The organism is Dokdonella soli (assembly GCF_039523175.1).
Taxonomy (GTDB): Bacteria; Pseudomonadota; Gammaproteobacteria; order Xanthomonadales; family Rhodanobacteraceae; genus Dokdonella_A; species Dokdonella_A soli.
This window is the reverse complement of record NZ_BAAAEU010000027.1, coordinates 1-85,384: the sequence shown is the minus strand read 5'-3', so window position 1 is coordinate 85,384 and position 85,384 is coordinate 1. Positions and strand designations below refer to the sequence as shown.

At 65.8% G+C, this 85,384-nt stretch carries 70 protein-coding genes and 1 pseudogene; 33 read left to right on the top strand and 38 right to left on the bottom strand.

Features of this window, described 5'->3' with window-relative positions; all coding sequences use genetic code 11:
- Positions 1–130 precede the first annotated feature (130 nt).
- The 15 genes from ABD002_RS18540 to ABD002_RS18470 form a co-directional block, all read right to left on the bottom strand.
- On the bottom strand, positions 131–982 hold the full coding sequence (locus tag ABD002_RS18540; protein ID WP_343793895.1) for an AbiJ-NTD4 domain-containing protein: 852 nt from the start codon (positions 980–982) through the stop codon (positions 131–133).
- Between the two features lie 243 nt (positions 983–1,225).
- The gene (locus ABD002_RS18535) at positions 1,226–2,929 is read right to left on the bottom strand and encodes an alpha/beta hydrolase family protein (protein WP_343793893.1); all 1,704 of its coding nucleotides are present in this window, start codon (positions 2,927–2,929) and stop codon (positions 1,226–1,228) included.
- 381 nt (positions 2,930–3,310) lie between these two features.
- Positions 3,311–4,834, bottom strand: a complete 1,524-nt coding sequence (locus ABD002_RS18530; RefSeq protein ID WP_343793891.1) for a mannose-1-phosphate guanylyltransferase/mannose-6-phosphate isomerase — start codon at positions 4,832–4,834, stop codon at positions 3,311–3,313.
- A 178-nt stretch (positions 4,835–5,012) separates the two neighbouring features.
- Complete coding sequence (gene rfbD / locus ABD002_RS18525) at positions 5,013–5,948, bottom strand: dTDP-4-dehydrorhamnose reductase (RefSeq protein ID WP_343793889.1); 936 nt, start codon at positions 5,946–5,948, stop codon at positions 5,013–5,015.
- A gap of 280 nt (positions 5,949–6,228) precedes the next feature.
- Positions 6,229–6,786, bottom strand: coding sequence for a dTDP-4-dehydrorhamnose 3,5-epimerase (rfbC, locus tag ABD002_RS18520; protein ID WP_343793887.1), 558 nt, complete (start codon positions 6,784–6,786; stop codon positions 6,229–6,231).
- A complete protein-coding gene (gene rfbA, locus ABD002_RS18515; RefSeq protein WP_343793885.1) occupies positions 6,783–7,670 on the bottom strand; it encodes a glucose-1-phosphate thymidylyltransferase RfbA in 888 nt (295 codons plus the stop codon). Before rfbA ends, rfbC begins: the two co-directional genes overlap by 4 nt.
- A 123-nt stretch (positions 7,671–7,793) precedes the next feature.
- A complete protein-coding gene (gene rfbB, locus ABD002_RS18510; RefSeq protein ID WP_343793883.1) occupies positions 7,794–8,846 on the bottom strand; it encodes a dTDP-glucose 4,6-dehydratase in 1,053 nt (350 codons plus the stop codon).
- Between the two features lie 273 nt (positions 8,847–9,119).
- Entirely contained in the window at positions 9,120–12,164 is a 3,045-nt protein-coding gene (locus tag ABD002_RS18505) for an efflux RND transporter permease subunit (protein WP_343793881.1), read from the bottom strand.
- Positions 12,161–13,216 (bottom strand): efflux RND transporter periplasmic adaptor subunit, encoded by a 1,056-nt coding sequence (locus ABD002_RS18500; RefSeq protein WP_343793878.1) that lies wholly within the window; start codon positions 13,214–13,216, stop codon positions 12,161–12,163. The genes ABD002_RS18505 and ABD002_RS18500 overlap by 4 nt, the downstream gene beginning before the upstream one ends.
- On the bottom strand, positions 13,213–14,592 hold the full coding sequence (locus tag ABD002_RS18495; protein ID WP_343793876.1) for a TolC family protein: 1,380 nt from the start codon (positions 14,590–14,592) through the stop codon (positions 13,213–13,215). The genes ABD002_RS18500 and ABD002_RS18495 overlap by 4 nt, the downstream gene beginning before the upstream one ends.
- A 14-nt stretch (positions 14,593–14,606) precedes the next feature.
- Positions 14,607–15,656, bottom strand: coding sequence for a YncE family protein (locus tag ABD002_RS18490; RefSeq protein WP_343793874.1), 1,050 nt, complete (start codon positions 15,654–15,656; stop codon positions 14,607–14,609).
- Positions 15,657–15,702: 46 nt separating this feature from the next.
- Positions 15,703–17,115 (bottom strand): ATP-binding protein, encoded by a 1,413-nt coding sequence (locus ABD002_RS18485; RefSeq protein ID WP_343793872.1) that lies wholly within the window; start codon positions 17,113–17,115, stop codon positions 15,703–15,705.
- Entirely contained in the window at positions 17,112–17,777 is a 666-nt protein-coding gene (locus tag ABD002_RS18480) for a response regulator (protein WP_343793870.1), read from the bottom strand. Before ABD002_RS18480 ends, ABD002_RS18485 begins: the two co-directional genes overlap by 4 nt.
- Before the next feature lie 270 nt (positions 17,778–18,047).
- Complete coding sequence (locus tag ABD002_RS18475; RefSeq protein WP_343793868.1) at positions 18,048–19,565, bottom strand: outer membrane protein assembly factor BamB family protein; 1,518 nt, start codon at positions 19,563–19,565, stop codon at positions 18,048–18,050.
- An 81-nt stretch (positions 19,566–19,646) separates the two neighbouring features.
- A complete protein-coding gene (locus ABD002_RS18470; RefSeq protein ID WP_343793866.1) occupies positions 19,647–21,047 on the bottom strand; it encodes a hypothetical protein in 1,401 nt (466 codons plus the stop codon).
- A gap of 661 nt (positions 21,048–21,708) precedes the next feature.
- Here ABD002_RS18470 and ABD002_RS18465 point away from each other — a divergent pair.
- Positions 21,709–22,290, top strand: a complete 582-nt coding sequence (locus tag ABD002_RS18465; RefSeq protein WP_343793864.1) for a TetR/AcrR family transcriptional regulator — start codon at positions 21,709–21,711, stop codon at positions 22,288–22,290.
- Positions 22,274–23,713 (top strand): nitrilase-related carbon-nitrogen hydrolase, encoded by a 1,440-nt coding sequence (locus ABD002_RS18460; protein WP_343793862.1) that lies wholly within the window; start codon positions 22,274–22,276, stop codon positions 23,711–23,713. Before ABD002_RS18465 ends, ABD002_RS18460 begins: the two co-directional genes overlap by 17 nt.
- Positions 23,714–24,278: 565 nt before the next feature.
- On the opposite strand, the gene ssb is transcribed toward ABD002_RS18460, so the two are convergent.
- Positions 24,279–24,803 (bottom strand): single-stranded DNA-binding protein, encoded by a 525-nt coding sequence (ssb, locus tag ABD002_RS18455; RefSeq protein ID WP_343793860.1) that lies wholly within the window; start codon positions 24,801–24,803, stop codon positions 24,279–24,281.
- A gap of 281 nt (positions 24,804–25,084) precedes the next feature.
- Between ssb and ABD002_RS18450 the strand changes: the two genes are divergently transcribed.
- Entirely contained in the window at positions 25,085–26,014 is a 930-nt protein-coding gene (locus ABD002_RS18450; protein WP_343793899.1) for a polyprenyl synthetase family protein, read from the top strand.
- Between the two features lie 4 nt (positions 26,015–26,018).
- On the opposite strand, the gene ABD002_RS18445 is transcribed toward ABD002_RS18450, so the two are convergent.
- Positions 26,019–26,810: a dienelactone hydrolase family protein gene (locus ABD002_RS18445; protein ID WP_343793858.1), complete on the bottom strand. Its 792-nt coding sequence runs from the start codon at positions 26,808–26,810 to the stop codon at positions 26,019–26,021.
- A gap of 114 nt (positions 26,811–26,924) precedes the next feature.
- Here ABD002_RS18445 and ABD002_RS18440 point away from each other — a divergent pair, with 114 nt between their 5' ends.
- Positions 26,925–27,380: a c-type cytochrome gene (locus ABD002_RS18440; protein WP_343793856.1), complete on the top strand. Its 456-nt coding sequence runs from the start codon at positions 26,925–26,927 to the stop codon at positions 27,378–27,380.
- Between the two features lie 131 nt (positions 27,381–27,511).
- Here ABD002_RS18440 and ABD002_RS18435 read toward each other — a convergent pair whose 3' ends face one another.
- The 8 genes from ABD002_RS18435 to ABD002_RS18400 form a co-directional block, all read right to left on the bottom strand.
- A complete protein-coding gene (locus tag ABD002_RS18435; protein ID WP_343793854.1) occupies positions 27,512–28,189 on the bottom strand; it encodes a cytochrome b/b6 domain-containing protein in 678 nt (225 codons plus the stop codon).
- A 67-nt stretch (positions 28,190–28,256) separates the two neighbouring features.
- Positions 28,257–28,511 (bottom strand): YciI family protein, encoded by a 255-nt coding sequence (locus tag ABD002_RS18430; protein ID WP_343793852.1) that lies wholly within the window; start codon positions 28,509–28,511, stop codon positions 28,257–28,259.
- Between the two features lie 76 nt (positions 28,512–28,587).
- Positions 28,588–29,454: an N-acyl homoserine lactonase family protein gene (locus ABD002_RS18425; protein WP_343793850.1), complete on the bottom strand. Its 867-nt coding sequence runs from the start codon at positions 29,452–29,454 to the stop codon at positions 28,588–28,590.
- 117 nt (positions 29,455–29,571) lie between these two features.
- Positions 29,572–30,996 carry a UDP-N-acetylmuramoyl-L-alanine--D-glutamate ligase gene (gene murD, locus ABD002_RS18420; protein ID WP_343793848.1) on the bottom strand — a complete coding sequence of 475 codons (1,425 nt, stop codon included), beginning with the start codon at positions 30,994–30,996 and terminating at the stop codon, positions 29,572–29,574.
- Positions 30,983–32,419 carry a UDP-N-acetyl-alpha-D-muramoyl-L-alanyl-L-glutamate epimerase gene (murL, locus tag ABD002_RS18415; protein ID WP_343793846.1) on the bottom strand — a complete coding sequence of 479 codons (1,437 nt, stop codon included), beginning with the start codon at positions 32,417–32,419 and terminating at the stop codon, positions 30,983–30,985. The genes murD and murL overlap by 14 nt, the downstream gene beginning before the upstream one ends.
- The gene (locus ABD002_RS18410) at positions 32,416–32,829 is read right to left on the bottom strand and encodes an endonuclease domain-containing protein (RefSeq protein WP_343793844.1); all 414 of its coding nucleotides are present in this window, start codon (positions 32,827–32,829) and stop codon (positions 32,416–32,418) included. Before ABD002_RS18410 ends, murL begins: the two co-directional genes overlap by 4 nt.
- Before the next feature lie 71 nt (positions 32,830–32,900).
- Positions 32,901–35,504 carry a bifunctional aspartate kinase/diaminopimelate decarboxylase gene (locus ABD002_RS18405; protein ID WP_343793897.1) on the bottom strand — a complete coding sequence of 868 codons (2,604 nt, stop codon included), beginning with the start codon at positions 35,502–35,504 and terminating at the stop codon, positions 32,901–32,903.
- 197 nt (positions 35,505–35,701) lie between these two features.
- Positions 35,702–36,457 carry a nuclear transport factor 2 family protein gene (locus ABD002_RS18400; RefSeq protein ID WP_343793842.1) on the bottom strand — a complete coding sequence of 252 codons (756 nt, stop codon included), beginning with the start codon at positions 36,455–36,457 and terminating at the stop codon, positions 35,702–35,704.
- 284 nt (positions 36,458–36,741) lie between these two features.
- Here ABD002_RS18400 and ABD002_RS18395 point away from each other — a divergent pair, with 284 nt between their 5' ends.
- The 3 genes from ABD002_RS18395 to ABD002_RS18385 all read left to right on the top strand — a co-directional run bounded on the left by ABD002_RS18395 (position 36,742) and on the right by ABD002_RS18385 (position 40,935).
- Complete coding sequence (locus ABD002_RS18395; protein WP_343793841.1) at positions 36,742–38,067, top strand: amino acid permease; 1,326 nt, start codon at positions 36,742–36,744, stop codon at positions 38,065–38,067.
- Positions 38,068–38,140: 73 nt separating this feature from the next.
- Positions 38,141–38,662 (top strand): (2Fe-2S)-binding protein, encoded by a 522-nt coding sequence (locus tag ABD002_RS18390; RefSeq protein WP_343793839.1) that lies wholly within the window; start codon positions 38,141–38,143, stop codon positions 38,660–38,662.
- The gene (locus tag ABD002_RS18385) at positions 38,659–40,935 is read left to right on the top strand and encodes a xanthine dehydrogenase family protein molybdopterin-binding subunit (protein WP_343793837.1); all 2,277 of its coding nucleotides are present in this window, start codon (positions 38,659–38,661) and stop codon (positions 40,933–40,935) included. Before ABD002_RS18390 ends, ABD002_RS18385 begins: the two co-directional genes overlap by 4 nt.
- Positions 40,936–41,079: 144 nt before the next feature.
- On the opposite strand, the gene ABD002_RS18380 is transcribed toward ABD002_RS18385, so the two are convergent.
- The 4 genes from ABD002_RS18380 to ABD002_RS18365 form a co-directional block, all read right to left on the bottom strand.
- Positions 41,080–42,501: a UbiA family prenyltransferase gene (locus ABD002_RS18380; protein WP_343793836.1), complete on the bottom strand. Its 1,422-nt coding sequence runs from the start codon at positions 42,499–42,501 to the stop codon at positions 41,080–41,082.
- Positions 42,502–42,633: 132 nt separating this feature from the next.
- Positions 42,634–43,254 (bottom strand): hypothetical protein, encoded by a 621-nt coding sequence (locus tag ABD002_RS18375; protein WP_343793834.1) that lies wholly within the window; start codon positions 43,252–43,254, stop codon positions 42,634–42,636.
- 139 nt (positions 43,255–43,393) lie between these two features.
- Positions 43,394–44,140, bottom strand: a complete 747-nt coding sequence (locus ABD002_RS18370; protein ID WP_343793832.1) for a hypothetical protein — start codon at positions 44,138–44,140, stop codon at positions 43,394–43,396.
- Positions 44,141–44,197: 57 nt separating this feature from the next.
- A complete protein-coding gene (locus tag ABD002_RS18365; protein ID WP_343793830.1) occupies positions 44,198–44,920 on the bottom strand; it encodes an alpha/beta fold hydrolase in 723 nt (240 codons plus the stop codon).
- Positions 44,921–45,239: 319 nt separating this feature from the next.
- Between ABD002_RS18365 and fusA the strand changes: the two genes are divergently transcribed.
- The 4 genes from fusA to ABD002_RS18345 all read left to right on the top strand — a co-directional run bounded on the left by fusA (position 45,240) and on the right by ABD002_RS18345 (position 49,297).
- Positions 45,240–47,288: an elongation factor G gene (fusA, locus tag ABD002_RS18360; RefSeq protein WP_343793828.1), complete on the top strand. Its 2,049-nt coding sequence runs from the start codon at positions 45,240–45,242 to the stop codon at positions 47,286–47,288.
- Between the two features lie 360 nt (positions 47,289–47,648).
- On the top strand, positions 47,649–48,209 hold the full coding sequence (locus tag ABD002_RS18355; protein ID WP_343793826.1) for a hypothetical protein: 561 nt from the start codon (positions 47,649–47,651) through the stop codon (positions 48,207–48,209).
- Positions 48,210–48,258: 49 nt separating this feature from the next.
- On the top strand, positions 48,259–48,732 hold the full coding sequence (locus ABD002_RS18350; RefSeq protein ID WP_343793824.1) for a VOC family protein: 474 nt from the start codon (positions 48,259–48,261) through the stop codon (positions 48,730–48,732).
- Positions 48,733–48,871: 139 nt separating this feature from the next.
- Positions 48,872–49,297 (top strand): outer membrane lipoprotein, encoded by a 426-nt coding sequence (locus ABD002_RS18345; protein ID WP_343793822.1) that lies wholly within the window; start codon positions 48,872–48,874, stop codon positions 49,295–49,297.
- Between the two features lie 54 nt (positions 49,298–49,351).
- Here the strand turns inward: ABD002_RS18345 and ABD002_RS18340 are convergent, their stop codons facing one another.
- From ABD002_RS18340 to ABD002_RS18330, 3 genes are read right to left on the bottom strand one after another with little or no spacing between them, the layout of a single operon-like run.
- A complete protein-coding gene (locus ABD002_RS18340; protein WP_343793820.1) occupies positions 49,352–50,287 on the bottom strand; it encodes a DMT family transporter in 936 nt (311 codons plus the stop codon).
- Positions 50,287–50,949, bottom strand: a complete 663-nt coding sequence (locus ABD002_RS18335) for a glutathione S-transferase family protein (RefSeq protein ID WP_343793818.1) — start codon at positions 50,947–50,949, stop codon at positions 50,287–50,289. The genes ABD002_RS18340 and ABD002_RS18335 overlap by 1 nt, the downstream gene beginning before the upstream one ends.
- Before the next feature lie 24 nt (positions 50,950–50,973).
- Entirely contained in the window at positions 50,974–51,237 is a 264-nt protein-coding gene (locus tag ABD002_RS18330) for a putative signal transducing protein (protein WP_343793816.1), read from the bottom strand.
- A 202-nt stretch (positions 51,238–51,439) separates the two neighbouring features.
- On the opposite strand from ABD002_RS18330, the gene ABD002_RS18325 reads away from it, so the two are divergent.
- From ABD002_RS18325 to ABD002_RS18305, 5 genes are all read left to right on the top strand, one after another.
- The gene (locus ABD002_RS18325) at positions 51,440–51,748 is read left to right on the top strand and encodes a DUF3253 domain-containing protein (protein ID WP_343793814.1); all 309 of its coding nucleotides are present in this window, start codon (positions 51,440–51,442) and stop codon (positions 51,746–51,748) included.
- A 94-nt stretch (positions 51,749–51,842) separates the two neighbouring features.
- A complete protein-coding gene (locus ABD002_RS18320; protein WP_343793812.1) occupies positions 51,843–53,597 on the top strand; it encodes a glutamine--tRNA ligase/YqeY domain fusion protein in 1,755 nt (584 codons plus the stop codon).
- A gap of 11 nt (positions 53,598–53,608) precedes the next feature.
- A complete protein-coding gene (locus ABD002_RS18315) occupies positions 53,609–54,313 on the top strand; it encodes an HAD family hydrolase (protein ID WP_343793810.1) in 705 nt (234 codons plus the stop codon).
- A gap of 114 nt (positions 54,314–54,427) precedes the next feature.
- A complete protein-coding gene (locus tag ABD002_RS18310) occupies positions 54,428–55,063 on the top strand; it encodes a LysE family translocator (RefSeq protein ID WP_343793808.1) in 636 nt (211 codons plus the stop codon).
- Positions 55,064–55,143: 80 nt separating this feature from the next.
- Entirely contained in the window at positions 55,144–55,476 is a 333-nt protein-coding gene (locus ABD002_RS18305; protein WP_343793806.1) for a hypothetical protein, read from the top strand.
- Here the strand turns inward: ABD002_RS18305 and ABD002_RS18300 are convergent.
- Entirely contained in the window at positions 55,473–55,889 is a 417-nt protein-coding gene (locus ABD002_RS18300) for a DUF3224 domain-containing protein (RefSeq protein WP_343793804.1), read from the bottom strand. The two genes, ABD002_RS18305 and ABD002_RS18300, sit on opposite strands and share 4 nt — an antisense overlap.
- 229 nt (positions 55,890–56,118) lie before the next feature.
- On the opposite strand from ABD002_RS18300, the gene ABD002_RS18295 reads away from it, so the two are divergent.
- Complete coding sequence (locus ABD002_RS18295) at positions 56,119–56,922, top strand: DUF6597 domain-containing transcriptional factor (protein ID WP_343793802.1); 804 nt, start codon at positions 56,119–56,121, stop codon at positions 56,920–56,922.
- 51 nt (positions 56,923–56,973) lie between these two features.
- Here ABD002_RS18295 and ABD002_RS18290 read toward each other — a convergent pair whose 3' ends face one another.
- Complete coding sequence (locus ABD002_RS18290) at positions 56,974–58,155, bottom strand: acyltransferase family protein (protein WP_343793800.1); 1,182 nt, start codon at positions 58,153–58,155, stop codon at positions 56,974–56,976.
- Between the two features lie 154 nt (positions 58,156–58,309).
- On the opposite strand from ABD002_RS18290, the gene ABD002_RS18285 reads away from it, so the two are divergent.
- Positions 58,310–58,870 (top strand): nucleoside deaminase, encoded by a 561-nt coding sequence (locus ABD002_RS18285; RefSeq protein WP_343793797.1) that lies wholly within the window; start codon positions 58,310–58,312, stop codon positions 58,868–58,870.
- A 52-nt stretch (positions 58,871–58,922) separates the two neighbouring features.
- Here the strand turns inward: ABD002_RS18285 and ABD002_RS18280 are convergent, their stop codons facing one another.
- Positions 58,923–60,617 (bottom strand): glycoside hydrolase family 44 protein, encoded by a 1,695-nt coding sequence (locus ABD002_RS18280; protein ID WP_343793795.1) that lies wholly within the window; start codon positions 60,615–60,617, stop codon positions 58,923–58,925.
- Positions 60,618–60,744: 127 nt separating this feature from the next.
- Between ABD002_RS18280 and rlmM the strand changes: the two genes are divergently transcribed.
- The 8 genes and pseudogenes from rlmM (at position 60,745) to ABD002_RS18240 (ending at position 68,631) form a co-directional block, all read left to right on the top strand.
- Positions 60,745–61,815 carry a 23S rRNA (cytidine(2498)-2'-O)-methyltransferase RlmM gene (gene rlmM, locus ABD002_RS18275; protein WP_343793793.1) on the top strand — a complete coding sequence of 357 codons (1,071 nt, stop codon included), beginning with the start codon at positions 60,745–60,747 and terminating at the stop codon, positions 61,813–61,815.
- 199 nt (positions 61,816–62,014) lie between these two features.
- The gene (locus tag ABD002_RS18270; protein WP_343793791.1) at positions 62,015–62,725 is read left to right on the top strand and encodes a TVP38/TMEM64 family protein; all 711 of its coding nucleotides are present in this window, start codon (positions 62,015–62,017) and stop codon (positions 62,723–62,725) included.
- A 256-nt stretch (positions 62,726–62,981) separates the two neighbouring features.
- Positions 62,982–65,573 carry a glycosyltransferase gene (locus ABD002_RS18265; protein ID WP_343793789.1) on the top strand — a complete coding sequence of 864 codons (2,592 nt, stop codon included), beginning with the start codon at positions 62,982–62,984 and terminating at the stop codon, positions 65,571–65,573.
- Between the two features lie 252 nt (positions 65,574–65,825).
- Positions 65,826–66,230, top strand: coding sequence for a hypothetical protein (locus tag ABD002_RS18260; protein ID WP_343793787.1), 405 nt, complete (start codon positions 65,826–65,828; stop codon positions 66,228–66,230).
- 260 nt (positions 66,231–66,490) lie between these two features.
- Complete coding sequence (locus tag ABD002_RS18255) at positions 66,491–66,958, top strand: GNAT family N-acetyltransferase (protein ID WP_343793786.1); 468 nt, start codon at positions 66,491–66,493, stop codon at positions 66,956–66,958.
- 347 nt (positions 66,959–67,305) lie between these two features.
- Positions 67,306–67,512 (top strand): annotated as a pseudogene (locus tag ABD002_RS18250) (alkylphosphonate utilization protein); the annotation flags it as partial.
- Positions 67,513–67,795: 283 nt separating this feature from the next.
- Positions 67,796–68,182, top strand: coding sequence for a VOC family protein (locus tag ABD002_RS18245; protein ID WP_343793784.1), 387 nt, complete (start codon positions 67,796–67,798; stop codon positions 68,180–68,182).
- 62 nt (positions 68,183–68,244) lie between these two features.
- Positions 68,245–68,631 (top strand): hypothetical protein, encoded by a 387-nt coding sequence (locus tag ABD002_RS18240; protein WP_343793782.1) that lies wholly within the window; start codon positions 68,245–68,247, stop codon positions 68,629–68,631.
- 54 nt (positions 68,632–68,685) lie between these two features.
- Here ABD002_RS18240 and ABD002_RS18235 read toward each other — a convergent pair whose 3' ends face one another.
- Positions 68,686–69,804 (bottom strand): hypothetical protein, encoded by a 1,119-nt coding sequence (locus tag ABD002_RS18235; protein WP_343793779.1) that lies wholly within the window; start codon positions 69,802–69,804, stop codon positions 68,686–68,688.
- 101 nt (positions 69,805–69,905) lie between these two features.
- Positions 69,906–70,424 (bottom strand): SET domain-containing protein, encoded by a 519-nt coding sequence (locus ABD002_RS18230; protein ID WP_343793777.1) that lies wholly within the window; start codon positions 70,422–70,424, stop codon positions 69,906–69,908.
- 172 nt (positions 70,425–70,596) lie between these two features.
- Here ABD002_RS18230 and ABD002_RS18225 point away from each other — a divergent pair, with 172 nt between their 5' ends.
- Complete coding sequence (locus ABD002_RS18225; RefSeq protein ID WP_343793775.1) at positions 70,597–71,286, top strand: ribonuclease T2 family protein; 690 nt, start codon at positions 70,597–70,599, stop codon at positions 71,284–71,286.
- Between the two features lie 193 nt (positions 71,287–71,479).
- Here ABD002_RS18225 and ABD002_RS18220 read toward each other — a convergent pair whose 3' ends face one another.
- Entirely contained in the window at positions 71,480–73,609 is a 2,130-nt protein-coding gene (locus ABD002_RS18220) for a TonB-dependent receptor (RefSeq protein WP_343793773.1), read from the bottom strand.
- A 182-nt stretch (positions 73,610–73,791) separates the two neighbouring features.
- On the opposite strand from ABD002_RS18220, the gene ABD002_RS18215 reads away from it, so the two are divergent.
- The 6 genes from ABD002_RS18215 to ABD002_RS18190 all read left to right on the top strand — a co-directional run.
- A complete protein-coding gene (locus ABD002_RS18215) occupies positions 73,792–75,249 on the top strand; it encodes a sensor histidine kinase (protein ID WP_343793770.1) in 1,458 nt (485 codons plus the stop codon).
- On the top strand, positions 75,246–75,893 hold the full coding sequence (locus ABD002_RS18210) for a response regulator (RefSeq protein WP_343793767.1): 648 nt from the start codon (positions 75,246–75,248) through the stop codon (positions 75,891–75,893). Before ABD002_RS18215 ends, ABD002_RS18210 begins: the two co-directional genes overlap by 4 nt.
- A gap of 197 nt (positions 75,894–76,090) precedes the next feature.
- Positions 76,091–78,592, top strand: a complete 2,502-nt coding sequence (locus tag ABD002_RS18205; RefSeq protein ID WP_343793765.1) for a S8 family serine peptidase — start codon at positions 76,091–76,093, stop codon at positions 78,590–78,592.
- A gap of 121 nt (positions 78,593–78,713) precedes the next feature.
- Entirely contained in the window at positions 78,714–81,191 is a 2,478-nt protein-coding gene (locus ABD002_RS18200; RefSeq protein ID WP_343793763.1) for a S8 family serine peptidase, read from the top strand.
- Positions 81,192–81,470: 279 nt separating this feature from the next.
- Positions 81,471–83,984: a S8 family peptidase gene (locus ABD002_RS18195; protein WP_343793760.1), complete on the top strand. Its 2,514-nt coding sequence runs from the start codon at positions 81,471–81,473 to the stop codon at positions 83,982–83,984.
- 245 nt (positions 83,985–84,229) lie between these two features.
- The coding region (locus ABD002_RS18190; RefSeq protein ID WP_343793758.1) for a sialidase family protein at positions 84,230–85,384 on the top strand (1,155 nt) is incomplete at its 3' end.

Sequence of the window (85,384 nt, the reverse complement as noted above, 5' to 3'; positions counted from 1 at the left end):
CCTCTTCGTCGCGGAGCGGGAATCTTGTGACCGGTTGACGAGGGCGGCGAAATGGTGACCCCAGTATCGGCTGTGAAGAAGCGACAAAGTGCGCCGCCGTTGGATGTCTACTCGATGGAAGGGCTAGAAATCACTCGCTATTGAACGCTTCTATGGAGTAATTGATAAACGCGGAGCAGCAGATAAGCATGAATCGAGCATCTGCTTTAGTTAGATTTGGTTCATCGAGAAGCGCATGACGAATGCCATCTGCATCGCTTGTGTAACCATAGAGCGAAGAGAACGCGTTCTTGAGAGCAGGATGCAATTTTTTGGATTTCTCCAACGCCTTCAGGACACTTCCGAGAGTTCCAGAGTCGTCCTTTGCGAGCTTCTTGGCGAGAGATTCGACCGCACTGATGCTCTCCTTGATTGAGTTCCTGTAATCTGGATTGGTCCTGCTTGACAGCAGAGCCAGGGCAGCCGTGAGGTGGGCCTTGGTGCCTGCATATGCGCTTGCATTTGCGAGAGCCGAATCGACTTCTGCAATCTCCTCTTCGGATGTGATCTCAGTTATTTGCCCGCTTACAAAGCGGTATGCGGAGTTTTCAGTTTCCAGATAAGAATTGCAGGATTCAATGAACGTGTCTTTTTGGCGTTCTGGTCCATACTCGGCGACAAATTCAACGAAGTCATACACCTCGTTCCACTCTGCCCTAAAGAAAAGGTCGCGAAGTCGCTTGTGGCATTGCTCCCAATACACATCAATTGTGTCGATTGGTTGCTTGAAGAAGTGAAGCCAAAGGGAAAACATCAGCGATTGAAGGTTTGAACGCCGGACGTACGCCGGCCGAGTAAACGTATCGCTGTATGGCGGTTCGTACGTATCCCAGTAGAACAGCGTGAGGAGACTCCAAAGGGAGCTTCGAAGGTCATCATCCATGCACTCGCGCTGAGCAACTTTGCTTGCCGGTGCCAGACCTAAGCGTTGCGAGAAGCGCATATTGCCTTCCGTGACTTCTAGTACGGTTATGATTAGGCCCCTCGTCTGGGGTGTGTTTCATCGTTCAACAAGATACCCGTCGGTCAATTCGAATTCGCACAGCCAATCAAGCATTTTCCGACTGCGTTGGTGTCCTCGCGCACTACGAGTTTGCGATCGATTTGTTCGGAAATCACCCGCACCGCGGATGGTTGGAGCGTAGAACATTCAGCGCATGAGATGAAGCCATGCGGTCGCTCCCTCCTATTTCATCGCAGCCTGCACCCCGATATTGCGATCGAGAAACGCACCAACCTTCTCGAACAGATCCGCAAGGTTCTTCTCATCGTAGAACCCGTGACCTTCGGTGCGCTGGTACAACCAGTCGTGCTCGATGTGCGCCTTGTTCAAGGCCGAGCGCATCGATTCGCCCTGCACGGGCGGCACGCGCGTGTCCTGGCCGCCGACGACCAGCATGACCTTCGCCTTCAGGCGGTCGAGGTGCGCGATCGGTGAGCGATCCCAGAGCACGGAGTCGTCTTCGCCGAGCACCTTCTTCAGGTAGTTCTCGCCGAACACCGATTGCGGAACGTCACCGCGCGTGTGCATCAGGCGCAGGTCGTAGACGCCGACGTAGCCGATCGCGCAGCGATAGAGATCAGGTTCCTTCACCGCGCCCTCGAGCGCGGCATAGCCGCCGTAGCTGCCGCCGAAGATGCAGATGCGCTTCGGATCGGCGACGCCCTGCGCGATCGCCCATTGCGTCGCGTCGGTGACGTCGTCCTGCATTTTGCCGCCCCATTCGCGGAAGCCCTTGCTCACGAAGTCTTCGCCGTAGTTGCCGGAGCCGCGGTAGTTCACCTGCAGCACCGCGTAGCCGCGGCTCGCCAGCATCTGCACGTAGGGGTCGAACTCCCAGCGGTCGCGCACGTAGTACGGGCCGCCGTGCACGAACACGACCAGCGGCAGGTTCTTCGCTTCCTCGTGCCCCGCGGGCCGCGTGAGGTAGCCGTGCAGCGCGAGGCCGTCGCGCGCTTTCAGCGCGATCGGCTCCGTCGCCGCCATCTGTTCGGGCTTGATCCACGGACGGCGCGCGAACAGGAACGTGGCCTTGTGCGCGGCGCCGTCGTACAGGAAGAACTGCCCCGGATCGCGATCGCTTTGCACGAAGAACACGACCTTCTTGCCATCCGGCGTGCTGCTGGTGATGCGCACGTCCTCGCCCGGGAACTGCTGCATCAGCCCGACCAGCAAGGTCGCCTCGGGCGTGTTCTTGCCGAGCAGCGTGGTCGCGACGCGATCCGGCATCGAGCGGATGGCGAAGCTGTCGTTGTCGTCGAACGACGAGACCAGTTCCTCGACGCCGGACACGGTGCCGCTCCAGAGCGGGCTGAGCGCCTGCGTCGCGACGTCCCACAGGCAGACTCCGCCGACACCATGCGCGCCGCCGCACGAGAAATAGACCTTGTCCTCGGCGCGGTTGAACGCGAGCGGCGACGCGCGCCGATGCTCCTTGGCCTCGTCGAAGACCAGCTGCCATTCCTTGCCGTCGCCGGCGCGGTACCAGACCTTTCCGGACTGGTCCGCGTCCACGCCATACGCAAAGCGCACCACGCCATGATGATCGGTCATGAACGAGGCATTGCGCATCGGCGAAGTCGTGACCTGCATCGTCACGCCGCTGAACAGGTCGATGCGCGCGACGGTCGGGAACACGCCGTTCGCGCTCATCGTGCGCATGTTGCCGAGGCTCGCGCCGTTGGCGGGATAGATCGCGATCAGCGCGCGGCGTGGATCGTCGCGCAGCGGATCGACGAGCGTCGCGAACGCGAGCTGGCTCGTCCCCTTCGCGATGTGCGTGGCGCCCTGCGAGCCCATGCGATAGCCGAAGATGATGCCGTCGCCGGTGCCGTCCGCGTTGACCGCATACAGTTCGCCGGTCGACGACGGCGCCTCGAGCGCATCCATTCTCTCGCCAATCGCGGTTCTCGCGCGGACGCAGGTTCACGCCCTTCATGTCCGCGAGACGGATCAGCGACAGCACGGTCTTGCCGTCGACGACGGCGCTCGCCGCAAGGTAATCGCCGTGCGGCGAGATCTTGATATCGTTGAACTGTTCGTGCCGCGCGAAGTCGGCCAGCGGAACCGCTGCCGCGGCAACGGGGGACCCAATCCCTGCTGCAAGCAGGACAAACAACAAACGAGACAGCATCATTCGCAACCCTCCCCGGTGCGTGTTCCCTGCTGATGACGCGCAGCTCAGCTTTTCGCCGCTACGCGGCTACGCCATCCTGCTTCGCATCCGTCCGCTCATCCTTGTGCGAACCCTCGCCGTGAAGACGATGCCCTTCAAGGCATCGTCTTGACGACTCGACCATACCGATCCTCGAGACGGACGATATCATCCTCGCCGAAATAATCACCACACTGCACCTCGATCAGGTGGATGTCGGTGGCGGTCGGGTTCTCCAGGCGATGCACGGTGTTCATCGGGATGTAGGCCGACTCGTTGCGGTTGAGCAGGAATTCCTTCTCGCCGATGCGCACCTTCGCGGTGCCCTCGACGACGGTCCAGTGCTCGCTGCGCCGATGATGCAGCTGCAGCGACAGCACGTGACCCGGCTTCACCGTGAGCCGCTTGACCTTGCAGTCGTCGGCATCCTCGAGCACGGTGTAGCTGCCCCACGGACGACGCACAGTCTGGTGCACGCTCGCCGACGAATGGTTGTCCGCGCGCAGGCGATCGACGACGAGCTTGACCTGCTGCGCGCGCTCGCGATGCGAGACCAGCACGGCATCGCCGGTATCGACGATGACCAGATCCTTGACGCCGACAGCGGCGACCATGCGCGTGTCGGACTGGATGTAGCAATTCTCGCTCTCGATGACGATGGCCTGGCCGCGCACGCGGTTGCCGTCGCCGTCGGCCTCGGCCTCCAGGTCGCTCATCGCCTTCCACGAGCCGATGTCGCTCCAGTCGAACGTGGCGGGCACGACCGCAACCTTCGGCGCGCGCTCCATGATCGCGTAGTCGATCGAGATGTCCGGCTGCGCGAGGAATGCCTCACGTGCGAACTCGACCGGGCTCTCGTGGTTGATCGCATGCGCATGACAGGCCTCGGCGGCCTTCAGCACGTCGGGGCAGACCTTCGCGGCGACTTCGAGCAACGTGTCGGCGCGGAAGCAGAACATGCCGGAATTCCACACGTAGTCGCCGGATGCGACATAGCTCTCCGCGACCTCGTGGCTCGGCTTCTCGACAAACGCGCCGACCTGGCGGCCCATGGAATGATCTCCTTCCGCTTCCCTGCCCCCGCGCAGCGGGGGAAGGTGCCCGGAGGGCGGAAGGGGGAGCGCCGCAGGCGCGCGATTCGCGATCGCATCGCCCATGCGGATGTAGCCGAAGCCGGTTTCCGGATGCGTGGGGCGTATGCCGAACGTGACCAGCCAGCCATCGTTCGCGAGCGCCTTCGCGCGCTGCGCATCGGCCGCGAACGCATCCAGGTCGCGGATCAGGTGATCGGCCGGCAGGATCAGCAGCACCGCATCGGCGCCGACGTGTTCGCGCGCGTGCAGCGCCGCGAGCACGACCGCCGGCGCGGTGTTGCGACCGGCGGGTTCGAGCAGGAACGGCAGCTTGTCAAGATCGGCACCGGCATGCTGCGCGTATTCGTCGCGGGTGAGGAAGTAGTAGTCGCGGCCGGTCACGGTCAGTACCTGGCCGCCATCGGCCAGACGCAACGCGCGATCGAGCGTTTTCTTCAGCAGCGACTCGCCATCGCCCATGCGCATGAACGGCTTCGGGTACGCACTGCGCGAGACCGGCCAGAGCCGAGTACCGGCGCCGCCGGAAAGGATTACGGGTACGAGCATGATTCAGAACTCCAGCATCGGCCAGAAGGCCGTCACACGGTTCGTCGTCCCGGCGACAGCCGGGACCCAGCGTCTTCTAGTAGGTGAATCGAAGACACTGGATTCCGGCTTTCGCCGGAATGACGAAGGATTTTGCCTTGCCAAGGCTTTGCCGCCACTGGCGCATTCAGGCAGAAGGTTAGCGGGAGATGCTGTCGTCTGCCGCTTCGTTCAGCACCGCATGCAGGCCCTCGAGCCAGTTTGCCAATTGTAGCCCGAACGTGTTTTCGAGCCTTGCGCAGTCGAGCACGGAATAGGCCGGACGCCGCGCGCGGGTCGGATAGTCCGCGGTCGTGATCGGGACCACACGCGGCACGCGCGACAGCAGGCCCCGCGAAAGCGCCTCGTGGAATATCGCACCGGCGAAGTCGTACCAGCTGCAGTGGCCGCCGGCGACGAGATGCCAGGTACCATCGAGTACGCGCCTCGAATCCGCGTTCGCGTCGCGCCAGCGTGCCAGCGCGGCGGCGGTCGTGTCCGCGATCCAGCGCGCCGGTGTCGGCGCGCCGATCTGGTCGGCGACGATGCGCAGTTCGTCGCGCTCGCCAGCCAGGCGCAGCATCGTGCGCAGGAAATTGTGGCCGCGCGCGGCATACACCCAGGCCGTGCGGAAGATCAGATGTGCGGCACCGCTCGCGCGCAAGGCCTCTTCGCCGGCGAGCTTGCTGCGGCCATAGACGCCGAGCGGCGACGTCGCATCATCCTCGCGGTAGGGCCGCTTTGCCGAACCGTCGAACACGTAATCGGTCGAGTAGTGCACGACCAGTGCGTCGTGGCGCGCCGCCCAGGCACCGATTTCGCCGACCGCGATGTGATTGATGCGATCGGCAAGCTCCGGCTCGTCCTCGGCGCGGTCGACCGCGGTGTAGGCCGCAGCGTTGACGACCACATTGGTATTTGCCTTGTCCAGCGCCACCGCCAGTGATACCGCGTCACCGAGATCAGCGCGCAGGCACGCTGAGCCATCATCCAGCGCGCCGTCACGCGTTGCCGCGACGACCTCGCCGAGTGGCGCAAGCGCGCGCAGCAGCTCGAAACCGACCTGGCCGTTCGCGCCGAGCAGCAGGATCTTCATCGACGCGCTCCGGCATACGCGTGCGTCGAAAGCCAGACTGCACTGGGCGCATCAAAGCCCTCTCCCCCGACGGCTTCATCGTCCGGGGAGAGGGTTGGGTGAGGGGGCGAGGGCGCGGCGAAGTCGCGGCGATGGATGATGGCAACGCGCGGCGAGACTTCGCTGCGCCTCCGGGCAAGCGACCCACGCTGCGCTCGCCTGAGGCCCCGCCCCCTCACCCCTGCCCTCTCCCCCGACAGAGTCGGGGGAGAGGGAGCGTGACATCCGATATTTCGTACGCTCACTGCGAAAACGTCGGCAGTTTTTCGCGCGGCACGTCGGCGAGAAACGGCGCGCTCTGGTCCTTGTCGGACAGCGAAGGCGCGGCGATCGGCCAGTCCACTGCAAGCGCCGCATCGTTCCAGCGGATGCCGGCATCGGCTGCGCGGTCGTACAGCGCGGTGCACTGATAGACGAACGTCGCGCTCTCGGACAGCACCGCGAAGCCGTGCGCGAAGCCTTCCGGCACCCAGAAATGCCGCTTGTTCGCGGCGGACAGGATCGCAGCGGCCCAGCGCCCATACGTCGGCGAACCGACGCGGATATCGACGGCGACGTCATAGACCTCGCCCTCGAGCACGCTGACCAGCTTGCCCTGCGGGTTCGGCCACTGGTAGTGCAGACCGCGCAGCACGCCTTGCGCGGAGCGCGAGACGTTGGTCTGCACGAAATTCAGGTGGAGCCCCGCCTCGGCGAATCTCTGTGCGTTGAAGCTCTCGTAGAAGAAGCCGCGCGAATCGCCGTGCACGGCCGGCTCGATCACGATGCAGCCGGGCAGTTCGGTCTTGACGATCTTCACGACGTGCGACCCTGCTTCACGAGCCGCTGCAGGTACTGACCGTAACCGTTCTTCGCCAGCGGTGCGGCGAGGCGCAGCACCTGCTCGGCGTCGATCCAGCCCTGCTGGAACGCGATTTCCTCGGGACAACAGACCTTCAAACCCTGCCGGCTCTCGATCGTCTCGACGTAGTTCGACGCGTCGACCAGCGATTCGTGCGTGCCGGTGTCGAGCCAGGCATAGCCGCGGCCGAGCCGTTCCAGCATCAACGTGCCTTCATCGAGATAGCGCCGGTTGAGATCGGTGATCTCGAGTTCGCCGCGTGGCGACGGCTTCAATGCAGCCGCGTAGTCGCAGACGTTTGCGTCGTAGAAATACAGCCCGGTGACCGCCCAGTTCGAACGCGGTTCGGCAGGTTTCTCTTCGAGGCCGATCACGCGGCCGGCCTTGTCGAATTCGGCGACGCCATAGCGCTCCGGATCGCGCACCCAGTAGCCGAACACCGTCGCGCCGTTGTCGCGCGAGGCCGCGCGGGCGAGCTGTTCGGTGAAGCCGTGACCGTAGAAGATGTTGTCGCCGAGCACCAGGCAGCTCGGCTGGCCCGCGACGAACTCGCGACCGATCAGGAACGCCTGCGCCAGTCCATCCGGCGACGGCTGCACCGCGTAGCGGATCGAGATGCCCCACTGCGAACCGTCGCCGAGCAGGCGCTGGAACAAGGCCTGCTCATGCGGTGTATTGATCACCAGCACGTCGCGGATGCCGGCGAGCATCAAGGTCGCCAGCGGGTAGTAGATCATCGGCTTGTCGTAGACCGGCAGCAGCTGCTTGCTGACCGCCTGGGTCACCGGATACAGCCGCGTGCCGGAGCCGCCGGCGAGGATTATTCCCTTGTTCGTTGCCATGGGCTTTGTCCGACTTACAAGTGATTGTTGCTGTTGTAGGAGCGGCTTCAGCCGCGATGCTTTTGTTGAGATTTGAGAGCTACGGGCAGAAGCATCGCGGCTGAAGCCGCTCCTACGCAAAAGCTAAGCCCCCAGGCGTTCCATGCGGTAGCTGCCGTCGAGCACGCGCCCGACCCACGCCTGATTGTCCAGATACCAGTCCACCGTGCGCGCGATGCCGGATTCGAACGATTCGGTCTGGCGCCAGCCGAGATCGTGCTTGATCTTCGACGCGTCGATCGCGTAACGGCGGTCGTGGCCGGGACGGTCGCGGACATGCGTGATCAGCGATTCGCGGCGGCGTCCATCGGCGAGCGGGCGGCGCTCGTCGAGTAGCGTGCAGATCGCCTTCACGACCTGGATGTTCTCGCGCTCGGCGTCGCCGCCGACGTTGTAGACCTCGCCGACGCGGCCGATCTCGAGCACGCGCCGGATCGCCGCGACGTGGTCGCCGACGTAGAGCCAGTCGCGCACGTTGCGGCCGTCGCCGTAGACCGGCAGCGCCTCGCCCGCGAGCGCCTTCTGGATCATCAGCGGGATGAGTTTTTCCGGGAACTGGTACGGCCCGTAGTTGTTCGAGCAGTTCGTGGTCAGTGTGGGCAGGCCGTACGTATGGTGGAACGCGCGCACCAGATGGTCGGATGCAGCCTTCGATGCCGAATACGGCGAGTTCGGCGCGTACGGCGATTCCTCGCTGAAACGCCCGATCGGACCCAGCGAGCCGTAGACCTCGTCGGTCGACACGTGCAGGAAGCGAAACGCATCCTGGCGCTCCAGCGGCAGCGCGCGCCAGTACGTGAGCGCACATTCGAGCAGGCTCAGCGTGCCGACGACATTGGTCTGCACGAACGCGGCCGGCCCGTCGATCGAGCGGTCAACGTGCGATTCCGCCGCAAAATTGATGATCGCGTCCGGCTGATGTTCCGCGAGCACGCGACGCACACCCTCGGCATCGCCGATGTCACCTTCCACGAACGCGTGTTCGGCGCGGCCGCTGACCGAAGTCAGCGTGTCGAGATTGCCGGCATAGGTCAGTGCATCGAGATTCACGATGCGGCAACCGCCCGACGCCAGCGCATCGAGCACGAAATTGCCGCCGATGAAACCGGCGCCGCCGGTGACGAGCAGGGTTTTCATTCGATTCGGGATTCCCAATAGTCAATTTGCAAAACCGGGCATCCTGCCGCGGTTTGCAAACAAACGGCCGCGGCAAAGCCGCGCCACGTTTGTCGCGACGAGCGCCCGGGCGCTCGCCCGCGGCGACACATCCTCGTGCCGAAGCGGTTTTTCAAACCGCCCGAAATGCAAAGGGCCGGTAGTCCGGCCCCTGCCTATCGTAGCGGCAGGCAGCCGCCAACGCGAATCCGCCCGCTGAGAGCCTCCCCCAGGAACCGGGCTGCCCTGTAGGGATCAGCGCGTGGGTGCCCCCCGGCGCAGCAGCGAGTACAGCACCGGCATCACCAGCAGCACCAACGGCACCTGCACCAGCATGCCCGAGACGATCGCGACCGCGAGCGGCTGCTGCATCTGCGAGCCACGGCCGATTGCCAGCGCCAAAGGCAGCAGGGTCAGGATCGCCGCCAGCGTCGACATCAGGATCGGCCGGGTACGGTGGTGGCCCGCCTCGTGCAATGCGTCGTGCAGCGGCGCGTCGGCGGCTGCATCCTCAAGCTCCGAGAAATAGAAGATCGCGACCTCGGTGACGATGCCGACGATCATCGTCATGCCCATCATCGCCGAGATGTTGAGCTCGATGCCGGTCAGCCAGAGACCGGCGAATACCGCCGGAATCGCCAGCAGCGGCATCGCGAGGATCGTCATCGCGACGCGGAAACTCTCGTACAGGAACAACAGCAGGGCGAACACCAGTGCGATCGCCGCCAGCATCACGATGGTCAGACCGCGGAATGCTTCCTGCTGCTGCTGATACAGGCCGCCCAGCTGATGGAACATGTCCTTGGGCAGCATCCCCGGCTTGGCCAGAACCTTCTTGACGTCGGCGATGGTGGCGCCGAGGCTGCGGCCGCTGATGCGCCCGGTGACCGCCACCATGCGCTTGAGGTTGTCGCGGGTGATCTCCGGCTGGCCCTGCACTTCATGCAGCGTCGCCACCCGTGACAGCGGCAGCAAGTGTCCGTCGGCGGCACGGATCGGCAGCGCAGCGACCTGCTCCAGCCGCTGGTGCGAGTTCAGCGGCAAGCGCACGCGTACGCCGATCACCTTGCTGCCCTGCGGCAGTTGCGCGGCGACGGTGCCCTCGATGGCCGCCGTGACCTGATCGGTGACGCCGAGCGGGTCCAGCCCTTCCAGCGCGGCCTTGGCCGGATCCACCTGCACGGTCAGTGCATCGCCGGCCGGCTTGATACCGTTGCGCACGTCGACCACGCCGTTGATCTTGCCGATCGCCTCGGCGACGCGTTTGGCGGTTGCCTCGAGCTGGGCCGCGTCGTCACTGTACAACTGGATCTCGATCGGCTGCGGCACGGCCACCAGGTCGCCGATCAGATCCTCCATCAGCTGCGCCAGCTCGATCTCCAATCCCGGTACGTTCTGCTCGACCTCGGCGCGCACCTGCGTCATCACCTCCTCGGTGTCCGGACGCGCGCCGTCCTTCAGGCGAATGAAGAAATCGCCCTGGTTCGCCTCGGTCAGGCCGCCGCCCAACTGCAGGCCGGTGCGACGTGAATAGGTGTCCACATACGGGTTCGCACGAACGATCGCCTCGACCTGATTGAGCAGACGATCGGTTTCCTCCAACGAAGTGCCCGGCCGCGACAGATAGTCGAGGATGAAACCGCCCTCGTCCATGCTCGGCATGAAGCCGGTGCCGACCCGCGTGTAGGCGAACGCTCCGACAACGACGAGCGGCGCCACCATCAGCAACACCAGCACGGGCCGCTTCAGCCATTTCTGCAGGGTGCTTTCGTAACTCTGCATCATCCACCGGGTGAAGCGCCCCGGTGGGTGCGGAACTCGATGGCGCTGGTCCAGGAAGCGTTCCGCCAGCAACGGCACCGCGATCCAGGTCAGCAGATAGGAAATGATCAGCGCGCTGGCCATGGTCAGCGACAACGCCTTGAAAAACGCACCGGTGACGCCGGACAGGAACGCCAGCGGCAGGAAGATCACCACGGTGGCGGCACTGGAACCGGTCAGCGGGCGGGTGAACTCCCACGCCGCGCCGGCGATGCGCTCATGCACCTCGCCCTCGCCCTGGCCGAGGCGTCGCATGATGTGTTCGAGCATCACGATCACATCGTCGATGATCAGCCCGACCGCAGCTGCCATGCCGCCCAGCGTCATCATGTTGAAGCTCATCCCGAGCGCACGCAGCAGCAGCACGGTGATCATCAGCACCGCCGGCACCACGATCAGCGCGACCAGGATCACCCGCGTATTGCGCAGGAACACGAACAGCACCAGCCCGGCCAGCAGGATGCCGATCAGGATCGCATCGCGCACGCTGGCCGCCGCACCGGTCACCAGCTGGGTCTGGTCGTACCAGTTGGCGATACGCACGCCGGCCGGCATCTGCGGCGCATAGTCGGCCATGCGCTGCTTCACGTCGTTGGCGATCTGCACGCTGTTGCCATCGGGTTGCTGATAGACCTGCAGCAGCACCGCGTTCTGGCCGTCGGCGTTGACACGGATCCACTGCGGCACATGGTCGACGCTGACCGCGGCCACATCGCCGAGCCGCACCACACCGCCGGAGCCGGCGCGCACCACGATGTCGCGCAGCGCGGCGACGGTCTTCGGCTGGTTGTCGGCCAGCAGCAGGAACAGCTTGTAATGATCGGAGACGCGTCCCATCGCCTGGATGCTCGCGGCGTGACTGACCGCGGTGGCCACATCGCCGAGACTCAGATCCAGCGCGCGCAGGCGACCCGGATCGACATCGGCATGAAACTCGCCGACTTCGCCGCCCTGTACATTGACTTGGGCGACACCGGTGACGCCGCTGAGCAGCGGGCGCAACTGGTACTCGGCGAGGTCGTGCAACGCACTCGGCGACAGCGTGTGCGAACGCAGGCTGTAGGCCAGCGTCGGGAACGTGGTCGGATCCATGCGCCGGGTGGCGATCTGGGTACCGGCGGGCAACTGCGACAGGATCTGCCCGGTCGCGCCATTCACCTCCTGCAAAGCGGCGGCCATGTCGGCGCCCCAATCGAAGGTGACCGCGACGTCGGCGCTGCCACGGCTGGTCGTCGAGCGCACGTCGCGCACGCCGCGCACGCGCCGGATCGCCTCCTCGACCGGACGCGTCACTTGGATCGCCATCTGGTCGGCCGGGCGATCGCCGGCATCCAGGGTCAGCTGCACGCGCGGAAACGCCACGTTGGGGAACAGCGCCACCGGCATCAACCACGCGCCGGCGATGCCGCCGATCGCCAGCACCAGCGCGAAGAACAGCAGCGAGCGACGATGCTGCTGCATCCATGCGGTGACACTCACTTGGCTGGCTCCTGCACCGCGTCGCCGTCGCTCAACTCATAGGCGCCGAGAACGATCACCTTGGCTTGCGCATCGAGCGGGCCCTGCACTCCGACGGCGTCGCCGTCCGGGCTGCGCAACGTCACATCGACGCGCTTCGCATGCCCGTTGTCGATCTGGAACAGATAGTCACCCTGCTCGTCGTGCAGCACCGCCGCGCGCGGCACCGCCCATGCGCTGTAGTCGGCCGTCTGGATCTGCGCATCCAGCGCCGTGCCCGCGATCAGGGCGGCGGCTGCGTCTGCGGGAATGTCGACCTGTGCCGGCAGAAGATGGGTCTGCGCATCGACCGCCTGCCCGATCACACTCAGGCTTCCGGTAAAGGGCGCTGTCGCACCGTACACATTGCGCAGTTCAACGCGCATGCCGCTGTGCAATTTCGCCCCGTCTTCGGGCTGCACGCCGAGCTGCGCGACCAGCGCATGCGCAGGCGTGAAGCTCAACAGCGGCGCATTCGCCGCCACCCGCTCGCCGAGGCTGACGCTGAGCGCGGTCACCACGCCATCCGCAGGTGCGCTGATCGTTTCCTCGGTCGCGCCGCCGCCGAGCGCGCGCTGCGCTTCGACGGCCGCCTCGGCATCCGCCAGCGCCTTGCGCGCGGTGGCCAGCTGCGACTGCGTGGCGAGGCGTTGCGTCGCCAGTTGCTCGCTGCGCGCGAGTTCGCCGCGGGCCAGGGTCAATGCGCTCTGTGCCTGCTGATACGCATTGCGTGCGACCGGATCCGGCATGATCGTCAACAGCGCCTGCGCGCGCGCGACGGTCTGGCCCGGTGCGACCTTCACCGCGACGATCTGGCCGCCGTGAGCGAGGTTGATCGCCCGAGCATGATGCGGATCGCCAACCGCGCTGCCCCAAGCCTGCACGGTATCGTGGAAAGTCTGCTGCACCGGTATCGCGGTGGTGACCGCGGCCCGCGCTTTCTTTTCGGCGGCGCTGTCTTCGGGTGGCGTGGCGCCGCAGCCGGCGAGAAGACCGACCAGCACGAACGCGAACAAAGGAACGGAATGATTCATGGTTTGGATGCTTGTGCAGAGGCGGGATGCGCGGTGTCGAAATCGGTGTTGCCGAGCAGCGCTTCCAGCGCAGTCGCCTGCTTGGCCTGCTCCTGGCGCACGCTGATGAGATCGAGATCCGCAGCGAGCGCGGCGCTGCGGATCGCGAGATACGTCGGCCAATCGAGCAGGCCGGCCTGCCAGGTGCGCTCGGCGGAACTGCGCGCCTCGTCGAGCTCGTGTGCATGCGCGTCCAGCGCAGCGCGTTCCCGGTCCAGCGCGGCGAGATCGGCCAGCAGACGCGGCAGGTCGCTGCGCGCGGTCAACAGGCGCGCGTCATAGTCGTCCTTCAGGCGCTGACGCGTCGCCGTCTCGGTCGCGATGGCGCCGCGGTTGCGATTGAACAGCGGCAGCGTGAGCCCGATCGTGAAGCCGCTCGTATAGATGGAGCTGGTGTCGCGCGCGCGGGTGAAGCCGACGGTGAGCGCGGGAAACTGCGCGAGGATCGCTTCACGCAGCTTTTCCTCCTGCGCGTGGTAGCCCGCCTGCAGCGCAAGCAGGTCCGGGCGGCGTTGCGGAAGGTTGGCCAGTGCCTGCTCCACCTGCGCGGGCGTCGGTGCGGCCTGGTACGGCTCGCCGACCAGATCGAGCGGCGCCGACGGCGCGAGACCGAGCAGCACACGCAGATCGCTCTCGGCCAGATGCAACGCAATCGCGTTGTCGGTGAGCCGGCGTTGCACGTCGGACTCGGCATTGAGTCCGGCGCTGGCGCTGTCGTAGGTCAGATTGCCCGCACGGAGCGCCTCGCGCACGGTGTGACCGAGCGGCTCCAGCGCGCGTTGCTCGACGTCGAGCCGGGCCTGTTGCGCGCGCTGCGTCAGCACCTGTCCGAACAGCAGCCGCGCCTGCGCCACGGTTTGCCACTCCGCCCACAACAGATCGAGGTTGACCTGATCGGCCTGGCTCGTGGCCGCCGCGAGCCGCGACGAACGCGTCAGCAGAGTGCTGAGATCCTCGCTGATACCGAGATTGAACGCCTTGGTCAGCCCCTGCCCGGACGCGCTTGGGAAATCGCTGCTCAGACTCAGCTGCGGATCGGGCAGCAATCCGGCAGAGAACGCCTGCGCGCGCGCGATGCCGAGTTCATCGCGCTTGACCTTGAGATCCGGATTGTTGGCCACGGCGAGCATCGCGACTTCGGTCACGTCGAGACCGTCGGACGGATCGAAGCGGTGCGTCGCCAGCGCGGGCAGCGGCAGGCTGGCGGCCGGCACGCTGAGCCCCGCGGCGCTCGCCGCGCCCCGCCCATCGCCGAGCGGCAAGGACGCATACGAAGCACACCCGGCCAATGCCAGCAGCGCCGACATGACCAGCAGCGCACGGCCGGTTGTGCCCATTGCGGTTGCCTCGCTCACGGCGTGCCGGCGGGACCGACGACCAGCACCGCGAACGTGTCCGCCTTCATGGCCGGGCGCTGGTGCGGCTCGTGCTTCTCGGGCAGCGGCTCGAACTCGGCGGCCGCGAGGAACACGCGATGCGAGCGCGGATCGAGCGCGAGTGTGCGCGCGCTGTGCTGGGTCGGCAGATTGGCCAGGACTTCGTAGCGGTCCGCCGATTGCTGGCGCACGATGGTCAGCGTGCCGTCATCGCCGTTGGAGCTGAACACCAGGTGGCGCTCCGCGTCGAACGCGACCGCGTCCGGCCCCTTGCCGATCGCGACGCTGGCGACGTGGTGGCCGGTCCTGGCATCGGTGACGATCATGTGGTCGTTCTGGCAGACCGAGAACAGGCGCCCATGCTCCGCATCGAGCGCAAGCCCGGAGGGTTCCTCGCAATCCTTCAGCGGCCAGGTCGCGATGACCTTCGCGGACTTCGTGTCGATCGCGGTCAGTTCGCCGCGATCCTCGATGTTCAGGTAGAGACGTCCGTTGCCGTCGCTGACCGCGAACTCCGGGCGGCCGGACAGCGCGATCGTCGCGATCGGCCTTTCGGTCTTCGCGTCGATCACGGTTGCATCGTGGCTGCGGCCGTTGAACGTGAGCACGCGCGCGGTCGGTGCGTCGAACACGATCGCGTCCGGATTGTGTCCCTCGATCGCGATCGTCGCGGTGGTGGCGAGGGTCTTGAGGTCGAACACGGTCACCGAATCACCCTTGCCATTGCTCGCGTAGCCCTTGCCGAGCGACGGCGCCAGCGCGACTCCATGCACGCCATTGGTCGGGCCGACCTGGCCGAGCGACTTGCCATTGGCGAGGTCGAGCACGGCGACGCGGTCGCCGCGCGTCACGAACAGGCGCTGGCCGGCCTCGTCGACAGCCAGATAGTCCCAGCCGCCGGGGCCGCCGACGTTCCAGTGCGCGGACACGGCGTAAGCGGGCGCGGCAGCGTCCTTGGCACTCGCGACCGACATCGCGCAGGCGACGGCGAGGCAGGTTCCGATGAAACACAGGGTCTTGCTCATGCGAGATCTCCGCGGTAGGGGTTGGTGTTGTGGAATTTCGTAAGGATCAGGATTCGGTGGGCACATGCCGTCGGGTTCCGGCGGCGGGAAACAGCACCTCGACGCGCAGTCCCTGCCGATCGTCGGGATCCAGCAGGGACACGGACGCGCCATGCAGGTCCGCGATCCGCGCGACGATCGAGAGGCCGAGCCCGCTGCCCTCGCCGGCCGCCTCGGAACCGCGCTGGAAGCGCTCCAGCATCGCGGCGCGACGCGATGCCACGATGCCCGGGCCGCTGTCGCTGATCGTGAGCAGCGTGCGTCCAGCGCGCGAGGCGATCCCGATGTCGATGCGTCCGTGCGCGAAACCGTAGCGGATCGCGTTGTCGAGCAGGTTGCGCAGCAGCGTGCGCAGTCCCGGCTCCCAACCGTTCACGATGCGCGCCGACTCGTCGATCGCGCGCACGATCTCGATGTCCTTGTCGACCGCGGCGAGACCGAGCGCAGCCAGTTCCTCGTCCACGCAGCGGCCGAGGTCGACCGGGCCGAAATCGCGCGCGGCGGCCGCCGCATCCCAGCGTGCGAGGTCGAGCATCTGGTTGACGATGTGCGTCATGCGCTCGAGGCCGCGACGCGCTTCGCCGAGCGCATTCGCGCGGTCATCCGGACCAACGGCGGCCTGGGCGTTCTCGATATGCACCAGCGCACCGGCCAGTGGCGTGCGCAGCTCGTGCGCCGCGTTCGCGGTGAACTGGCGCTCATTCTCGAGTACCGCGCGCAAGCGGCGCAGCAGCCCGTTCAGCGCACCCAGCAAGGGCTCGATCTCCTTCGGCGCATCGCGCGTGCTGACCGGGCCTATCGCGTCCGGAGCACGCGCCTCGAGACGCTGCGCGATGGTCACGATCGGCTTCAAGCCTCGACGTACCGCCCAGCCGACCAGTACGGCGAGCAACGGCAGGCCCAGCAGCAGCGGCGCCGAATTCTGCAGCAGCAGGTCGCGCGCGATCTCGCGACGGCTGTCATAGCGCTCCGCGGCGCGCACGAAGCCATTGTTGCGCGTGGCCAGCGTGAACACGCGCCAGCGCTTGCCATCCTTCCTGATATCCGCAAAGCCGGGCGGCGCGGCGTCGAACGCGAGACTGCGCAAATCCTGGGTCACCAACTGCAGGTCGGAGGGATTCTTCCAGTACTGGAAGCCGACTTCGGTTTCGTACGGATGCCCTCTTTCCGAACGTTCCTTCGAGGATCCGGATCGATGCCAGTTCTCGATCTCGAGCGGCGCCTCGAGTGCAGGATCGGCGAGGCTGGCATGCTCGGCAAGCACCTCGATCGTGCGCGCATTCTGGGCCAGGCGCGCGTCGCTGAGCTCGTCGACTTCCTCGATGATCTTGGAGTAGGTCAACGCAAAGAACGGCAGCACGACCAGCGCGATGCAGGCGAGCGTCAACACGCTGAGTCGGGTCCGCAGCGAACGCATCATGGGCTGGCCTTGCGCACCAGCAGGTAGCCGAGGCCGCGCGCGGTCTTGATCGCGTCGGGTTGCAGTTTCCGGCGCAGGCTGTGCACGTGGACTTCGAGCGCGTTGCTCTCGACGCCTTCGCTGCCGTACAGCGCCTGCTCGAGGAATTCGCGCGTGACCACGCGTCCTGCGCGCTCGGCCAGCGTGCGCAGCAGCAGGAACTCGAGCCGCGAGAGTTCGAGCGGACGGCCCTCCCAGGTCGCCTGATGGCTGACCGTGTCGATCGCCAGCGCATCGACCTCGAGCAGCGCGCTCGCACTACCATGCGTGCGCCGGTGCAGCGCGCGCAGCCGCGCGGCGAGTTCGTCGAGTTCGAACGGCTTTATCAGGTAGTCGTCGGCGCCGGAGTCGAGCCCGGTGACGCGTGCGGCCAGCGTGTCCCGCGCGGTCAGCACCAGCACCGGCGTCGTGCTGCCACCCTGGCGCAACAGGCGCAGCACTTCGAGGCCGTCGATCTTGGGCAGGCCGAGGTCGAGCAGGATCACATCGAAATGGCCGGACTTCGCCATGGCGAGCGCCGCGGCGCCATCCATCGCCCACTCCGATGTCCACGTCCAGCGCGCAAGCGCGGTCTGGATGCCGCGCCCGAGGCTCGGGTCGTCCTCGACGATCAGGACGTGCATGGCCGGATCAGCGCGAGCATCGGCAGTCGCATATGCGTGATGGGGACAGGGTTCACGGCGAGTCGGCGGTCGGGCCAGGACAACGGTATCGAACCAGCGGGCAGCCAGTCTAAAGCCCCCAGCTTAGGAGAATCTTAAGGAACGACGGTCATCGGACGCATGACGAAGAATGTGCGTTTTCGAGAAGCCCCACTCTGGCCTATGCACGATCGAAAGCAGGTGGTCGCACGAAAAAGGCTGGCGCGGCTCCACGGCGATCGCGGGGGTCTTCTACGAAGGATCGAATCCATCCCTGAATATCTGATCGACCGCATACATCCAAAGCTGGCCGCTCTGGTCGGTGACGTAAAGCGTGCCGTTGACCACGATCGGACTCTGCCAATGCACTCCGCCGATCGAACCATCGTTCCACAACAGGTTCCCGCTGACCGGATCGCGCGCGGTCAAACCTGCCGATCCCGCATAGAAGACGATGCCGTTCGCAACGATCGGCGAAGTGCCGCTGTCCATCACGTGCCACCTCGGAGAAAGTGCGGGAATCCCGGTCGTGCCCATCACAAGTTGCAGACCCGCAATTCCATTGCCGTTGGCGATGAACAGCCACGTCGAGGAATCGACCCGATTGAACCAGACCGCGGGCTGAGTCAGGATCTCTCCACCCTGCGGGAGATTGATGATCTGCAGCTCGCCACCGAGATGACCAACGCCGGCCAAGCCACCCAGGCTGTCCAGGTTGAGCAGACGAATCTTGGCGTCCTTCCCACTCTGCGCGGCTAGATGACGAAATGCGCTACTGACAGGGACGGGAAGAATCGCCGGAGCGGTGGAACCAAGATCCTGGTCCGAGTCCTGCAGCGCCTGATAGTCGGTGGGGGTATAACTTGCCAGCGGCGAGCCACCTGCTCCCGTGCCGGAAGGACTCAGCGCAAGGACGCTGTCCCCCCAATCGTGATTGGGCGCCGACCCGCTGTTGCCGTCGAAGGGTCCATTTCCAGTCGCCATGTAGATGCGGTCGGTCCCGGCATCGTAGACGACGCCGGGGCGCGCCCAGATGGCGCTCTGCACCCGCGCGCAATCGGGCAATGCAAGCTCGACGAAGTGCACCGTCTGGTCGCTGCAATTCGCGTTGAATACGTTTTGCGTTCCCGTGCCAAGATTTATCGCGGTGATGTGGCCCTGATAGTCACCGGCATCCCCGGGATAGCCTCCATTGGCGACGTACAGGTAGCTCGAACCGTCCTGCGCGGTCGCGATGGTCAGCGCAGAGGATCCTTTCTCGATGTCCGGTTTGAGGGTTGCAAGCTGCGGCCATCCGCCGGCGGTTGTTTCGGCGCCGTCGTTGACTCCGTATTTGTGGACGTATCCGTCCAGACCGTAGCTGTAGACAAACTGGCGCGCGGGATCCACCGCCGGCGACGAGGTCGTGTAGCGCGGACCGGTTGCAGGATGCCTGGACCAGATGCTTTCGCCGGTCGACGCGTCGACCGCCAGCAACTCGCCATTCCTGGTCGTCAGGAACAGCAGATCCTTCGCGCCGAATGCCGTCGACACACCCGCAACGAACGCCGGCGCACCGTCCACGACATTGGAAAGCGTCACGTGACGAATCGGGCGCAGAGTCGACACGTTGGCGGGGCCGGGCGACGTCGAGATCGCGTGCTCCAGCGCATTGTTGCCGCCATGTGCCGCGTCGTAGTTGAATTGAAGCCAATCGGCGCAGGCGGCGGGAACGCATGTTCCAACGAACACCCCCGCCGCCAGCCAACCTGCGCCAACGAGCATTTTCATGGACGGGTTCCGTGAGTGCACTCACCGGCGTCATGTCGCCGGACCTGGGAGCCCGGCGACATGGCGTTGGGTGGGGACGCTTCAGCGTTGGCGAGCGAGGGCGGCCCCGGCGACACCCAGCGCCAGCACGAGGACGAGCAGCCCGCGGATGTCCAGCATGGGGAGCGGCTCGACCGGAGGCGGAGGCGGCGCAGCAGCTACGTTCGCGGTGCTGGTAACTCGAGCCGACGCGGTGCCTGGCGCATCGTCAGCGATCGTCACCGCTACCGTGAATGGACCGCTGGCAGCATAGGTATGGGTTGCGCTGACCTGAAACGCGCCGGCACTGCCGCTGATCGTTCCGGCACTCGTCGTGCCGTCACCCCAATTGACGGTTGCCGAAAAATCGCTCGCCACGTTCGCCGCATCGGCGTCGGTGAAGGTCGCCACCTTACCGGTGAAGGAGGTTCCCACGACCGCTGCGAAGGTGACCGGTGCCGGCGTCAGCACATCCGCCTCGGCGACCGTCGCCGTGGCAGTGACGCTCGTGGTCGCCGTACCAGGCGCCACTTCGGAAATCGTGATGCCGACCGGGAAGCTGCCCTCGTCCGCATAGGTATGCTGGCCCTTGAGGGTGAACGCGCCTGCGGCGCCGGCGACCGTACCCGCCGTCGTCGTACCGTCTCCCCAGTTGATGGTCGAGGTGAATGACGAGGCCGTCTTGGAAGGATCGGGATCAAGAAACGTCGCGACCGTTCCATTGAAGGATGCGTGCTCATTGACCGAGAAGTTGACAGGCGTTGCCGTCAAGCTGCTCAGAACATGTGCGGTGCTGGTCACGGAGGCCGTAGCGGTACCCGGCGCATCATCGCTCAAGGTCACGCTTACCGAAAAAGTCCCGGAGCCTGCGTAGGTGTGCGTTCCGCTGACCTGGAAGGAACCGGCGCTGCCGCTGACCGTGCCCGCAGTCGTCGTGGCGTCGCCCCAATTGATGGTTGCAGTGAAGTCGCCCACCGTCGCAGTGGACAGGGTGTCCGAGAACGTGGCCACCGACGTCGTAAAGCTGACACCCGGTGCTGCCGCAAACGTGACCGGTGAACCCGTGAGAACGTCGCGTTCGCTGATGATCGCGGAGTCCGTCGCCGTGGCGGTTCCGGTGCCCGGTGGCTGATCGGAAATCGTGACGGTCGCCGTGAACGTGCCTTCATCGGCGTACGTGTGCTGGCCCAGCACCGTGAATGCAGCGGAACTGACGGCGATCGTGCCTGAAGTCACCGCAGAACCGTCGCCCCAATCTATCGAAGCCGTAAACGAACTCGGGGTGGCTGCAGGGTCGTCGTCGATGAAGGTTGCGACGGCTCCGTTGAAGACCGCTCCTTCGCCGGATGCGAAATTGACCGGCGAGGCCGTGATGACGGTGGCGCCGGCCCAACCGGGCAGCGCAATCAGAAGCAAGGCGGCAATCCGCCACAGGAACGCCGCTGCAGACACCTTCAAGTTCATGGCCCTACCCCCTATCGGCATGGATCCCCCCATCAAGGCTTGGTGACAGCTCGATGGGCCTCAGCGCAATGATGCTCGATCGTCCTGCGTTTTCGAGCGCCGATCGTACATGAACTTGCGTTCCAGGAAACAAAAGCCCGCTAAAAGCGGGCTTTTGGGTCAAATGCAACAAAACCTATTACGGTAGATTTTAAAACGAAAGTCCGGAGCAGAACGGTAACGTCACACTCGCATGGCATGTCAAATTTGCTCATGCGCGTAGCGGGTGGATTCCATCGAGCGGTGTGCGCTGGCGTTCGGCGGTGGGCATGTCGTGCTGCCGTTGCGCAATAGGCGGTAGTTGATCCGGGGGCTCGGCAGCCACACGTTTCTTGCCAGCTACGGCAGCAAACCGGCGGCTCCCCCAGGCGGCACTCTGTGCCCCCTATGGATCAGCGCCGTGCACAACCACTTGGAGATACCCGACCACCACGAGCGCTTGACTGATCAGGGCCACGCCATTTCCAGCCGCGATCAAGTCGGCGACTGGACTGGATGCGGTTGAGGTAGCCGTGGATAGAGATCTTGAGCGCTTCCCACCAAAGGATGCTCTGGTGGCATGGCCTTGATAGGCCATCAGTGGGTATTGCCTTGCTGCGATCACGCTGTATACACTGTATACATGACTCGTTTGACCACCGCAGAAAAGATCCTTAAGGCCGCGCACAAATTGTTTGAGCGCGAGGGCGCCGATGCCGTGACCATGCGGCGCGTAGCCGATGCTGTGGGTATAACGCCAATGGCGATCTATCGCCATTTCCCAAACCGGGATGCGTTACTGAAGAAGCTCTCCGACGACAGTTTCAACGGGGTCGCGCATGAATGGGAATCGCGCTCACGGAACCCGGACGTGCTCAAGCGACTGATGGCTTTGCTGGAGCCCTACCTGGACTACGCGCTGACGCATCCGCATCTATTCGATCACGCCTTTTCCGTGCGTCGCGACGATGCGCGACGTTATCCCGAGGATTTTCGCGCGGGTCGGTCGCCGACCTTCAATGTCGCGCTCGACGCGGTAATCGAAGGCATGGCCCGGGGCGTGCTGAAACCAGACGATCCGCACGACGTCACGATGACGATATGGGCGCACCAGCACGGCCTGATCGCCCTCTACCGCGCCGGGCGTTTCAGCTATGACGAGGCGCAGTTTCGCGTCTTCTACCTACAATCATTGAGGAGATTGCTCGATGGCATCAAAACGTGATGGTTCTGCGCTGCCAGCTTGGTTGGCCGCGACCGCGCTGTCCGCCATTTGCTGGTGGTTCGGCAGCGGCCTGTATCCGCAGTGGTGGCTGACATGGCTCTCGCCTTTGCCGGTACTGTGGCTCGCGCCCCGGGTCCGCGCGCACTGGGCAGCATTGGCGGCCTTCCTGGCGTATACCGCCGGCGGGTTCAACATCCTGACCTACATGCACACGTACATTGGCCTGCCGGTACCCGTGACCCTGTACGCCATCTGTCTGTCCGGCGTGATGCTGACGCTATGCGTATTGCTGTTCCGGCGATTGCTGATACGTGGCCATGCGCTGGCAGCCGCACTGGCGGTACCGACAACATGGGTTGCTGCCGAATACGTCAACAGTCTGCTCTCGCCCCATGCCACGTTCTTCAATATCAGCTATACACAAATGGACGCGCTTGCCATTGTCCAGTTGGCCGCCATCACGGGAATCTGGGGGATTGGCTTCCTCGTGGTCCTGTTGCCAGCCGCTGTCGCGGTGCAGGCAGCACCGCAGGCCGTGAGAGGCGATCGAATTGCGGCGATGGCGCTTGCGGCGCTAATGATCATCGGTGCCGTCGCATATGGTGGCTGGCGACTTCAGGCACCGGTGACCGGAACGATGCACGCTGGCCTGGTATCGCTTCAGAAGCCGACGGCTGCTGCGCTGAATGGGCCCGAGGGACAGGCACTGGCGGCGCGCTACCTCGATGCATTCGACCGCTTCGCGAAGGCCGGCGCTCGAATCACGTTGATTCCCGAGACATCGTTCACCACCGCCGAGGCAACCATTCCTGCGTTCGCCGAGTTGGCCACGCAACGCGACCTGATCGTAGGCGCCGGCGTCGACTTCAAGGGTGATCCGCAGGCGGAGCGCAATATGCTGATGGTGTTCCAGCCTGGCGTCATATCACCCGCCACGTACAGCAAACATCATGTGCTCGTCGGCCTGGAGCAGTCCATGCCGGGCGACGGCTACACCCTGCTTGAGGGCACACCGCGCATCGGTTTGGCGATCTGCAAGGACATGGATTTCCACGATATCGGCAACGCTTATGCGGCGCGTGGTGCACAACTACTGTTGGTGCCTGCTTCAGATTTCATCGTCGATGGCTGGCTGCACAGCCGCATGGCGATCATGCGCGGCGTGGAAAGTGGCTTTGCCGTCGCGCGTGCCGCCCATGCCGGCCGGCTTACCCTGAGTGATGACCGCGGCCGTGTTGTGGCAGAAGCCTCCAGCGAACGAAGTGACGCCGAATTGGTGGGCAATCTACCGCTACGCGAGACGCGCACGCTATACGCGAGCTGGGGTGACTGGTTCGCGTGGCTCGACTTGATCGCTCTGGCGGCATGGCTGGTGCTGGCCTTCCTGCCACGCAGCACGTCAATGCAGATTGCAGCCAACTGACACCAGGATATGTGCAACATGTGCACATTCTGTCGTCATGCTTACATGCCAGATTCGAAATGTCCGCTATAGGCGTCGGAAGAGCAAACGGCATGTTCATCCCAGCGCTGCCGGCAGGTGTGCGCGAATGCCTGAGCTCTTCGCGCGAGAGATACGTCGTCGACGCGATTCGCTCGATGAGATCAACGGACCGATGTTCCAGAAACTCCAGTCCCCGCCCTATCGCTCTGAGACTTCGATGCGATGGTGTTTGCTGCTTTTCCTCGAGCTCGCAGCATCGAGAGCGCATACGATAGTGCGGACAGATCAGGAAGGCCCAACCGACCCCTGACTATAAAGAGGTAAGCGCTCGCCACTTTCCAATAGTGCGTATCTGCCAGCCCAACCCCTCGTGCCCATGCGAGACCTTCGCTCCGCGTCGTTGCGCTGAAGCGAATTTGACAACGTCCGATGGTGCGAGCCAAGAAGCAAAACGGCGCCCAGATCAACTCTGGGCGCAATGCGCTAACCATCTGATACAGAAGACGAATTGCTCTTTTGTTTAAATCAAAAAGCGCGATTCGCGCTAGAACGGAATGTCGTCGTCCTCGAACCCATCCGACGGAGGTGGCGCGGATGCCGGTCGCGATGCGGACTGTGGCGCACGCGAAGGACCGCGCTCGGAACGCTCGCCGCGATCGCGGCTGTAACCTCCGCCACCGCCACCGCCTCCTCCACCACCGCCGTAGCTACCGCCGCCCTCACCGCCACCGCCCGGGCCACCGAGCATCTGCATCTCGTTCGCCACGATGTCGGTCGTGTAGCGCTCGATGCCTTCCTTGTCGGTGTACTTGTTCGTGCGCAGCGAGCCTTCGATGTAGACCTGCCGGCCCTTCTTCAGGTACTCGCCGGCGATCTCGCCGAGCTTGCCGAACAGCACGACGCGGTGCCACTCGGTGCGCTCCTGGTTCTCACCGGTCTGCTTGTCCTTCCAGTTCTCGGAGGTCGCCAGACGGATGTTCGTGATCGCGCCGCCGTTCGCGGTGTAGCGCGTTTCGGGGTCGGCGCCCAGATTGCCGACCAGGATGACTTTGTTGACGCCACGTGCCATGAACGGATTCCTCTGCCGTGAATTTCGACGAATGGCGCGCAGGATACACCGCGACCGGTACGACCTGCGCGTCCCCTCGCCGCTGCGCCGCGTCCGCATGGGGTGCGACGCTTTGTCAGCGTTTTCGGACGCGCCCCGCGCGCGTCGGCTTCTCGCGCCGGCCCGTTATACTTGCGGCCTTCGCGTCCAGGATACCGTCCTTGATCTCCGCCGCCCCGCTCCCCGCCGCCGCGCTGCGCATCGAACGCTTCGCCGACGTCCAGGCCCTCGCCGCCGCCGACATGGCCGCGGTCGACACCTTGATCCGTACGCGCCTCGCTTCCGACGTGGTGCTGATCAACCAGGTGGCGGAGCACATCATCGGCGGCGGCGGCAAGCGCCTGCGCCCGATGCTGCACCTGATCGCCGCGCGCGCGGCCGGCTACGGCGGGCGCAACCATCTGCAGCTTGCGGCACTGATCGAGTTCATTCACACCTCGACGCTGCTGCACGACGACGTCGTCGACGAATCGGACCTGCGCCGCGGCCGCAAGACCGCGAACGCGCTGTGGGGCAACGCGGCGAGCGTGCTGGTCGGTGATTTCCTCTACTCGCGCTCGTTCCAGATGATGGTCGAACTCGACAGCATGCGCGTGATGCGCATCCTCGCCGACACCACGAACCGAATCGCCGAGGGCGAGGTACTGCAGCTGCTCAACATCGGCAATCCGGATACCGCCGAGCAGGCGTATCTCGACGTGATCGAGCGCAAGACGGCGGTGCTGTTCGCTGCGGCGACGCGGCTCGGCGCCGTTCTCGCAGGCCTGCCGGCCGAGCAGGAAGATGCGCTCGCGCGCTACGGCCTGGACCTCGGCTACGCATTCCAGATCGCCGACGACGTGCTCGACTACGCTTCCGACGCCGGCACGCTCGGCAAGAACATCGGCGACGACCTCGCCGAGGGCAAGCCGACCTTGCCGCTGATCATCGCGATCGCACGCAGCGCGCCGGCGCAGGCCGCGATTCTGAAGCAGGCGATCCAGACCGGCGGTCTCGATGCGCTGGACGACGTACTCGCCGCGATCCACGCCACCGGCGCGCTGGACGCTTCGCGCGAGCGCGCGCATCGCTACGCGGATTCCGCGCGCGACGCGCTCGGCGCGTTGCCATCGTCGGATGCGCGCGATGCGCTCGCCGTGCTCGCGGACTACGCGGTCGACCGAACGCGCTGACGCATTACCTCGCCGCGAACGCGTCGTCGAAGAACAGGTGCATCTGCGCGAACGCGCGCTTCGCGGTGCGCTCGTCGTACTTGCAGCCCGGCACCTCGCCATGCGCAGTCGGGATCGCGAAGCAGTGCACGGCACCGCCGTAGCTGACGAACTGCCAGTCGACGTTCGCGTCGCGCATCTCCTTCTGGAAGCCGGCGATCTGCTCCGGCGACTCGAACTTGTCGTCGGCGCCGTGCAGCACGAGGACCTTGGCCTTGATGTTCTTCGCGAGCGACGGATCGTCAGTGGCAAGGTTGCCGTGGAACGAGACGATTGCCTGCACGTCCGCACCGCTGCGCGCGAGATCGAGCGTGGTCGCGCCGCCGAAGCAAAAGCCAATTGCGCCCCAATGCCTGCCATCCAGCGGCGCCTTACCGACCTGCGCCTTGAGCTGCGCAAGCGCGCCGTTGATGCGCGCGCGCAGATCGACACGATGCTCGTACATCGACTTGGTGGCCGCACCGGCCTCTTCGGGCGTCTTCGGACGCACGTCGACGCCGTAGACGTCGGCGACCAGGATCACGTAGTCCTTGCCCGCGATCTGTTTCGCCAACGCGATCTGGTTGTCGTTCATGCCGAGCCAGTCCGGCGTCATCACGACGCCAGGACGCGGCGTCTTCACCGCGGCGTCGTAGACCAGTGCGCTCTGCATCTTCTTGCCACCGACCTCATAGCCGATCGGCCGGACGACCATCTCGGCGTGCAGCGGCACGGCAAACACGGAAACAATGACGATCGCGAACAGGCGTGCGAGCATGATGGACTCCCGGTTTCGAAGTGCGCGCATGATAGTCCTTATCGCGTGGACGGTGATCATGCGCGCCGGACCGGCTGCTAGACTTCACATTCCATGACCAACCTTGAGGATACGATGCGACTTGCCACGTTGAGCTTGAGTGTTGCCGCGCTGCTTGCAAGCGCCGCCGTCGCAACCGCCGCGGTCAAGCCGGAAACCGCGATCCGCTACCGCCAGAGCGCCTACACGATGATCGGCTGGAACTTCGGACCGCTCGCGCAGATGGTGAAGGGCAAGGCACCATGGGATGCAGCCGAGTTTGCCCGGCACGCCGATCGCATCGCATCGCTGACGCCGCAATTGCTCGAAGGTTTTCCGGAAGGTTCAGCTACCGGCGCGAAGACCGAGGCGAAGCCGGACATCTGGAAGAACATGGACGACTTCAAATCCAAGATGGACGACCTGGTCACGCAGTCCAAGGCGCTTGCCGATGTCGCCAAGAGCGGCGACGAAGCAAAGATGAAGGACCAGTTCAAGAAGACCGCTGGCGCGTGCAAGGCCTGCCACGACAAGTACCGCAACGAAGATTGATCGGCGCCGCATCTTCGCAGCGAACCATCGCTCGCACCTCGTAGGAGCGGCTTCAGCCGCGATGCTCGTCTCGCCTCGTCGGCCAAAGGCATCGCGGCTGAAGCCGCTCCTACCGACGCTTCGTGTGCGATCTAACTCGCCGATCCCCAAGCGACCAGCGCCCATACCGCACCGGCACTGAGTGCCAGCAGGAACAGCGCGCGCCACGACGATACGAAACGCAATGTGCGCACGCGGTCGAAGCGTGCTTGCCCATGCAGCATCGGCGCGACCAGGTTGTCGTTCCTGATCACCCAATGCAGCAGCACGGCGCCGACATGCAGCACGATCAGGAGCAGCAGCACGTAGCGATTGAGATGGTGGATGCGCGTCATCAGCGAAACGGTTGCCTCGGACATGCGCTCGACCCATGGGCCTGCCTCGCTGATGTCGTCGCTGGTGAACAGGCCGCTGACTGCCTGCAGCGCGACCGAGCCGAGCATCAACAGCGCCGACCAGCTCCCAAGCGGATTGTGGCCTGGCATATGCACCACGCGGCCGTGCAGCGAATCGGCGATGTAGCGAAATACTGCGCGCGGCCCACGCACGAAGTCGCCGAAGCGGCTCGTCTCGGAACCGGCGAATCCCCACAGTACGCGAAACAGGATCAGCGCCAGCGTCGCGTAACCGAGCCAGTAATGCCATGCCATCGGCAGCCAGCCGAACTCGCCGCTCGCGTACTGCAGCGCGATCAACGCAACCAGAGCCCAATGGAATAGCCGCGTCGGCAGGTCCCAGACGCGAATGTAGTCGGAAGCAGGTGAATTCATCGGATGTGCGGCGTGCCAGTCGCAGCGAGCATAGCAGCGCCAACCGCCGCAACACCCGGTCTACACACTACTTCGCGTGCCATTCGTGGACGGTGAGCTTCGAAGCGCCGCTCAGATGCAGCGGGTCACCATGCGCGATCGTGGTCGCTTCGTCCAACGTGGCCGCGCGCAGCAGATAGGCGCCGCCGGACTTGTCGCTGAACGGTCCGGACAATTCGACTCGATCGTCCGCGCGCAGCTTATCGAGAAAATGGCAGTGAGGCCCGATCACTGCCGGATCGAATTCCGGAGTGCGCAAGGCGATAACGAGATAGCGGTTCATGGCGTATGGAGTCTTGCGCAATTGGGAAACGGCGGCGCACCGAAAGCGCGCCGCCAGCAGGTAAGAGCGTCGACTGTCAGTCGAGATAGGCCGGAATCTTCGGCAGCGCCTTGAAATCCTCCGGATCGTGCTGGACCACGAAACGCGCCTTGGTGTTCTTCACGATCCGCTCGACGCGATTGATCGAGGCCAGCGTGTCGGCACGACTGACGTTGAAGCGCGGCACGCGCGCGAACTCGCGATTGGCGCGGCTATGGTAGAGGTCGCCGGACAGGATCACGACGCCGGTTTTCTTCAGCCTGACCTCGAGCACCTGGTGCCCCGGCGTATGCCCCTGCGCCTTGAGGATGCGCACGCTGCCGTCGCCAAACACATCGTAGTCGCCATCGATCATCTGCGTCTTCGCGGTCTTGTAGGCGCTGATGTTGTCCGGCGAAACGCCGAACGGTGGTGGATTCGCGAGCGCCGAATTCAACTCGGCCTTGTTGAGGATCCAGGTCGAGCCCGGAAATTCGTTCGCGTTGCCGGTGTGGTCGAAGTGGAAGTGCGAGAACGCGACGTAGGTAACGTCCGCCGGCGCAAGGTCCAATGTCTTCAACTGATCAAGCAGCGTGACCGGAACCGTCACGTGCACGCCCGGCTCGGGCTCGGCGCCGTCCGTGTTTGCGGCGAACTTGTCGCCGAGCCCGGTATCCCACAGCAGGATGCCTTTCGGATGACGGATCACGAAGCACGGGTCGGCGATCTCGCCCGGTTTGCCGTCGTATTCGCCGGTGTCGGCGAACTCGCCGAAATCCTTGAACGTGGCGTGGCCGCAGTCGAGCGTGTAGAGGCGCACTTCATTCTTCGCTCCCTGCGTGGCCGATGTGGCATGCGCCAACGGCGCGGCGAGCAGCATTGACGCGAGTGACAACGCGAGGCCTTTCGAGGTCAGATCGAGCATGTGTGGATTCCTTTGTCCTGATCCGGGGATGCGCGTGGTCCGAGAGACCATGCGCCCGGCGTGCAACTGCCGGACTCATGAGCTGGGATACGCCCCGTGCATTTCAAGATCACTGCATCAAACGATGCCGAGCCCCTGGATCTGCCCGATCGACAAAGGATCGAAACCTGCCAGTCGCGCGAATGCACAACCGCGCTCGGCATAGTCGCGGAACTGGTCGAAGCTCGGTGCGCCGGGCGACAGCAGCACGACGCCGTGCACCGGCGTGATCGCGCGTGCGATGCGCATCGCGTCCGCGAGCGCGGCGGCCGCCTCGAGCCGGTAGGCGCCGCCGGCGAGACGCAGGGTTTCGTGGATGCGCGCTCCGTTCGCCCCCATCGTCACGATGGCATGCGGCGGCTGCGCATGAACCTGCCCGGCGAATCCGCGCCAGTCGAGACCGCGTTCGTGGCCGCCGACGAGTACCGTCACCGGCCGATTGGAGAAGCTCGCGAGCGCTTCCCATGTCGCCTGCGGCGTCGTCGCGATGCTGTCATCGACCCAAGTGAGCCCGTCATGCTCGCCCAGCGTCTGCAGGCGATGCGGCAACGGCCGGAACGCGGTGATTGCCCGAGCGGCCGCGATGGCGTCTTCGCCGGCCGCCTCGATCACGGCGAGCGCGGCGCAGAGATTGAGTGCGTTGTGCGGGCCCGGCAACGGCGAGGCGGCGAGATCGAACACACGTTGTGCGTCGCGCAGGATCGCGCCTTCCCCGACATGCCAACCCGAGGACTCGCCGAATGCGATGCGATGCGGATGCGCGCCTGTGCGTGCGACCAGTTCGCCTTGCGTCGCGTTGACGATCAACGTCTTCGCGACCGCTGCCAGCGCGAGCTTGTCGTGCGCATAGCGTTCGCGCGAGCCGTGCCAGTCGAGATGTTCCTCGTAGACGTTGTTGATCACGCCGATCTCGATCTCGGCGGCCTCGCGCGTCTGGAAGCTCGAGAGTTCCACCACCCACCAATCGGGTATCTGTGGCGGATCGAGCAGTTCCAGCAATGGCAGGCCGATATTGCCAGCCAGCGCGACACGCTTCCCGCGCGCGCGAAGCAGATGCGCGATCAACGCGCTCAGCGTGCTCTTGCCCTTGGTGCCGGTGACCGCGATCACGCGCGCCTCGGGATGTTCGACGAACCACAGCGCAGTGCCCGAGGTGAAATGCGCGCCGTTGTGCTGCGCCTCGAGGATCTCCGGCCGGTACGCGCTGATGCCGGGTGACTTGATCACGACATCGAACGCGGACAGCGCGGCGGCGTCCGGTGGCGTGGTGATCGGGACAAAGGCATCGCGGCTGAAGCCGCTCCTACCAGAAGAAGAGTCTCCCTGTAGGAGCGGCTTCAGCCGCGATGCTTCTTCCTCCAATAGTCGCGCCTCTGCCTCGTTGCAGAACACCGTCACCGGCAAGTCCGGCACTCGCGTGCGCAATGCGGCCAGCGCCGCACGACCCTCGCGGCCGTAGCCCCAGACCGCAACGCGTCGGCCGGCAAGATCAGCGATGCGCATCGACGAAGCGCAACAGCCGCCCGGGAATCCGGTGCTCGCCAGCCGGCGCGATCAGCGCATCGAGGTCGAGCTCGGCACGATCCAGCAGCGGCAGGATCTCGTCGGCAAAACGCGCAACCAGCGCATCCTCGCGCCATTCGGCGCGCGTCGCGAGCGTGGCCATCGCCGCGCGCGATTCGACGCCCTCGCCGACGCATTCGAACGGCTTGTGGTCGCGGTATTCCATCAGCGCATCGAACGCCGGCGCGAGCGTCGCGTCATCGAGCAGGTTGCGCCCGAAGATGCCGAGCAGGCGCGGCTTCGGCATGAACGGCGCCAATGCGAGGAACACGAAATGGCATTTCGGGCACTGCCCACACCAGCGATCCGCCGGCTTGGGCCCGAGAATGCGGAAGTTTCGGTTGCAGCTCGAGAACGCATCGTCATAGTGCGACGTGCGTGCGAAGCGTTCGGCCACCGCGAGTTCGGACAGTGGCCGCAGCAACGAGAAATAGTCGAGGCCGGCGGCGACACGCGCATGCAGCAGATCGTGGAACGTGCGCTCGAATTCCCAGCTCTTGCTCCACTGGTGATTGACCGGCTGGCCGTCGTATTCGAGCGTCGCACTCGACGCCGAGCGCTCGTTCGAGAACGCGATCGCGTCGTAGCCATATAGAACCGCCGCGACCGCGAGAATCGCCGAATTGATCGCGGTGACCGGAATATGCCCGTTGTACGCGCCTTGCCGGTTGTACTCGAACAGCAGCGGCGACAGTTCGCGACGGATGTTCAGCATGGGCAGGCCGGTGCGCTCCGCGCATGCGGCAATCAGCGGCGAGTTGCCGACCCATACCGCGGTCGCGTCCTCACCGGCGCGTTTCAGGATCTCCACGCTGACCAGCGAATCCTTGCCGCCGCCAATCGGCACCAGCGTCCGGGGCGGCTGGATCAACCATTCTTTCAGGTCGTCATCCCGGCGAAAGCCGGGATCCAGCTTTCTTCCGTCAAGCAGAGGAGCTGGATGACCAGCCTTCGGCTGTTGTAAAGCGCTCCGGCTTTCGCCGGAATGACGAGATACAGGAAAGCGGATGCGCCCGCGCAGATCGAGCTTGTTGTGATACGCGAACTCGCCCAACCCATGCAGATACAGTGCATCGAGGAACGCGACTGTCGCTGCATCGAGCTGCGTGCTCTCGACCCGGATCTCGCTCGGCACACCGGCCTTGTAGTAGCTGACGCCGGCCACGAGATGCAGCAGATCGAGCGCAGCCTCGAACGCGGCGGCGCGCTCCGGCGCGAACGCCGGCGCATCAGGAAACACGATGCGCTCGACCATTTCCGGACCGTCGTCGAACGCATACACCAACGAGGCGACGCCATCGGCGTAGTCGCGGCGAACGAATCGGAATGTTTGCGCAACGCGCGGGTCACTCAGCTCGTTCATGCGCGCCCCACCCTTGCAGCGCCGCCTTCCTTCTCCCTCTCCCCTCCGGGGAGAGGGCCGGGGTGAGGGGCCGTCGCTGCCAACGCCACAACAATCTGTTCCAGCACACTCTCGATACTCTTCAGCACGTCATCATTCCAGAAACGCAGCACACGGTAGCCCGCGGCCTGCAACCATTCTGTCCGCCGCGCATCCTGGCTCGCCTGCGCGACATGATGGCCACCATCCAGCTCGACAATGAGCCACGCGCCGGTACACACGAAGTCGGCTATGTACGGACCGATCTCGTGCTGGCGGCGGAATTTCCAGCCCAGCAATTGGCGGTTGCGCAGATGTCGCCACAGCCAACGCTCCGCATCCGTCTGTCCGACTCGCAACGCCCGGGCATGAGCGACGTTAGCGCGTTGCATGACGGCCCCTCTCCCTGGCCCTCTCCCCGGAGGGAGAGGGGACAAAAACGTCGTCCCGCCGGCTGGACGCGTCACAGCACCACCTCTTCCGCCGGCTCGCGCAGGTTGTAGCGCGAGGCCATTACCGCGCCGTAGGCGCCGGCCTGCGCGATCAGCAGCACGTCGCCTTCACGGCATTCGGGCAGGCGCCGGTTCGCGCCGATCACGTCGCCGGTTTCGCAGATCGGACCGACGACCTGGACCATCGCGGCGGATGGTTCATCCAGGCGGCTCAGGTTGACGATCTCGTGCCAGGCCTCGTACAGCGCCGGGCGGATCAGCGAGTTCATGCCGGCATCGACGCCGACATAGCTCACCGAGCCCTTGCGCTTGGTTTGTGTCACGCGTGCAAGCAGCACGCCGGCATCGGCGACGAGGAAGCGACCCGGTTCCATCCAGAGCGCGAATTGTGGATACGCACGCTTGACCTCGGCGAGTGCATCGCCCAGCGCGGCAAGGTCGAGCGCCGTCTCGTCGGGGCGCGACGGCACGCCGAGACCGCCGCCAATATCCAGCGATTCGATGCGGCTGAAACCTTCCGCGAGGCTGGCCAGTTGCGCGTATACCGAGCGCCAGTGCGAGGCATCGAGGATGCCCGAGCCCAGATGCGCATGCAGGCCGACGATGCGCGCACCCGCCTTGCGCGCGAGCGCGCGGAACTCGTCGACCTGCTCCAGCGCGACGCCGAACTTCGAGGTGACGCCACCGGTCTTCACCTTGTCGTGATGGCCGCGGCCGGCGCCGAGATCGACGCGCAGATGGATGTCCTGATTCGCGAACAACTCGCTCCAATGCTGCAGCGGGTGCAACGCATCGAGCGTGACTCTTACGCCGGCCGCGAGCGCAGCCGCATATTCCTCGCGCGGCGCGAAGTTCGGCGTGAACAGGATGCGCTCTGCCGGCAGCGCGGATACCGCGGCACGAACCGCCTCGACTTCGGCGAACGACACGCACTCGAACGCGAAACCTTCTTCGTGCAGCGCGCGCAGTATCGCCGGATGCGGATTCGCCTTCAGCGCGTAGTGCCAGCGATCCACGGTGCCGAGCGCGCGTAGCGACTGCGCCTGGGCCCGCACTTGCCCCAGCGAATACACATAACGGGGCGATGCTTCGGCGGCGAGCTGCAGCAGCTTCCCGCGCTCGCGCCGCCACCAGGTTTCGCGAGATGCCGGAGCGCCGTCGTCGGCCAGCTGGCGCCAGCTCGGACCGAACACCGCGCCGTCCTCGACGCGCAGCGCATCAGCGCGGATCAGGAGTGTGTGCAGGCGCGGAATCAGATCGTCGACCAGCGCCTCGTCGATGACGAAGGTGAGATTCAGGTTGTTCGAGGATTGGCTGATCAGGTGCACGTCGAGTGCGCCGAACTCGGCGAGCACGGCCGACAATCGATGCAACTGCGCACGCATGCCGCGCCCGACCAAGGTGATCGCCGCGCACGGCGCGATGACCTTGACCCGGCAGATCTTCGCGAGATCCGCGGCAAGTGCGGACAGCACATCGGAATTGACCAGGTTCTCGGTGGGATCCAGCGACACGGTCACGTTGGTCTCGGCCGAGCCGATCAGGTCGACCGACAGGCCGTGCCGCTTGAACTCGCCGAACACGTCGGCAAGGAAGCCGACCTGCTGCCACATCCCGACCGTTTCCATCGACACCAGGGTGACGCCCTTGCGCGCGCTGATCGCCTTCACGCACGGTGCCGCGTCGGCCGCGGCGGCACGGATCTCGGTGCCGGCCAGATGCGGGCGATTGGTGTCCTTGATGACCAGCGGCACGCCGGCGCGGCGCAGCGGTCCGAGCGAGCGCGGGTGCAGCACCTTGGCGCCGGTCGTCGCGATCTCCTGCGCTTCCTCGTAGTCGAGCCGCGCGAGCAGGCGCGCCTCGGGCACGATGCGCGGATTCGCGCTGAACATGCCGGGCACGTCGGTCCAGATCTCGACGCATTCGGCCTTCAGCATCGCGCCGAAATAGCCGGCCGAGGTATCCGATCCGCCGCGACCGAGCAGCACGGTCTCGCCGTCACCGTTGCGCGCGATGAAGCCCTGCGTGATGAACACCTCGCCGCGTGTGGCCAGCTCTTTCGCGAACGCCGCTTCCGGCGCTGCCGGCACGGTCGCGGACAAATGGCGCGCCCATGCGCTCTGGTTCGCCAGTGGCTGCGCGCGCAGATGCTCGCGCGCATCGAGCCAGTTCGTGGCCAGCCCTTGCATGCCGAGGAATGCGGCACCAAGCGTGCTCGACATCAGCTCGCCGAGCGCGAACACGTCGGCAGCCCAGGGCAGTGCGGACTGCGACCGGCGCGGATCGGCGATCAGCTGATCGAGTCGCGCGAGCCAGCCATCGAGCGCGTTACGCGTCGGCAGTTCGAGGTCGCGATGCAGCGAATGATGACGTTCGACGATGCCGACCTGCGCCTCGCGGCAGCGTGCCTCGTCGCCGCGCGCCTCGGCGATCGCCTTGAGCAGGTCGGTGATGCCGGACAGCGCGGACACCACGATCAATACGTTGCGGCCGCGCGCATGATGCTCGGCGGCGATGCGCTGGATCGTCTCCCAGCGCGGGCGCGTCGAGACGCTGGTGCCGCCGAACTTGGCGACGACCCAGGGTCTGCCGGGGGCGTCGTGGCTCGTGGGCAGCGTCGCGGCAGACCGCGACGCGCGGGCGTCGGTGGAACTCAAGGGCGTGTCCTCGGTGCGAATGGGCCGTAGAGCGCGGCATTCTTTCGTGCGCCGCAGCAGAACGCAACGAGGTGGCCATGATCAGTCGGAATAAGGGCGCGGCGCAGGCGGACAACCGGATGGCGCCCATCGGACGGCCTGCTCCGGCTTCGGGATCAGTGCGGTGACGACGCCTCGACGCGAACCAGGTGCAGGTCGTTGAACTTGCGCCTCTCGATCAGCTCATGCACGTGTCCGGCGGCATCGCGCCGGAAGACCAGCAGGTTCCTTTCGTCGCCGCCATCCATGAACACGTCCTTCGCGACCGCGTCGAGCGCAACGCGCTTACCGCCGGCCTTGGTCGTGTAGAACAACTTGCCGCCTTCGACGCCTACCGTGAACGCGCGCTCCGGGCCGTAGCGGTAGGTGCCGGGGTAATCGTCCACGTGCAGGTCACGGACATCGAGCGCGGGCGGCGCCGTCGGCAACGTCACGTCGATCGAGGCGAGCAGCTTCCAGTCGCCGTCCCGACGCACGAACGTGTTGCTGAAGATGTAGCGCACCAGGAGCTTCTGGTCGAACACGCTCTCGCGTTCGAAGAACTCGCCGCTGAGCACGGCGGTGTCGCCGTGGAGGCGCAACTCGGGATCGCGGATCTCGATGCTGCCCGAGAAGCCCGACGGGAACGGGTGAATGGACTTGACCGCCTCCGCCTTGTCCTGGCGCCGTCCGAATTCGTCGATCACGATCGCGTCGTCGGCCAGGATGCGCTGCCACACCTCCGCCCTGCCGGGCGGGATTGCATCCATCAACTCCTGGGTCAGGTGCATGAATGGCGCCGGGTCCGCGCGCTCGATCGCGGCAACAGGCAGGGCCAGCAGCGACAGGGCGACACAACCGGCCACGCTGCAGCGTACGGCGATCTTTTCCATGGGAACCTCAGCCGGGAGACGCGTTGTGTGCGATTGGAGAGGGACGATGCGCAGCACGCATCTGCCGACAGTCATGTTCGCGGGCTTCGTCGATCGGCAGACGGGCGGCCGGCAACTCGGGCATGATCGGCGCCGACCCGACACGGGAGCCGGAACCGTGATGCCACGAACCCGCCTATGCGACCGCGCATGACAGAGCGCAGCCTCGCGCAGAACGATGCGTTCGCAGCACCCGCCGGCCACACGGGTTGCATCGTCGGCAGCCACACCCTTGGAGAGCAGGCATGAGCGAAGCGGGCACCGGCACGCAGCAGACCGTCGGCTATGCACGCCGGCTCAACGCCTGGGACGCCTCGATGGTCGTGGTCGGCGGCGTGATCGGCTCCGGCATCTTCCTGACTCCGGCTGCGATTGCGCGCCACACCGGCTCAGGCGGAGAACAAATGCTGGCCTGGGCGATCGGCGGCGCGATCGCACTGATCGGCGCGCTCTGCTACGCCGAACTCGGTGCGCGCCGGCCTACCGCGGGCGGCGGCTATGTGTACCTGCGCGAGGCGTTCGGACTGATCGTCGCGTTCGTGTACGGCTGGAACCTGCTGGTCGTGAACCACTCCGGCGCGCTCGCCGCGGTCGCGACCGTGTTCGTGCAGTATGCCGGCGCCGCATTCGGTGTGACGGTCGCCGATCCGCGCCCGTACGCGGTCGGCACGATCGTGTTCCTGACCGGCATCAACTGGTTCGGCATCCGCGCCGGCTCCCTCGCCCAGAACATCCTGACCGTGCTCAAGCTCGCCGCGATCGCGGCGCTGATCGTGATCGGCCTCATCGCACGCGGCGCACCGCCGCCGAGCGCGGCGCCGGCGCCGATCAATGCGTTCGCCTTCGGCGGCGCGCTGATGCCGGTGCTGTTCTCGTACGGCGGCTGGTACTACGTGAACGACATCGCCGGCGAAGTGCGTGAGCCGCAACGTACGATCCCGCGTGCGCTGGTATTCGGCATGCTGCTGGTGGCCGCGTGCTACCTGCTCGCCAACTTTTCCTATCTCGCCGTGCTCGGCCATGAAGGGCTCGCGTCGAGCATGGCGCCAGCCGCGGACCTGATGCGTCGGGTATTCGGCGAAGCCGGTGCGCGCCTGATCGCGGCCGGCATCGCGATCTCGACGCTCGGCTTCTGCAACATCTCGATGATCGGCGCCGCGCGTGTGTTCCAGGTGATGGGTGCGGACGGCGTGTTCTTCCGCTCCGCCGGCCGCCTGCATCCGCGCTGGCGCTCGCCGAACATCGCCCTCGTGCTGCTCGCGGTGTGGGCCTGCGGCCTCGCGCTGACCGGCACCTTCGACCAGCTGCTGAATTACTCGACCGTCGGCGACTGGCTCGGCATGGCCGCGGTGATCGCGACGCTGTTCTGGTACCGGCGCGCGCGCGCGGCGGAGCCGGTCACGTTCCGTGCACCGTGGTATCCGGTGTTGCCGCTGCTGTTCCTCGCCGTGGTGCTGTGGATCGTCGGAGTGACGATCTGGCAACACCCGGCCGATGCCGGCATGGGCGCACTGATCACGCTGGCCGGCCTGCCGGTGTATTTCATCTGGCGGCGCCTGCCCGCCCGCTGAAACGGCCGTGCGACAATGGGCGGTCCCCCGCCGCACACGCGATACGCGACCTGCGCGGGGCATGGAGACTTGCATGCCCAATCAACCCGAACACCCCGCTGAACCCGTCAAGCGGCCTGCGCGGCCGCTGGCGCCGCTGCCGATCTCGATCAACGGCAAGCCGTACTTCCACGATGGCGACCCGGCGATGCCGCTGCTCTGGTTTCTGCGCGACATCCTGCGCCTGACCGGCACCAAGTACGGCTGTGGCATCGGCGCCTGCGGCGCCTGCACCGTGCTGATCGACGGCAAGGCGGTGCGCTCGTGCGTGACGCCGATGCAGGCCGCGGCGAACCACAAGATCACGACGATCGAGGGATTGGAGACGAACGCGCTGCATCCGGTCCAGCAGGCCTGGATCGAAGAGGACGTCGCCCAATGCGGCTACTGCCAGGCCGGCCAGATCATGGCTGCGGTCGACCTGCTGCAGCGCAAGCCGAAACCCAACGACGACGACATCGCGACGATCGGCAACTTCTGCCGCTGCGGCACCTATCCGCGCATCCGACGCGCGATCGCACGCGCCGCCGAACTGATGCGGAGCCAGGACAAATGAGCGCGGACGCAATCACGACCGTGAATGCCGGTCGGCGCCGCTTCCTCGCGATCTCGCTCACCGCGTCGGGCGCGCTGCTGGTCGGCATGCGCTGGGCGCACGCGGAGCCGGCAGCCGCGAACCTGCCGCCGGACCTGCTCGGCGATGAGCTCACCGAACTCGGCCCATTCCTGCGCATCGAGCGCGACAACCGCATCGTGATCGGCGCGCGTGGCTGCGAGATCGGTCAGGGCGTGATGACTTCGTTGCCGATGCTGATCGCCGAGGAACTCGATGTCGACTGGTCGCAGGTGCGCGTGGTGCAGCTGCCGTACGGCTATGTCGAGACCGACAAGGGCCCGTCGAACAGATATGGCGACCAGGGCGCCGGCGGCAGCACGAGCATCACCGATGGCTGGAAGGAACTGCGCCAGGCCGGCGCGACCGCGCGCTGGCTGCTGGTGCAGGCCGCGTCGCGTGACTGGAACCTGCCCGCCGAACAGCTGCGCACCGAATCGGGCCAGGTGATCGCACCGGATGGACGCAAACTCACCTATGGCGCGCTCGCACGCAGCGCCACATCGATCGCGCCACCGGAGCAGCCGGTCGCACTGAAGTCGCCCGAGCAGTTCCGCATCATCGGCAAGCCGACGCGCGTCGCCGACGCGCGCGCGATCGTGACCGGGCGCAGCCACTTCGGCATCGACGAATACGCGGCCGACGCACTGGTCGCGGTGATCGCGCGCTGCCCGTATCTCGACGGTACGCTGGATTCGTTCGACGACGCCGAGACGCGCAAGGTCGCCGGCGTGAAGGACGTGATCGCGATTCCCGGCCCCAAGCCCGACGAACCACTCGGCGGCGTGCTCGCGGCCGGCGTCGCGGTGCTCGCCGACAGCACCTGGGCCGCGCTCAAGGGCCGCGAGCTGCTCAAGGTGAAATGGAAGCAGGGCCCGTGGGCGAAGGAATCCACGAACGCGCTGGCGGCCGTGGCGAACGACCTGCTCGACAAGAATGAAGGCGGCGTCGCCGTACGCAACGACGGCGACTTCGCGAAGGCACGCAAGCAGGCGCGCCAGGTCATCGAGGCGCGCTACGAGATGCCGTTCCTCGCGCACGCGACGATGGAACCGCCGGCCGCGCTGATCGAGATCAGGCAGGACAGCGTACTGCTGGTCGCTTCACTTCAGAGCCCGGATGGCGCATCGGAACTGATCAGCCAGCTGACCGGGATCGCACGCAAGGACATCGAGATCCGCATGACCCGCGCCGGCGGTGGCTTCGGCCGGCGCCTGAAGAACGACTATGTCGCCGAGGCGGTGCTGGTCGCGAAGGCGGCCGGCAAGCCGGTCAAACTGATGTGGACCCGCGAGGACGACCTCCAGCACGATTTCTACCGTCCGTTCGGCGTGCACGCGATGGCGGCAACGCTGGACCGCAAGAAGCACATCACCGGCTGGTCGCACCGCTGCGCGGCGACGCCGCGCAACTACCGCGACGCCGGCATGAAGAGCCGGCCGATCTACACCGGCTGCCTCGAACCGGACGATTTCCCGGCCGGGCTGGTCGCGAACCTCGACAAGACGTTCTTCAGCGTGGCCTCCGGCATGCCGCGCGGCTGGTGGCGCGCGCCGATCCACACCTTCCACGCGTTCGCGGTACAGAGCTTCATCGACGAGGTCGCGGTCGCGACCCGACAGGATGCGGTGAAACTGCGCCTCGACCTGCTCGGCGAGCCGCGCAAGATCCCGTACAAGGGCCACGGCGGCCCGACTTTCGACACCGGCCGCCTTGCCGACGTGCTGAAGCGGTGCGCGGAAAAGATCGGCTGGGGCGCGCGCCGCACCGACGGCCACGGCATCGGCATCGCCTGCCACTTCACGTTCGGCGGCTATGCCGCACATGCGTTCGAGGTGTCGATCGACGGCAGCGACCTGCGCATCCACCGCGCGGTCTGTGTCGCCGATGTCGGCCGCGTGGTCAATCCGCTCGGGCTCGAGGCGCAGATGATAGGTGGCACGATCGACGCCGTTTCCGCCGCACTGCATCTCGCGATCACGGTGAAGGACGGCCAGGTGCAGCAGCACAATTTCCCGGACTACCCGCTGCTGCGCATGGCGCAGGCGCCGCGCAATGTCGAGGTGCAGATCGTCGAATCCACGGCCGAGCCTTCCGGCGCCGGCGAGATCGGCGTGCCGAGCGCCGCACCCGCGCTCGCGAACGCGGTCTACGCCGCGACCACGGTGCGCGTGCGCAAGCTGCCGCTGATGCCCGAATTGATGCGGATGTTGTAAAAGCCAGCGCCGCCTTTGGTAGGAGCGGCTTCAGCCGCGATGCTTTCGGCTCGGTGAATACCATCCCCGCCCAGCCCTCCCCTTGAAGGGGCTAAAGGCATCGCCGCTGAAGCCGCTCCCGCGTACGCACCGGCAGACGCGTGCCTAGATCGCGAGAGTGATCACGGCCGCAAACACGATCAGCACAGCGAGGCTGGCGCGGTCGGTCAGTGCGAACACGACCGGATCGTCGTGCATGTCGCCGCGCCGCGCGATCAACCAGACGCGGCTGATCCAGTACAGCAGCACCGGCGTCAGCAGCCACAGCACCAGATGATGCCGGTACAGCGCCGCGCTCTTCGTGCTGTTGATATAGAACGCGAGCACCAGCACGCTGAGATAGCCGCTGCTGGTACCGAGCGACTGGATCAGCGCGAGATCGTCGACCTTGTAGCCGCGCCCGGCGGCCTTCGATTCGTCACTGGCGGCGACGCGGCGCAGTTCGGTATAGCGCTTGACCATCGCAAGGCTGAGGAACAGGAACATCGAGAATGCGAGCAGCCAGAACGACGCCTCGACCGGAATCGCAACCGCGCCGCCGATGATGCGCACCGTATACAACGCGGCCAGCGTGACCACATCGAGCATCGCGACGCGCTTCAGGATCAGCGAATAGGCGAGCGTCGAGACGCCGTAGATGAGCAACACCAGCACGAACTGCGGCGACAGCAACGCTGCGACCGCGACTGCGGCCAGCATCAGCAGCGGCGCAGCGACGAGACCGGCCGCGGGCGGCAGCTCTCCCGCGGCGAATGGGCGCAGGCACTTGCCCGGATGGCGACGGTCCGCTTCGAGATCGAACAGATCATTGAGCACGTAGGCGCCGGACGCGCACAGGCTGAACGCGACGAATGCGATCAGCGCCCGCAGCATGGCCTCGGGCGCAAAGGCCAGATGCGCGGCCAGCATCGGCACGAACACCAGCGTGTTCTTCAGCCATTGATGCGGGCGCAGCGCGCGCAGCCAGGTACGCCAGCCGCCACCGCAGCGCTCGAACACACGCTCGACCTCGCATTCGGAACGCACGCGGCGCACCAGTCCCGCCGGCGCGTTCACCACGATCGCGCGGCGCGCGTGCCGCCACACGTGCAGGTCGACTGCGGCGTTGCCCGCATAGTCGAAGCCGCGCTCGCCATAGAGCTCACACAGTGCGTCGCGCTTGCCATGACCGCCGAGATTGCGCACGCCGTCGCTGCCGAGCACCGTCTCGAAACCGGCGACTTCCGCGGCGACCGCATCGGCCAGGCTCTGGTCCGATGCCGTGCAGAGCACGCGCCTGCGTCCGACCCCCGCTTCGCGCAGCCACGCCAGCACGCGCTCGTCGTACGGCAGGCTCGCGACATCGATGCGCGCACGCGTGGCGACCTCGCGCTTCAGATGCGCCCTGCCGCGGGCCAGCCAGACGATGAAGCAGACCAGGTAGAACGGATTGCGGCGCAGCAGCGCGAGTGCGCTCTCGAGCAGCAGGTCCGTGCGGATCAGTGTTCCATCGAGATCCACGCACAACGGTATGTCCTGATCCTGCATGCTCCGATCGCCCGTCCCCGCGTCCGCTTCGCGTTGCCCGATGCGACGCTTCGCTGCCGGACCGGAGAATACCTGCGTTGCGGTTCAAGCGGGTGAGATGCAAGCCGCCATCATTTTGGCTCCACACTGCGACTACTGCGCGAGCGGCTCATCCATCGGCGGGACCTCCGCCGTTGATTTCGGCATCGGCGGATCGGCGCGCATGCGCTTGAGCTCTTCGATCGGCGCACGCGGAGGTATGCCCCAACCGCAGCCTCCCGCAATGAGCACCCAGGCGCAGGTGATCTGCGTGCCCCACGGCGTGCGCCAGGTGTGCGAAACCGTCGCCTTTCGCGTCAGCTCGCCAGCCAACGTCTCACCACGCGGGAAGAGCCAAAGGCGATCCAATCGCGTCGGTGTGTACGGCAGTGGATTGCGCCGCGCGAACGGGTCGCCGCGCGGGGTCCGGGTCGGGAACTCCCGGATCTCCGCGGACAAGGCCGGCGCAGTCTCCGGCAACCGCACCTGTCCATCCGTCGTGTAGAGATCGAGCCGCGGCGCGCTCGAAACCGGACGTGCCGCTGGCGTGGAGTCGCCGCTCGGAAGCCGCTGATGCGCTGCATGCAGCGTCGGGACCGCACGCACCTTCTTTGTGACAGCGTCCGATCTCGGTTCCGCATTCTCGATCGGAGCGGCCGGCGCGCTTGCACGTGTATCCATCGGCGATGCACCGGAAATCGATGCCGGCGTCGGATCGACGATGCGCACCTGCACGCCCGATCATGCCAAACCGGTTCTGCGCGCGGCCTCATGAATTCGTACAACGCAACCAGATAGGCGAAATTCACCAGCAGTGCGACGGCGAGCGCGATGCGCTCATGCGGCGCCATCGTTTCATCGACGCCGATACGGTTCATTTAGCCGGATCGCACCCTTCATCCGCGCGCTGCGCACGCCTCTCGGTATCGTGCGGATCGTACAAACCCGCCCAGGCAAGGTATTTGCGCGCGATGCCGCTGCCGACCGATTCGTCGGGCGCGAAATTCCTGGCGAAACGTGTCTTGCGGCAATTGAGCGGGTTCTGCCCGGCCTTTTGAATTTCCGCCCAGCGTGCCTTGCCGGCCTCCTGCGGATTCTTCGGCGCCTGTGGCAGGGTCGGCGCTCCGCCGCCGAGACGGATCGAACCGTCCGGATTGAACAGCTGCGGGGCGGCGGCACCGGCCTCGCCGAGGCGGCCCTGCATCTCGCTGCTGGCTTCTGCCGGATGCGGCGGCGGCGGTGGCGCGCGCACCTGCGGCGGCGCGATCGCGATCCTGCTCGCACGCACCACGATCGGCGGCTCGGGTTCCGGCGGCGGCGGGGGCACTTCCGTGATCGGCTCGATCAGCGTCACATGGATCACCGGCGAGCTCGGTGGATGGATGTGGTACGAACGCATGCCGAGCGCGAAGCCGACCAGCTGCAGCACCGTGACCAGCACCGCGAACAGGATGCCGAATGCGAGCAGGCGGCGGTCGCGCGGCGGTTCGCTCCAACGCAGGCTGCGTTGCCACGGCTGGCGATCGGTATCGAAATGCAGCGAACCCGGTTCGTGCAGCGGCGGCGAGTCGACGAATCCCTGCGGATGCGGCATCGACGGCAAGGATTGGCGCTGCGGCATCGAGGACGTCGGCACGTGGGAGACGCGGCAGGATAATGACAGCGCGCTAAAGCGCAGTTAAACCGCGCCGCGCGGCGCAAGCCGCGCCAGCAGCCAGTCGGTGCAGCGCTCGGCCACGCGTGCGGCATCGCGACCGAGCAGCGGGCCGACGTGGCTGGCCTGCGCGATCATCTCGAAATCGGCGCCGAGCCGGGCCGCCAGCGTTCGGCTGGCGGCGGCGGGAATGTCCGCATCGCGCTCGCTGGCCAGCACCAGCATCGGGCAATGTGGCGGCACGATCGCGACGCCGGCGCACGCTTCGTCGAGCGCGACTCCGGATTCGTCGCGCCAGCGCCGGAACGCGTACAGCCTCGCCGCATCGTCCGCGTCCGGCATCGCACGCCGCGTCCCGGCCAGCGAACGCGCACGTCCCCAGGGGATCACGGGCGCGTGCGGCGCGCCAGGCCACTGCACATCCATGCCGGCCGGCGGCAACGGGTTGACCAGCACCAGTGCGGCCGGATCGGCATCGCTGGCGGCGGCGAGCGCAAGCAGTCCGCCGAGGCTCGCACCGATCAGGATCGGCCGCTCACCACCGCCGCGGCACCAGGCCAGCACCTGCGCGCGATAGTCCGCGAAGCGCGTCACGGCCAGCCCCGCATCGATCGCGACGAGGTCGGGCGCGAGCACGTCGAAGCCGTTCGCGCCGAGCACGCGCGCCCAGATGCCCCACTCCCAGCCGCCGCCGCCGGCGCCATGCACGCAGACGACGCCTTGCGGCACACCACCTTCATCACGCATTGCGACTTGACCCGTCCGCCCGATCGGACAAGTCTATGCTGGTCGCCGCGCCCACGGCACGGACGCGACGCCGCTCCGCCATGACCGTCCCCGTGGCGCACCACTCGTTCGGCCCTCCCGCCGCACGGACGACCATGACGGCCTTCGAGCCCGCTGAGCCGGCGAGATGCCGCAGCGGATTCCGGGGGCAGGATGCCCCCTCGCCGCAATCGGCGGGCGCCGGTTGCGGCGGAGCCGCGTCCGGACCCGTGCCGGACGCGGCGAGTGCGAGCGAATCCACGATGGGTTCGTCCGCACACCAGCGCTGGAGGCACCAGTCATGTCGTACACCACCGATGGCATCCGAAACATCGCCCTCGCGGGCCATGCGAGCGCCGGCAAAACCACGTTGTTCGAAGCCCTGCTGCATGCCGGCGGCGCAATCCAGACGGCAGGCTCCGTCGAGCGCGGGACGACCGTGTCCGACCACGACCCGATGGAAAGGGAACGCAAGCATTCGATGGGCACCGCGATCGCCTCGATCGATGTCGGCGACGCGCATATCAACCTGATCGACACCCCCGGTTTTCCCGACTTCCGTGGTCCCACCCTGTCCGCACTCGCGGCAGTCGAGACCTGCGCGGTCGTCGTCGATGCGGTCACCGGCATCGCGCACACGACGCGGCGGCTGATGGAGCGCGCCAAACAGCGCAATCTCTGCCGCGTGCTGATCGTGAACAAGATCGATCACGACGGCGTCGAGCTCGAAGGCATGGTCGAGGCGCTGCGCGACGAGTTCGGCAGTGAGTGCCTGCCGATCAACCTGCCGGCGCGCAAGGGCGGCGCGGTGGTCGACTGCTTCTTCCAGCCCGTCGGCGAGTCGGATTTCTCGTCGGTCGGCGCGGCGCACCAGCACATCATCGACCAGGTCGTCGAGATCAACGAGACCGTGATGGGCCACTACCTCGACGATGGCGAGTCGGGCCTGTCCGGTCAGGAACTCCACGACGCGTTCGAACAGTGCCTGCGTGAAGGCCATCTGGTGCCGATCTGCTTTGTCTCCGCACGCAACGGCGTCGGCGTGAAGGAACTGCTCGATCTCATGGCGAAACTGCTGCCGAACCCGAAGGAAGGCAATCCGCCGCTCTTCGTGAAGGGCTCGGGCGCGAACGCGCAGCCGATCAGCGCGGAGCCCGATCCGAAGAAGCACGTGATCGCCGACGTGTTCAAGATCGTCAACGATCCGTTCGTCGGCAAGCTCAGCGTGTTCCGTGTCTACCAGGGGACGGTGAAGCGCGATACCCAGCTGTTCATCGACGACGGCAAGAAGCCGTTCAAGGTCGGCCACCTGTTCAAACTCAAGGGCAAGGACCACGTCGAGATCGAGCAGGCGATCCCGGGCGACATCGCCGGCATCGCGAAGATCGAGGAGATCCATTTCGACGCCGTACTGCACGACTCGCACGACGAGGACCAGATTCACCTGAAGCCGCTGGACTTCCCGCAGCCGATGTTCGGGCTCGCGGTCGCTCCCGCGCACAAGGGCCAGGAGCAGAAGCTCGCCAGTGCGCTGGCACGGCTCGGCGAGGAGGATCCATGCTTCCGTGTCGAGCACAACAAGGAACTCAACGAGACGATCATCCGCGGCCTGTCCGACCTGCACCTGAAACTGATGCTGGAGCGCATGAAGGAACGCTACGGTGTCGAGGTCACCACGCGGCCGCCGCGCATCGCGTACCGCGAAACGGTGGGCGCCAAGGCCGAGGGCCACCATCGGCACAAGAAGCAGACTGGTGGCGCCGGACAGTTCGGCGAGGTGTTCCTGCGCATCGAGCCGCTGCCGCGCGGCACCGGTTTCGAGTTCGCCGACGAGGTCAAGGGCGGAACGATCCCCGGACAGTTCCTGCCGGCGATCGAGAAAGGTGTGCGCCAGGTGCTGGAACACGGCGCGATCGCCGGCTACCAGCTGCAGGACGTGCGCGTGATCGTCTACGACGGCAAGTACCATCCGGTCGACTCGAAGGAAGTCGCATTCGTCAGCGCCGGCAAGAAGGCGTTCCTCGACGCGATTGCGAAGGCACGCCCGCAGGTGCTCGAACCGATCGTCAACCTCGACGTCTACGTACCGAACGCGCACATGGGCGACGTGACCGGCGGACTCGCCAGCAAGCGCGCCCGCATCAACGGCACCGATTCGCTGCGCGGTGGCGAGATCATCATCAAGGCCCAGGTGCCACTCGCCGAGGTCACCGATTACCAGACCGAACTCAAGGCGATGACCGGCGGCCAAGGCCGCTACGCGATCGAGTTCAGTCACTACGAACCGGTACCGGCGCAGGTGCAGAAGCAGTTGACCGATGCGTACAAGCCGCGACCGGAGGAGGACTGAGCCTGAGGTTTCCTCGCGTTTTTCGCGATGAAGCCTTTTCAATCAGCAGGTTGGAGAACGACGCGTCTTGTGCTCCCTCTCCCCCAACGGCTCCATCGTTGGGGGAGAGAGGGTTGGGGTGAGAGGGCGAGGCTCCATACAGGGCACGTCATCGCCATATGCGAGCACCTTCATCGAAGCGCTCTTGCTTTTTGATACGTGTGGAAATCGTTACATCTTCGTGATTGCTGTCTTGCCCCCTCACCCAACCCTCTCCCCCAAGCAGAGCTTGGGGGAGAGGGCTTAAAGTGCCGCCACGCGGCTCGTCCAACGTACGTACCCGATCACCCGTAGCAAGCCAACCTACCGAGGAGAACGATCATGGTTTCACTCGTCCAGCTGTGGCTTCCGATCCTGCTGTCCACCGTCCTCGTCTTCATCGCCAGCAGCATCCTGCACATGGTGCTCAAGTTCTGGCACACGCCCGACTGCAGCGGCTTCTCGAACGAGGCCGACGTCGCCGCGGCGATCCGCAAAGGCGGCGCTTCCGCCGGCATGTACATGATTCCGTACTGCAAGCCGGACGCGATGAAGGATCCCGCGATGCAGGAGAAGTTCAAGCAGGGTCCAGTCGGCATCGTTTTCCTGCGTGCGCCAGGCCCCGCGAACATGGGCGCGTACCTCGGCCAATGGTTCGTGTACTGCTTGCTGGTCTCGCTGTTCGCTGCGCTCATCGGCACGCATGTGATGGCGGCGGGCATGCCATACCAGCACGTGTTCCGCGTCGTCGGCGTGATCGCGTTCATGGCCTATGGCCTGGGCTCGGTACCGAACGCGATCTGGTGGGGCCATCCCTGGGGCAGCGAGGTCAAGCACATCATCGACGGCGTGATCTATGCCCTGATCACGGCCGCCACCTTCGCCTGGCTGTGGCCCGCGTGACAGGGGGCGTCGGGGTGGGCAAACCCACCCCGACGCGCTGGAGTCGACCATGCCGCGACTGCGCAGCAATCACTACGCGTTTCCATGCTTCGATGCCGCCACGACCGACCGGTTCTACCGCGAGGTCATGGACTTCCCGCTCGTGTTCGCGATGTCGGGACCGAGTCCTGAATGGGGCGGTGATTTCCTGCTGATCGGCTACTCGGTCGGCGACGGACGCTATCTCGATTTCTTCGCCGTGCGCGGCATGCGCCGTCCGCCGTCGGACGGATTGCCGGACGATATCCGGCACGTTGCGTTCACCACCGGATCAGTGCGCGCACTCGAAGGCTGGAAAGCACGACTCGCGGAACACGGCGTCCGCTATCGCATCGAGGACCACGGCCACGGCGACGAGCACCTGTACTTCGCCGATCCGAACGGACTCACGCTGGAAATCGCGGTGCGCAGCGACGCCCTGCCAGCCCACTCCGAGTCGCGCACGGCGCGGCGCGCGCTGCAACGCTGGATCGCCGACTCCTGACGGCATCGCAGCGACCTCGGCGAGTGCGCTCGCAGCCGCTGGGACGCCAATCCCGCGTTGCACGAGATTCAGTGTGTCCCTGATCTAATGGTCCGCGCTGCACGGGTCGGCAGCGCACGGCGGGCAAGAGGAGACACCGATGAAAGCGCTCAACTACATGATGATGGCTCTCGTGGGTATCGCGTCTACAGTTTCTGGCAACGCGATCGCGCGACATTACGACCGCTCCTGCGGCAATTGCGGCACCGTCGTTGCCGTCGAGCAGGTCAGTCACAAGGACTCGCATCTCGGCGCCGGCACTGCGATCGGCGCGGTCGCAGGCGGCCTGCTCGGCCACACCATCGGCAAGGGCAGTGGTCGCACTGCAGCGACGATCGGCGGCGCGGTGGCGGGTGGCGCAGTCGGCCATGTCGTCGAAAAGAAAAATCGCGATCGCCGCTACTCGTGGCGCTTCTCGGTGAACATGGACAATGGCCATCGCGTCACCATCACGCAGGACGACAACCCGGACATCCGCAGCGGTGACCGCGTGCGGGTTTCCGACGGTCGTCTGGACCGCTTCTGACGGCCGCCGACGGGCGGCAGGCCCGGACGCCGCGACGGATCAATGGTGGCGCGCTCAATCCGGTTCGGCCGCACCGGTGGTCTCGACCTGCGGCTTGCGCGCGCCGGGCCGGTACGAGCCGACGAAGATGCCCACCAGCGACAGCGCGACGCCGATCCAGTCGGTCGCGCGCGTCGGCCGTGCGAACAGGATCACGTCGAACACGAACGACAACGCCGGCTGCAGCAGCAGCAAAAGACCGATCAGCGAGGCCGGCAGCTGCGGCATCGCACGCGTGAGCAGGACCCAGCCGAGCACCTGGCCGAAGAACGCGAGGCCGATCAGCGCGACATGGCTCTGCACATCGGGGATCACGAACGATTCGCCTTCGGCCAGCGCGGCCAGGCCGAGCATGGCCGCGCTGAGCAGCGAGCTCACGCAGAGCAGCTGCGCCGGCGCGAGGCGCACGTGGCCACCGCGCTGTGCGTGTCGCGTCGACAGCATGTAGACCGCATAGGCGAAGCCAGTGACGATGCCGAGCACGACGCCGAGCTGGTACTGCGCGCCGACCGCGGACCAGTCGAGACCGACCAGTAAATACAGTCCGAGAAACGCCAGCGCAATGCCGGCGAGGAACAGCCAGCCGAGCTTCTCGCGATACAGCACGAAACCGGCGAGCGCCATCAGGAACACCTGGAAATTGCCGAGCAGGGTCGCCAGCCCCGGCCCCACGTACAGAATGCTGCGATGCCAGAGCATCAGGTCGACCGCGAACGCGGCGCCCGGGACGATCAGCCATCCCAGCTCGACCAGACGCACGCGGCGCCACTGGCGCAGCGCGATCAGTCCGACCAGCAGCATCAGCCCGCCGAACGCCATCCGGTAGAACGCGGACATCGTCGGTCCGACATGCGCCCATTTGACGAACAAGCTGGTCGTGCTGATCGCCGCAGCGCCGGTGATCATCTGCAGCAGCGCCGCGCGCGGCAATTCGGAATCGGCAGCGCGCATCAGGCGACGCGGTCCGTATGCGGCAGCGTCTCGGTCTCGGCGGCGGCGTCGCGCAGCCATTCCATGAGTGCCGGCAGCGCGAGCAGCGCGTCGACATAGGCGCGTGCGTCGGCGTCGAGCACGACGCCATAGGTCTGGAAGCGCAACGCGACCGGTGCGTACATCGCGTCGGCGATCGAGAACGCGCCGAACAGGAACGGATCCTGCGCGCCGAAGCGCGCGCGACAGTCGCGCCAGAGCGCGACGATGCGGCCGATGTCGCGCCGCGCGTCCGCGTTCACGACGAAGCCGGAGGCGCGCTTGCGGCAGTTCATCGGCAACGCCTCGCGCAGGGCCTGGAATCCCGAATGCATTTCCGCGCTGACCGAACGCGCGGTCGCACGCGCAGGCGCGGCCACCGGCCAACCGGCACCGTCGAGAAAAGTCTCGTTGACGTACTCGCAGATCGCCAGGGAATCCCAGATCGTCAAGTCGCCGTGGCGGAGCGCCGACACGCGGCCGCTCGGCGACCAGTGCAGGATGTCGCTCGCGAACGCCGGCGTGTCCATCGGCAACCGCATCTCGTCGAACGCGATGCCGTGCTGGCGCAGCAGCAGCCACGGCCTGAGCGGCCAGGACGAATAGTTCTTGTTGCCGATCACCAGCATGGGGCGTGCATTCATTGCTTTGGGTTCCGGATTCTTCGATCAGATCGGCAGTGGCGCGCCGACCAGGCCATCGTCGCTATCGTGCCGTTCACGCAGGGCGGCGTCGATCGCCTGTGCGACCGGCGCGGCGCGCTCGATGTCGTGCTCGGCGACCATCACCACGACCAGGTTCCACGCCGGCAGTTCGCCGATCGCACCGGTCAGGTATTCACCGCTGACGAACGCGGGAATGCCCTCGAACGCGAGCGCATTCTTGACGAGGTTCGCGTCGATGATGTTCTCGGCCCGGTAGACGATCTTCACGCGGAAGTTCCCCGCAACAGGATGTCCGGATCATTCGATAACGGGTCGACAACCGCAATGTGGCCTTGTGCATCCATGGCCGTGTCTTGTCGCTGGCCTCGAAAGGGCACCGCCGTGATGCCTATGCCTGCGTATCTTCGCATGCCGGCGCGCCTGTCACTCGCATCGGCGCAAAGCGCGTCGTACACTGCGTCGGACCCGCATGATCCCCCTCTCCACCGATGACACGCTCGCCGAGCGCATTCGCGAATGCGTGCTGGAGTTGCTTGTCGATCGCGGTCCCGGCCAGAGCATCTGCCCGACCGAGGCGGCCCACCTGCTCGCTACGCGCATCGGCACTCGCTGGCAGGATCTGATGCGGCCGGTGCGCACGGTCGCCACGGCGCTGGCCGAAGCCGGCCTGATAGAAGCGATCCAGAATGAGGCCGTGGTCGATATCTGCGAGGTGCGCGGGCCGATCCGGCTGCGCCTGCGCCCGCTGCACGGCGAGCGCAGGCCTCAGATCGCCTGAGCCGCGCCGGGCGCGCGGATTCGCTTTCGCCAGCCGCGCCGCTACACTTCCGGTTTCCCCGTTTCACGGATGCCGCCCCGCCGCGGCGATCAGCATGACCGAAGCCGCCGCCCCGTCCCCAACCGCCGCCAGTCCGGCGGTTGCCAGCAATTTCATCCGCCAGATCGTCGTCGGCGACCGCGCCGCGGGCAAGCACGGCGGGCGCGTCGCAACGCGCTTTCCGCCGGAGCCGAACGGTTACCTGCACCTGGGCCATGCGAAGGCGATCTGCCTCGATTTCGGCGTCGCGCGCGAGTTCGGCGGCAGCACGGCGCTGCGCTTCGACGACACGAACCCGGCCAAGGAAGACATCGAATACGTCGAGGCGATCAAGAACGACGTGCGCTGGCTCGGCTTCGACTGGGACGCACTGCGCCACACCTCGGACTACTTCGAAGTGCTGTACCTGTGCGCGGAGAAACTGATCCGCGACGGCAAGGCTTTCGTCTGCGACCTCTCGGCCGAGGAAGTGCGCGCGTACCGCGGCACGCTGACCGAGCCCGGCCGCAACTCGCCGTACCGCGAGCGCAGTGTCGAGGAGAATCTCGACCTGTTCCGTCGCATGCGCGCCGGCGAGTTCGCCGATGGCGCGCGCACGCTGCGTGCGAAGATCGACATGGCCTCCGGCAACATCAACATGCGCGATCCGGCGATCTACCGCATCCGCCGCATGACGCACCAGAACACCGGCGATGCCTGGTGCATCTATCCGATGTACGACTACGCGCATTGCATCTCCGATGCCGTCGAAGGCATCACGCATTCGTTCTGCACGCTCGAATTCGAGGACCACCGCCCGCTCTACGATTGGTGCCTCGACCAGCTCGACCTGCCCGGCGACGCCGCGCTGACCGAGCCACTGCGCAGAAGCGGCCTCTGGCTGCAGCCGACTCGGCCGCAGCAGATCGAATTCGCGCGCGGCAACCTCGACTACACGGTGATGAGCAAGCGCAAGCTGATGGCGCTCGTCAGCGACGGCCTCGTGGACGGCTGGGACGACCCGCGCATGCCGACCCTGGCCGGCGTGCGCCGCCGCGGCTTCACGCCGGCCGCGATCCGCACGTTCTGGGAACGCGCCGGTGTCACCAAGCAGAATTCGGTGATCCCGTTCAGCGTGCTCGAGGCCTGCGTGCGCGAGGACCTCGATGCGGGCGCGCCGCGCCGCATGGCGGTGCTCGATCCGCTCAAGCTCGTGATCACGAACCTCGATGCCGCGCACGAGGAATCGATCGCGTTCCCGAACCACCCGAAGAATGCGGAGCTCGGCACGCGCCAGGTGCCGTTCTCGCGTGAACTCTGGATCGAACGCGAGGACTTCGCCGAAGTGCCGCCGAAGGGTTTCCATCGCCTGGTGCCAGGCGGCGAAGTGCGCCTGCGCGGCATCGGCATCGTGCGCTGCGAGGACGTCGTCAAGAACGACGACGGTTCGATCCGTGAACTGTGCTGCACGCTCGATCCGGAGACACGCGCCGGGCTGCCGGGCGCGGACCGCAAGGTCAAGGGCACGATCCACTGGGTCAGCGCGAAGCATGCGGTCGCGGCCGACGTGCGCCTCTACGAGCGCCTGTTCGCCGCGGCCGATCCCGATGACACGAGCGACGGCAAGACCTACGCCGAACACCTGAACGGCGACTCCAAGCGCGTGCTGCGCGCCTGGCTCGAACCCTCGCTGGCCGGTACGCCGCCCGAGCTGCACGTGCAGTTCGAGCGCCTCGGCTACTTCGTCGCCGACCGCTACGATCACGCGCACGGCAATCCGGTGTTCAACCGCACGGTAACGCTGCGCGATTCCTTCGCCGCTTCGAAATAGCGCGTGGTCCGATGACGATCGAACTGGTCGGTTTCGACGGCGACGACACGCTCTGGCACAGCGAGGGCTACTACCAGCACGCCGGCGCGGAGTTCGAGCGCATCGTCGGCGCCTGGATCGACATCCGCGACGCTGCGGTGCGCACCCGCCTGCATGCGGTCGAGCGGCGCAACCTCGCCCTGTTCGGCTACGGTGCGAAGGCGATGACGCTGTCGATGATCGAGGCCGCGATCGAACTCACCGGTGGTGCGATCAGCGCGCAGGACATCCATCGCATCGTCGCGCTCGGCAAAACCATACTCGAGCATCCGGTGGAACTGCTGCCTGGCATCCGCGCCGCGGTGGAGACGGTGGCGGCGCGTCACCGCGTGGTGCTGATCACCAAGGGCGACCTGTTCCATCAGGAACGCAAGGTCGAACAGTGCGGCCTCGGCGACCTGTTCCATCGCATCGAGATCGTGTCCGAGAAGGACGAGCGCAGCTATGCACGCGTGCTGGCCGAATGCGGCGTCGCCGCGAGCGCGTTCGCGATGGTCGGCAACTCGCTGCGCTCGGATATCGAGCCGGTGATAGGGCTCGGCGGCTGGGGCATCCACATGCCCTACCACGTGACCTGGGCGCATGAACTGGAGCACGGCGTCGAACGCGGCCATCCGCGCGTGATCACGATCGCGTCGGCTGGCGAGATCACGGACGCGGTCGCGCGCTGCGGATAACGCGGGCGGCAATAGCCTGCTTTCCGCAACGGCCCGAGGCCGGGCTGCCGAAGTGGCTCTACCCGCGGCTATGGTGACCCGCCAGAATCCGCGCGTCATTCCCGGATCGATCCCATGCCGCTTCCACACGCGACGTTCGGCTTCGCCCTGCTCTGCTTCGGACTCGCGGTGACGCCGGGGCCGAACATGATCTATCTCGCGTCGCGCTCGATCAGCCAGGGCGCGACGGCCGGCTTGACCTCGCTCGCCGGCACCGCGATGGGCTTCGTCTTTTATTCACTGTGTGCGGCGTTCGGCGTCACTGCCCTGCTGCTCACCGTGCCGATTGCATACGACGTGCTGCGTTTCTGCGGCGCGCTCTACCTCGCCTACCTTGCCTGGCAGGCGCTGAAGCCAGGCGGCCGCTCGCCGTTCGCCGTGCGCGAGCTGCCGAAGGATTCGGCGCGCCGGCTGATCGGCATGGGCTTCATGACCAACCTGCTGAATCCGAAGGCCGCCCTGCTCTACCTGTCGCTGCTGCCGCAGTTCATCGACACCGCGGCCGGGCACGTGCTCGCGCAGTCGCTGCTGCTCTGCGCGATCCAGATCTGCATCAGCATGCTGGTCAACAGCACGGTCATCCTGATCGCCGGATCGATCGCGGGCTTTCTCTCCACGCGGCCGACCTGGATCACCTTGCAACGCTGGTTGATGGGTTCGGTGCTCGCCGGACTGGCCGTCCACATGGCCGCGCAGGCGCGCACGCGATAGAAGGCAAATCGCCGCATGTCGGGCGGAAGTCCGTAGCGCATGGCACCATCCGGGTGACCTGCCGCCCTCACGGAATCCGCATGCCCACTCTCTCCCAGTCGCTGCTGACGCTGCTGTTGCCGTTCGTGCTGATGCAGTCTTGCCGCGCCGAGGAAGCCCCGCCTGACGCGGTCGCGCAAGTCGTCGCGGCCGGCCAGACCGTCGAGTTCCGCGTCGGCCATGCGCGGCTCGATATCGATGGCCTGCGCCAGGCACTCGGCGGGGGGCGACTGCGCTTCCTCACCCGTGAGGAGAGTGCCGATGGGCACGCGGTCTATGTCAGCGCCAATCGGATGGAACGCGGATACACGACCACGGACGGCAAGGCCGGCGCCGACTACGCGCTCCGCCTGCTGGCGGAATGCCCGCGTTAACCTCCCGGCTTGTCGGCCAGCGTGTAGTCGAACTCGTAGGAGTGCTTGCCGCCGTCGGCAATGATGATGTTCATCGTGCCGGTCAGACCGGCGAGTTCGCCGGTGCCGGAGTCCGGCACGACGATGATGTTCAGATACGGCACGCCGCGCGTCATCGTGGCGTTGTGCTGCAATACGAAACTGCCGCTGCGGCCGTGCAATGTTCCGCTGACGCGCTCCATCGCGACGTAGCCGGCCGAGCCCTTGACCTCGGTGCCGGCCGCGAGCATCTCGCCCTTGCTGGTCGCATCCAGATCGCCGTGGAATTGCTTGTCGATCGACATGCGTCCGAGGGCGGCGCTCTCCGCCGGCGGGTTGTCGGGCTTCTGCGGATTCAACTTCACCTCGAAGGGTCCGCGTGCGTGCAGGGTCATGCTGTTTCCTTTCTTGATGATCGCAGGAGTTTGCGGTGTGGACTGTGCTCGTGCCGCCATGTGCGGGCCGGGCAGCAGGCAAAGTGCTGCCATGGCACTGAACAAGATCGCGTGCTTCATTGAAGCTCCGATTACCATTGGACGCGACGAATTGAGCCAGCACGCCAGCGACAATGATTGGAAAAACGCGACGTCGCAACCTTGTCTGCCACAGGAGCCGCGAACACCCATGACGAACGCTGTCGGCAAGGCCCGCGGCGTGCTGCGCCATAGTCCCGGACCAGGCATCTTCCACCACGCGCGCCTGATGCCATCGGCATCGTTGCGGGGGTCCGTCGAACACTTCTGGATCGTGCGCTGGGACCTCTGTGGACATGCGCCGCAACTGCGCGAAACCCTGCCGCACCCGAACGTGCACCTGGTGTTCGAGCGCGGGCTCACGCGCATCTTCGGCGTGCACACGACGCGCTTCACCCGCGTGCTCGAAGGCAGCGGCTGCGTATTCGGCGTGAAGTTCCGGCCAGGCGGGTTCTATCCATTCCTGCGCAAGCCCGTCGCGACGATCGCGAACGGCTCGCTATCGCTGCAGGATATCTTCGGCGATGCGGCCGGTTCGCTGGAAGACGAGGTCCTTGCCTGCGTGGACGAGACCGGCATGGTCGAGGTGGCGACGCGATTCCTCAACGCGCATCGGCCGCCACCGGATGCCCATATCGACCGTGTCGCGAGCCTCGTCGCCGATATCGCGGACGACCGCAGCCTGACCACGGTCGAGCGCCTCGTCGAACGGTACGGCGTCGGCAAGCGCGCGCTGCAGCGGTTGTTCAACACGTATGTCGGCGTCAGTCCGAAATGGGTCATCAACCGCTATCGCCTGCATGAGGCGATCGAACGGCTGGCTGCGGGCGACGCGGTCGACTGGGCCGCATTCGCGATCGATCTCGGCTACTTCGATCAGGCACACTTCATCCGCGATTTCAGGAATCTGGTCGGTCGCCCGCCGGGCGAATATGCAACGGCGGCGAAGGGCTGAAACGACGCGGAGGATGCCGGTCCGCGCCGCGCTGCGGATCGACAGTCGCGTTCACGGCAAGGCGACCTCGGTACGACGGCTGACGCGCGTCGATCCTCTCGTCAGACGCCGGCGCAACCAGCGATCGCAGGGGATCGAGTAGGCGTGTGCGATCAGCGCACCGAGCGCCCATGAGAGCAGCACGGCCGGAACGTACCAGAGGAAGCCGTAGTAGAGGTCGCCGCCGCTGGCCCTGAACCATCCGACCACCGCGAACACGACGAACATGTGGGTCAGATAGACCTCGTAGCTGAGGCGCCCCAGCGAGCGCAACCAACCCGTGCCGGGAATGCCCCGCGAGGGGTCTTCGGTTTCGCGCCACTCCATGCCAATCACGAGACACGCCGCCGAGAAGGTCAGCAGCAGCATCACGCCGTTGCCGAGCCACGGCCAGAGCAATCCCTCGACGAAAAGCACGGCGGTCAGGCCGACCGAACCGATCGCGAGCAGCACCGGAGCGATCCACGGGTGCGGCGGCCGCCAACGGGTGGCGATCAGCGCGGCGATGACGCCGGTCGCGATCGCCGCCATTCCCGGCAGATAGGCCTTTTCCTGCCAGATTTCGTTGTTCTCGAGGACAGCGCGCGTCGCCGGCAGTGACAGCGCGAGAAGGACCAGCGTCCCGATCAGCAGGCGTTCGCTGCGCAATGCCAGGCAAAGCAACGGAAACCCGAGATAGAACACCTCCTCGATCGACAGCGACCACAACACGTCCCACCCGCCGGGCAGATAGCCGGTGCGGCCTTCGTACCAGTTCAGGTGCAGTCCGAATACGGCGATGATCGCGCGCGTGAGCGACTGGCCTGGGCGCGTGATCACGTAGTCGCCCGCGCCAGCGAGATGCAGCACGGCGAGTACGACTACCAGCAACACGAGGCACGGCACGATGCGCGCGAACCGGCGCGCGTAGAACGCGCCGGCGTCGATCCCTGCGAGACCGGCCCAGCGCTTCAGCGAGTGGCTCGTGATCAGGAAGCCGGAGATCACGAAGAACACGAATACCGCCTCATAGCCGTTGTAGATCAACGCATTCAGCACCCGCTTCGGCACGAAGGACGCCAGCGCGCCGGCCTTCAGCGGAATGCGCAAGCCGACGTGATGCATCACGACGAGAAGAATCGACAACCCGCGCAGCAGGTCGATGCCCTGATTGCGTGGAATCGCGTGCGGGGCCGCTTCCTGCGATACGAACATGTGTATTCCTCTGTGTGAAAGGCGCGCCGAATGTCAGGTCACAATAGTGAATGCACACGGTGTCGCGCGGCAATCGTCGACGCCGGATGCCGCGGTTGCCGATGACGCGTGCGAGCCGCTAGGCTCGGCACATCGTCCTCCTTGATGCACCACCATGCTGATCACCGACCTGCGGATCGACCTGCCCGCCTGGATCGACGACGAAGTCGATGCGGACCGCGTGTATGCCGACGACGCGGCAAGAGTCGGCCTCGCCATCCAGCTTGCGCGGCGCAATGTCGAGCATGTGACCGGCGGACCGTTCGGAGCGGCGATCTTCGATGACGCCGGCCGCTTGATCGCGGCCGGCGTGAACCGCGTGCTGCCGCAGCGGTGTTCTGTGGCCCATGCGGAGGTGATGGCATTCATGGCTGCGCAGGCGCGCGTCGGCCGCGCACGGCTCAACGATGATGGCGCACGCTACATCCTCGCAACCAGCGCGCAACCCTGTGCGATGTGCTACGGCGCGAGCATCTGGGCCGGCATCGATGAACTGCTGATCGGCGCGCGATCCTCGGACGTGATGGAGCTCAGCGAATTCGACGAAGGTCCGTTGCCGGCTGACTGGATAGGTGAGCTGGAAAAGCGCGGCATCGCCGTGCGCCGCGACATCCTGCGCGACGAGGCGCGGGACGTGTTCAGACTGTATGCCGAATCCGGCGGTGCGCGTTACTAGAGCCGGTCCGGGACACAAGTCCGAGCTGATTGCTCGGCCCCGTGTCGCGCGGTCAGTCGAATCCGTTCTTGAAGATCGTGTCACTGCCCTCGATGACGAGCAGGTTCGCCGACATTGTCGGCAAGGCCGACAACGCGAGCGAAGCGCCATTGATCGACCCGCTGCCGAGCAGGTGCAGCGCATGCGTCGCGTCGAATCCGAACAGCTTCCACGTGCCGTTCTGCGTGCCGGCGAACGTCAGCGCGGCATCCTGTGCCAAGGCGGTCTTGTTGGTCAGCAGCACCATCGTGCGTGCACCGGACTGGAACGCGTAGGCGCCCAGTTGATCCGCGTTCGCGCTGGACGCGGCGACGCTGTTGCCCTGCACTTTCGAGCCGACACCGTCGTAATTCAGGAACAGGGAGAACGCGCGCTCGGCCAGCGTGTTTGCGGCTGGCGCGACCCAGCGCGTCGCCATGTCGACACCCTCGCGCGCGAAGATGCCGAACAGTTCCGCCTGCGCGACCGCGCCGCTAGCGGTGTCGTCGTTGCCCCAGTTGTATTCGGTGATCGCGAGTTTCGTTCCGGGACAATAGCCGTCGATCCATGCGCGCACGCGCGGGATCAGACCTGGCTTCGAATAGTGGTTCGCGTCGGCGTCACCGAGGTCGGCGATCCACGATTCGGACACCCAATTGGCGTCGTACAGTTCCCTCAGCGAACGCAGGCGCAACGCGGCAGTCGTCGCCGAATCGTTGCTGCTGAGCGCCACGTTTGTGCCCTGCGGGTAGTAGTGCAGGTCGAGGTAGTCGACCACGTGCGCGCCGCCCGCGAGCGGATGTGCGCAGACCTGCTGCAGATACCAGGCGACGAACGGCGTGCCGCCGTGCGCCTGGCGATCGGTTCCGTCTGCGCAATTGTCCTTCGCCGAGCCGAACAGGTCGCAGTAGCCCCAGGTCACCGGGCCGGTCACCAGCGCGCCGGGATCTTGCTGCTTGATCGCCGCGCCATAGTTCGCAGCGTTCGCCCAGGTCTCGTCGTAAGTCGTCGGCTGTGGATGCACGTCGCGGTGCGTGGAGTTCCACAGCATGACCTCGTTATCGAGCGCATAGAACTTCACGCCGCCGGTCGCGGCACCACCGAACGTGGACTTCAGGTGCGCGATCCAGTCCGTCTGGAAATTCGCACCGACCGCGGTCGAGGTGTCGTGCGGATCGTTTCCGGTGATCGGCGTGCTATCCGCGTGATGACCGTTGCCGGCGCCCGGATCCCAAGGGTCGGTCGCTTGCTGCGCGCCATATTTGGCGACCGAGAACCCGGCGAAATACGGATGCTGCAGCGGACTGTCCGCGCGCGGCGTCCAGCCGATCGTCGGGATCGTCATCAACACATCGCTGCCGACGGAACGAGCGGCGCCGACGAACACGTCGGCACTGTTGTTGAGCGGGGGCACCGTGGTGCGGTCCGCCGCGCCGGGTATGTTCTCGTAGTACCAGTCGGCGGCGGTGCTGTGCACGTCGACCTGCCAGTTGTAGCGTGTCACCGAATTGCCGCCCCAGCGGCGCACCGTGTAACCGATCTGCGCATTGCGCGTGGCATCACCGAACGCGACGCCGAAGATCAGCGGACTGAACGGATGCACGTTCGCGCTGGTGTCGACGCTGACCGCGATCGGCGCCCCAGCGGCAGTCGATGCCCGACTCGGCGAGCAAACCAGCGCAACCACGGCAATCAGCGTCGCGCACGATAGCGCTCGGATGGTCGACATAGACTTTGCTCTCGTGGCCGCGGCCTTTGACGCTATCCGCGTTCGCGAACGCAATCCCGCGATGCCGTCACACTCGTCAATACGGGCGCCGGCAGGCATCATGCAGCGCGCTTCCGACGACATGCCGATGCCTCATCCCGAAACTGCCAGCCTTCTCGCCTATTGCCGCCCGGGCTTCGAGGGCGAGTGTGCACAGGAACTTGCCGCGCGCGACGCCGGGGTCGGCGGCAGCGGCTTCGCGCGCGCGACGCGCGGCAGCGGCTTTGTCGAGTTCGTCACCGACCACACCGAAGCACTCGCCGGCGCGTGGCAGGATCTGGTCTTCGCGCGCCAGCTGCTGCGCGTGCTCGGCAGCGCGCGGGACCTGCCCGCGCGTGACCGTCTGGGCGTGCTGCTGCCGATCATCGAAGCGGAGCACGCCAATGGAATGCCGCAACGCTGGTGCGACGCGTGGGTAGAATCGCCCGACAGCGACGCCACGCGCGAACTCGCGCCGCTGTGTCGAGGCCTGAATGCAGCATTGATTGCAGCACTCAAGAAGAAGCAGCTGATCGACCGTGGCTCGCGCTGGCGCCTGCATCTGTGCCTTACCGCGACCGATGCCGCGTTCGCCGCCGCCGCGAATATCGACGAGACGGCGCCGTGGCCCGGCGGCATTCCGCGCCTGAAGTTTCCACGCGCCGCGCCGAGCCGCTCCACGCTGAAGCTCGAGGAGGCGCTGCTGGTGCTGCTCGACGACGACGAGCGCGAGCGCTGGCTGAAATCCGGCATGCGCGCGGTCGATCTCGGCGCGTCGCCGGGCGGCTGGACCTGGCAGCTGGTGGCGCGCTCGCTGCACGTGATCGCGGTCGACAACGGCCCGATGGATGCCACGCTGCTCGCATCCGGCCTGGTCGATCATCTGCGTGCGGACGGCTTCCGCTACCGCCCACAGAAACCGGTCGACTGGCTGGTCTGCGACATGGTCGAGCAGCCGCGCCGCGTTGCCGAACTGATCGCGCAATGGCTCGCACAAGGCTGGTGCCGCTACGCGATCTTCAACCTGAAGCTGCCGATGAAAAAGCGCCATGACGAGGTGCAGCTGTGCCTCACGATCCTGCGCGATGCACTCGCCGACGCAGGCCGCCGCGTGGAGTTGCGCGCGAAGCAGCTCTATCACGATCGCGAGGAAATCACCGTATTCGCGCGCGTGGCGTGAGCCAGCGGGAGCCACGGCAGCAGCGATGTTTTGTCCGTCCGGCTGATGCGGCATCGCGCCTTCCGGTGCTCCCACACCACGTGCCGCGAATCCTCTGCCTGCGACATCGGCGGCAGTTCCTGCGACAAACGGTAACCGCTATCCTTGCGAGGCTTCATCAAGGGTCGGCAGGCACCGGCCCTTCTTCATTTGGAACCCGATGAAACGTCTGCGCTCCCTGCTTCCTCTGCTCATCCTCATTGCGCTCGGCATCGCGCTGGTCGCATCGGGTGCGCTCAAGCATTTCGACCCACACAACATCGCACGCGAGCAGGCGGACCTGCACGCCGAAATCAGCGCGCATCCGCTCTTCGCCGCGCTGATCCAGATCGGCCTGATGACCATGGCAATCGCGACCGGCATCCCCGGCGCGATCGTGATCGTGCTGGCCGGCGGCATGCTGTTCGGCATCGTCGCGGGCACCACGCTCTCGGCGATCGGTACCACGCTCGGCGCGCTGATCCTGTTTCTCGCCAGCCGCTCGGCCTTCAGCCATGGCAGCGGAGAGCCGCCCGCTCTGGTCGCGAAACTGCGCTCCGGCTACCACGCCTACCCGGTCAGCTTCGCGATGTTCATGCGCCTGGTGCCGTTCTTCCCGTTCGGCGGGGTCACCGTCGCGCTGGCCTGGCTGCGCTGCCCGCTGTGGCTGTTCCTGATGGCGACCGCGACCGGCGGCACGGTGATGATCGCGTTCGAGACCGCGCTCGGCGCCGGCCTGACCGAGACGATCGCGCGCGAGGGCACTATTTCGCTGAACATCTTCGCGCATCGCCGCGTGCTGCTGCCGCTGCTCGGCATGGCCGTGCTAGCGCTGGCGCCGATCGTGCTGGCCCAACTGCGGCGACTGTCGCGCGCGAAGGCTGAAGGCTGAAGGCTGGAGACGGCTTCATTGTTTCGTCGTCCCGGCGAAAGCCGGGACCCAGTGCCATTCATGTCCTCGCGAAGACGCTGGGTCCCGGCTTTCGCCGGGACGACGAGTGGTATTTTTTCCCGCGTCCCCGCACGCCGCACCCCCGTGGCTTTTTCAGCCCTCCAGCCCTGCCCTCGCATTGAGCCCGCTCGCAGCGTTCGGCTATGCTGCCGCGCTGTCCGCAAGCCCCTTCCGCAGCAGCCTCCGAGGAACCCCGTTGAGTCTCACTCCGCCACCCGTCGTGCGCAAATCGTTCTGGCGCGCACTCGCTCTGACCCTGCTGGTGGCGGCGCTCAACGTCGGACTGTGGGCGTTCCTGAACCGGCCCGTGCACATTGCGGACTGGCATGGCGAAGTGGCCGGCTTCGCGTTCAATCCCTTCCAGCGCTACCAGGATCCGACCCAGCAGATTTACCCCAGCGAGCCTGAGCTGGATGGCGATATCCGCCTGCTCTCGCAGTACACCAAGCGGCTGCGCACGTATTCCTCGGTGGAGAACCCGCAGATCCCGCGCATCGCCAAGTTTTATGGCCTGCGCGTGATGGCCGGCGCGTGGATCGAAGGCCGCGCCGAACGCAACGAACGCGAACTCGCCGCACTGATCGCGCTGGCGCGCAAGAACGACAACATCGACCGCGTGATCGTCGGCAACGAGGTGATCCTGCGCGGCGACATCGGCGTCAAGGACCTGATCGGCTACATCGACCGCGCGCGCGCGCAGCTGAAGGTGCCGGTCTCGACCGCCGAACCGCTCGATACCTGGCAGCGCCACCCTGAACTCGCACAGCACGTCGACTTCATCACCGTGCATATCCTGCCGTATTGGGAAAAAGTACCGCGCAAGGACGCCGTTGCCTTCGTGCTCGGCCAGTACCGCGAACTGCAGAAACTGTTCCCCAACAAACCCGTCGTGATCGGCGAAGTCGGCTGGCCGTCGAACGGCAACCGGCGCGAATACGCGCAGCCTTCTCTCGCCGACGAAGCGCACTTCCTGCGCGACTGGTTCAACGTCGCCGCCGGCAACAAGATCGACTACTACGTGATGGAAGCGATCGACCAGCCGTGGAAAGAAAAGCTCGCCGGCCGCGTCGAATCGTACTGGGGCGTGTTCAACGCGAGCCGCCAGCAGAAATTCTCGTTTACCGGTACCGTGATCGAAGATCCGAACTGGCCGTGGAAGGCGGGCGCCGCCTCGCTGCTCGCGCTGCTGCCGATGTTCTGGTTTGCGCGCCACTTCATCCGCTTCCGTGCGCTCGGCCTCGCGTTCTTCCTCGTGCTGGTGCAGTTGTCCGCGTCGATCCTGGTGTGGATGGCGACCCTGCCCTACGACTTCTACCTGAGTCCGTTCGACTGGGCGATGCTGGTCCTGCTGTTCCCGGCGCAGTTCGCGATCATCCTGATCCTGCTGATCAACGGCTTCGAGTTCACCGAGGTGCTGTGGCGGCCGTACTGGCTGCGCGAGTTCAAGCCGCTGACGCCGAAGCCCGGCGATCCGCAGCCGTTCGTGTCGATCCATCTCGCCTGCTACAACGAGCCGCCGGAGATGGTGATCCTGACGCTCGATTCGCTGGCTGCGCTCGACTACGAGAATTACGAGGTCATCGTCCTCGACAACAACACGAAGAACCCGGACGTCTGGAAGCCGGTCGAAGCCCATTGCGAAAAACTCGGCGCGAAATTCCGCTTCTACCACCTCGAACCCTGGCCCGGCTTCAAGGCCGGCGCGCTGAACTACGGACTCGAAGTGACCGATCCGCGCGCCGAAGTCGTCGCCGTCGTCGATGCCGACTACGAAGTACGCAGCGACTGGCTGCGTGCGCTGACCGGCTACTTCGCCGATCCGAAGGTCGCCGTCGTGCAGTGCCCGCAGGCGCACCGCGAGTGGGAGCACAACCCGTTCCGTCGCATGACGAACTGGGAATACGACGGCTTCTTCCGTATCGGCATGCACCATCGCAACGAGCGCAACGCGATCATCCAGCACGGCACGATGACGATGGTGCGCAAGGACGTGCTCGCCAACACCGGCGCGTGGTCGGAATGGACGATCTGCGAGGACGCCGAACTCGGCCTGCGCCTGATGAAGGCCGGCTACGAGCTCGTCTACGTCGACGAATTGATGGGCAAGGGCCTGACCCCGGCCGACTTCAAGGCGTACAAATCACAGCGCTACCGCTGGGCGTTCGGCGCGATGCAGATCATGAAGGCGCGCTGGAGCTGGATGGTCTCGAAGACTTCCACGCTGACGCGCGGCCAGCGCTTCCACTTCCTGACCGGCTGGTTCTCGTGGTTCGGCGACGCGCTGCACCTCGTGTTCACCTTGATGGCGATGCTCTGGACGCTCGGCATGGTGCTCGCACCGCGCTGGTTCACCTTGCCGATGTATCTGTTCCTGGTGCCGCTGATCGGTTTCTTCATCTTCAAGGCCGCGTTCGGGATCATCCTCTACCGCGTGCGCGTGCCGTGTTCGTGGAAGGACACGCTGATGGCCTCGGTCGCGAGCATGGGCCTGTCGCACGCGATCGCGCGCGGCATCTACGAAGGTCTGTGGCGCAAGAAGGGCGAATTCATCCGCACCGCCAAGAGCCGCCGCATCGGCGCGAAACCGAACCCGTTCACCTCGGTCAGCGAGGAAGGGCTCCTGTTCGCCGCGCTCATCGCCTGCGTCGTCGGCATGATCAACTCGACCGGCATCAACTACATCGAGGGCCGCCTGTGGATCGCGATCCTCGCCGCGCAGGCGATTCCGTACGGATCGGCGCTGATCGGCGCGTGGGTCGCGCATCGGTCGGGGGATGCAGTGGGGTGATTCCACTCCGCAGCGCTGTGTTACACCCCATTTCCGAGGTGATGAACATTACGCCCTCGATTCCGAGAGGCGGTTATCTCATGCCGATCATGCGTGCGTGCGTCGAAGCGCTTGATTCGCTGGAGAGTTCGCGGCTTGACGCGGCGACCATGCGACCTGAACGTCAGGCGCTACACCCCGGATTCGGGGTCTACTTGTAGTTGGCCAAAAATTGGAGCGGGTCCTCTACGCACTTAACGAACAGGAATTCTCATGGGCAAGGTTTTCAAGATCATTGGCGTTGTTCTAATCCTGATCCTTGTTCCAAAAATCATTATGAAGGTGATGGGACCAAAAGAATCCGGCCCAAATAGCCAAATTGACTCGATGGTTAAAGAAATAAACGCCAACTTGCCCAAAGACCTCGGATCTGGAGCAACTCTTACGAAGGCGGATTTCGACGGACGCGCTCTGCGCTACTTTTACACCTTGGATACACGTTCCGGTTTCACAATTGATCAAAAGGACAAATACGAGGGAAATTTGCGCAACATCGCCTGCGGATCCATGAAGCCGGTGCTGGACCAAGGCTTCAACGTAGATTTTCAAACCACATACTCGGAATCAGGCACCCCCAAAAGCTTTGATACATCAATTCAGCCGAGCAAATGTTTATAGTTTCAACAAGGCGCTCCAGCAGAACGTTAACTCGCCGGTGCTCGTTAACGTCCGCTGAGCTTGGTCGTTAGCCAAGGTAAAGAGGCTCATTCCATGCGTTGCCTAGCGATCGTCGTCTTCCTATCCCTGCTTCCTGGTCGGATCCAGCACGGTAGGTTGGGGTGAGCCAGCGAACCCCAACGCATCGCTCCATCGATGTTGGGCATCGCTACGCTCAGCCCAACCTGCGCAAACGCAAGCAAGTGCAAGAAGGAGATGGGGTGATTGAAGCCGAACACATCGTGATCCGCCCCGTTCGTCGCGAAGACTTCACCGCCTGGAACAGGCTTTGGGATGGCTACAACGCGTTCTACGGTCGCGCAGGCGCAACCGGGTTGCCAGCGGAAATCACGCAGACGACCTGGTCGCGCTTCTTCGACGGCTATGAACCCATGCATGCGCTGGTCGCGGAGAGCGGCGGCAACCTGCTGGGCCTCGCCCACTTTCTTTTCCATCGCAGTACGATCCAGCTCGGACCCACCTGCTATCTGCACGACCTGTTCACCGTCGAGGCCGCGCGAGGCAAGGGAGTCGGCCGCGCGCTGATCGAGGCGGTGTACGAACACGCGAAGGCCGCGGGTTCGAGTCGCGTCTACTGGCAGACGCACGAGACGAACACGACCGCGATGCGGTTGTACGACAAGATCGCCGAACGATCGGGGTTCGTCGTCTACCGCAAGGCGGTGTGACCCGTTGGCATCGGAACGACGCGTCTTCTGCTCCCTCTCCCCCAACGGCTCCATCGTTGGGGGAGAGGGTTGGGGTGAGGGGGCGGAGCTCCATGCAAGGCACGCCATCGCTGTATGCAGAGATCTTCATCGAAGCGCTCCTGCTTGTGGATACGTGCGGAAATCGCGGCTCCGTCGGGGTTTGCGGGCTCGCCCCCTCACCCAACCCTCTCCCCCAAGCAGGGCTTGGGGGAGAGGGCATCGAATGCCGCCACGCTGCTGCGAAACGTGGGTAACCTCCGGGTTGATCAGGTGCGCGGGAGGCAGAAAGCAATGACAACCGGTCGAAAAAAGGAATCTCCATGAACGTGAAAGACAGCAATGGCAACCCGCTCGCCGACGGCGACTCGGTGACGGTCATCAAGGACCTGAAGGTGAAAGGCACTTCGGTCACGCTGAAGCGCGGCACGATGATCAAGAACATCCGCCTCACCGATGACGAGGAAGAGATCGAATGCAACGCGGAGAAGGTCAAGGGCCTCGTGCTCAAGACCTGTTTTCTGAAGAAGGCTTGAGTTGGCGGCGATAAACCCGGTGGATACCGCCGAGGTACGAACACACCATCCCCACCCTCCTCTTTAAGGAGAGGGCTTAAGCGGGCGTAGGTTGGGGTGAGCTTGCGAACCCCAACATCGGTCGCCACCCAGTTGGGCATCGCTACGCTCAGCCCAACCTACATGCTGGCGCGAACACGAAACGCTCGCTTGACGAGCAACACAGTTACTCAGTGCGAACGGCCTGCCGAGGCTATTTCCAGTATCCTGCCTCGCCGATTGACCTTCTCCTGCGGAGGCCGCGATGAACCTCGCGAATGCACGAGTCGCCCAGCTGCTGGTCCCGGTCGCAGACTTCGAGCAGGGGATCGCGTTCTACCGCGACGTGCTCGGCATCCCGTTCCTGTTCGCGGCGCCGCCGCAGATGGCGTTCTTCGATTGCGGCGGCGTGCGTCTGCTGGTCGGCGTGATGCCGCCGGGACAGGCCGCGCAACGCGGTTCGGCGATCTACTTCCAGGTGCCGGATATCCACGCGGTGTTCGCGTCGCTCAAGGACAAAGGCGTCGCCTTCAAGGCGGAACCGCACATCGTGCACCGCACGCCGACGTCGGAACTTTGGCTCGCCGAGTTCACCGACCTCGACGGCAACCAGCTCGCACTGATGGGCGAGACCCCACTCCAGGCCGGCTGAATTCCGCGGCCAGCGCGAATCGCGATAACGAACGTACTGTGGTCCAATCAACGGAGGGAGTCATGCCAGGCAATGCCGGTGTCATCTGGATCAAGCTCGCCACGATCTATTTCGTGATCGGCGTCGGCTGGGGCATCTACATGGGCGCCTCCGGCGACCATTCGCTGTTCCCGGTGCATGCCCACATCAATCTGCTCGGCTGGGTCTCTCTCGCGCTGATCGGCCTGATTTATCGTCAGTTCCCCGGACTCGCGACCACGCGGCTCGCTAAGATCCAGTTCTGGCTGTACAACCTGCCGCTGCCGTTCCTGCTGCTGGCGCTCACCGGCCTGCTGCGCGGCAATACCGCATTGGAACCCGTCGTCGGCATCGGTTCCGCGATCGTCGGCGTGGCCGTCGTGCTGTTCGCGGTGAACATCTTCCGGAACCTGAAGGCGCCGGCGAGCTGATCGCACGCGCGGAGTGATGGCGCGCGCGCCGTGTCCTGAACGCGTCGCGCGCGCTCAGGACTTGCTGAACGGATTGCGCAACTTGCCGAACAGCGAGCCGGATTTCGCGGGTTTGTCGTCGTGGCGGCGCGCGCGCGGCTGCCATTCGATCAGGCCGATCGCATCGTAGGCGTTGACGAGGTCGAATACGTCCGCCATGGGCGCGCCGGCCGCGCTCGCGATCTCGTGCAGGCGCGTCGGCTGCAGCATCGCCGGACCGATACGCGCGTACTTGCCGAACTCCTTCTCGACCTCAAGCGAGTGCTTGAGTCGGTAGGTGCCGCCGGGATCGAGGTGGCGCGCGAGCTCGCCCCCCGAATGCAGCAGCACGTGCAGCCAGACGAGTCGCGCGTACGAGTGCGACTGCTGTTCCTCACGCGCCTCGGCCAGTTCCGCGCTGGTCAGCGGCTGCCAGTCGCACAGGCGCCAGCGCGCGCGGCAATACGGTTCGAGCGCGCCCAGCCCGACCACTGCGTGCGCGACCTTGTTCTTCGGATCCAGGGTCAGCGCCGGCGCACCGGGCAGCACATAGCGCGCCGGCATGCGCACCAGATCGCCCTCGAGGTACTCACGCAGCTCGCGCGGCGCGGTGTCCTCGAGCATGCTCTCGCGCGTCGCATACTTGCGTCCAAGCACGGTTGCGGCAGGAGGCGCAGGCGGCTCGCCATCGGTTTTGCGCAGCTCCGCCGGCTCGTGACGCAGGACATCGTCGAGCCCCGCCACCGGCGCCTCGTCGTCGATGGAACGTGCCGGCGTGGCCTCCTCGCCGATATCGCGCGTGTAGAAGTCGGCAGTGTGCGCGCCGATCTTCTCGCAGTGCACAACGGCGCGCGCCGCGGTATTCAGCACATCGATGACATTTGCGCGCAGCAGCGGGCGGCGCAGCAGCAGGTCGCCATCGTGGACCGGCTGGTCGGAAAACACCGCGAAGCGGATGCCGGATCCCTGCGCACGCGCACGTGCCATCTGGCCGGCGAGCGAACCGGTATCGACGACGATGAGGTCCGGGGCATCCTCGTCGCCCCAGCGCCAAGGTACCTCGAGCTGGTCGGCGCAGGCGTGCACGAGCCGGCGCAGGTGCGCGATTTCGTTCTCGGACAGACCGATTGCGGCGATCGTCTTCTCACGGCTCATGGGCGGTCACCACGGCTGGGTTCGTCGATACTTAATCCTGCAGGCTTCATGCCAGTCAAGCACTAGGGCCGTCGACGCCGCGGCTTCCCCGGAGGCAGCGCCTACGCCTTCTTCTTGCCGCGGCGTGCGGTGGGTGCCGTGGCAGCCTTCGGCTTGCGCTTGGGCTTCAGCAGGGTGCCGGTGCAGTTCTTCGCACCGCAGCGGCAGGCCCAGATCGCCTTCAGGCGCGGGGTCAGGCGTTCCTCGAGGACGATTCCATAATCATAGGTGAGTTCCTCGCCCTCGCGCAGCGGGCGCAATGTCTCGATCAGCACACGGTCCTTGCGCGAATTGCCGCCTTCGTTCTCCTCGAGCAGTGCGCGGCAGTTCGGCGTGCAGCTGTGGTTGATCCAGCGTGCGATGTTCCCTTCGCTCGTCGCATCGATCACGTACTTGTCGTTCAGCGTGAACAGGAACGTGTGGCCGCTGTCACTGGTGTTCGCGTAGAGGCGGTCGGCCTGCGCGTGGGTCAGGCGCTTGCCACGGTATTCGATGAGTTCGATCCCGGCCGGGATGTCGGTGAGGGCGAAGACACCGTTGCCGTGGATCGGCGAACGGCGCGCGGCGATGCGTTTGGGCATGGAAGAAACAAGGAAGTGGAGTTGGACCGCACATCATATCGCGTTCCATGCATGCGGCTGCGCCGGCGCGCGCCATTCCGGGACCGGTTCGTGCGAGCACCGGCACAACGAGATGCCGGCATCGTGCTAGTTTGCGCGGACGGAAATCCAACCCCACCTCGACGAGTCCGCGATGTCACGTCTGCGCCCTGCCCTGATCCTCGCCGGCCTGCTGGCCCTGTGTTTCGCCAGTTCCGCATTGGCGCGGCATTCGCACTCCTCGCGTTCGCGCGAGGCGCAGTCGAACAGCGACACCGTTGTCGGCCAGTACGACTACTACGTGATGGCGCTGTCGTGGTCACCGACGTTCTGCGAAACGCATCCCGACGAGGAGGACCAGTGCGGCCACAAGGGTTACGGCTTCGTGCTGCATGGCCTGTGGCCGCAGTACGAGAACGGCGGCGGGCCGCAGCGCTGCGTGAGCGACGCCGAGCCGGATGGCAAGACCGTCGCCGAGGCGCTCGCGTTCATGCCGAGCAAGCGCCTGATCAACCACGAATGGCATACGCATGGCGCCTGCACCGGCCTCGATCCGGCCGGCTACTTCAATGCCGCCGATCGCGCGTTCGCGGCCGTGCATGTGCCGCCCGAGCTGAAGGCGCCACAAAGCGCGATGCAGACCACCGCCGACGACCTGCGCGACGCGCTGAAACGCGCGAATCCCGGACTCGCTGATGACATGCTGAGCCTGCACTGCAGCCAGGGCGAACTCGTCGAGGTGCGCGTGTGCCTGGACAAGAACCTCGCACTGCGCAGCTGCGGTCGGCGCATGCGCACGGGTTGCCCGTTGTCAGCGCCGTTCAGCATTCCGGCGACGCGCTGAGCGCAGCGGCCGAACTCGATACGCATCGATGGAGATCGCGGCCTTGCAGGAGCGGCTTCAGCCGCGATGCTCTGCTTTCAATTGCCCAAGAAGCATCGCGGCTGAAGCCGCTCCTACGGGAGATGGAAGCTGCGAAAGGTGGCCGTCCGTGGCCGGTCGGGATGATCCCGATGTTCCGAATCGAATCCGCTGATCAGCGGTGATCGCCGAACGTGTAGGCCACGCTCAACCAGTAGGAACGCGCCGGCATGCGATAGAACTGCTCGATGCCGCGCTCGCTGCCGGCGACCGCGTCGCGGCGATCGCTGAGGTTGTAGCCGTCCAGACGCACTTCCCAGGCGGCGAGGCGATAGCCGACGCCTGCGTCGAATGTCGTATAGGCGCCCGCACGCGCGGTGTTCCGCCGATCGAGGAAATGGGCGCCGTTGTAGGACGCCACACCGTAGGCGCGAAGACCTTCGGCGGGCGCATACGTCAGACCCACGCTGCCCAGGTGCTGCGGTGACAATTCGAGCAGGTTGCCCTTGAGCTGCACCTGCGTATCGCCGAACAGCCGCACATAGTCGCCGAAGCGGGCGTCGTGGTACGCGTAGGTGCCGACCAGGCTCAGGTCGTTGTTGAACCGATAGCGCCCGTCCAGTTCGACGCCCTTGAAGCGTTCCTTGCCGGCATTGGTAAGGCTGGGCAGGCCATTCACGGCTTGCGCGACGACGAGGTTGTTGAAGTTCATCTGGAAGACCGACAGGTCCCAATCCAGGCGTCCGTCAAAGTGCTGCCCCTTGAGTCCGGCTTCCGCGCTGCGAGCGGTTTCCGGCCGCAGGATGCCGCCTTCCGATTCCGGACCGAAGTCGATCACCGCCGGCTTGAACGTGTTGCGATAGTTCGCGTAGGCGGTGATCTGATCGTGCCCGTCCTGCCACAAGCGGTAGCTGGTACCGAGCGCGCCCGCCCAGCGATTGTCGCTGCGCTGCACGGATCCGTTCTGGTCCTCGACCGGGGTCGGCCCGGTGTTGTCGATGTGCGTGGCATCGCGGACTTCGTGCGTGTGGTTGAAACGCACACCCGCGTTGACCCGCCATGCATCGGTCAGCACGTAGTTCAGCTCGGTGTACAGGCCGGCGAAATTGCGCTTGTCGCCCACATGCGTGAACTCGTCGATATGCGGCGATTGCCAATCCGGCGCATTGCTGCCGTTCGGGAACACCGGATACTCGAAGTTGCCGCTGTGCTGGGCGCCCTTGCCGTACAGGTAGTCGAAGCCCCAGACGAGGGTGGCGTGCTCGGAAAGCTCGGTGGCGATGTGGCTGTCGAGATAGACGTCGGTCTTGTGCACGCCTTGCTGGAAGCCGTCGGCGTTGTGGGTCACGCCGTCGTCGGCGAAGTCCTGACGCAGGAAACCGCGTGCGTTGTCGTCGTTGGTGGCCGCCACCGCAAGCCGCGTGCTCCATTCACCGAGGCTCGTCGGCAGCACATAGCCGAGTGCCAGCTGGGTGCGGTTCTCGTTGTTCTTCGCGCCGCGCGGATTGTCGTTCGCGTCCAACGGCACGCGCGGCGACAACACGCCGTTCTCGACCGGGTGCGGGCTGCCCGGGTCCTGGCGCACCAGGGTGGCGTCGAAATCGAGGCTGAACTCGCCGCCGCCGACATTGCCGGCGCCGCGGTACAGCAGATGCGCGCGATCGAAATTCGTGCGATCCCCCGCCAAGCCCCGCTTTTCGCCATCCAGCAGCAGCGACTGCCGCCAAGGCGCGTTGCTGTCGGACAACGGCAACGCCAGCGCAAAGCGTGCACTGCCGCGATTGCCAACGCCCACCTCGACCCGCGCCGGCCCCTGTCCGGCGGCGTAGTGGATCACGTGGATCACGCCGACGAAACTGGTCGCACCGTAGCTCACGGGCGCAGCGCCTTTCAGTACTTCGATGCGCTCGACATTGGCGAGATCGAGACTGACCAGCGCCGGCGTGAAGGCACCGCCCGAGGGCACGCCATCGACCACCAGCAGGAACGCATCGAATTCACGCAGGCCCCACAACGCCGGCACGGCGGACGCTGGGCCGGCATCGCCGCCAGGCGCGATCACGACGCCGGCAACCAACGACAATGCAGTGCGCAGGTCGTTCGCGCCGCGAGCGCGCAAATCCTCGCCAGTGACGATGCTGACATTCGCGGCGGTGTCACTCAGTGCGACGGGAATTTTCGAGGTGGTGACCTGGACGGGTTCCAGTGTCTGTGCATCATCCGCGTAGCTCGACGCGGAAACGGTAAACAACGCAACGGTGAAAGCAGCGCCGATCACTCGGCGACGCGGCATGGGGGACAGCATCGGTTTTCTCCCGGGACAAGAATTTAACGAATTCCCCAATTGGAGAGTCTGGGACGTGGGCGCCAGCCGCATAACGGCTTTGCGACGCATGGCATATCCGCCTTCAGGCTGAGTCACCGAAGCGGAACGCAGGCGTGCCGCGCAGGTATGCTTGGCGCTTTCGCCGAACGCGCACAGCCTCGATGACCGTTCTCCGTCCGCAACTACGCGGTCTCGTCTCCAAGCTCGCGTTGTTCTACGTGCTGCTGTCGCTGCCGACGCTGATCGTGGTCCAGTCGGCGATCCTGCTCTACGAGTTCCACCGGTTCATGGACGGGCTCGCGGCCGGCAGTCTCGACCGCTCCGCCGAACACGGCGCTGCGGAGCTCGCCGCGCAATGGCCGCATCTGCGTGGCGCGGACGGCACGGACCGCGCCGCGTTGCAGATCTGGCTCGATGCATGGGCGCTGCGCCTGCAGCAGCCGCGTGGCGGATTGACCCCGGACCAATCCTATGTGCTGCTCGAGCTCGCCGACGTTCCGCTCGCGGCGGCGATCCTCGCGCCCGATGGACAGGAGCTGGCGCGTTCGCGCGGCGACCGTCACTGGACGCCGGAGCTGCCCAGGCCGGACGAGACGGCCAGCGCTGCAGCATCAGGCGCGACCGCGGTCGCGTTGCCCGGCAGCGAGAGTCCGTACGTCATCCGTCGTGCGGTTGCCCCCCTGCGTACCGCATCCGGTGAGCTGCTCGGCTTGCTGTTCGTCGAGTTGCGCGTGCCGGTGCCTTGGCGGCGACTGCTGTTCGATTCCAGTTTCGAGTCGCCGACCGTGTTCGGATTCCTGATCGTGTTCGGATTGGCCTCGTCGATCTTCCTCGCGGCCTGGGTCACGCGTCGCTTGAACCACATCGCGCGCGCCGCGACCGCGTGGAGCCGCGGCGATTTCTCCGACCGCATCGGCGACCGGTCGCGCGACGAGCTCGGCGGGCTGTCAGCCCTGCTCGATCGCATGGCGCTCGACCTGCGCGGTCTGCTGCGCTCGCGCGCGCAACTGGCGACCCTGGCCGAACGCCAGCGCCTCGCACGCGACCTGCATGACACGGTCAAGCAGAAGGCGTTCGCGCTGAACCTGCAACTGGCGACCGCGCGGCGCGTGCTCGCGGACGCGCCGGGCGCCGATCGGCTCGAGCAGGCTCAGCGACTGAGCCAGCAGATCCAGCAGGAGCTCGCACAGATCCTCGACGAGATGCGCGCATCGGACACCGAGTTGCCGCTCGCCGAGCGCGTGCGCACACGCGCGAACGAATGGGCGCACACCAGCGGCATGCTGCTCGGCTTCGATCTCGAGGATGTGCCGCCGCTGGCCGCGCCGCTCGAGGAATCGCTGCTGCGCATCGTCGACGAGGCACTCTCGAACGTGCTGCGCCATAGTGGCGCGACCCGCGTCGACCTCGTGCTCCGTCGTGAGGCGGAACGCGTGCGCCTCGCGATCAGCGACAATGGCCGCGGCACGCCGGACGAACCGGTGCTCGGGATGGGTCTGCGCAACATGCGCGAGCGCGCGCAAGGCCTGCCGGGCGGTCGCTTCGACATCGACGTGCCGGCCGATCACGGTACGCGCGTGACCGTCAGCTTTCTCGCCGCGGAGATACCGATCCCATGAACGCACAGATCCGCATTGTCATCGCCGACGACCACGTGCTGGTCCGCCAGGGCATCCGTGCGTTCCTCGAGACGCATGCGGACCTGGCGATCGTTGGCGAGGCAGAAGACGCAGCCGGTGCGATGAAGCTGTGCGCCGAGCACCAGCCCGATGTCGCGCTGGTCGACCTGGTCATGCCGGGAGGCGGCATCGAGGCGACGCGCACGATCCGCGTGGCCAGCCCGCACACCCAGGTCGTGCTGCTGACCTCGTTCGAGGACGCCCAGCAGATCGTCGCCGCGGTGCAGGCTGGCGCGCTGTCGTGCATGCTCAAGGACGTCGACGCCGATGCGCTGGCCGACACGCTGCGCAAGGCCGCACGCGGCGAGGCCGTGCTGCATCCGCGCGTCGCCGGCAAGTTGATGGATGCGCTGCGGCGCGGCTCCGAACCCGGCAGCGAAGTGCTGGAAACGCTCAGCCAGCGCGAACGCGAGGTGCTGGCACTGATGGCCGAGGGCCTCAGCAACCAGCACATCGCCGAGCGCCTCGGCATCGGCGAGAAGACCGTGAAGACGCACGTGAGCAACGTGCTCGGCAAGCTCAACGTCAGCGACCGCACGCAGGCCGCGGTCTACGCGTGGAAGAGCGGCATGAAGCAGCGCTGAGGGCGACTCACGCCCTGCGCTGCGGGCGCGCGACTTCGCCCGCCCCCGTACCTCTGAGTGAATTCCCCCACGCCTCCTGAGGGAGACGCCGGATAGTCGCGCCTCGCCTCCAGGCGCAGCGTAACGACGTTCCACTCATCCGCACTGCCGGCGCTACCGGCGGCGTGTGCTTTGCTCTCCTCCGGAGGAAGTCGTTCATGCAGTCGTTCCCTACGCTTCGCAACCCGCTGGCGCTCGCAATCGCCGGTTGCATCCTCAGCGGCACCGCGTTCGCCGATGCCAGCATTCCCGCCGACCTCAGTCAAGCCCTGGCCGCCACTCCGTCGGGCGGCCAGCTCGAAGTCGTGGTCAGCTTCAACAACGGCGCACAACCGGTCAGCGCCGCGCAGATCGCAGCGTTGCGCGCGATCGGCATCACCCGGGCGTTCACGTTCCACTCGCTGCCGATCGCCGGTGCGCTGGCGACACCAGCGCAGATCAGCGCGCTGGCCGCGCGCAGCGACGTCATCTCGATCTTTCCGAACCGCAAGCTGGAGTACTTCAACCAGGAGTCGCGCGAGCAGAGCAGCGTGGCCCGCGCGGAAGCAAATCCCGCTGATTTCGGCCGCGTGCTGCGCTGGTCCGGTTTCGGCGTGACTGCGATGATCAACGACTCCGGCATCGACGCCACACATCTCGACATCAGCTACGGCACCCACGTCGTGCAGAACGTGCAGGGCCTGACCAATCTGAGGGGCCTGCCGCAGAATCTCGTCAGCTCCGCGGGCGGCCCGAACATCCTCCCGGTCACCTACACCGAAGGCCTGCAGGACACCGACACCAGCTCCGGCCATGGCACGCACTGCGCCGGCATCCTCGGCGGCACCGGCGCACGCTCGAACGGTCTCTACGCCGGCGTAGCGCCGGGCGCCGACATCGTCGGCTACGGCTCGGGCGCGGTCATCTCGATCCTCGATTCGATCGGCGGCTTCGACTACGCGATCACCAACCAGTTCCGCTTCCGCTCGCCGATTCGCGTGATCTCGAATTCGTGGGGCACATCAGGCAAGTTCGATCCGACCGATCCGGTCAACCTCGCCAGCTATGAGGCCTACAAGGACGGCATGGTCGTGGCGTTCGCAGCCGGCAACAGCGGCCCTGGCGAAAACACGCACAATCCCTACGCGCAGGCACCCTGGGTCATCTCGGTCGCAGCCGGCGACAAGCACGGCAAGCTCGCCGACTTCTCCTCGCGCGGTGCACGCTTCGAATCCGGCACATTCACGATGGCGGACGGCAAGCAATGGACCTACGTGAACCAGCCGAGCGTCACCGCTCCGGGCGTGGACGTGATCTCGACGCGCACGTTCGGCGGCGCGTTGCCACCGCTCGCCGCGCAGACCGATGCCGCGCTGATCGCACCGCAGTACCTGCCGTTCTACACGACGATGAGCGGCACTTCGATGGCGACACCGCACACCGCCGGCATCTCGGCCCTGCTGCTCGAGGCGAATCCGCGGCTCGGACCGCTGCAGGTCAAGGACCTCCTGCGCCGCACCGCTAGCAATATCCCCGGCTACGAGTCGTGGCAGGACGGCACCGGCTACGTCAACGCCTACGCGGCGCTGATGGAAGCCTCCGGCACGCGCAGCGGCTATGGCAGCACCGTCAATGCGCTGCGCCGCTTCAATGCCGGCGCGGTGGTCGTCGCCGGCGGCACCCAGCCGTTCTCGGTCGACTTCTCTCCGGTCGGTCCGACCGGCGCACAGACTTTCCAGGTCGGCAGTGACATTTCCTGGGTCAATGCCAGCGCGACCCCGCCGACCGGGCAGACGGTCGCCTTGGTGCTGGTCGATCCGGACGGCAAGAGCTACGGCTCGTCGATCGCCCTGCCGGTGCTCGGCGACAGCGTCGCCGTCGGCGCTCCGGGCAAGCCAGGTACCTGGAAGGTCACCGTGCGCGGCATCGGCTCGGTCAGCGGCACCGCGCTCGACCCAGCCCACGTCACCAACGGCTATGCGATCCCGGGCACGGTCGCCGGTACGCTCAGCTTCGCCAAGTCGGGCGGCTATACCGGCCTCAACGACATCGCCGGGCATCCGGCGAGGGGCGCGATCCAGAGCGGCGTCGGACGGCGTCTCGTCGATGGCTACGCCGACAGCAACTTCCATCCGGACGATCTGCTGGTGCGCGGCGACCTTGCCCAGTACCTCGTCATGGGTGCCGGCATCCGCCAGGCGCTTCCGGTCACGCCGAGCTTCACCGATCTGGCCGCCAGCGACAGTCGCTACGCGTTCGCCGAGGCCGCGATCGGATTCGGCGGCGCGCTGAAGGACCGTGCCGGCGTCGCGGCCGGCGTGATGCAGTTGCAAGGCGGCCAGTTCAACGCGACCGGCAATGTGCCGCGCAGCGATCTCGCCTACAGCCTGGTGCAGAGCCTCGGTCAGCAGGCGGTCGCTGCGCCGTACAACGGCGACGTCTACGTGACCTACAACAACCAGCGCCTGAAACTTGACGATTCGGCCAGCATTCCGGCCGACAAGCGCGGCTACGCGCAGCTCGCGATCGACCTCGGCCTGATGAACGTGCGCTACACGCTCACGCAGGGTCCGTTCGATCCGCAACCGGTCATCCACGGCTGGTTCGATCCGGCGCGCAACGTGACGCGCGCCGAGTACGCGGTCTCGGCCGGCCTCCTCGCCGACACCTACAACAAGTAATTGCAGCAATGCATCGAAGCGGCCCGGACACCCCGGGCCGCATTTTTACCTATTCGGTTGAACAGGTAGTCCGGCCCTGATCCGACTGCCATTCACAAACCTTTCCAAGGTGATCGACTCCATGCAGATGTACAGCGAAACCTACCGCAAGCTGGCCGTTGCCATCGCTTGCGCCTTGTCCAGCGGCACCGCCTTGGCCGATGCCCATATCGGCACCGACCTCAGCCGGCAGCTCGCCACGGCCCTGCCGAGCGACCAGCTCGAAGTCGTCGTTACGTTCAACAACGCCAAAGGTCCTGTCACCACCGCCGAACTGGCGGGCGTGCGAGCGCTCGGCATCAACCAAGGACTGGCCTTTCAGGCCTTGCCGATCCTCGGCGCGCTCGCCACGCCGGCGCAGATCAATGCGCTGGCGCGACGCCCCGACGTGCTGTCGATCTTCGCCAACAAGCCGGTCACGCTGTACGACCAGGAATCCCGCGAGATCGCGAGCGCGCAGCAAGCACAGGCGCAGCCAGCCGACTTCGGCCGTACGCTGCCCTGGTCCGGCTTCGGTGTCACCGTGATGGTGAACGACTCCGGCATCGATGCCACGCATCTCGATCTCAGCTACGGCACCAAGATCGTGCAGAACGTGCAGGGCCTGACCAACCTGCGCAGCCAGGGCCAGGCCGCTCCCGCGCCGGCGCCTTCGCTGTCGATCCTTCCGGTGACCTATGTCGAAGGGCAACAGAACACCGACATCAGCTCCGGTCACGGCACCCATTGCGCGGGCATCATTGCAGGCACCGGCGCCCGCTCGAATGGCCTGTATCGCGGCATGGCGCCCGGCGCCCAGCTGGTCGGCTACGGTTCCGGAACCGTCATTGAAGTCATGGACGTGATCGGCGGGTTCGATTACGCGCTGATCAACCAGTTTCGTTTCAACTCGCCGATCCGCGTGATCTCGAACTCGTGGGGCAGCTCGGGGCCGTTCGATCCGACGGACCCGGTGAATGTCGCCAGCTATGCCGCCTACAAGAGCGGCATTGTCTCGGTCTTCGCCGCCGGCAACGACGGCCCGAGCGAGAATTCGCACAATCCCTACGCGCAGGCGCCATGGGTAACCTCGGTCGCGGCGGGGGACAAGCAAGGCAAGCTCGCCGATTTCTCCTCGCGCGGACATCGTTTCGAGAATGGCAGCTTCGTCATGCCCGATGGGCAGTCGTGGACCTACGTCAACGAACCCGCCATCGTCGCCACCGGCGTCGACGTGATCTCCACCCGCGACCCGCTCGGTGCGCTGCCTCCGCTGGCCGCGCAGACCGACGCCAACCTGATCGCGCCTCCTTATCTGCCGTTCTACACGGCGATGAGTGGCACCTCGATGGCGACCCCGAACACGGCCGGCGTCGTCGCCCTGCTGCTTGAGGCCAATCCGGCCCTGAAGCCGCTCGAAGTCAAGAATCTGCTTCAGCGCACCGCCACCAACCTCCCGGGTTACGCTGGCTGGGAAGCCGGCGCCGGCCACGTCAATGCGTACGCGGCGCTGATGGAAGCCTCCGGCAATCGTCGCGGCTACGGCAGCACGGTCAATAGCCTGCATACGTTCAACAGCAACGCGGTGGTCACTTCCGGCGGCATCTTGCCGTTCAAGTTCGACTACTCCCCAACGGGCACGACGGGTTCGCAGACCTTCACTGTCACCAAGGACACCGCCTGGGTGATCGCGCACAGTTCGGTCGACACCAACACCTTGGTGCTGCAGCTGATCGATCCCGATGGCAAGGTCTACAAATCCAGCTTCACCTATCCGGTGCTCGGCTCCAACGCATCGGTGAGCGCGCCGGCCAAGCCGGGCACCTGGACCGTGACCGCCAAGGGCTTCGCGGGTGTCGGCGTTCCGACGGGCCTGCCGAACGGTCCCGGCTCGGTGACCGGCACGATCTCGCTCATCAACAGCGGAGCCTACAGCGGCCTCAACGACATCGCGGGGCATCCGGCCCAAGGCGGCATTCAGTACGCGGTCGCCAAGCACCTCGTCGACGGTCAGGCAGGCGGCAACTTCAGCCCCGACACCGCGCTGACCCGTGGCGATCTCGCACGCTATCTGGTGATGGGCGCCGCCGTGCGTCAGTCCCTGCCGGCAACGCCAAGCTTCGCCGATCTCGCCGTCAGCGATGTCCGTTATCCGTTTGCGGAGGCTGTGATTGCTCACGGGGCGGCGCTCAAGGATCGCGCCGGCGTCAACGAAGGACTGATGCGGTTGGTCAATGGCGCGTTCCTCCCGGATACGGCCGTGCCCCGGGCGGACCTGGCCTACAGCCTGGTCCAAGCGCTCGGCCTGCAGGCGCAGGCGAGCGCCTTCAGCGGCGACGTCAAGGCACTCTACAACGGCAGCCGCATCAAGCTTGACGACTCCGACGCAATCCCGGCTGCAGCCCGCGGCTATGCCCAGCTCGTGATCGACCTCGGCCTGATGAACGTGCGCTACACGCTCACCCAGGGTCCGTTCGATCCGCAGCCGGTCATCCACGCCTGGTTCGATCCGGTCCGCAATGTGACGCGCGCCGAGTACGCGGTTTCGGCCGGCATCCTCGCCGACACCTACAACAAGTAACTGCTTCACGCTTTACGTGACGCCAAGGCGGCCCGGGATTCCGGGCCGCCTGCTTGTCGCACGGACCTGAACCCCTACGCTGGGCGCCAAACGCGAGGCGCTGCCCGGCTCATCAACACGGCGTCGTCTCCGTGAGGGATTTCCCCTGCTCCGCTTGAGGAGTAGGCCCGATTCCCTGCGCCCCTCGCGCGTCCGATGCTGGCGCCGCTGTATCGCAGTACTCAGGGAAAGATGGTGGCGGTGCGCGTCGTTTCCATGCACTCCCTGAGGGGGCAACTCATGCACAGGCTTCACCTTCGCCGCAGCCGATTGGCGCTCGCGATCACCGGTTGCATTCTCAGCGGCGCCGCTTTCGCCAACGCCCACCTCGCCCCCGATCTCGAACAGGCGCTGACCACCGCCGCGCCGGGCGACAAGCTTGAAGTGGTGGTGAGCTTCAACAACATCCACTCGCCGCTCACCTCCGACCAGGTCGCCGCGTTGGGCGCGCTCGGCATCAACCAGGCCTTGACCTTCCAGGCGCTGCCGATCGCCGGCGCGGTGGCGACCCCTGCGCAGATCCGCGCGCTGACCACACGCATGGACGTGCTGTCGATCTATCCGAACAGCCATCTGACGGACTTCAACCAGGAATCGCGCGAGCAATCCAGCGTGGCGCGTACGCAGACGCATCCGGCCGATTTCGGCCGCGTGCTGCCCTACAAGGGCTTTGGCGTCACCGCGATGATCAATGACTCCGGTATCGACGCCACCCATCTCGATCTGACCTACGGCGACCACGTCGTGCAGAACGTGCAGGCGCTCACCAACCTGCACGGGCTGCCGCGGAGCCTGGTCACCGCCCTCGGCGGCCCGGCCGGCATCCTGCCGGTCACCTACGTCGAAGGGCAGCCGAACAGCGACACCAGCTCGGGCCATGGCACCCATTGCGCCGGCATCCTCGGCGGCGCCGGCGCGCGTTCGAGTGGGCTGTACGCCGGCGTGGCGCCGGGTGCGAAGATCGTCGGCTATGGCTCGGGTGCCGTCACCACGATCCTCGATGCGGTTGGCGGTTTCGATTACGCGATCATCAACCAGTTCCGCTTCAACTCGCCGATCCGGGTGATCTCCAACTCGTGGGGCAGCTCGGGCAAGTTCGATCCGACCAATCCGGTCAACCTGGCCAGCTACGAGGCCTACAACGACGGCATGGTCGTGCTGTTCGCCGCCGGCAACAGCGGCCCCGGCGAGGACACGCACAATCCCTACGCACAGGCCCCGTGGGTGATCTCGGTCGCCGCCGGCGACAAGCAGGGCAGGCTCGCCGACTTCTCGTCGCGCGGCCACCGCTACGAGAGCGCCAGCTTCGCCATGCCGGACGGCCAGCGGTGGACCTACGTGAACGAGCCGGCGATCACCGCGCCCGGTGTCGACGTGATCTCCACGCGCGACGTCACCGGCGCGCTGCCACTGCTGGCGGCACAGACGGATCAGAAGTTGATCGCGCCGGCCTACCTGCCGTTCTACACCACCATGAGCGGCACCTCGATGGCGACGCCGCACACGGCCGGCATCACCGCGCTGATCCTCGAAGCGAATCCGAACCTCAATCCGCTGCAGGTCAAGGACCTGCTCCAGCGCACCGCCAGCAACATCCCGGGTCGCGCGTCGTGGGAAGACGGCGCCGGCTACGTCAATGCCTACGTGGCCCTGATGGAGGCTTCGGGCACGCGCGGCGGCTTCGGCAGCACGGTCAACAACCTGCACCGCTTCAATGCCAGCGCGGAGGTCGAACCGGGCGGTACGCTGCCATTCTCCTCGGACGATTTCACACCGGCCGGTCCGGCCGGTTCGCAGACGTTCCAGGTCAGCAGCGACACTGCCTGGGTCAACGCGCGTGCCACGCCACCGGACGGCCAGACCGTCGCGCTGGTGCTGATCGATCCGGACGGCAACCGCTATGGCTCGTCGATCGCGCTGCCGCTACTTGGCTCGTCCGTCGCGGTCGGCGCGCCCGGCAAGCCAGGCCCCTGGACGATCAGCGTGCGCGGCATCGGCTCGATCAGCGGCACGACGCTTGATCCGGCGCATGTCATCACCGGCTTTGCGATCCCCGGCACGGTCAAGGGAACGATCAGCTTCGCCAAGACAAGCGGCTACACCGGCCTCAACGATGTCGCCGGCCATCAGGATCGCGGCGCGATCCAGCATGCCGTCGCCAAGCGCGAGCGCCTGGCCGATGGCGAAGACGACGACAACTTCCATCCGGACGATACGCTGATCCGCGCCGATCTCGCCCAGTACCTGGTGATGGGCGCTGGCGTGCGTCAGTATCTGCCGGTCAAACCGAGCTTCACCGACCTGCAGACGTCGAGCCGGTATTACCCGTTCGCCGAAGCGGCTATCGCATTTGGCGGTGCGCTGAAGGATCGGGCCGGCGTCGCGGCGGGCGTGATGCAGTTGCAGAACGGCCAGTTCAAGCCGAACGGCACGGTGCCGCGCAGCGATCTCGCCTACAGCCTCGTACAGAGTCTCGGTCAGCAGACGCTCGCGACGTCGTACAGCGGTGACGTTTACGTGACCTACAACAACCAGCGCCTGAAACTTGACGATTCGGCCAGCATTCCCGCCGACAAGCGCGGCTACGCGCAGCTCGCGATCGACCTCGGTCTGATGAACGTGCGCTACACGCTCACCCAGGGGCCGTTCGATCCGCAGCCGGTCATCCACGGCTGGTTCGACCCGGCGCGCAACGTGACACGCGCCGAGTACGCGGTCTCGGCCGGCATCCTCGCCGACACCTACAACAAGTAGCGTTTCCGCAATGCGCGACGGCATCTGCTGGGCCGTCGTCGACCTCGGCGCCCGCACCGGCGCAACAGATCATCGGCAACGCCGGCCCGACCCTGGGTGATTTGCAGGCGCGCTGCTGGGGGTTTTCCCCTCTGCCGGACTACGGCTGAAGACCTATACGGTGTGTGCCTGACCGGCCACCTGGATGACGGCAATCCGAACTCAACCGCTGCGCACTTCCAGGAGACCGCAGCGCGGAGATGGTGATGGTGAATCGACCCAAGCTTTCGTATATACCGGCGCTGTTGCTGCTCGCAGCCCCTCCCTTGCTTGCGGCTGGCTCGTTCGGCGGACCCAACGTGACCATGCCGGGTGAGCCTCGCTACCAGAACTTCTACGCGCCCAACGGCACTTCGGCGCAATCGAGCCACGGCGAATTCAATATCGGCTTCGATCCCGCGACCCACCGCATCATGACGATGAATGCCGGGCCGATCTGGCGTCTGACGCCGCCGGAAGTGGTCGACCCCTCAGCCCCGGAGAGCTGCGAGGCGCTCTGGGAAGACAAGTCCAGCATCGTGACCAACACCGGGCTCGATCCGATCCTCTGGACCGACCAGAAGAGCGGCCGCACCTTCGCCTCCAACTCCACCGCCGGTGCGAACGCGGCCTACGCCTACAGCGACAACGACGGCGACTCCTGGATTCCGATCGGCGTGGCCCCGCCCAACGGCGGCGCCGACCACCAAACCATCGGCAGCGGACCGTTCCCGGCATCGCTGTCGATCCTGACGACGCCGCTCAACCAGGGCGAGAACACGCTGTACTGCTCGCAGGACATCGTCGGCCCGGCGATGTGCGCACGCAGCCTCGATCTCGGCGTGACTTGGGGCCCCGGCGTACCGGCCTACACGGGCTTTGGAGCGCAAGGCTGCGGCGGTCTGCACGGCCACGTGCACATTGCGCCGAACGGTACCGCCTGGCTGCCGGTCAACCAATGCAACGCCCGCCAGGGCGGCGCGACCAGCACCGATGCCGGCACGACGTGGAGCGAGTTCGCCGTGAGTGGCAGCCACTCGCAAGTGAACGGCGCCGATCCATCCATCGCGCTCGACAGCGACAGCACCGCATACTACTGCTATGTCAACAACGAGCCGGTCGCCGCGGGCAACCCGCCCGAGGGCCACGTCCACGTCGCAGTCAGCAAGGATGGCGGCCAGACCTGGATCCGCGATGTCGACGTCGGCAAGGCGCTCGGCATCGTCAACGCGGCACACACCGAAGCGGTCGGCGGCAGTTCGGGCCGCGCGGCCTGCGGCTTCCTCGGCACCAACATGCCGGGCGACTACCAGGCGATCAGCTTCCCCGGCGTGTGGTACGCCTTCATCGCCACCACCTACGACGGCGGCCAGACCTGGACC

Excerpts from the sequence above, each read along its gene's own strand:
- ABD002_RS18435 (WP_343793854.1), bottom strand. The coding sequence starts at position 28,189 with ATGAATTCACCTGCTTCCGACTACATTCGCGTCTGGGACCTGCCGACG.
- ABD002_RS18210 (WP_343793767.1), top strand. The coding sequence starts at position 75,246 with ATGAACGCACAGATCCGCATTGTCATCGCCGACGACCACGTGCTGGTC.
- ABD002_RS18390 (WP_343793839.1), top strand. The coding sequence starts at position 38,141 with ATGCCCAATCAACCCGAACACCCCGCTGAACCCGTCAAGCGGCCTGCG.
- ABD002_RS18260 (WP_343793787.1), top strand. The coding sequence starts at position 65,826 with ATGGGCAAGGTTTTCAAGATCATTGGCGTTGTTCTAATCCTGATCCTT.
- ABD002_RS18470 (WP_343793866.1), bottom strand. The coding sequence starts at position 21,047 with ATGAACTTGAAGGTGTCTGCAGCGGCGTTCCTGTGGCGGATTGCCGCC.
- ABD002_RS18430 (WP_343793852.1), bottom strand. The coding sequence starts at position 28,511 with ATGAACCGCTATCTCGTTATCGCCTTGCGCACTCCGGAATTCGATCCG.
- ABD002_RS18370 (WP_343793832.1), bottom strand. The coding sequence starts at position 44,140 with ATGCCGCAGCGCCAATCCTTGCCGTCGATGCCGCATCCGCAGGGATTC.
- ABD002_RS18335 (WP_343793818.1), bottom strand. The coding sequence starts at position 50,949 with ATGAATGCACGCCCCATGCTGGTGATCGGCAACAAGAACTATTCGTCC.
- ABD002_RS18535 (WP_343793893.1), bottom strand. The coding sequence starts at position 2,929 with ATGGATGCGCTCGAGGCGCCGTCGTCGACCGGCGAACTGTATGCGGTC.
- ABD002_RS18530 (WP_343793891.1), bottom strand. The coding sequence starts at position 4,834 with ATGCTCGTACCCGTAATCCTTTCCGGCGGCGCCGGTACTCGGCTCTGG.
- rfbA (WP_343793885.1), bottom strand. The coding sequence starts at position 7,670 with ATGGCAACGAACAAGGGAATAATCCTCGCCGGCGGCTCCGGCACGCGG.
- rfbB (WP_343793883.1), bottom strand. The coding sequence starts at position 8,846 with ATGAAAACCCTGCTCGTCACCGGCGGCGCCGGTTTCATCGGCGGCAAT.
- ABD002_RS18490 (WP_343793874.1), bottom strand. The coding sequence starts at position 15,656 with ATGAGCAAGACCCTGTGTTTCATCGGAACCTGCCTCGCCGTCGCCTGC.
- ABD002_RS18540 (WP_343793895.1), bottom strand. The coding sequence starts at position 982 with ATGCGCTTCTCGCAACGCTTAGGTCTGGCACCGGCAAGCAAAGTTGCT.
- ABD002_RS18410 (WP_343793844.1), bottom strand. The coding sequence starts at position 32,829 with ATGCAACGCGCTAACGTCGCTCATGCCCGGGCGTTGCGAGTCGGACAG.
- ABD002_RS18285 (WP_343793797.1), top strand. The coding sequence starts at position 58,310 with ATGCTGATCACCGACCTGCGGATCGACCTGCCCGCCTGGATCGACGAC.
- murL (WP_343793846.1), bottom strand. The coding sequence starts at position 32,419 with ATGAACGAGCTGAGTGACCCGCGCGTTGCGCAAACATTCCGATTCGTT.
- rlmM (WP_343793793.1), top strand. The coding sequence starts at position 60,745 with ATGCCTCATCCCGAAACTGCCAGCCTTCTCGCCTATTGCCGCCCGGGC.
- ABD002_RS18425 (WP_343793850.1), bottom strand. The coding sequence starts at position 29,454 with ATGCTCGATCTGACCTCGAAAGGCCTCGCGTTGTCACTCGCGTCAATG.
- ABD002_RS18385 (WP_343793837.1), top strand. The coding sequence starts at position 38,659 with ATGAGCGCGGACGCAATCACGACCGTGAATGCCGGTCGGCGCCGCTTC.
- ABD002_RS18465 (WP_343793864.1), top strand. The coding sequence starts at position 21,709 with ATGACTCGTTTGACCACCGCAGAAAAGATCCTTAAGGCCGCGCACAAA.
- ABD002_RS18300 (WP_343793804.1), bottom strand. The coding sequence starts at position 55,889 with ATGACCCTGCACGCACGCGGACCCTTCGAGGTGAAGTTGAATCCGCAG.
- ABD002_RS18340 (WP_343793820.1), bottom strand. The coding sequence starts at position 50,287 with ATGCGCGCTGCCGATTCCGAATTGCCGCGCGCGGCGCTGCTGCAGATG.
- ABD002_RS18320 (WP_343793812.1), top strand. The coding sequence starts at position 51,843 with ATGACCGAAGCCGCCGCCCCGTCCCCAACCGCCGCCAGTCCGGCGGTT.
- ABD002_RS18205 (WP_343793765.1), top strand. The coding sequence starts at position 76,091 with ATGCAGTCGTTCCCTACGCTTCGCAACCCGCTGGCGCTCGCAATCGCC.
- ABD002_RS18240 (WP_343793782.1), top strand. The coding sequence starts at position 68,245 with ATGCCAGGCAATGCCGGTGTCATCTGGATCAAGCTCGCCACGATCTAT.
- ABD002_RS18475 (WP_343793868.1), bottom strand. The coding sequence starts at position 19,565 with ATGAAAATGCTCGTTGGCGCAGGTTGGCTGGCGGCGGGGGTGTTCGTT.
- ABD002_RS18280 (WP_343793795.1), bottom strand. The coding sequence starts at position 60,617 with ATGTCGACCATCCGAGCGCTATCGTGCGCGACGCTGATTGCCGTGGTT.
- ABD002_RS18315 (WP_343793810.1), top strand. The coding sequence starts at position 53,609 with ATGACGATCGAACTGGTCGGTTTCGACGGCGACGACACGCTCTGGCAC.
- ABD002_RS18355 (WP_343793826.1), top strand. The coding sequence starts at position 47,649 with ATGGTTTCACTCGTCCAGCTGTGGCTTCCGATCCTGCTGTCCACCGTC.
- ABD002_RS18500 (WP_343793878.1), bottom strand. The coding sequence starts at position 13,216 with ATGAATCATTCCGTTCCTTTGTTCGCGTTCGTGCTGGTCGGTCTTCTC.
- ABD002_RS18380 (WP_343793836.1), bottom strand. The coding sequence starts at position 42,501 with ATGCAGGATCAGGACATACCGTTGTGCGTGGATCTCGATGGAACACTG.
- ABD002_RS18450 (WP_343793899.1), top strand. The coding sequence starts at position 25,085 with ATGGCCGCGGTCGACACCTTGATCCGTACGCGCCTCGCTTCCGACGTG.
- ABD002_RS18485 (WP_343793872.1), bottom strand. The coding sequence starts at position 17,115 with ATGATGCGTTCGCTGCGGACCCGACTCAGCGTGTTGACGCTCGCCTGC.
- ssb (WP_343793860.1), bottom strand. The coding sequence starts at position 24,803 with ATGGCACGTGGCGTCAACAAAGTCATCCTGGTCGGCAATCTGGGCGCC.
- ABD002_RS18365 (WP_343793830.1), bottom strand. The coding sequence starts at position 44,920 with ATGCGTGATGAAGGTGGTGTGCCGCAAGGCGTCGTCTGCGTGCATGGC.
- ABD002_RS18215 (WP_343793770.1), top strand. The coding sequence starts at position 73,792 with ATGACCGTTCTCCGTCCGCAACTACGCGGTCTCGTCTCCAAGCTCGCG.
- ABD002_RS18230 (WP_343793777.1), bottom strand. The coding sequence starts at position 70,424 with ATGCCCAAACGCATCGCCGCGCGCCGTTCGCCGATCCACGGCAACGGT.
- ABD002_RS18295 (WP_343793802.1), top strand. The coding sequence starts at position 56,119 with ATGACGAACGCTGTCGGCAAGGCCCGCGGCGTGCTGCGCCATAGTCCC.
- ABD002_RS18460 (WP_343793862.1), top strand. The coding sequence starts at position 22,274 with ATGGCATCAAAACGTGATGGTTCTGCGCTGCCAGCTTGGTTGGCCGCG.
- ABD002_RS18305 (WP_343793806.1), top strand. The coding sequence starts at position 55,144 with ATGCCCACTCTCTCCCAGTCGCTGCTGACGCTGCTGTTGCCGTTCGTG.
- ABD002_RS18350 (WP_343793824.1), top strand. The coding sequence starts at position 48,259 with ATGCCGCGACTGCGCAGCAATCACTACGCGTTTCCATGCTTCGATGCC.
- ABD002_RS18290 (WP_343793800.1), bottom strand. The coding sequence starts at position 58,155 with ATGTTCGTATCGCAGGAAGCGGCCCCGCACGCGATTCCACGCAATCAG.
- ABD002_RS18440 (WP_343793856.1), top strand. The coding sequence starts at position 26,925 with ATGCGACTTGCCACGTTGAGCTTGAGTGTTGCCGCGCTGCTTGCAAGC.
- ABD002_RS18245 (WP_343793784.1), top strand. The coding sequence starts at position 67,796 with ATGAACCTCGCGAATGCACGAGTCGCCCAGCTGCTGGTCCCGGTCGCA.
- murD (WP_343793848.1), bottom strand. The coding sequence starts at position 30,996 with ATGCGCATCGCTGATCTTGCCGGCCGACGCGTTGCGGTCTGGGGCTAC.
- ABD002_RS18495 (WP_343793876.1), bottom strand. The coding sequence starts at position 14,592 with ATGGGCACAACCGGCCGTGCGCTGCTGGTCATGTCGGCGCTGCTGGCA.
- rfbD (WP_343793889.1), bottom strand. The coding sequence starts at position 5,948 with ATGAAGATCCTGCTGCTCGGCGCGAACGGCCAGGTCGGTTTCGAGCTG.
- ABD002_RS18195 (WP_343793760.1), top strand. The coding sequence starts at position 81,471 with ATGCACAGGCTTCACCTTCGCCGCAGCCGATTGGCGCTCGCGATCACC.
- ABD002_RS18270 (WP_343793791.1), top strand. The coding sequence starts at position 62,015 with ATGAAACGTCTGCGCTCCCTGCTTCCTCTGCTCATCCTCATTGCGCTC.
- ABD002_RS18325 (WP_343793814.1), top strand. The coding sequence starts at position 51,440 with ATGATCCCCCTCTCCACCGATGACACGCTCGCCGAGCGCATTCGCGAA.
- fusA (WP_343793828.1), top strand. The coding sequence starts at position 45,240 with ATGTCGTACACCACCGATGGCATCCGAAACATCGCCCTCGCGGGCCAT.
- ABD002_RS18480 (WP_343793870.1), bottom strand. The coding sequence starts at position 17,777 with ATGCACGTCCTGATCGTCGAGGACGACCCGAGCCTCGGGCGCGGCATC.
- ABD002_RS18225 (WP_343793775.1), top strand. The coding sequence starts at position 70,597 with ATGTCACGTCTGCGCCCTGCCCTGATCCTCGCCGGCCTGCTGGCCCTG.
- ABD002_RS18220 (WP_343793773.1), bottom strand. The coding sequence starts at position 73,609 with ATGCTGTCCCCCATGCCGCGTCGCCGAGTGATCGGCGCTGCTTTCACC.
- ABD002_RS18200 (WP_343793763.1), top strand. The coding sequence starts at position 78,714 with ATGCAGATGTACAGCGAAACCTACCGCAAGCTGGCCGTTGCCATCGCT.
- ABD002_RS18400 (WP_343793842.1), bottom strand. The coding sequence starts at position 36,457 with ATGGAAAAGATCGCCGTACGCTGCAGCGTGGCCGGTTGTGTCGCCCTG.
- ABD002_RS18395 (WP_343793841.1), top strand. The coding sequence starts at position 36,742 with ATGAGCGAAGCGGGCACCGGCACGCAGCAGACCGTCGGCTATGCACGC.
- ABD002_RS18235 (WP_343793779.1), bottom strand. The coding sequence starts at position 69,804 with ATGAGCCGTGAGAAGACGATCGCCGCAATCGGTCTGTCCGAGAACGAA.
- ABD002_RS18445 (WP_343793858.1), bottom strand. The coding sequence starts at position 26,810 with ATGCTCGCACGCCTGTTCGCGATCGTCATTGTTTCCGTGTTTGCCGTG.
- ABD002_RS18345 (WP_343793822.1), top strand. The coding sequence starts at position 48,872 with ATGAAAGCGCTCAACTACATGATGATGGCTCTCGTGGGTATCGCGTCT.
- ABD002_RS18310 (WP_343793808.1), top strand. The coding sequence starts at position 54,428 with ATGCCGCTTCCACACGCGACGTTCGGCTTCGCCCTGCTCTGCTTCGGA.